At 72.9% G+C, this 110,886-nt stretch carries 113 protein-coding genes, 1 tRNA gene and 2 pseudogenes (1 of these 116 only partly in view); 64 read left to right on the top strand and 52 right to left on the bottom strand.

Features of this window, described 5'->3' with window-relative positions:
* The 3 genes and pseudogenes from ACCP09_RS01275 to ACCP09_RS01285 form a co-directional block, all read left to right on the top strand.
* Positions 1–387, top strand: a pseudogene (locus ACCP09_RS01275) (hypothetical protein); the annotation flags it as partial.
* Between the two features lie 82 nt (positions 388–469).
* Positions 470–874, top strand: a complete 405-nt coding sequence (locus ACCP09_RS01280) for an SsgA family sporulation/cell division regulator (RefSeq protein WP_123682476.1) — start codon at positions 470–472, stop codon at positions 872–874.
* Positions 875–929: 55 nt separating this feature from the next.
* Positions 930–2,111 carry a phosphodiester glycosidase family protein gene (locus ACCP09_RS01285; RefSeq protein WP_433742602.1) on the top strand — a complete coding sequence of 394 codons (1,182 nt, stop codon included), beginning with the start codon at positions 930–932 and terminating at the stop codon, positions 2,109–2,111.
* A 316-nt stretch (positions 2,112–2,427) separates the two neighbouring features.
* Here the strand turns inward: ACCP09_RS01285 and ACCP09_RS01290 are convergent, their stop codons facing one another.
* From ACCP09_RS01290 to ACCP09_RS01305, 4 genes are read right to left on the bottom strand one after another with little or no spacing between them, the layout of a single operon-like run.
* Positions 2,428–2,742, bottom strand: coding sequence for a DUF1275 family protein (locus ACCP09_RS01290; RefSeq protein ID WP_433742604.1), 315 nt, complete (start codon positions 2,740–2,742; stop codon positions 2,428–2,430).
* Positions 2,739–3,998 (bottom strand): ABC transporter substrate-binding protein, encoded by a 1,260-nt coding sequence (locus ACCP09_RS01295; RefSeq protein ID WP_433742606.1) that lies wholly within the window; start codon positions 3,996–3,998, stop codon positions 2,739–2,741. Before ACCP09_RS01295 ends, ACCP09_RS01290 begins: the two co-directional genes overlap by 4 nt.
* Complete coding sequence (locus ACCP09_RS01300; RefSeq protein WP_433742608.1) at positions 3,995–5,080, bottom strand: hypothetical protein; 1,086 nt, start codon at positions 5,078–5,080, stop codon at positions 3,995–3,997. The genes ACCP09_RS01295 and ACCP09_RS01300 overlap by 4 nt, the downstream gene beginning before the upstream one ends.
* The gene (locus ACCP09_RS01305; protein ID WP_433742610.1) at positions 5,077–6,900 is read right to left on the bottom strand and encodes a tetratricopeptide repeat protein; all 1,824 of its coding nucleotides are present in this window, start codon (positions 6,898–6,900) and stop codon (positions 5,077–5,079) included. Before ACCP09_RS01305 ends, ACCP09_RS01300 begins: the two co-directional genes overlap by 4 nt.
* Positions 6,901–6,981: 81 nt before the next feature.
* On the opposite strand from ACCP09_RS01305, the pseudogene ACCP09_RS01310 reads away from it, so the two are divergent.
* Positions 6,982–7,119, top strand: a pseudogene (locus tag ACCP09_RS01310) (helix-turn-helix domain-containing protein); the annotation flags it as partial.
* Positions 7,120–7,399: 280 nt separating this feature from the next.
* Here the strand turns inward: ACCP09_RS01310 and ACCP09_RS01315 are convergent.
* The 4 genes from ACCP09_RS01315 to ACCP09_RS01330 all read right to left on the bottom strand — a co-directional run bounded on the left by ACCP09_RS01315 (position 7,400) and on the right by ACCP09_RS01330 (position 12,066).
* Positions 7,400–9,505, bottom strand: a complete 2,106-nt coding sequence (locus ACCP09_RS01315; RefSeq protein WP_433742612.1) for a transglycosylase domain-containing protein — start codon at positions 9,503–9,505, stop codon at positions 7,400–7,402.
* 78 nt (positions 9,506–9,583) lie between these two features.
* On the bottom strand, positions 9,584–10,300 hold the full coding sequence (locus tag ACCP09_RS01320) for a WbqC family protein (protein WP_084022570.1): 717 nt from the start codon (positions 10,298–10,300) through the stop codon (positions 9,584–9,586).
* 13 nt (positions 10,301–10,313) lie between these two features.
* A complete protein-coding gene (locus ACCP09_RS01325) occupies positions 10,314–10,967 on the bottom strand; it encodes a YdcF family protein (RefSeq protein WP_027930455.1) in 654 nt (217 codons plus the stop codon).
* Between the two features lie 7 nt (positions 10,968–10,974).
* Complete coding sequence (locus ACCP09_RS01330; protein WP_123682469.1) at positions 10,975–12,066, bottom strand: helix-turn-helix domain-containing protein; 1,092 nt, start codon at positions 12,064–12,066, stop codon at positions 10,975–10,977.
* Positions 12,067–12,371: 305 nt separating this feature from the next.
* Here ACCP09_RS01330 and ACCP09_RS01335 point away from each other — a divergent pair, with 305 nt between their 5' ends.
* Complete coding sequence (locus ACCP09_RS01335; RefSeq protein WP_020420682.1) at positions 12,372–12,995, top strand: TetR/AcrR family transcriptional regulator; 624 nt, start codon at positions 12,372–12,374, stop codon at positions 12,993–12,995.
* Entirely contained in the window at positions 12,992–13,870 is an 879-nt protein-coding gene (mmuM, locus tag ACCP09_RS01340; protein WP_400985574.1) for a homocysteine S-methyltransferase, read from the top strand. The genes ACCP09_RS01335 and mmuM overlap by 4 nt, the downstream gene beginning before the upstream one ends.
* Here the strand turns inward: mmuM and ACCP09_RS01345 are convergent.
* From ACCP09_RS01345 to ACCP09_RS01355, 3 genes are read right to left on the bottom strand one after another with little or no spacing between them, the layout of a single operon-like run.
* Positions 13,839–14,726 carry a UbiA family prenyltransferase gene (locus ACCP09_RS01345; protein WP_027930452.1) on the bottom strand — a complete coding sequence of 296 codons (888 nt, stop codon included), beginning with the start codon at positions 14,724–14,726 and terminating at the stop codon, positions 13,839–13,841. The two genes, mmuM and ACCP09_RS01345, sit on opposite strands and share 32 nt — an antisense overlap.
* On the bottom strand, positions 14,714–15,952 hold the full coding sequence (locus ACCP09_RS01350) for a cytochrome P450 (protein ID WP_433742616.1): 1,239 nt from the start codon (positions 15,950–15,952) through the stop codon (positions 14,714–14,716). The genes ACCP09_RS01345 and ACCP09_RS01350 overlap by 13 nt, the downstream gene beginning before the upstream one ends.
* A complete protein-coding gene (locus tag ACCP09_RS01355) occupies positions 15,953–17,482 on the bottom strand; it encodes a prenyltransferase/squalene oxidase repeat-containing protein (protein WP_433742618.1) in 1,530 nt (509 codons plus the stop codon).
* Between the two features lie 214 nt (positions 17,483–17,696).
* On the opposite strand from ACCP09_RS01355, the gene ACCP09_RS01360 reads away from it, so the two are divergent.
* The gene (locus ACCP09_RS01360) at positions 17,697–18,605 is read left to right on the top strand and encodes a proteasome assembly chaperone family protein (protein WP_017987986.1); all 909 of its coding nucleotides are present in this window, start codon (positions 17,697–17,699) and stop codon (positions 18,603–18,605) included.
* A gap of 144 nt (positions 18,606–18,749) precedes the next feature.
* Here ACCP09_RS01360 and ACCP09_RS01365 read toward each other — a convergent pair whose 3' ends face one another.
* Entirely contained in the window at positions 18,750–20,081 is a 1,332-nt protein-coding gene (locus ACCP09_RS01365) for a carboxylesterase/lipase family protein (RefSeq protein ID WP_433742621.1), read from the bottom strand.
* A gap of 61 nt (positions 20,082–20,142) precedes the next feature.
* On the bottom strand, positions 20,143–20,742 hold the full coding sequence (locus ACCP09_RS01370; RefSeq protein WP_431906930.1) for an HNH endonuclease: 600 nt from the start codon (positions 20,740–20,742) through the stop codon (positions 20,143–20,145).
* 194 nt (positions 20,743–20,936) lie between these two features.
* On the opposite strand from ACCP09_RS01370, the gene ACCP09_RS01375 reads away from it, so the two are divergent.
* The 3 genes from ACCP09_RS01375 (at position 20,937) to ACCP09_RS01385 (ending at position 23,647) form a co-directional block, all read left to right on the top strand.
* Positions 20,937–22,229: a phosphoribosyltransferase family protein gene (locus ACCP09_RS01375; protein WP_433742624.1), complete on the top strand. Its 1,293-nt coding sequence runs from the start codon at positions 20,937–20,939 to the stop codon at positions 22,227–22,229.
* 80 nt (positions 22,230–22,309) lie between these two features.
* The gene (locus tag ACCP09_RS01380; RefSeq protein WP_433742626.1) at positions 22,310–23,323 is read left to right on the top strand and encodes an acyl-CoA dehydrogenase family protein; all 1,014 of its coding nucleotides are present in this window, start codon (positions 22,310–22,312) and stop codon (positions 23,321–23,323) included.
* 147 nt (positions 23,324–23,470) lie between these two features.
* Positions 23,471–23,647: a hypothetical protein gene (locus tag ACCP09_RS01385; RefSeq protein WP_167498937.1), complete on the top strand. Its 177-nt coding sequence runs from the start codon at positions 23,471–23,473 to the stop codon at positions 23,645–23,647.
* 42 nt (positions 23,648–23,689) lie between these two features.
* Here the strand turns inward: ACCP09_RS01385 and ACCP09_RS01390 are convergent, their stop codons facing one another.
* Positions 23,690–24,658 (bottom strand): TIGR03557 family F420-dependent LLM class oxidoreductase, encoded by a 969-nt coding sequence (locus ACCP09_RS01390; protein WP_433742628.1) that lies wholly within the window; start codon positions 24,656–24,658, stop codon positions 23,690–23,692.
* A gap of 57 nt (positions 24,659–24,715) precedes the next feature.
* Positions 24,716–25,291, bottom strand: a complete 576-nt coding sequence (locus tag ACCP09_RS01395; RefSeq protein ID WP_027930446.1) for an NUDIX hydrolase — start codon at positions 25,289–25,291, stop codon at positions 24,716–24,718.
* An 80-nt stretch (positions 25,292–25,371) separates the two neighbouring features.
* Between ACCP09_RS01395 and ACCP09_RS01400 the strand changes: the two genes are divergently transcribed.
* A complete protein-coding gene (locus ACCP09_RS01400) occupies positions 25,372–27,393 on the top strand; it encodes an acyltransferase family protein (protein ID WP_433742631.1) in 2,022 nt (673 codons plus the stop codon).
* Positions 27,394–27,558: 165 nt separating this feature from the next.
* Positions 27,559–27,933, top strand: coding sequence for a hypothetical protein (locus ACCP09_RS01405; protein ID WP_433742633.1), 375 nt, complete (start codon positions 27,559–27,561; stop codon positions 27,931–27,933).
* On the opposite strand, the gene ACCP09_RS01410 is transcribed toward ACCP09_RS01405, so the two are convergent.
* Positions 27,920–28,333 carry an STAS domain-containing protein gene (locus tag ACCP09_RS01410; RefSeq protein ID WP_027930443.1) on the bottom strand — a complete coding sequence of 138 codons (414 nt, stop codon included), beginning with the start codon at positions 28,331–28,333 and terminating at the stop codon, positions 27,920–27,922. The two genes, ACCP09_RS01405 and ACCP09_RS01410, sit on opposite strands and share 14 nt — an antisense overlap.
* Positions 28,334–28,409: 76 nt before the next feature.
* The gene (locus ACCP09_RS01415) at positions 28,410–29,612 is read right to left on the bottom strand and encodes an MFS transporter (RefSeq protein ID WP_433742635.1); all 1,203 of its coding nucleotides are present in this window, start codon (positions 29,610–29,612) and stop codon (positions 28,410–28,412) included.
* 149 nt (positions 29,613–29,761) lie between these two features.
* Between ACCP09_RS01415 and ACCP09_RS01420 the strand changes: the two genes are divergently transcribed.
* From ACCP09_RS01420 to ACCP09_RS01450, 7 genes are read left to right on the top strand one after another with little or no spacing between them, the layout of a single operon-like run.
* Complete coding sequence (locus ACCP09_RS01420; RefSeq protein ID WP_123682457.1) at positions 29,762–30,829, top strand: FecCD family ABC transporter permease; 1,068 nt, start codon at positions 29,762–29,764, stop codon at positions 30,827–30,829.
* Entirely contained in the window at positions 30,829–31,611 is a 783-nt protein-coding gene (locus ACCP09_RS01425; RefSeq protein WP_433742637.1) for an ABC transporter ATP-binding protein, read from the top strand. The genes ACCP09_RS01420 and ACCP09_RS01425 overlap by 1 nt, the downstream gene beginning before the upstream one ends.
* Before the next feature lie 17 nt (positions 31,612–31,628).
* Positions 31,629–32,594 carry an ABC transporter substrate-binding protein gene (locus ACCP09_RS01430; RefSeq protein ID WP_433742912.1) on the top strand — a complete coding sequence of 322 codons (966 nt, stop codon included), beginning with the start codon at positions 31,629–31,631 and terminating at the stop codon, positions 32,592–32,594.
* A gap of 11 nt (positions 32,595–32,605) precedes the next feature.
* Positions 32,606–33,328, top strand: coding sequence for a methyltransferase (locus ACCP09_RS01435; protein ID WP_433742639.1), 723 nt, complete (start codon positions 32,606–32,608; stop codon positions 33,326–33,328).
* Positions 33,325–34,128 (top strand): Rossmann-like domain-containing protein, encoded by an 804-nt coding sequence (locus ACCP09_RS01440; protein ID WP_431906961.1) that lies wholly within the window; start codon positions 33,325–33,327, stop codon positions 34,126–34,128. The genes ACCP09_RS01435 and ACCP09_RS01440 overlap by 4 nt, the downstream gene beginning before the upstream one ends.
* A complete protein-coding gene (locus ACCP09_RS01445; protein ID WP_378332195.1) occupies positions 34,125–35,060 on the top strand; it encodes a GHMP kinase in 936 nt (311 codons plus the stop codon). Before ACCP09_RS01440 ends, ACCP09_RS01445 begins: the two co-directional genes overlap by 4 nt.
* Positions 34,981–35,964 (top strand): pyridoxal-phosphate dependent enzyme, encoded by a 984-nt coding sequence (locus tag ACCP09_RS01450; protein ID WP_433742642.1) that lies wholly within the window; start codon positions 34,981–34,983, stop codon positions 35,962–35,964. The genes ACCP09_RS01445 and ACCP09_RS01450 overlap by 80 nt, the downstream gene beginning before the upstream one ends.
* 2 nt (positions 35,965–35,966) lie before the next feature.
* On the opposite strand, the gene ACCP09_RS01455 is transcribed toward ACCP09_RS01450, so the two are convergent.
* A complete protein-coding gene (locus tag ACCP09_RS01455) occupies positions 35,967–36,644 on the bottom strand; it encodes a GNAT family N-acetyltransferase (RefSeq protein ID WP_433742644.1) in 678 nt (225 codons plus the stop codon).
* A gap of 16 nt (positions 36,645–36,660) precedes the next feature.
* On the bottom strand, positions 36,661–37,689 hold the full coding sequence (locus ACCP09_RS01460) for a Gfo/Idh/MocA family protein (RefSeq protein WP_433742646.1): 1,029 nt from the start codon (positions 37,687–37,689) through the stop codon (positions 36,661–36,663).
* 61 nt (positions 37,690–37,750) lie between these two features.
* Between ACCP09_RS01460 and corA the strand changes: the two genes are divergently transcribed.
* Positions 37,751–38,722, top strand: a complete 972-nt coding sequence (gene corA, locus ACCP09_RS01465) for a magnesium/cobalt transporter CorA (protein ID WP_123682448.1) — start codon at positions 37,751–37,753, stop codon at positions 38,720–38,722.
* A gap of 3 nt (positions 38,723–38,725) precedes the next feature.
* Here corA and ACCP09_RS01470 read toward each other — a convergent pair whose 3' ends face one another.
* Positions 38,726–39,103 (bottom strand): STAS domain-containing protein, encoded by a 378-nt coding sequence (locus ACCP09_RS01470; RefSeq protein ID WP_431906974.1) that lies wholly within the window; start codon positions 39,101–39,103, stop codon positions 38,726–38,728.
* Positions 39,104–39,140: 37 nt separating this feature from the next.
* Positions 39,141–39,689 (bottom strand): L,D-transpeptidase, encoded by a 549-nt coding sequence (locus tag ACCP09_RS01475; RefSeq protein WP_433742649.1) that lies wholly within the window; start codon positions 39,687–39,689, stop codon positions 39,141–39,143.
* A gap of 225 nt (positions 39,690–39,914) precedes the next feature.
* On the opposite strand from ACCP09_RS01475, the gene ACCP09_RS01480 reads away from it, so the two are divergent.
* From ACCP09_RS01480 to ACCP09_RS01490, 3 genes are read left to right on the top strand one after another with little or no spacing between them, the layout of a single operon-like run.
* Positions 39,915–40,337, top strand: coding sequence for an AAC(3) family N-acetyltransferase (locus ACCP09_RS01480; RefSeq protein WP_433742651.1), 423 nt, complete (start codon positions 39,915–39,917; stop codon positions 40,335–40,337).
* Positions 40,338–40,349: 12 nt separating this feature from the next.
* Positions 40,350–40,481 carry a hypothetical protein gene (locus tag ACCP09_RS01485; protein WP_433742653.1) on the top strand — a complete coding sequence of 44 codons (132 nt, stop codon included), beginning with the start codon at positions 40,350–40,352 and terminating at the stop codon, positions 40,479–40,481.
* Between the two features lie 36 nt (positions 40,482–40,517).
* Positions 40,518–40,976, top strand: a complete 459-nt coding sequence (locus tag ACCP09_RS01490) for a carboxymuconolactone decarboxylase family protein (RefSeq protein WP_027930429.1) — start codon at positions 40,518–40,520, stop codon at positions 40,974–40,976.
* Positions 40,977–41,077: 101 nt separating this feature from the next.
* On the opposite strand, the gene ACCP09_RS01495 is transcribed toward ACCP09_RS01490, so the two are convergent.
* A complete protein-coding gene (locus ACCP09_RS01495) occupies positions 41,078–41,707 on the bottom strand; it encodes an SRPBCC family protein (protein WP_400985604.1) in 630 nt (209 codons plus the stop codon).
* The gene (locus ACCP09_RS01500) at positions 41,667–42,050 is read right to left on the bottom strand and encodes an ArsR/SmtB family transcription factor (protein ID WP_433742655.1); all 384 of its coding nucleotides are present in this window, start codon (positions 42,048–42,050) and stop codon (positions 41,667–41,669) included. The genes ACCP09_RS01495 and ACCP09_RS01500 overlap by 41 nt, the downstream gene beginning before the upstream one ends.
* Positions 42,051–42,176: 126 nt before the next feature.
* Here ACCP09_RS01500 and ACCP09_RS01505 point away from each other — a divergent pair, with 126 nt between their 5' ends.
* A complete protein-coding gene (locus ACCP09_RS01505; RefSeq protein ID WP_433742657.1) occupies positions 42,177–43,094 on the top strand; it encodes a superoxide dismutase in 918 nt (305 codons plus the stop codon).
* A 94-nt stretch (positions 43,095–43,188) separates the two neighbouring features.
* Positions 43,189–44,820: a serine/threonine-protein kinase gene (locus ACCP09_RS01510; protein WP_433742659.1), complete on the top strand. Its 1,632-nt coding sequence runs from the start codon at positions 43,189–43,191 to the stop codon at positions 44,818–44,820.
* Here the strand turns inward: ACCP09_RS01510 and ACCP09_RS01515 are convergent, their stop codons facing one another.
* From ACCP09_RS01515 to ACCP09_RS01530, 4 genes are read right to left on the bottom strand one after another with little or no spacing between them, the layout of a single operon-like run.
* Positions 44,821–45,702, bottom strand: a complete 882-nt coding sequence (locus ACCP09_RS01515) for a carbohydrate ABC transporter permease (RefSeq protein WP_123682442.1) — start codon at positions 45,700–45,702, stop codon at positions 44,821–44,823. It abuts the gene before it with no gap.
* Positions 45,699–46,637 (bottom strand): carbohydrate ABC transporter permease, encoded by a 939-nt coding sequence (locus ACCP09_RS01520; RefSeq protein WP_027930424.1) that lies wholly within the window; start codon positions 46,635–46,637, stop codon positions 45,699–45,701. The genes ACCP09_RS01515 and ACCP09_RS01520 overlap by 4 nt, the downstream gene beginning before the upstream one ends.
* A gap of 1 nt (position 46,638) precedes the next feature.
* Positions 46,639–47,676 carry an ABC transporter ATP-binding protein gene (locus ACCP09_RS01525; RefSeq protein ID WP_378332186.1) on the bottom strand — a complete coding sequence of 346 codons (1,038 nt, stop codon included), beginning with the start codon at positions 47,674–47,676 and terminating at the stop codon, positions 46,639–46,641.
* 5 nt (positions 47,677–47,681) lie between these two features.
* Positions 47,682–49,097 carry an ABC transporter substrate-binding protein gene (locus ACCP09_RS01530; protein ID WP_208722310.1) on the bottom strand — a complete coding sequence of 472 codons (1,416 nt, stop codon included), beginning with the start codon at positions 49,095–49,097 and terminating at the stop codon, positions 47,682–47,684.
* Positions 49,098–49,193: 96 nt separating this feature from the next.
* Here ACCP09_RS01530 and ACCP09_RS01535 point away from each other — a divergent pair, with 96 nt between their 5' ends.
* The gene (locus ACCP09_RS01535; RefSeq protein WP_433742664.1) at positions 49,194–50,360 is read left to right on the top strand and encodes a metallophosphoesterase; all 1,167 of its coding nucleotides are present in this window, start codon (positions 49,194–49,196) and stop codon (positions 50,358–50,360) included.
* Here the strand turns inward: ACCP09_RS01535 and ACCP09_RS01540 are convergent.
* Complete coding sequence (locus tag ACCP09_RS01540) at positions 50,357–50,521, bottom strand: hypothetical protein (RefSeq protein ID WP_400985617.1); 165 nt, start codon at positions 50,519–50,521, stop codon at positions 50,357–50,359. The genes ACCP09_RS01535 and ACCP09_RS01540 overlap by 4 nt on opposite strands.
* A 71-nt stretch (positions 50,522–50,592) precedes the next feature.
* Here ACCP09_RS01540 and ACCP09_RS01545 point away from each other — a divergent pair, with 71 nt between their 5' ends.
* On the top strand, positions 50,593–50,898 hold the full coding sequence (locus ACCP09_RS01545) for a hypothetical protein (RefSeq protein ID WP_433742667.1): 306 nt from the start codon (positions 50,593–50,595) through the stop codon (positions 50,896–50,898).
* Positions 50,899–50,957: 59 nt separating this feature from the next.
* Positions 50,958–52,508 (top strand): DUF2235 domain-containing protein, encoded by a 1,551-nt coding sequence (locus tag ACCP09_RS01550; RefSeq protein WP_433742669.1) that lies wholly within the window; start codon positions 50,958–50,960, stop codon positions 52,506–52,508.
* 229 nt (positions 52,509–52,737) lie between these two features.
* Here ACCP09_RS01550 and ACCP09_RS01555 read toward each other — a convergent pair whose 3' ends face one another.
* Complete coding sequence (locus ACCP09_RS01555) at positions 52,738–53,991, bottom strand: cytochrome P450 (RefSeq protein WP_433742671.1); 1,254 nt, start codon at positions 53,989–53,991, stop codon at positions 52,738–52,740.
* 256 nt (positions 53,992–54,247) lie between these two features.
* Here ACCP09_RS01555 and ACCP09_RS01560 point away from each other — a divergent pair, with 256 nt between their 5' ends.
* Genes ACCP09_RS01560 through ACCP09_RS01590 form a run of 7 tightly spaced genes read left to right on the top strand, consistent with a single transcriptional unit; the run spans position 54,248 to position 62,276 of the window.
* A complete protein-coding gene (locus tag ACCP09_RS01560) occupies positions 54,248–56,068 on the top strand; it encodes a peroxidase family protein (protein ID WP_433742673.1) in 1,821 nt (606 codons plus the stop codon).
* A complete protein-coding gene (locus tag ACCP09_RS01565; RefSeq protein WP_433742675.1) occupies positions 56,065–57,759 on the top strand; it encodes a hypothetical protein in 1,695 nt (564 codons plus the stop codon). Before ACCP09_RS01560 ends, ACCP09_RS01565 begins: the two co-directional genes overlap by 4 nt.
* Before the next feature lie 10 nt (positions 57,760–57,769).
* Positions 57,770–59,113, top strand: a complete 1,344-nt coding sequence (locus tag ACCP09_RS01570; RefSeq protein WP_433742677.1) for a Dyp-type peroxidase — start codon at positions 57,770–57,772, stop codon at positions 59,111–59,113.
* Entirely contained in the window at positions 59,113–60,297 is a 1,185-nt protein-coding gene (locus tag ACCP09_RS01575) for a hypothetical protein (protein WP_378332177.1), read from the top strand. Before ACCP09_RS01570 ends, ACCP09_RS01575 begins: the two co-directional genes overlap by 1 nt.
* Positions 60,290–61,177 carry an alpha/beta fold hydrolase gene (locus ACCP09_RS01580; protein WP_027930414.1) on the top strand — a complete coding sequence of 296 codons (888 nt, stop codon included), beginning with the start codon at positions 60,290–60,292 and terminating at the stop codon, positions 61,175–61,177. Before ACCP09_RS01575 ends, ACCP09_RS01580 begins: the two co-directional genes overlap by 8 nt.
* A gap of 32 nt (positions 61,178–61,209) precedes the next feature.
* Positions 61,210–61,905 carry an ArsR family transcriptional regulator gene (locus ACCP09_RS01585; RefSeq protein ID WP_123682434.1) on the top strand — a complete coding sequence of 232 codons (696 nt, stop codon included), beginning with the start codon at positions 61,210–61,212 and terminating at the stop codon, positions 61,903–61,905.
* Positions 61,905–62,276, top strand: a complete 372-nt coding sequence (locus ACCP09_RS01590) for a VOC family protein (protein ID WP_167498936.1) — start codon at positions 61,905–61,907, stop codon at positions 62,274–62,276. The genes ACCP09_RS01585 and ACCP09_RS01590 overlap by 1 nt, the downstream gene beginning before the upstream one ends.
* Before the next feature lie 194 nt (positions 62,277–62,470).
* On the opposite strand, the gene ACCP09_RS01595 is transcribed toward ACCP09_RS01590, so the two are convergent.
* Entirely contained in the window at positions 62,471–63,661 is a 1,191-nt protein-coding gene (locus tag ACCP09_RS01595; protein ID WP_433742681.1) for an MFS transporter, read from the bottom strand.
* A 51-nt stretch (positions 63,662–63,712) separates the two neighbouring features.
* Here ACCP09_RS01595 and ACCP09_RS01600 point away from each other — a divergent pair, with 51 nt between their 5' ends.
* Positions 63,713–64,165 carry a winged helix-turn-helix transcriptional regulator gene (locus ACCP09_RS01600; RefSeq protein WP_209440761.1) on the top strand — a complete coding sequence of 151 codons (453 nt, stop codon included), beginning with the start codon at positions 63,713–63,715 and terminating at the stop codon, positions 64,163–64,165.
* 25 nt (positions 64,166–64,190) lie between these two features.
* Positions 64,191–64,421 (top strand): hypothetical protein, encoded by a 231-nt coding sequence (locus ACCP09_RS01605; RefSeq protein ID WP_027930410.1) that lies wholly within the window; start codon positions 64,191–64,193, stop codon positions 64,419–64,421.
* A gap of 561 nt (positions 64,422–64,982) precedes the next feature.
* On the opposite strand, the gene ACCP09_RS01610 is transcribed toward ACCP09_RS01605, so the two are convergent.
* The gene (locus ACCP09_RS01610) at positions 64,983–66,032 is read right to left on the bottom strand and encodes an NAD(P)-dependent alcohol dehydrogenase (protein ID WP_433742683.1); all 1,050 of its coding nucleotides are present in this window, start codon (positions 66,030–66,032) and stop codon (positions 64,983–64,985) included.
* Positions 66,033–66,137: 105 nt separating this feature from the next.
* On the opposite strand from ACCP09_RS01610, the gene ACCP09_RS01615 reads away from it, so the two are divergent.
* Both ACCP09_RS01615 and ACCP09_RS01620 read left to right on the top strand, forming a co-directional pair.
* Positions 66,138–66,740, top strand: coding sequence for a TetR/AcrR family transcriptional regulator (locus ACCP09_RS01615; RefSeq protein WP_433742685.1), 603 nt, complete (start codon positions 66,138–66,140; stop codon positions 66,738–66,740).
* 103 nt (positions 66,741–66,843) lie between these two features.
* On the top strand, positions 66,844–67,419 hold the full coding sequence (locus ACCP09_RS01620; protein ID WP_433742687.1) for a TetR/AcrR family transcriptional regulator: 576 nt from the start codon (positions 66,844–66,846) through the stop codon (positions 67,417–67,419).
* A 21-nt stretch (positions 67,420–67,440) separates the two neighbouring features.
* Here the strand turns inward: ACCP09_RS01620 and ACCP09_RS01625 are convergent, their stop codons facing one another.
* On the bottom strand, positions 67,441–67,938 hold the full coding sequence (locus ACCP09_RS01625) for a tautomerase family protein (protein WP_037322499.1): 498 nt from the start codon (positions 67,936–67,938) through the stop codon (positions 67,441–67,443).
* Positions 67,939–68,034: 96 nt separating this feature from the next.
* On the opposite strand from ACCP09_RS01625, the gene ACCP09_RS01630 reads away from it, so the two are divergent.
* The gene (locus ACCP09_RS01630) at positions 68,035–68,526 is read left to right on the top strand and encodes a winged helix-turn-helix transcriptional regulator (RefSeq protein WP_433742689.1); all 492 of its coding nucleotides are present in this window, start codon (positions 68,035–68,037) and stop codon (positions 68,524–68,526) included.
* Positions 68,527–68,627: 101 nt separating this feature from the next.
* Here the strand turns inward: ACCP09_RS01630 and ACCP09_RS01635 are convergent, their stop codons facing one another.
* Positions 68,628–69,149 carry a CGNR zinc finger domain-containing protein gene (locus ACCP09_RS01635; protein WP_433742691.1) on the bottom strand — a complete coding sequence of 174 codons (522 nt, stop codon included), beginning with the start codon at positions 69,147–69,149 and terminating at the stop codon, positions 68,628–68,630.
* Between the two features lie 88 nt (positions 69,150–69,237).
* Between ACCP09_RS01635 and ACCP09_RS01640 the strand changes: the two genes are divergently transcribed.
* Together ACCP09_RS01640 and ACCP09_RS01645 are read left to right on the top strand one after the other, a co-directional pair.
* Positions 69,238–70,374: an epoxide hydrolase family protein gene (locus ACCP09_RS01640; RefSeq protein ID WP_433742693.1), complete on the top strand. Its 1,137-nt coding sequence runs from the start codon at positions 69,238–69,240 to the stop codon at positions 70,372–70,374.
* A 94-nt stretch (positions 70,375–70,468) separates the two neighbouring features.
* On the top strand, positions 70,469–71,491 hold the full coding sequence (locus ACCP09_RS01645) for an epoxide hydrolase family protein (protein ID WP_433742695.1): 1,023 nt from the start codon (positions 70,469–70,471) through the stop codon (positions 71,489–71,491).
* Positions 71,492–71,497: 6 nt separating this feature from the next.
* Here ACCP09_RS01645 and ACCP09_RS01650 read toward each other — a convergent pair whose 3' ends face one another.
* Together ACCP09_RS01650 and ACCP09_RS01655 are read right to left on the bottom strand one after the other, a co-directional pair.
* Positions 71,498–72,358 carry a class I SAM-dependent methyltransferase gene (locus ACCP09_RS01650; protein ID WP_433742697.1) on the bottom strand — a complete coding sequence of 287 codons (861 nt, stop codon included), beginning with the start codon at positions 72,356–72,358 and terminating at the stop codon, positions 71,498–71,500.
* A 97-nt stretch (positions 72,359–72,455) separates the two neighbouring features.
* Positions 72,456–73,040, bottom strand: a complete 585-nt coding sequence (locus tag ACCP09_RS01655) for a helix-turn-helix domain-containing protein (RefSeq protein WP_433742699.1) — start codon at positions 73,038–73,040, stop codon at positions 72,456–72,458.
* Between the two features lie 82 nt (positions 73,041–73,122).
* Between ACCP09_RS01655 and ACCP09_RS01660 the strand changes: the two genes are divergently transcribed.
* Positions 73,123–74,694, top strand: coding sequence for an MFS transporter (locus ACCP09_RS01660; RefSeq protein WP_433742701.1), 1,572 nt, complete (start codon positions 73,123–73,125; stop codon positions 74,692–74,694).
* Here the strand turns inward: ACCP09_RS01660 and ACCP09_RS01665 are convergent.
* Positions 74,616–74,864 carry a LuxR C-terminal-related transcriptional regulator gene (locus tag ACCP09_RS01665; RefSeq protein WP_433742703.1) on the bottom strand — a complete coding sequence of 83 codons (249 nt, stop codon included), beginning with the start codon at positions 74,862–74,864 and terminating at the stop codon, positions 74,616–74,618. The two genes, ACCP09_RS01660 and ACCP09_RS01665, sit on opposite strands and share 79 nt — an antisense overlap.
* A 713-nt stretch (positions 74,865–75,577) precedes the next feature.
* Between ACCP09_RS01665 and ACCP09_RS01670 the strand changes: the two genes are divergently transcribed.
* Together ACCP09_RS01670 and ACCP09_RS01675 are read left to right on the top strand one after the other, a co-directional pair.
* Positions 75,578–75,676, top strand: a complete 99-nt coding sequence (locus ACCP09_RS01670; protein WP_433742914.1) for a hypothetical protein — start codon at positions 75,578–75,580, stop codon at positions 75,674–75,676.
* Between the two features lie 108 nt (positions 75,677–75,784).
* Entirely contained in the window at positions 75,785–76,732 is a 948-nt protein-coding gene (locus ACCP09_RS01675) for an NADP-dependent oxidoreductase (protein WP_433742705.1), read from the top strand.
* A 171-nt stretch (positions 76,733–76,903) separates the two neighbouring features.
* On the opposite strand, the gene ACCP09_RS01680 is transcribed toward ACCP09_RS01675, so the two are convergent.
* Together ACCP09_RS01680 and ACCP09_RS01685 are read right to left on the bottom strand one after the other, a co-directional pair.
* Positions 76,904–77,110: an RNA-binding S4 domain-containing protein gene (locus ACCP09_RS01680; protein WP_027930396.1), complete on the bottom strand. Its 207-nt coding sequence runs from the start codon at positions 77,108–77,110 to the stop codon at positions 76,904–76,906.
* Positions 77,111–77,208: 98 nt separating this feature from the next.
* Positions 77,209–77,285 (bottom strand) — tRNA-Leu (locus ACCP09_RS01685).
* Between the two features lie 226 nt (positions 77,286–77,511).
* Between ACCP09_RS01685 and ACCP09_RS01690 the strand changes: the two genes are divergently transcribed.
* From ACCP09_RS01690 to ACCP09_RS01715, 6 genes are all read left to right on the top strand, one after another.
* Positions 77,512–78,129: an ANTAR domain-containing response regulator gene (locus ACCP09_RS01690; RefSeq protein WP_017988040.1), complete on the top strand. Its 618-nt coding sequence runs from the start codon at positions 77,512–77,514 to the stop codon at positions 78,127–78,129.
* Positions 78,130–78,443: 314 nt separating this feature from the next.
* Positions 78,444–79,616: a branched-chain amino acid ABC transporter substrate-binding protein gene (locus ACCP09_RS01695; protein ID WP_027930395.1), complete on the top strand. Its 1,173-nt coding sequence runs from the start codon at positions 78,444–78,446 to the stop codon at positions 79,614–79,616.
* 89 nt (positions 79,617–79,705) lie between these two features.
* Positions 79,706–80,701 carry a branched-chain amino acid ABC transporter permease gene (locus ACCP09_RS01700; RefSeq protein ID WP_027930394.1) on the top strand — a complete coding sequence of 332 codons (996 nt, stop codon included), beginning with the start codon at positions 79,706–79,708 and terminating at the stop codon, positions 80,699–80,701.
* Positions 80,698–81,810 (top strand): branched-chain amino acid ABC transporter permease, encoded by a 1,113-nt coding sequence (locus tag ACCP09_RS01705; protein WP_027930393.1) that lies wholly within the window; start codon positions 80,698–80,700, stop codon positions 81,808–81,810. Before ACCP09_RS01700 ends, ACCP09_RS01705 begins: the two co-directional genes overlap by 4 nt.
* Positions 81,807–82,724 (top strand): ABC transporter ATP-binding protein, encoded by a 918-nt coding sequence (locus ACCP09_RS01710; protein ID WP_378332162.1) that lies wholly within the window; start codon positions 81,807–81,809, stop codon positions 82,722–82,724. Before ACCP09_RS01705 ends, ACCP09_RS01710 begins: the two co-directional genes overlap by 4 nt.
* Complete coding sequence (locus tag ACCP09_RS01715; RefSeq protein ID WP_017988045.1) at positions 82,711–83,424, top strand: ABC transporter ATP-binding protein; 714 nt, start codon at positions 82,711–82,713, stop codon at positions 83,422–83,424. The genes ACCP09_RS01710 and ACCP09_RS01715 overlap by 14 nt, the downstream gene beginning before the upstream one ends.
* A 63-nt stretch (positions 83,425–83,487) precedes the next feature.
* On the opposite strand, the gene ACCP09_RS01720 is transcribed toward ACCP09_RS01715, so the two are convergent.
* A complete protein-coding gene (locus ACCP09_RS01720) occupies positions 83,488–83,931 on the bottom strand; it encodes a hotdog fold thioesterase (protein ID WP_027930391.1) in 444 nt (147 codons plus the stop codon).
* An 85-nt stretch (positions 83,932–84,016) separates the two neighbouring features.
* Here ACCP09_RS01720 and polA point away from each other — a divergent pair, with 85 nt between their 5' ends.
* The 4 genes from polA to ACCP09_RS01740 all read left to right on the top strand — a co-directional run bounded on the left by polA (position 84,017) and on the right by ACCP09_RS01740 (position 88,399).
* Positions 84,017–86,752 carry a DNA polymerase I gene (gene polA / locus ACCP09_RS01725; RefSeq protein ID WP_433742710.1) on the top strand — a complete coding sequence of 912 codons (2,736 nt, stop codon included), beginning with the start codon at positions 84,017–84,019 and terminating at the stop codon, positions 86,750–86,752.
* A gap of 4 nt (positions 86,753–86,756) precedes the next feature.
* A complete protein-coding gene (locus tag ACCP09_RS01730; protein ID WP_027930389.1) occupies positions 86,757–87,197 on the top strand; it encodes a helix-turn-helix domain-containing protein in 441 nt (146 codons plus the stop codon).
* Between the two features lie 31 nt (positions 87,198–87,228).
* Entirely contained in the window at positions 87,229–87,660 is a 432-nt protein-coding gene (locus ACCP09_RS01735) for a VOC family protein (RefSeq protein ID WP_027930388.1), read from the top strand.
* 121 nt (positions 87,661–87,781) lie between these two features.
* Positions 87,782–88,399: a hypothetical protein gene (locus tag ACCP09_RS01740; protein WP_431910461.1), complete on the top strand. Its 618-nt coding sequence runs from the start codon at positions 87,782–87,784 to the stop codon at positions 88,397–88,399.
* A 206-nt stretch (positions 88,400–88,605) separates the two neighbouring features.
* Here ACCP09_RS01740 and ACCP09_RS01745 read toward each other — a convergent pair whose 3' ends face one another.
* The 8 genes from ACCP09_RS01745 to ACCP09_RS01780 form a co-directional block, all read right to left on the bottom strand.
* Positions 88,606–89,832, bottom strand: a complete 1,227-nt coding sequence (locus tag ACCP09_RS01745; RefSeq protein ID WP_433742713.1) for an RNA polymerase sigma factor — start codon at positions 89,830–89,832, stop codon at positions 88,606–88,608.
* A complete protein-coding gene (locus ACCP09_RS01750) occupies positions 89,829–90,182 on the bottom strand; it encodes a YciI family protein (RefSeq protein WP_084022567.1) in 354 nt (117 codons plus the stop codon). Before ACCP09_RS01750 ends, ACCP09_RS01745 begins: the two co-directional genes overlap by 4 nt.
* On the bottom strand, positions 90,179–90,799 hold the full coding sequence (locus ACCP09_RS01755) for a dihydrofolate reductase family protein (RefSeq protein WP_433742715.1): 621 nt from the start codon (positions 90,797–90,799) through the stop codon (positions 90,179–90,181). The genes ACCP09_RS01750 and ACCP09_RS01755 overlap by 4 nt, the downstream gene beginning before the upstream one ends.
* Before the next feature lie 84 nt (positions 90,800–90,883).
* Positions 90,884–91,468 (bottom strand): TetR/AcrR family transcriptional regulator, encoded by a 585-nt coding sequence (locus ACCP09_RS01760; RefSeq protein ID WP_433742717.1) that lies wholly within the window; start codon positions 91,466–91,468, stop codon positions 90,884–90,886.
* The gene (locus tag ACCP09_RS01765; protein WP_027930382.1) at positions 91,465–93,345 is read right to left on the bottom strand and encodes a YhgE/Pip family protein; all 1,881 of its coding nucleotides are present in this window, start codon (positions 93,343–93,345) and stop codon (positions 91,465–91,467) included. The genes ACCP09_RS01760 and ACCP09_RS01765 overlap by 4 nt, the downstream gene beginning before the upstream one ends.
* Entirely contained in the window at positions 93,342–93,995 is a 654-nt protein-coding gene (locus tag ACCP09_RS01770) for an ATP-binding cassette domain-containing protein (protein ID WP_433742720.1), read from the bottom strand. The genes ACCP09_RS01765 and ACCP09_RS01770 overlap by 4 nt, the downstream gene beginning before the upstream one ends.
* Positions 93,996–94,068: 73 nt before the next feature.
* Positions 94,069–94,992, bottom strand: coding sequence for a GNAT family N-acetyltransferase (locus ACCP09_RS01775; protein ID WP_123682410.1), 924 nt, complete (start codon positions 94,990–94,992; stop codon positions 94,069–94,071).
* Positions 94,983–95,852 carry a class I SAM-dependent methyltransferase gene (locus ACCP09_RS01780; RefSeq protein ID WP_431910448.1) on the bottom strand — a complete coding sequence of 290 codons (870 nt, stop codon included), beginning with the start codon at positions 95,850–95,852 and terminating at the stop codon, positions 94,983–94,985. Before ACCP09_RS01780 ends, ACCP09_RS01775 begins: the two co-directional genes overlap by 10 nt.
* 273 nt (positions 95,853–96,125) lie before the next feature.
* On the opposite strand from ACCP09_RS01780, the gene rpsA reads away from it, so the two are divergent.
* Positions 96,126–97,622: a 30S ribosomal protein S1 gene (gene rpsA / locus ACCP09_RS01785; protein ID WP_433742723.1), complete on the top strand. Its 1,497-nt coding sequence runs from the start codon at positions 96,126–96,128 to the stop codon at positions 97,620–97,622.
* 203 nt (positions 97,623–97,825) lie between these two features.
* Here rpsA and ACCP09_RS01790 read toward each other — a convergent pair whose 3' ends face one another.
* Complete coding sequence (locus ACCP09_RS01790; RefSeq protein WP_123682408.1) at positions 97,826–98,452, bottom strand: TetR/AcrR family transcriptional regulator; 627 nt, start codon at positions 98,450–98,452, stop codon at positions 97,826–97,828.
* A gap of 145 nt (positions 98,453–98,597) precedes the next feature.
* Between ACCP09_RS01790 and folP the strand changes: the two genes are divergently transcribed.
* A complete protein-coding gene (folP, locus tag ACCP09_RS01795) occupies positions 98,598–99,410 on the top strand; it encodes a dihydropteroate synthase (RefSeq protein ID WP_167499190.1) in 813 nt (270 codons plus the stop codon).
* An 18-nt stretch (positions 99,411–99,428) separates the two neighbouring features.
* Here folP and ACCP09_RS01800 read toward each other — a convergent pair whose 3' ends face one another.
* Positions 99,429–99,893: a hypothetical protein gene (locus ACCP09_RS01800; RefSeq protein ID WP_228684711.1), complete on the bottom strand. Its 465-nt coding sequence runs from the start codon at positions 99,891–99,893 to the stop codon at positions 99,429–99,431.
* Between the two features lie 121 nt (positions 99,894–100,014).
* A complete protein-coding gene (locus ACCP09_RS01805) occupies positions 100,015–100,761 on the bottom strand; it encodes an IclR family transcriptional regulator (RefSeq protein ID WP_026153989.1) in 747 nt (248 codons plus the stop codon).
* A 58-nt stretch (positions 100,762–100,819) separates the two neighbouring features.
* Between ACCP09_RS01805 and ACCP09_RS01810 the strand changes: the two genes are divergently transcribed.
* Both ACCP09_RS01810 and dmpG read left to right on the top strand, forming a co-directional pair.
* Complete coding sequence (locus ACCP09_RS01810; RefSeq protein ID WP_433742726.1) at positions 100,820–101,731, top strand: acetaldehyde dehydrogenase (acetylating); 912 nt, start codon at positions 100,820–100,822, stop codon at positions 101,729–101,731.
* The gene (gene dmpG, locus ACCP09_RS01815) at positions 101,728–102,750 is read left to right on the top strand and encodes a 4-hydroxy-2-oxovalerate aldolase (protein WP_027930374.1); all 1,023 of its coding nucleotides are present in this window, start codon (positions 101,728–101,730) and stop codon (positions 102,748–102,750) included. The genes ACCP09_RS01810 and dmpG overlap by 4 nt, the downstream gene beginning before the upstream one ends.
* Here dmpG and ACCP09_RS01820 read toward each other — a convergent pair.
* Positions 102,747–103,337 carry a TetR/AcrR family transcriptional regulator gene (locus tag ACCP09_RS01820; RefSeq protein ID WP_027930373.1) on the bottom strand — a complete coding sequence of 197 codons (591 nt, stop codon included), beginning with the start codon at positions 103,335–103,337 and terminating at the stop codon, positions 102,747–102,749. The genes dmpG and ACCP09_RS01820 overlap by 4 nt on opposite strands.
* A gap of 48 nt (positions 103,338–103,385) precedes the next feature.
* On the opposite strand from ACCP09_RS01820, the gene ACCP09_RS01825 reads away from it, so the two are divergent.
* The 5 genes from ACCP09_RS01825 to ACCP09_RS01845 all read left to right on the top strand — a co-directional run bounded on the left by ACCP09_RS01825 (position 103,386) and on the right by ACCP09_RS01845 (position 110,272).
* Positions 103,386–104,309: an oxygenase MpaB family protein gene (locus ACCP09_RS01825; protein WP_123682405.1), complete on the top strand. Its 924-nt coding sequence runs from the start codon at positions 103,386–103,388 to the stop codon at positions 104,307–104,309.
* Positions 104,306–105,331, top strand: a complete 1,026-nt coding sequence (locus tag ACCP09_RS01830) for an LLM class F420-dependent oxidoreductase (RefSeq protein ID WP_433742729.1) — start codon at positions 104,306–104,308, stop codon at positions 105,329–105,331. Before ACCP09_RS01825 ends, ACCP09_RS01830 begins: the two co-directional genes overlap by 4 nt.
* Before the next feature lie 132 nt (positions 105,332–105,463).
* Complete coding sequence (locus ACCP09_RS01835; RefSeq protein ID WP_433742731.1) at positions 105,464–107,473, top strand: neutral/alkaline ceramidase; 2,010 nt, start codon at positions 105,464–105,466, stop codon at positions 107,471–107,473.
* A gap of 79 nt (positions 107,474–107,552) precedes the next feature.
* Positions 107,553–108,854: an MFS transporter gene (locus ACCP09_RS01840; protein WP_433742733.1), complete on the top strand. Its 1,302-nt coding sequence runs from the start codon at positions 107,553–107,555 to the stop codon at positions 108,852–108,854.
* The gene (locus ACCP09_RS01845; RefSeq protein WP_433742735.1) at positions 108,851–110,272 is read left to right on the top strand and encodes a pyridoxal phosphate-dependent decarboxylase family protein; all 1,422 of its coding nucleotides are present in this window, start codon (positions 108,851–108,853) and stop codon (positions 110,270–110,272) included. The genes ACCP09_RS01840 and ACCP09_RS01845 overlap by 4 nt, the downstream gene beginning before the upstream one ends.
* Here the strand turns inward: ACCP09_RS01845 and ACCP09_RS01850 are convergent.
* Positions 110,269–110,886 carry the 3' portion of a GTP-binding protein gene (locus ACCP09_RS01850; RefSeq protein WP_433742737.1) on the bottom strand. It continues 438 nt past the right edge of the window, so only the last 618 of its 1,056 coding nucleotides appear in the window; its start codon lies beyond the right edge, outside the window; the stop codon is at positions 110,269–110,271. The two genes, ACCP09_RS01845 and ACCP09_RS01850, sit on opposite strands and share 4 nt — an antisense overlap.

The raw sequence follows: 110,886 nt of genomic DNA on the forward strand, positions 1-110,886 counted from the left end.
GGCGGGGAGGTCGGTGGGGTCCGGCTCGGGGCTGGTGCGGGGGGTTCCGGTGCCGTCGGCGCGCCCGCGCCGGGAAGCGCCGGGGTGGTGGCGGCCGCGGGGGTGGCTCTCCTCGGCGGGGCCGGTGGCGTGGTGGCTTCGGCGAGCAGCGTTCCCGGTCCCGAGGTCCAGGCGCCCGGCCCGGCGAGCGTCGGCGGGGCGGGGGCCTGCGGCTGGTGCGTCGTCGCCGGCGTAGCCCCGGGCTCGCCGGGCGCGGCGTTGCCCCGGGTCGGCAGCGGGCGGCCCGGGGACGCGGCGGATCGGACCGGTCTCCGCCGCGGGGTCGTCGTCGTGCTGCACCGGTCCATCGTCCCGCCCGCCCGTGTCACTCCAGCGGGTGGGTCGTGAAATTCCTCCGCGAAACGGCGTAACGACGGCGGCGCAGTTCCGTCCTACTGGCGTAGAGCAGCGGGAGGACAGGAGGCCCATCGTGCACGCCGAAACGGTCGAAGAACACCAGTTCGTCAGCCTGGACGGCTACGACATCCCGGTCTTTTCGCGGTGGAGCTACACCACCGCCGACCCCTACGCCGTCACGCTGTCCTTCCGCGCCGACCGCGGCCGGTGGGTCGAGTGGTGCTTCGCGCGCGACCTGCTCGTCGAGGGTCTGAACGGGCCGGCGGGCGAGGGCGACGTGCGGATCCGGCCCGACGTCACGGCCGGCCCGGACCAGCTGATGATGGAGCTGGAGTCGCCGGACGGGTACGCGATCGTCGAGTTCAGCCGCGAGGGCGCGGCCCGCTTCATCGCCTCCACCCACGCGCTCGTGCCGCTCGGCGCGGAGGGCCCCCTGGTCGACGTGGACGGGTTCATCGCGGAGATCACCAAGGTCTGAGCCCCGTTCCCCGCGGCGGCGAACGGCGTTCACCACGCCGTGATCGACTCCGCGGATGAGCCTGCTCACGCGCGCCACGGCGGCGGTGGCCGCCCTCCTGCTCCTCCTCGTCACCGCTCCCGCGGCGGCCGCCGACACCGCGCTCGCCCGCGGCGTCACCTACCGGACCCTGACCTTGTCCACCGCGCACGGACCGGTCGTCGCGCACCTCGTCACGGCCGACCTGACCGATCCGCGCGTGGACGTCGACCTGCTGCACCCGGCGTCGGTGGCCGAGCGGGCCACCGTCTCCGCCCTGGTCACCACGCAGCACGCGGTCGCGGGGATCAACGGCGACTTCTTCAACCTCAGCGAGACCCACGCCGGGATCACGCCCACCGGGTCCTCGGTCGGGCCGGAGATCGCCGACGGCGACGACCTCAAGTACGCCGTGCCGGACGGGCAGCGGTTCGGGCCCGCGATGCCGTCCGGCGTCACCACCAGCGACGTGTTCGGCTTCGGCGCCGACCACCGGTTGCGCACCGCGCGGCTGGAGTTCGCGGGCACGCTGCGCTCCCGGACGGGCGAGTTCGACCTGGAAGGGCTCAACCAGTACGCGCTGCCGGTGGACGGCATCGGCGTCTACACCCCGGAGTGGGGCTCGATGTCCCGGGCCCGCGCGGCCTGCGGCACGGACACCAGCCGCTCGGCGCCGTGCACCCCGCAGGTCGAGGAGGTCGTGGTGCGGCACGGGGTCGTGGTCGCCGAGTCCGCGGGCGCGGGCGCGGGGCCGATCGAGCCCGGCAGTGTCGTGCTGCTCGGCCGCGAGCGCGGCGCGGCCGAGCTGGCCGGGCTCGGGGTGGGCGACTGGGTGCTGGTGACCGACCGGCTCGTCGCCCGCGGCGTGCCGCCGTTCGAGTTCGCGGTCGGCGGGTTCCCCATCCTGGACGACGGGGCCGCGCTGCCCGGGCTGGACGCCTCGCTCGCACCGCGCACGGCGGCCGGGGCGAGCGCGGACGGGCGGAGGCTGTACCTGCTCGCGGTCGACGGCCGCAGCGCAGCCAGCACCGGGATGGGGGTCGGCGAGGTCGCCGCGCTGCTGGCGTCGCTGGGCGCGAGCGAGGCCGTGAACCTCGACGGTGGCGGGTCGACGACCCTGGTGACGGCCGGCCGCGGCGCCCCCGCGACGGTGCGCAACACCCCGTCGGACGGCGCGGAACGCGCGGTCGCCAACGGGATCGGCGTGTTCGTGCGTTAGCCGGCGCAGCACCACGTGGGCGTGGTGCCCGGCGGCGACGAGGACCTGCGCCCCGCCGATGACAACGAGCACCCACCCGGCGCCGAGGTGGCGGACCAGGAACGCCCCGGCCACGAGGCCGCCCACCGACACCACGCGCCGGGTGGCGGCGCCGCGGCTGCCCTAGCCGGCGAGGGCGGCCAGCGTGCGGGTGAGCACGGTCGTCGTCATGTCCGGCACGGCCAGCCGGTTCACCGTGCCGTCGCGGACGCCCATCGCCAGGGCCAGCGCGGCGGCGGCGAGGTAGCGGCGAACGCCCCGGCCGCCGCGACCGCGGTCAGGGCGGCCTCCGCCGCGAGCGCGCCGAGGAACGCCGGTGCGGCGCGGCGATCGAGGACGCCAGCCGCGCGGCGCCCGCGGCGCCGGCCACGAACGCGACGAGCGCGGTCCCCGCCGCCGCGACGTCGAACCCGGGCTCCCCGGCCGCCGCGAACCCGAGGAACACCAGGTTGCCGGTCATGTTGGCGGTGAAGACCCGGCCCAGGGCCAGGAAGCTGACCGCGTCGATCAGGCCGCTGAGGACGGTCAGCGACCCGAGCGCCACCGGCACCGGTTCGTGGTTCGCCAGTCGGCGCACCACGTCTCCCCTCATCGTCCACACGGGACGGACAGCCACTCCTGCGGCGGCACGCCCAGCCGGATGCGGTCCAGCTGCTCCAGCAATGTGTCCAGGCGGCCGGGGTCGTCGAGGTACTCCAGCGCCGCCCGGTAGAAGGCGTTCGCCATGGTCGCCGGCATCAGGTCCGACGCGTCGAAGCAGAGCGTGGCGCCCGAGCGGAGCGCCTCGGCGACCTTGCGGGCCGCCGGGTTGCCGTCGTAGGCCCGCAGGTCCATCGAGCGCGTGGCGGAGAACGCGCTCCCGCCGCTGACCCGCGGCCAGATCTCCTGCGCCGCCGGGGAGGCGAGGTACCGGATCAGCGCCCGCGACGCCGGCGTGTCCGTGAACATGCCCGCCAGGTCGGCCGACACTTCGTAGGTCCCCGGGGCCACATCCGGGCCGGCAGGCGGGACGGCCACGAAGTCCAGGCCGCGCCCGGCGTCCGGGTACCGCGCGAGCATGAACGACCCGTTGTGCTCGTACGCGCAGCTCTGCGGCGACGCCAGCATCCCCTTGCCGGCGTCGGCGAAGTCGGTCAGCAGCACCCGCCCCGGGTTGTCCCCGACGGTGCCCGCCATCATCGCGCCCCACGTCTGCCACGCCCGCCGCACCGCGGGCACCGTCCACGCCAGCTGCCCGGCCGCCCACTGCCGGTACACGTCCGGGCCCGCCTGGTGCAGCAGCACGTCCTCGACCCAGTCCGTGCCCGGCCACCCGGACACCGGCGGCGCGCTCAGCCCGAGGCACCAGGGGACCGCGCCGGTCGCCGCGGTGAACTCGTCCCAAGTGGACGGCTGCGCCAGGCCGTGCAGGGCCGGGTTGAACCACACGATGCTCTTCAGGTCCACTTTCACCGCGATCCCGTACAGGTGCGCCTGCCCGGCCACCTGCAGCTGGAGCCACTGTGGACCGTAGATCTCCGCGGGCGGCGCGCCGAGCACGTCGTCCAGCGGGTACAGGTTGTGCGAGCGCACATAGGTGACCAGCTCGCCCGGGTTCGGCACGACCGCGACGTCCGGCGGGTTGCCGTTCTGCACGTCCGAGGCGAGCACCTGCGACACCGCGCGGGTGCCCTGGTACCGCACCCGGATCCCGGTCTGCGCGGTGAACCCGGCCAGCACCTGCTCGAACGCCACGCCCTCGGCGCCGGTCCACGACGCGAGCACGGTGATCGTGCGCGTGCCCGCGCCGGCGCCGCAGCCGGTCAGGCACGCGGCGACCAGGAGCAGCACCCCCACCACGCCCCTCATGAGCGGAACCGGTATTCGTCGAGCCGGGCGTGCAGGCCCCACCCGGCGAGCACGGCGATCGCCAGCGTCACCGCGGGCACCACCAGCGGCAGCTGGTTGCTCGCCGCGGCCGCGTCCAGCCGGTCGTTGACGTCCCGGGTGCCCGCCGCGGTGGTCGCCTCGTCCGGGATGGCCCCCGCCACGCTCGTCGGCGCCGGGCCGGCGGCGGCCACCGTCAGGCCGCAGTCCCCGGCCCGGCAGTGCGCGGTGACCAGCCGGATCAGCTTGTCCTGCCCGTCGGCGTCGGTCAGCGCCATCCGCCGGTCCCACCCGGCCAGCACGCCGGTCAGCCGGTCCTGCGCGGTGGCCAGCCGGTGCGCCGCGACGAGGGTGAACATCATGCTGGCGCACAACCCGAGCAGCAGCAGCGTCGCCGCCAGCAACTGCGGGTTCAGCAGCCGCTGGAAGCGCTTCCCCAGGTACAGCTGCGTGACGCAGAGCAGCGCGAGCAGCAACGCGACCGGCACCGCCCACAGCGCGGGCGTGGCCGGGTGCAGCCAGCCGGTCGTGAGCTGCCGCGCCAGGGCCTGCTCCTGCACCGACCGCAGGTCGTCGAGCTGATTCAGCACGCCGTCGGGGGAGCGCAGCAGCTGCGACGAGGCGTCCCACAGGTCGGCCGTGCCGACGACTTCGCCGCCGCCCTGCCGGTAGTGCGCGTCGGCCTGCGCGACCGCCGCCCGGTAGGCGGCGAGCAGCCCCTCGACCAGCCGCAGGATCTGGCTGCCCGCGTCCCCGGCCTCGTTGAGCTCGGCGGCGCGGGCGAGGCTCTGGCTCGCCAGCGCGGTCTGCGTGGCGTACTCGGTGCCCGCCCCGGCGAGGCGCACCTCGCCGGAGGAGAAGCTGCGCACCGCCGCCCGGTCCGCGCGGATCAGCGCCGACTTCGCCGCCGCGACCTCGACGACCGCCTGCGCGGTCCGGTCCCGCACGGTCTCCGCCGCCGACTGCACGCCGCGCACCGTGGCGAACCCGGTGACCAGCACGGCCGCGGTGGTCACCAGCAGCGCCAGCCGCAGCCGAACCAGCCTGCGCCGGGTCGTGCTCACCACAGGGACCTCGCCCGCACGGCGTTGGCCCGGTCGATCAGCACGCCGTGCTCGTCCGCGGTGCGGGCCTGGCGGGACAGCTCCCGGTAGGAGCGTTCGAGCCGGTCCCGCAATCCCTTCTCCGACACCGGATCCCCGAGCACCGGGCCCGGCGGTAGCGACCCGTCGCCGTGGTCGAGCACGAACGAGAAAGCGCTCTCCAGCACCGCGGTGGCCAGCCGCAGCCACGACTCCTCGCTGTCCAGCGTGAGGGTGTGCAGCCGGTCCGCGGCCGCGGCGAGGTCGGCTGCGGCCGGGCGCCCGCCGCCGGGCAGGTGACCGGCGAGGATCCGCACCGCGGCGACGGCGGCGCCGTGCCGGTGCAGCGAGATCTCCGGCACCTCGTCGAGGATCGCGACCGCGGCGCCGCGCTCCCCGGCCCGCAACCGGATGCGCGCGAGCCCGAACGCGGCGCCGGCGTGGGACCGGTCGCACGCCCACACCGCCTCGTAGAACCGGGCCGCGGTGTCCGGCCGCGACCGGTGTTCGGTGCAGAACCCGAGCGCCAGCTTCGGCGCAGGCTCCCCGGGCACGGACCGGTAGACGTCGTCGAACAGCTCGGCGGCCGCGCCCACCCGGCCCTCGGCCAGTGCGAGGAGCCCGCGGTGCCAGCTCGCCCGCCAGTCGTGGTGTGCCCGCCAGCCCAGCTGCCGCTCCGCCGACCGCAGGCAGTGCCCGGCCGCGGTCAGGTCGCCCGCCTCCAGGTTCGCGCGGGCCCGGTGGAAGTCCACTTCGACCGATGCCGGGACGCTCGCGAGTTTGGTGAGCAGCCGCCGCGGGTCCGGCGCCCGCACTGTGTGCAGCAGCGGGGTCCGTGGATCGGCCGGGTCGGGGAACGGCACGGGCAGGCCGGCCGCCACGTCCGCGGGGGAGGGCCGCCCGTCGGCCAATGCGCCGCCGCCGTCGCCGGTCCACGCGGTCAGCGGCGGGGCCAGGCTGAGCCCGTCGTCCAGCAGCGCCGCGGATTCGGCGAACACCGCCGAGCGGGCGGGCCGCGGCTTGCCGTCGGCGAGGCAGCGCACCTCGCGCAGCACGCCGCGCACCTGGTTCAGCATCTCCGGCACGTCGGCGAACCGCCGGTCGAAGTCCGCGGTCGCGCGCGCGACCAGGCGGCGGAAGGACTCCGCGCCCGGTTCGCCGGCGTCATGCTCGACGAGCTCGTCGAGCATGACGCCGACGGCGTAAATGTCGGCCCGCTCGGTCAGCCCGTGCTCGCGGATCTCGGTGTGGCCGACCAGGTACGGCGGGGTGCCCAGGACCGGGCTCTCCCGGTCGCCGGTGCGGCGGATCGCGCCGAAGTCGATCAGCTTCGCCGACCGCCGCGTGCGGATCACGTTGTCCGGCTTCATGTCGCAGTACAGCAGGCCCTTGCCGTGCAGGTAGGCCAGCGCGCCCAGCACGTCGACCGCACACGCGAGCGCGTCGGCGATCCTCATGCCGCCCGCGTCGCGCACACTCCGCAGCGACGGCCCGTCGATGTGGTCCATCACCAGGTACCGCAGTCCGCGGTGGGTGACGACGTTGACGATCCGCACGATGTTGGGGTGTTCGAGCGCGGTGAGCACGCGGCTCTCCTGGGCGGCCAGCTTGATCGCGGCGGTGTCGTGCGGCCGGGTCAGGCCCTTGAGCACCACCTGCTTGCCCTGCAGGTTGCGGTCGCGGGCGAGGTAGACGAAGCCGAACGCGCCGCGGGCGAAGCACCTGTCGACCTCGTACTGCCCGGCGACCAGCTCACCCGGCTCGAGCCCGCCGCCGGACGGCGCCTCCTCCGCGAAGCCCACTCACGCGAGGTTACGACACGGCCCCGGTGCGTGGCTAGGCTCCGCAGAGTCGGCACGTCGGGTTGATCAAGGCGAAGACGCCGCTTCCGCGCAGAGGGCCAGGCCGGGCTGGCCGATCGGACCAGTCGGCCGCACACCTCGCCCACTCGGGTTTCTGCCGAGGTGGAGCAGGAGGTCCTGCGGCTGCGGCAAGACCGCCGGCTCGGTCCCACGCGGATCGCGGGAGTTCTCGGCATGGTTGCCTTGCCGGTGGACCGCATCCTGGTGCGGCACGGCATGCCCACGCCGGCCTGGCTGGACCACCCCACCGGCGAGCCGATTCGCCATGATGGGCGGGCCGGGCGAGCTGGTGCATGTCGATGTGAGTGGCAGCGGGTGGGCGCACGCGCACCGCGCCGGCCGACATCGGGGCCAGCCATCGACAACCACCACCGCGCCCACACCCCCGCAGGGGCCAACCACCCATCACCCGCGTCGACAACCTCACTGGGCACTACAGCTACGAGCGGGTCTGCAGGTAGGCCGGATCGGCGGGCGGGATCGGGATGTCCGGGCGGTTGCCCAGGATCTGGCTCATCGCGTGGAAGTACGGCGGCGCCGCCACCGTGCCGCCGAACGCGCCGTGTCCGCACGAGCCCAGGTGCACCGGCGTGCCGGGGCAGATCTCGGCCGGGTGCGGGCCGTCGGCGAAGACCATGGACGACACGGCGTAGTCGTCGACCCCGCCGACGAACGCGACCGACTCGCTCTGCTGCGTCGTGCCGGTCTTGCCGAAGTCCGCGTGGTGCCAGCCGGCCGCGGCGGCCGCCGCCGCGGAGGTGCCCGACACCGTGTCCTGGCTCAGCCCGTTCAGCAGCGAGTCCGCCAGCCCCGGCGGCACCACCTGCTCGCACGCCTGCTGCCGCACCGGCACGTCGTGCCCGTACCGGTCGGTGACCGACAGGACCGGGTTCGGCGGGCACCACGTGCCGCCGCTCATCAGCGTCGCCGACACGTTCGCCATCTCCAGCGGGCTCACCGGGCTGTTGCCGAGCGTGAACGACAGCTTGTCCTGGAAGTACTGCGACTGCGGCAGGCTGTACTGCGGGTTGGCCGACGACGGGTCGGGCTTCGCGCCCGCGTCGTTCGTCGCCAGCGTGTTGCGCAGGCCCAGCCGCCGCGCCATGTCCAGCACGGCAGGCATGCCCACCTGCTGCTCCAGGTTGACGAAGGCGACGTTCGGCGAGGTGGCCAGTCCGTCCCGCAGCGAGATCGGGTCCGGGTAGCCCACCCCGTCGTTCTGCACGCAGTACGGCTGTGTGTACCGGTTCGCGCCGGGCTGGGTGAAGCACTGCCCGGCCTGGTTGGGCAGCGGGGTGTCCAGGCCCGCCTTCCCGCTCTCCAGCGCCGCGGCCGAGGTGAAGATCTTGAACGACGAGCCTGCGCCGAACACGTTGCTCGCGCCCGCCACGATGTTGGTCGACGTCTCGCCTCGCGCCGGGTCGGTGCCGTAGTCGCGGTTGGCGACCATCGCGAGCACCTCGTGGACTGCCTGACCCGGCCGGACGACCGCGAACGTGTTCGCCACGCCGTCCTGCGTGGTCGGCACGTTGGCGTCCACGGCGTTCTTCGCGATCCGGCTCACCACCGGGTCCAGCGTCGTGCGGATCGTGTACCCGCCGGTCTCCAGCTGGTCGGCGGTGAACCCGGCCTGGATGAGGTAGCTCTCCGCGTACTGGCAGAAGAACCCGGCGTCCGGCGCCGCGCCGAAGCAGGTGCTGGACGGGACGTCCGGGCCGTCCGGCAGCACGCCGAGCGGCGCGGCCTTCGCCGCGGCGCCGTCGGCCGGGGTGAGGGTCTTCGTGCTGACCATCGCGTCGATCACCAGGTTGCGCCGCTGCCGTGCCTGGTCCGGGTGGGTGTAGGGGTTGTAGAGGTTGGGGTTGTTCACCATCCCGGCGAGCAGCGCGGCCTGCGGCACGGTCAGCTTGTCCGGCGTGGTGCCGAAGTAGGCGTGCGCGGCGGCCCCCACCCCGTAGACGTTGCCGGTGAACTCCACGACGTCGAGGTAGCCGGTGAGGATGTCCTCCTTGGACACCGTCTGTCCGAGCTGGACGGCGATCTTGGCTTCGCGCAGCTTGCGGGCGATCGTGTCGGCCTGGTCGGCCAGCTGCGCCGCCCTGTCGTTCCGGTCGACCACGTTGATGAGGTAGTTCTTGACGTACTGCTGGGTGATCGTCGACCCGCCCTGCGTGCTGCCGCCGGAGGAGTCGTGCAGCGCCGCGCGCACCATGCCCTTCACGTCGACACCGCCCTCGTCGTAGAAGCGGCGGTCCTCGATCGACACGATCGCGGCCTTCATCGCGGGCGCGATCTCGTCCGCGGTGACCGGGAGGCGGTACTGGTCGAACAACGTCGCGATCGGCGTGCCGTCGCGGTCGGTCACCGTGGTCACCAGTGGCTGCTCGCTGTTCGCCAGCGTCGCGGAAATCCCGTCCACCGCGTCGGCGACCTGGTTGGACAGCACACCGGCGCCCAGGGCGACGGGCGCGACGACCCCGGCGACGAGAACCCCCGCGACGGCGCAGAAGGCGAGGAACCGGGGGAGGGCACGAGACGGGCGCACGGGAGGCGAGGGTAACCGGGCCGCCGTGAAGGCCCGGTTGCCGGAATGGTCTTTACCTCGTGTAGAAGGGTTCTTGGGTCAGCGCGCCGGCACGCAGTCGGTCGCGAGCGCGTCCCGGACGCCGGCGGTGCCGCGCGCGGCGAACGCCCACAGCGCGCTCGCGGTGCGCATCCCGGGTTCGCGGCTCAGCGGGGGCGGCGGCGGATAGCGCACCTGGAGCCCCCGTTCCAGGAACGGGCGTTCCGACAGGTACTTCGCGCCGCCCGGCCCGCACAGGTAGGTGCTCGCGCCGACCGCGGCGGTCAGGTCGGCCAGCCGTTCGGACCGCCCGTCGCGCGCGGGCAGCTCGCTGCTGCGCAGCACGTCGCCCCGCCAGCCGAGGCGGTGCAGCATGGCGCGCACCGACACCTCGGCCACGACCGCCAGGTGCTCGTTCAGCGCCAGCGCGGCGAGCACCTCCTCGACGATCTCGCCGGTCTCCGCCCAGTGCGCGCAGCGGCCGTAGTACTGCCGCACCAGACGGGACATCGTGCGGTGCGTCGCGGACGGGTCGGCGAGGCGCAGTTCGCCGATCCGGCTGTCCCGGCCGCGCGGCCGGTGCACCGGCACGGTCAGCCAGCGCTGGGCCTCCGGGTCGGCGGCCGCGGCGAGGCGGGCGCGGTGCTGGTAGTCGCGGGCGTTGAACTGGACGTCGTCGAGCACGACCCACACGTCGGCGCGCGCCAGTTTGGCCAGTGTGGACAGTCGGGGGAAGAGATTCGGTTGATGGACGGCGCAGGAAAGCGTCTCGGGCACGGCCCGTATGGAATCACAGCATGCGGCTGCGGAATCCGGCGGCCACCAGTCGCCGATACGCCGAATACACGATCGGAGGAATTTTCTGCGGAATCGCGAAACCCTTTCGGGGATACTCGATCAGGCGCTGGAAATCCCCGACGATCATGTCGATGAGTTCCGTGCCGTGCTTGGTCCGCAGCGCGTACTCGGTGAGCGACACCGGGGCCGACGCGCACACCGGTTCCACCTCCGGCCACACCTTCCGCGTCGTGGCGAACGCCCGCCGCTCCATGTACGGCATCGAGACCAGCATCAACGACGACACCTCGACCCCCGCGGCGGTGAGAACCTCCCGCGACAGCGCGATGTTCTCGCCGGTGTTGGTCGCGTTCGGCTCCACGAGGATCGCGTCGTCGGGCACCCCGAGTTCCAGCGCCCGCTCCCGGTAGTGCACGCCTTCGCCGCGCGGGAAGGCGCGCGCGGTCTCGCGGCTGTTGCCACCGGTGAACACCACGACCGGGAACAGGCCGCGGTGGTACAGTTCGGCCGCGTGCGCGGCGACGCCGAGGTCGTTGCAGCCCAGCGCGACGGCGGCCGAGCACGGCTTCGGGCGGTGGCGCAGCCGGTGGAACTCCCAGACCAGTTCGGCGTCGGCCCACACCCGGTCGAGCAGCACTTTCCGCATCGGCTTCTTACCGGGACTCGAAACCGCGGCGAATGCCGTCGATGCTGCGCAATTGGTGCATGAGCCCGTAGCGGGTGGAAATGCGCGCGGTTCGCTCCAGAATGGCGAGCCCGGAATCCGCGGTGGCCGTGTCGGAGAGCAGGATGTGCGCGTGCGCGGTGTCCAGCCGAACCTGCTGCAGCGGCGTGTCGTCGACGCGGTTGGACAGTGCCACGTCGATGGCCCGGCCCGCGGCGGTGAGATCGCCTGCGCCGCGGTGGGCCAGCGCCAGTTTCTGGTGCGCGATCGACCAGTCCGCCGGCTCCTCCAGCGCTTCGAACTCGCGGATCGCGGGCACGATGTGGTCGGTCGCCGTCTCGTGCAGACCCCGCTTGCTCAGCGCCGTGCCCACCCACAGCCGCGCGCGCGTCCGGTCGTGCGGGCTGAGCCGCTCGTCGTCGGTCAGGCTCTGGTAGCGGGCCGCGGCCGACTCCAGCCGGCCGGACATCTCGTCGATCACGACCAGCTGCAGTTCCAGCTGGGCCACCCGGCGCGGCGACTCCAGCTCGGTGAACACCCGCAGCGCCTGCCGGTAGACGTGCTCGGCCGACAGCGGCCCGCGCAGTGCGCCCTGGTCCTGCCGCACCTCGCCGAGTAGCCGCAGCGACCGGCCGTAGAGGTACATGCCCTGCCGGTCCGAGCTGTTCGGCTCGAAGCGGCCCAGCCACCGGTCCAGTAGCGTGTGCGCGAGCCGGAACTCCTGGCGTCCCAGGCACGCCACCGTGCGGTCCAGGTCGTCGGTCCAGGCCTCGTAGTCGTAGCGGGGGGCCGGATCCGGCCTGCGGTCCGATTCGCGCGCCTCGGTCACCAGCACTTCGAACCGGGTGCGGGCGCCGTCGTCGGCCCTGGCCAGCGCGGTGTCGAGGATCGCCTGCGTGTCCGGCCGCGGCACCGTGGCGGTCCCGCCGCTCTCCCACTTGGCGACGGTGCGCGCCGCGACGCCGAGGTAGGCCGCGAACCCCCGCACGGACAGGCGGAGGGCGTGCCGCAGCAGCCGCGCCTCCCGCCCCGTCCACTGGTGGGCGGTCGCGGCTCCCGGAGAGTTCGTCCCGGCGGCCACACGATCAGGGTAACCACATCGTGGCCCGGCAAGTACACCGAAAGTGCAACGGTGGTTCGTTTCCGTCACGAGTTCGCTCGTTCAGTCTAGAGCGAGGCACTCGTCGCCGGGATGACTCCTTTGTCCCGGGCCGATCCCCGGCGCCGGGTGCCGCTCCAACCCGCCCCGCCCGCCGGGGCAGGCGCGCTCCACGTGCCCGCGGGACGCGCGCCCGCCCCGGCCTCCCGAGGCGGATCCCGCGCAGCCGCAGGGGAAACCGCACGCGCGGAGGTGTCCTCCCCCGGCGGGCGCACTACGATGGGGTGATGACCGGCATCTCCACGCCTGCCCGGAACACGTTCCGCGAGCAGCAGTGGCGGGAAGCGCACGACCGTTACCTCGAGTGCGCCCGCGAGGTCTTCGCCCGTCTCGGCTACCACGCCGCCACGGTCGCCGACATCGTGGCGGCCGCCAACGGCAGCCGGGCCACCTTCTACGCGCACTTCCGCGACAAGGCCGACATCGCGGCGGCGTTGTTCGAGCGGATCCTGCCGGACACCGCCGCGCTCTACCGCATGCTCGCCCGGTTCCCGGAGCTGACGCGTGACCGCGTGCGCGCCTGGCTGGACGAGCACGTGCTGGCGTTCTGGGCGCGCTACGCGGTGGAGATCGACGTCCTGACGCAGGCGGTCGCCGACGACCCGCGCGTCGCGGCGCGGCACTACCAGTGGGGTGTGGACGCCGCCCGCGAGTTGTCGCCGTACCTGGCACAGTGGACCGGCGAGCACGAGCAGGCCGGGCTGACCCGCGCGCTGTTGCTGGTGCTGCAACTGGAACAGGCCTGCTACCACTGGCTGATCCGCGGCGTCGGGCACGACCGCGAGCTGGCGCTGGACGTGCTCGCCGACGTGTGGTGGCGCGAGCTGACCTTCCTGCGCGCCGGCCCGTGACCGTCGTGCTGGACGGTGGCCTGGCCACCGAACTGGAGGCGCGCGGGCACGACCTGTCCGGCGAGCTGTGGTCGGCGCGGCTGCTCGCCGACGACCCGGCCGCGATCGTCGCCGCGCACCGGGCGTTCTTCCGCGCCGGGGCGACGGTCGCCACCACCGCGAGCTACCAGGCGAGCCTGGCCGGGTTCGCCGAACTGGGCCTGGACCGGGACGAGGCCGTGCGGTTGCTGGAGCTGAGCGTCGCGCTCGCCCGTGAGGCGCGCGTGACCGGCGACGAACTGGTCGCCGCCTCGATCGGGCCGTACGGCGCCACTCTCGCCGACGGGTCGGAGTACCGCGGCCACTACGGGCTCACCGTCGCGGAACTGGCCGCGTTCCACCGGCCCCGCGCGGAGATCCTCGCCGCGGCCGGGCCGGACCTGCTCGCCTGCGAGACGGTGCCCGATGTGGACGAAGCCGAGGCGATGCTGCTCGCCATCGAAGGACTGGACGTCCCGGCGTGGCTGTCCTACACGGTGGACGGCGAGAGCACGCGCGCCGGGCAGCCCCTGACCGAAGCCTTCGCCGTGGCGCGGGGCAACGACCAGATCGTGGCGGTGGGCGTGAACTGCTGCGACCCCCGCGACGTCGCGGCCGCCGCGGAGATCGCCCGCGAGGCGAGCGGGAAGCCGGTGATCGCCTACCCCAACAGCGGTGAGACCTGGGACGCGCGGGCACGTGGCTGGACCGGCGAGCCGCGGTTCTCGCCGGACCTGGTCCGGGACTGGCTCGCCGCCGGTGTCGCGTACGTGGGCGGGTGCTGCCGGGTGAGCCCGGACGACATCGCCGCGCTCGCCGCGGCGGTCAGGCCAGGAGCGGGATCGCCACGAGGGTGAGGTCGCCCGCCAGCACGACCGGGGTGGCGAGCTTCCGCATGCGCGACAACGATCCGCCAGGGCCGATCAGGGCGATCATCCCGGTGAGGAAAGCGCCTTCCGCGAGCACCCCGGCGACGGCCCAGCCCGGTCCGTACCGCCACCACAACCCGGCGCCCAGCAGCGTGAGCCCGGCCGCGACGACGCCGCACGAGACGGCCAGCGTCCGTCGTGGACCGTACCGCGCGCCCGGGGTGCGGACACCCGACCGGGCGTCCGCGGCGTGGTCCGGCGCGGAGAACCAGGCCGTGCGGCCGAACGCGAGCACGCACAGCCCCGCCAGCACCGGCACCATCGACCGCTCCAGCGCCGGACGCACCGCGAAGTACGACGCCAGCCCCGGCACCGCGAGGAAGCCGGCCCCGAACACGGCCGGGCCGGCGAACCCGCGCCGCTTCAGCCGCACCGGCTCCAGGTTGTACAGCAGGTGCGCGCACAACGCCGAGGCGATCACCAGCAGCGCCGCCCAGCGGCCCAGCCACACCGCCACGACCGCGGCCAGCGCGAGCGCCCCGGCGGCCTCGGCCACCGCCCAGCCGAAGATCCGCCTGCTGCCCAGGCGCCGCGCCGCGCCCGCCAGGTCCACCTTGTCCCGGTCCTGCTCGTCGGTGCGCAGATCGGCCGCGGTGTTCAGCGCCAGCGCGGCCAGCAGCGCCAGCAGCGTGGCCGCCACGGTCACCAGCACCGGGCCGCTGAGCAGGTGCCGCGGATCCGCGAACGCCGCGCCCCACCACGCGTAGGCCAGGTAGCTCAACGGCAGCGGGAAGCGCAGGCGGTGCACGACGACCACGTCGCGCCACCCGGTCAGTCCCGGCACGCCACCACTTCCAGGCGCAGCCGGGCCGACGGCGCCATCGCGTGCCCGCGCAGCTTCGCCACCCCGGCCCGCGGGTTGACGCACCGCAGGACCCGGCGGCGCAGCACGGCCGCGGTGATCATGCGGATCTCCAGCTGCCCCAGCTGGCTGCCGAGGCAGAACCGGGAGCCACCCCCGAAGGGCAGGTACCCCTCGGGCACGCCGCGGCGGCCCAGGAACCGGCCGGGGTCGAAGGCGTGCGGGGACGGGAAGTACTCGGACCGGTGGTGTGCCAGGTAGATCGCGGGGGTGAGCACCGTCCCGGCGGGCAGCGTGCGGCCGTGCAGGTCCACCGCTTCCGGCAGGGCCCGGTTGCCCGCGACCTCGACCGGCGGGTGCAGCCGCAGCGCCTCGGCGATCACCGCCTGCAGCACGGGGACCTCCGCCGGATCGGAGCCGTCGTCGGTGGTGGCGTCCAGTTCGGACAGCACGGCGTCCCGCAGATCGGCGCGCGTGGTCAGCCAGTACAGGGTCCACGCGGTGGCCGACGCGGTGGTCTCGTGGCCGGCGAACAGCAGCGACACCACCTGGTCGCGCAGCTCGTCGTCCGGCACCGGGCCGAGCGGGCCGTTCCCGGTCAGCAGAGGCGAAACCAGGCTCCGCGGCTCCCGGCCCGACTTCGCGGCGGCGACCAGCCGCGCGTCCAGATCCGCGCCCGAGGAGGGCAGCCCGCCGCGCAGGAGCCGGTAGGCGAGCGTGCGGTGGCGCGACCCCAGCGCGCGGTCCAGCCACACCGTGACGTCCCGCAGCAGCACCGGATCCGCGTCGCCGAGGACGATCCGCGCGACGATGTCCAGTGCCAGCCGCCGCGTCCACGCCGCCAGCCCGAACACCGCGCCCGGGCCCAGCTCGTCGATCGCCGACGCGGCCGCCTGCGCGATGAGACTGTGGTAGGCCGCAAGCCGCCGCCCGCGCAGCGGTTGGCCGAGCAGCTTCCGGTACGCCGCGTGGCGCGCCCCGTCGGCCCACAGCATCGACTTCGGCCCGAGCAGCGGGCCGAGCGAGCGGCTGCCCGGGTGCCGCAGGCGCGAATCCTGCCGGAACAGCGAAGCGAGCGTCTCGTGGTGCCACACCAGGATCTTCGGCGCCGGCCCGCCGCGCACGTCGAGCATCGCGCCGGGGTCGTCCGCGTGCGCGTCGAGGAAGGGCAGCGGGGCGACGGCGAGCGCCAGTTCGACCCGGTTCATTCAGCCCGTCCGCTCGGCGGGCGCCGGCTCCAGCCGCGTCAGCAGTGCCGCGACCCGAGGCCGGGCGCCGGCCAGGTGCAACGCGGCGATCCCCTCCGCGCGCACGATCCGGCCCGGTGTGTAGAGGTCCTTGTCGTGCCACAGCGGGGGGTGCCCGGCGTCCGCCCAGGACAGCAGGAACGCACAGCCGCGAGCGGCGGCCTCGTCCGCCCACGGTTCCCCGGCGCGCGCCAGGACCTGCACGGCGTAGGCGGTTTCCTCGAACGTGCCCTGCCACCGGCCCCACGAACCGTCCGGGTTCTGCGTCCGCGCGATCCACCGCAGCGCCCGCGCGCGAGCGGCGGCGCCGTGCCCGCTGCCTGCCAGCGCCAGGAAGCACCGCGCCGTCGCGTAGTACGGGGAGGCGTGCCACTTGTCGGTCCAGCTGCCGTCCGGGTGCTGCTGGGCCGCGATCCACGCGGCCACCCGTCCGGCCACTTCGGACTGTCCGTGCGCGCACAGCGCCTGCAGTACGTGGGCGTTGGTGGTGACCGACGGGGTGCGCTCGTCCGGGTACGTGCAGAAGTGACCGTCCACGTGGTACTCCCGCAGGCAGTCCAGCGGGTGCGGGCGGCCCTGCGCGGCCAGCGCGTAGAGCGCGGTGGAGGTGTCGTCGGCGTCCGGCGGCAGCCCGGCGCCGCCGGACGCGCCGTGCGGGCCGATCTCCGCGGCCAGCCCGTCCAGCACCTCGCCCGGGACGTCGACGGCCAGGCCGGCGTCGGCGAACGTGGACACCACCCAGGACCGTTCGAACACCGTGAGCGGCGCGGCCACCGGCACCGCTCCGCCGTGGCGTGCCTGGATGTTCTCCAGGTACCGCACGCCGGGGTGGCCGCGGGCGCCGTCCGCGCCGAACCAGGCGGCGGTGGCGGCGGGGGAGCAGCCGAGCCCGTTTTCCCCGGGACGGGCGAAGCCCACCCCGCGCGCGGCCGGGCCCAGCGCCTCCAGCGAGTGCAGGATCTTGTCCGGCAGCGCCTGGCCGTCTTCGACCAGGCGGCGCATCCCGTGCAGCAGCGCCGGTTGGGTGCCCTCGGGGTGCGGCAGGCGGCCGCGGGCCGGCACGATGTCCTCGGCCTCGAGCGCGTCCAGGTGCGCGTTGAGCGCCGACACCAGCGACGGCACCAGGATCTCGACCGCGACCGTGTCCGGCAGCCCGACCCGCAGATCCCGGCCCCACCGCGTGGTCAGCGCCTGCAGCCCGTGCTCCGCGGCGGCCGCGATGGACGGCGCGCCGGTGCGGCGGAACTCCGTCAGCAGCGCCTCCGTGGCGCTGAGCGTCGGGAGCAGGCCGTAGCCGTCCGGCCCGCCCCAGCCGCCGTCGGGCGCCTGCTGGTCCAGCAGGTACGCGATCCGGTTGGCGTGCCCGGCCAGATCGGGCAGGAGCGCGACGACGCGGGCGGTTTCGTAAACCGACGGGGAGAAGTCCCCGTAGGGGTCGGTGACCATGGCGCGCAGCAGGTGGTGCGCGTGCTCGGCCAGGTCGGTGGTCATGGGGCGGTCCTCGTGGTCCAGCGGCGACGTTGATCACGCTCGGTGTACCGGCCGTGACGGAGAGATCCAACCTAGCACTCCTGAACATTGTTCTTAACCGGTTTCGCCCGAGTGGCGCAGTAACCCGGTGGAAGTAAGCCCTTCGACGGGATGGATCGCGGCCCTCGCTACGTTGAGTGTCGAGGAGAGAGGTGCCCGGAACAGGCTGGAGGCTGTGGTGTTCGATCCGACGGATCTCTACGAGGTGGACTCGGAGCTCCCGGAGTTGAGCGGGGCGGTGCTGTTGCACCAGCTCGACGGCTTCATGGACGCCGGCCAGGCCGGCGCGCTGGTGAGCGAGCACCTCAAGGCGAACTGGGACAACCGGGTGGTGGCCCGATTCGATGTGGACCGGCTGATCGACTACCGCGCGCGGCGGCCGGTGATGACGTTCGACACCGACCACTGGGAGAGCTACGACACACCTGAGCTGGCGGTGCGGCTGTTCCACGACGAGGTCGGCACGCCGTTCCTGTTGCTCAGCGGGCCCGAGCCGGACGGGCTGTGGGAGCGCTACGCGGCCGCGGTGCGGACCCTCGTGGAGCGGTGGGACGTGCGGATGACCGTGTCGTTCCACGGGATCCCGATGGGCGCGCCGCACACGCGCCCGCTCGGGGTGACCGCGCACGCGACCCGGCGCGAGCTGATCGGCGACTACGACCCGGTGCTCAACCGGCTGGAGGTGCCGGGCAGTGCCCTCAACCTGACCGAGTTCCGGCTCGGCGAGGCCGGGCACGACGCCGTCGGGTTCGCCGCGCACGTGCCGCACTACCTCGCCCAGTCCCGCTACCCGGCGGCGGCGCTGACCGTGCTCGGCTCGATCACGCGGCTCGCGGGACTGTCCCTGCCGGACGAGGCGTTGCGCGCGGCCTCCCGCCGCACCGACGCGGAGATCGCCCGGCAGGTGGCCGAATCCGACGAGGTCGCCGACGTGGTGCACGCGCTGGAGCGGCAGTACGACCTGTTCGTCGAGGCGATGGACGAGAAGAAGACGCTGCTGGCCGACGAGACCGCGATGCCGACCGCGGAGGAGCTGGGCGCGGAGTTCGAACGCTTCCTGGCCGAACAGGACCGCCGGGACTGACCCGGCTCGGAAATCCAGCTCCGCCTTCCCGGGCCGGAACCCGCCCGCCCCCGCCCCTCGGCTCTGGCGAGTCCCACGTTCGGCGGGGCGAGTTCCGCGTCCGGCCGCTCGTGCCGGGGCCTCAGGGGAGCTCGTGCCTGGTCCTCAGGGGAGGCGGTGCGGCGCCTGCTTCGGCGTGTGCCGCGCCCATCCCGGGGACGGCGTGCCGGTCTTGGCGAACGACAGCCACACCGCCCTCAGGTCGCGGCCCAGCTCGGTCAGCGCGCTCCACTCGGCGCCGGCCAGCATGGGCGCGTTCCGCCACGCCGGCTCGTCGCCCAGCAGGAACGGCAGGTCCACGCAGTGCCCGGCGCCGTACGGCGAGGACGGCGCGCCCCAGTCGAACACGTAGCTGTACACGCGGCCGCCGCGCGCGGCGAGCTGGTCGGCGAACGCCCGCGACGGCGCCGCGAACATCCACCGCGTCACACCGGCCTTCAGCGCGGCCACCCCGCGCGCGGTGACCGGGAACCGTTCCAGCTGCGCGATTCCCGGCTTGCCGGTGAGGAACGAGTTCATCTCCGCCGCCGTGGTGCCGATCAGCACGTCGACGTCCGGGGCGAACCGCGCCCGTTGCGACATCCAGTGGGCGACGCTCGGCAGCGGCGGCGCGTCGGCGACCGGGCAGAACGGCGGCACCGAGTACAGCCCGCCGGGGCCGGCGGCCTTCACGATCGTCTCGTTCTGCGCGCGCAGGACCTCCGTCACCGGGGCCGTCCGCGGATCGGCGCCCAGCGCGGCGGTGAACAACCGCGCGGTGCGCGCGGCGGTCCGGGCGCCGGCCAGCCGCAGGCCCAGCGGCGCGCTCTGCAGGATCGCCCGCCGGAACAGGCCGCGGGACTCCGGCAGCGCCATCAGGCACGCGATCGAGTGCGCGCCCGCGGACTGCCCGAAGACGGTGACGTCGTCCGGGTCCCCGCCGAACGCCGCCGCGTTCTCCCGCACCCACCGCAGCGCGGCGAGCTGGTCCAGCAGGCCGAGGTTGCCCGGCGAGACCCCGGGCAGGCGCAGGTAGCCGAGCGCGCCGAGCCGGTAGTTGGGCGCCACGAACACGACGTCGCCCTCGGTGACGAGCCGGTGTCCACCGTAGAACCCGAACGAGTTCGCCCCGGTCACGTAGGCGCCGCCGTGCAGCCACACCATGACCGGCCGCTTCCGGTCGTCGGCGGCGGGGGTGAGGACCGTCAGGTTGAGGCAGTCCTCGTCCTGAGCAGGCACGTCCGCCGGGACGCCCATGACGCCGTCCGGCCGCACCGGCGGCTGCGGGCTGACCGGGCCGTGGCGGGTTGCGTCGCGGATGCCGGTCCACGGCTCGACGGGCTCCGGCGGGGCGAACCGGGCCGCGCGTGCGAACGGGATGCCGCGGAACTCGGCGAGGCCGTCGGCCGTGACGAACCCGCGAAGCTTGCCGCCACCGGCGGCCACCACCGTGTCCACACCACAACTGTAACCGCGGCTCCCCGTGGATGATCGTGGAGCGGATTTCACCGCGAGCGCCTCAGGACGGCTGCGGGTAGAGCCGCTCTGCCGCCGCCAGCCAGGCCCGCTCGCCCGGTCTCAGCGCCGGGCGGCCGAGGGCCTCCCACAGGTCGGCGTAGTGGTCGGCCAGACCGTGCCAGCCGTCGTCCGCCGGGGCACGCAGCGTCCACCCCAGCACGTCCAGCGTCAGGTTCCCCTTCGCGCTGTTGCACACCCAGCAGGCGGTGACGATGTTGTCCCGGTCGAGCGGATCGCCGCCCCGCGTCACCGGTTCGATGTGGTCGTGGGTGGCCGAGATCGTGGCCACGGCCGGGTGGACCTCGCCGGCCTTCCAGTTCCGGTGGTAGGGGAAGTCCTCCGGGTAAGCGGTGGACAGGAGGCGCATGACCGGGGTGAGGACGGTAGGGACGCCGCAGTAGCGGCACTGGTAGCGATCGCGCTCGAAGATCTCCGCCAGCACGCGGACCGGGGGCGTTCGCCTGGGGACGGGGGGCCGCAGCCGTTCGGAGATGGCACCCATCCGGGCGTCCGCCGTGGCGCGGTCGTGCCGGACGAGCGCTCGGACGACGTCGTGGAGCACCTCCGTGTACCCGGCTGCTTTCTCGCTCGTCGTCCTCACCGCGACCCTTTCTCCGTCGGAGCGCCCGGAGCCTAGTCCGCTGCACAGGGCCCGGCGGGAGCCCACCGGTTCACCACGGAACGTGCCCGGCCGCTGCGTGCACCGCCGTTCGGCTCAGTGAGGCCCTAGGACTCTCGCCGTGGGGCGGTGCCGCCGCTACGGTCGCCGGAGAACTTCGCGGAGGAGGTGCTCCGATGCCGTTCACCGACCGGAGGGACGCCGGTCGTCGCCTCGGGGCGCGGCTGGTCCGGTGGCGAGGCAGTGACGTGGTGGTGCTCGGGCTCCCGCGCGGGGGTGTGCCGGTCGCGGCGGAGGTGGCGCGGGCGCTCGGCGCGCCGCTCGACGTGCTCCTGGTCCGCAAGCTCGGCCTGCCGTTCCAGCCGGAGCTGGCGCTGGGCGCGATCGGCGAGGGCGGGCTGCGCCTGGTGAATCCCGTGCTGCTGGGGCGGTTCGGGATCAGCGAGGCGGAACTGGCCGCGGTCGAGGCCGCGGAACGGTCCGAACTGGACCGCCGCGCCGCCCGCTTCCGCTCCGGGCGGACGCGGACACCGTTGGCGGGCCGCACCGCGATCGTCGTCGACGACGGGGTGGCCACCGGCTCGACCGCGCGGGTCGCGGTGTCGGCCGCGCGGGCGGCGGGCGCGGCGTGGGTCGTGGTCGCGGTGCCGGTCGGCGCCCGGCAGGCGGTGGAGGCCCTGCGCGAGGACGCCGACGACGTGGTGTGCCTGGAGTGCCCGGCGGCGTTCACCGCGGTGGGGCAGTGGTACGAGGACTTCACGCAGACCCCGGACGAGGAGGTCGCGCGGCTGCTTGCAGGCGAAACCGGGGACCAGGATCCGGTGACGGGCGACGAGGAGGTCACGGTCTTCGTCGGGGCGGTGCCGCTCGGCGGACGGCTGACGGTGCCGGAGCGGGCGGCCGGGATCGTCGTGTTCGCGCACGGCAGCGGCAGCGGCCGGTACAGCCCGCGGGCGCGCACGGCCGCGGAACGCCTGCACCGCGCGGGGATCGCGACCCTGCTGGTCGACCTGCTGACCCCGAGCGAGGAGTCGGACCGGGCGCGGGTGTTCGCCGTCGAGCTGCTGGCCAGCAGGCTGGTGGAGGTGACGCGATGGGTGCGTGCGCGGACCGGGCTGCAGGTCGGCTACTTCGGCACGGGCACCGGCGCCGCGGCGGCGCTGCTGGCGGCCACCGACTACCGGGTCGAGGTGGCGGCGGTCGTCGCGCGTGGCGGGCGGCCCGACCTCGCCGCGAAGCGGCTCGGCTGGGTCCGGACCCCGACCATGCTCATCGCGGGCGCCTTCGACACCGGCGTGCTGGAGCTGCACCGGAAGGCGCGCGCCCAGCTCCGCGGCGAGGCGCACCTCGCGGTCGTGCCCGGCGCCACGCACCTGTTCGAGGAGCCCGGCGCCCTGGAGGAGGCCGCCACCCTGGCCACGGACTGGTTCCGGAGGCACCTGACGCCGGTGACCGTCGACGGCGGCTGACGGTCCACGCGCGGCGTTTCCGGCCCGGCCGAGCGGGTAGTAACGCGCTGTTCCCGATTCCGCACGCTAGGTGGTGGCCGGTGGTGCTCGACCACACCGTCCTGCTCGGCTCGGTCATCGAGTCCACGATCGCCCCGCAGGCCGACCAGGTGGACCGCGCCGGGCGGTTCCCGCGGTCCGGGGTGACCGCGCTCGGCGAGATCGGGCTGCTGGGACTGGCCAGCGCGACCGCGGTCGGCGGCGGGGGAGCGGGTCTCGCGGAGACCGCGCGTGTGGTCGAGCGGCTGGCCGGCGTATGCGGCTCGACCGCGATGGTCCTGCTGGCGCACTACGCGGCCACGGCCGTCGTGGAGGCGCACGGCCCGCCGTCGGTGCGTGCCGCCATCGCCCGCGGCGAACACCTCGCGACGCTCGCGCTCGGCGAGCCGGGCGACCGGTGCGCGCCGACGGCCACCGACGGCGGCGTCGTGCTGGACGGGGCCAGGAGCTGGGTCACGGCGGCGGGCGAGGTGGACAGCTACGTGTGGTGCTGCGGCTCGGCAGCCGCGCTGGTCGACGGCGACGCGCCGGGCCTGCGGGCCGGCGCCCCGTTCGACGGTCTCGGCCTGCGGGGCTGCGCGGCCACGCCGGTGACCGCGGACCGTGTCGAGGTCCCCGCCGACGCCGTGGCAGCCGAGGGCCTGGACCACGCGCTCCCGGTTTTCCTCGCGCTCGGCGCCGTGTTCTCGCTCGGCCTGACCGAGGCGATGCTCGCCGACACCGCCGGGCGCGTGGCGGAGCGCCGGGAGTTCGCCGCGCTGCGGGCCCGGACGGACCTGTTGCGCGTGTTCTGCGACGACACCGTCGCGGCGGTCGCCGGGGGCCGGGCGGACGCGCGGGTGCGCGCGGCGCAGGCGAGGCTCGCCGGGGCGGAGACCGCCACCGAGGTCGGCGACCGGCTGCTCCGGCTGTGCGGCTTCGCCGCGGCGCGCAAGGAGCTGGCCCTCGAGCGGCACTACCGCGACGCCCTCACCGCCAGGGTGATGACCCCCACGGGTGAGTCTCTGCGGGAGTTCGCCGGGCGCGATGCCGTTGGCCAGCCACTATTCCGCTGATGCCACTGTCCGCAATGGACGATCGAATTTTCCGGCCCGCTCCCCGGCGTGTCGGCTTGCGCGCACTCGAACAGGTGTTCTAGTGTTCGACGCGGCCGGTCGGGGAGTGACGGGCCGCACCAGGACGACAGGGGCAGGGGAGTAGTGATGGCCTACAAGATCACGCACGTGTCACGCGCACAGGAGATCCGGTTCCCGACCCAGGCCGCGGCGGAGCACTACGCCGACCGGCTCGGCGGCGGGCTGGACAAGTGGCAGGTCCGCGAGGCAGGCGCCGAGGCGCCGGGTCCGGTGAGCGTCGCGGAGCCCGCGCACCGGAACTGAGGCACATCCGGTGGGGGCCGAGCAGCCCCCACCGGACGCCGGTCAGCTCGGCGCCAGCGACCGGATCCGCTTGCCCAGCTCACGCTGGAAGAACTCCAGGAACCCGTCCGGATCGGGCCCCGCGTTCTGCATCACCAGGTGGTCGAACCCGGCGTCGGCGAACGGCTGCGCCACCTCCACGTACCGGTCCACGTCGGAACCGCACGCGAACTTGCCCAGCACGTCCTCCTCGCGCACGGTCGCCGAGGCGGCCGCGAAGTTCACCGGGTTCGGCAGCTCGCTCATCACCTTCCACCCGGTCAGCGCCCACCGCGACGTCTCCAGCGCCGCCTGCGCGGCCGTGTGCGGGTCCTCCGCCCACGCCATCGGCACCTCCGCGTACCGCGGGCCGTCGCCGCCCGCCGCGGTGTAGTGCGAGACGACGTGCGCCTTCGGCTCGGTCGCGAACAGCCCGTCACCCAGCTCGCCCGCCAGCTCGGCCGACGCCTTGCCGCTCGCGGCGACCGCGATCGGCGGCAGCTCGTCCGGCAGGTCGAACACCCGCGCGTCGGCCAGCGTGAGGTGCTTGCCCTCGTAGGACTGGTAGCCGCCGCGCCACAGCAGCCGGATGATCTCCAGCGCCTCCCGCAGCCGCTCGTGGCGCCCGGGCACCGTTTCCGGGAAACCCGGTCCCACCACGTGCTCGTTGAGCCGCTCGCCCGCGCCGACGCCGAGCGTGAACCGGCCGTCGGACACCAGCGCGAGCGTCGCCGCGGCCTGCGCGATGATCGCCGGGTGGTAGCGCACCGTCGGGCAGGTCACCCCGGTCGCCAGCCCGATCCGCTCGGTCTTCGCCGCGATCGTGCCCAGCACCGTCCACGCGAACGGCGAGTGCCCCTGGTTGTCCAGCCACGGGTGGAAGTGGTCGCTGATCTCCACGAAGTCGAAGCCCGCCTGCTCCGCGGCCACCGCCTGCCGGACCAGCTCCTTGGGCCCGAACGCCTCGGCGGCCAGCTTGTACCCGATCCGCACGTCGATCTCCCTCCGTCCCCCGCGGCGTACCCGGCCGCGGCGCGCGGAAACGGGACGTCACCGCCAGGCGAACACGGGTTGCTCGAAGTGGGCGACGCGCGTGGTGCGGCCGTGCAGTGCGGCCTCCCGGAACTGGTAGAGCACCGCGGCCGTCGGGGCGTGCACGAGGTGCCCGGCCAGCGGCAGCTGGATCACCGGCCGGTCCGACTCGGGGATCGTCAGGAACCGCGGCTCGACCGCGAGGTCCGGCACGGGGATCACGTGCACGTGCGCCACCTCGTCCGGGTTCGGCCGCAGCGGCACCTCGCCGGACAGCCGCACGACCACCGGCGTGATCACGTAACCCGAGCGGGTCGGGTAGTCGTCGAGCAGGCCCACGCAGGCCGCGCGGGTCGCGGTGACGCCGAGTTCCTCCTCCAGCTCCCGCAGCGCCGCGCCGATCGCGTCCTCGCCCGGGTCGACCCGGCCGCCCGGCAGCGCGAACTGGCCGGGGTGGGCGCGCATCCCCGTCGCGCGCCGCGTCAGCCAGATCACCGGTTCCTCGCCCGACACGACGATCGCGACCGCCGCCGCGCGCCGCCCGTCCAGCGGCACGGCCACCCGCGGGAAGGTCTCGATCACGTCGGTCCGCATCCTGCCGACCCTAGCCGGAGCCGGGAACGGCCATGGGTAACCTCGGTCTCGCCCGGGACGCCGAGTGAGGAAAGGTGCCGATGACCCCGCCCCACCCGCGCACCCGGTCCGTCCCCGAGAAGCGGTATCGCCCCGAGATCGAAGGCCTGCGCGCGCTCGCCTGCGTCCTCGTGGTCGTCTACCACGTGTGGCTGGGCCGGATCTCCGGTGGCGTCGACGTGTTCTTCTTCCTGACCGGCTTCCTGATCACCGGCCAGCTGTTCCGCGCCGGGCAGCGCGGCCGCATCGACGTCCGCGCGCTGTGGGGCCGCACGATCACGCGGCTGTTCCCGGCCGCGCTCACCGTGCTGCTCGTGGTGATCGCCGCCGCCGCGCTGGTGCTGCCGCAGGCCCGCTGGTTCGCCACCGTCCGCGAGGTCGTCGCCGCCACGCTGTACCTGGAGAACTGGCAGCTCGCCGCGAACTCGGCCGACTACTTCGCCCGGCACAGCGACGCCAGCGTGGTGCAGCACTTCTGGTCGCTGTCCATCCAGGGCCAGTTCTACCTCGTGTGGCCGCTGCTGGTGGCCGCGCTCGCCTACGCCGCGCGGGGACACCTGCGCACCGCCCTGACCGGCACGCTGCTGGTCCTGACCGCCGCGTCGCTGGCGTACTCGGTGTGGCTGACCGCGGCGAACCAGCCGCTGGCCTACTTCTCCGCGCTCACCAGGATCTGGGAGTTCGCGCTCGGCGGGCTGCTCGCGCTGGTCATCGACGCGGTCACGCTGCCCCGCGCGCTGCGGATCGCGCTCGGCTGGCTCGGTGTCGCCGGGCTCGTCGCCTGCGGGCTCGTGCTGCAGGTCGGCACCGTGTTCCCGGGCTTCGCCGCGCTGTGGCCGGTCGCCTCGGCGGCGTTCGTGCTGCTCGCCGGCGCCACCGGCAGCCCCGCCGGCGCGGACCGGCTGCTGACGGCCCGCCCGCTGGCCTGGCTCGGCAGGCTCAGCTTTCCGCTCTACCTGTGGCACTGGCCGGTGCTGGTGCTCTACCTGGTGTACCGCGGGCGGACCGAGGTCGGCCTGCTCGGCGGCGCGTTCGTCATCGCTCTGTCGCTCGCGCTCGCGGTGGCGACCCACCACCTGGTCGAGACGCCGGTGCGCCGGTCCCAGCTGGCCGTCCGCGGCGCCTACCGGTTCGCCGTGCTGGCGATGATCCCCGTGCTGGCCGCCGCGGGCGCCTGGCAGATCGCCGGGCTCGCCCGGTCCGGGACGCCCGCCGCCGGTGGCCTGGACCACCCCGGCGCGCTGGCCCGCACGCCCGGGTTCGTCTACCGCGGCGCCGCCGACGTCGCGCCGGTGCCGTCGCCGGTCGAGCTGCCCGGCGACTGGGCCTGGATCGACGACTGCACCGAATCGCCGCGCGGCAGCGAACTGCTGGTGTGCGCCACGACGCCGGACGGCCCGCCGGAGAAGACCCTGGTCATCGTCGGTGACTCGCACCCCACCCAGTTCATCGCGGCGCTGGAGCCGGTGGCGCAGCGGCGGAACTGGCAGCTGGTGGTGATGTCGCGGGGCGGGTGCCCGTTCTCCACCGAGTCCGAGATCGACCCGGACGACCAGGCCTGCCGGGAGTGGAACGCCGTGGCCGCCGACGAGATCCTCGACCTGCGGCCGGACGCGGTGTTCACCACCGCCACCCGGGACGTGCGGGCCGGCCTGACCGAGCGGACGCCGCCCGGGTTCGTCGCGCAGTGGCGGAAGATCGAGGCCGCCGGGATCCCGGTGCTCGCGGTGCGGGACAACCCGCGCTACGACTACGCGCCGTCGGAGTGCGTGGAGCTGCGCGGCGCGGACGCCCCCGAGTGCAACCCGCCGCGCGCCGACTTCTACGCCGACGAGCCGCCCTGGCTGTTCCTCGACGACGTTCCCCCGAACGTGTCGTTCCTGGACTTCAGCGACTACTACTGCGACGAGGCCGTCTGCCCGCCGGTGATCGGCAACGTGCTGGTCTACCTCGACGACAACCATGTCGGCGCGACCTACCTCGGCACCATGGACACGATCGTGGAACAGGCCATCGACGACGCCCTCGGACCGCCCGACCCGGAGCCGCCCGCGCCGGCCTGACACCCACCGTTCGTAGAGCCCCGATCCGCCGACCGGGTGGCCGAGTGCGCCCGTCCGTGTGGTGCGCGCGGCCCTGCCGCGTGATTTCATTCGTCCAAGGTTTGATGAATCCGCGCGTGGGTAGCGACGGCGGCCGTTGACGAGACAGCGGAGGTGTCCGGGTCCTTGACCGACTCACTGGACGAGCGCGCGCCGGTCACGGCCGTGCGCCTCGACGGCCCGGAGGGGCTGGCGCCGCTGCGCAGGCGGGTGCGCGCGATGCTCGCGGACTGCCCGTCGCAGGTCGTGATCGACGTGGTGCTCCTCGTCGACGAGCTGGCCGCGTCGGCGTGCGCCACCGGGTTCCCGCCGTTCGAGGTCCGGCTGAGCCGCGCCGGGGACGTGCTGCGGGTGGAGGTCGACGGTGTGGGCGGGGCGCCGGAGCCGGGCATCGGCACCGGGGTGCTCGACGCGATCAGCACCCGGTGGGGCACCGGGCCGCGCGGAGTGCTGTGGGCCGAGCGCGAACTGCGCGCCCGCACGCGGTTCAGCAGCCGGTGAGCGCCTCGTCGCGAGTGGTGTAGACCGGCAGCCGCTGGTCCAGACCGGTGATCGCCAGCGGCCGGGCGGTCTGCCGCGTCGGGGCCACCACGCGGATATCGGCGTGTTCACTCGCCTGGGCGAGCGCGGCCAGGCCGGCGGAGCCGAGGAAGTCCACCCCGCCGAGGTCGACCACCACGACGCGCGGCCGGTGCGCGGTCAGTTCGTCCAGCGCGCGGTCGAGCGGGGCGGCGGTGGCCACGTCGATGTCGCCGGCGACCTTCAGCACGGCGATCCCCGGCAGGGGCCAGAACACCTGCAGCCGCAGGGCTCCGGGCGCGGCCCGTTGCGCGGGGACACGGGCCCCGCTGCGAACGGCCGTGCTCACGGCACCGGTGGAGTTGCGCGCCGGGTGGCTCATGACTCTCCTCCCCGTCAGCCCTGTCTGGCCTGGCTTCTTCTCGTAGGGTAATCACGCCCGCACGACGAGCACCAGTTCAGAGACGGTCACGCGGCTGGGCGAAATGTCGCGTCCCGGGCGCCAGCGCGGCCGCCGCGGGCGCGAGCAGGCACACCAGCGCGCACGCGCCGAGCACCGGTCCGGCGCCGAATTCCGCCATCGCGGGCGCGATGAGCGCGAGCCCGGCCGGCGCCAGTCCGTAGGACAGCAGGAAGTCCAAAGCGGACACCCGGGCGAGCTTGCCGGGCTCGACCTCGCGCTGGATCGCGGTGAACCACGGGACGTTGAACAGTTCGATGCCCACGCCGGCGACCGCGTACGCGGCGACGACCACCGCCGGGTGCACCGGCAGCAGCAGGCTCAGCGGGGCGACGGCGTAGGCGGCCAGTCCCGCGAGCGCCGTCCGGCCCGCCGCCCGGGGCGTCCACCGCGCGAGCAGCAGCGCGCCGGCCAGCGCGCCGACCGTGTAGGCGGTCGTGGCGGCGGCGAGCACGGCTTCCGAGCCGTACCGGTCACGGCTGACCAACGGCAGCGCGACCCCGGTGGCCGAGTAGCCGGTCGCGATCACCGCGGTGAGCGCGAACAGCCCGGCGACGAACCAGGGGTGGCGGCGGGCTTCGCGGAGCCCGCCGGCGAACTCGGCGGCGAACGACGCACGGGCCGCGGGCAGGGCCGTGAGCGGGCGCCCGGCGGGCGGGACGAGCGCGGCGGCCAGCCACAGCAGCCCGGTGCCCCACAGCAGGGCCGGAACGGGCAGCACCGTCGCCAGCAGCGCGGTCAGGCTCGGCGCGACCAGGGTGGTCACGCGCACCGACAGCGTGATCGCGGCGTTGGCGCGCTGCCGCCCCGCCTCGTCGACCACTTCGGCGGTGAGCGCCTGGAAGGCCGGGCGGCACGCGCCCTGCCCGGCTCCCGCGACGGCGGCCGCCACGACGGCCACGGCGAGGGAACCGTGCAACCCGGCCCCGATGACCGGGCTCGCCACGGCCGCCGCCGCTCCGGCGACGGCGACCACCCGGCGTCGCGGGAACCGGTCCGCCAGCACACCGCCGACCGGCACGGCCGCGAGGAACCCGATCGTGCGTGCGGCGAGGAGCACGCCCAGTCCGGCCGGGGTGAGCGAGGAGTCCAGGACGGCCAGGCCGAGGACGAACGGCAGCGCCCAGGTCGCCAGCCCGGAGGCCGTGGTGCCGCACCACAGGCGCAGGAACGCGGGGTCACGCAGGACGGGAGTGGTCACGGCGGGGGAGTTCCTCCTCGGTCGCGGTGGATGTCCGGCATCGGACTCTAGACGAAAATGATTATCGTTCGTACTATCGGGTCCGGTTCACGGAGAGTCAGCTGGCCGGGCCTCCGTCCTTCGCCAGTGGTAACGACAAGGGGGTACTCGTGACGGTGACCGTGACCGGTTCGCCACCGGCCCGAGCCGTGACGGGTGCGCTCGCGGTGCCCGTGCTCGTCGCCGTGCTGGTGGTGTCCGTCGTGGCCGGAGTCGCGTTCGGACCGACCGTGGTGCCGCTGCCGGACACGCTGCGGTACCTCGCGGCGGCGCTGACCGGGGGCGAGATCGGCGCGGACGAGGTCACCGGCTACTCGATCGTGTGGCAGGTGCGCACGCCGCGCGTGCTGCTGGCCGCCGTCGTCGGGGCCGGGCTGTCCGTGATCGGGGTGGCGGTGCAGGCGATGGTCCGCAACGCGCTCGCCGATCCGTTCGTGCTGGGCGTTTCCTCGGGCGCGTCGGTCGGCGCCAGTGCGGTGGTGTCCTTCGGGTTGTTCGGGGCGCTCGGCGTGTACGCGTTGTCGGCGGCCGCGTTCCTCGGCGCGCTAGCCGCGTCGGTCCTGGTGTACGTGGCCGCCCGCGGCCGCGCCGGGCTCACCCCGCTGCGGCTCGTGCTCACCGGTGTCGCGCTCGCCTACGGGTTCCAGGCGGTGATGAGCGTGATCGTGTTCTTCGCGCCGTTCGGCGAGGCCGCCCGCTCGGTGCTGTTCTGGCTGCTCGGCAGCCTGGGCGGCGCCACCTGGGGTGCGTTGCCGGTCGCGGTGGCCGCGGTCGCGGTGGCCGTGGTGGTGCTGCTGCGGCGCAGCCGGGCGCTCGACGTGCTGGCGCTGGGCGACGAGTCCGCCGCGAGCCTCGGGCTCGACGCCGACGCCCTGCGGCGGGAGCTGTTCCTGCTCACCGCCGTCGTGACCGGCGCGCTCGTCGCGGTCAGCGGCGCGGTCGGCTTCGTCGGCCTGGTCCTGCCGCACCTGGTGCGGATGGTGGCCGGACCGGGGCACCGGCGGGTGCTCGTGCTCGCGCCGCCGGCCGGGGCGATCTTCCTGATCTGGGTCGACCTCGCCTCCCGCACCCTGTTCGCGCCGCGCGAGCTGCCGCTCGGGGTGATCACCGCGCTGATCGGGGTGCCGGTGTTCGTCGGCCTGCTGCGCGGCCGCGGCTACCTGTTCGGGGGCCGCTGATGGACCTCGCCCTCGATGCGGTCACCGTCGAGGCCGCCGGACGCAAGCTGGTCGACGCGCTCAGCCTCAAGGCGGGCGACGGCGAGGTGGTCGGGCTGGTCGGCCCGAACGGCAGCGGCAAGTCCACGGCGCTGCGCTGCGTCTACCGGGCGCTGACCCCCAGTGCCGGGGCCGTCCTCGCCGGCGGGACCGACCTGAGTGGACTGTCCAACCGGGACAGCGCCCGGCTGGTCGCCGCGGTCACCCAGGAGGCGGGCGCCGATCTGGACTTCACCGTCGCCGACGTGGTCGCGATGGGCCGGTTCCCGCACCACCCCGGCAACCGGGCGCTGAGCGAGCGCGAACGCGACCTCGTCCATCGCTGCCTTGAGCGGACCGGCGTCGCGCACCTGGCCGGGCGCGGCATCCTGTCGCTGTCCGGCGGCGAACGGCAGCGCGTGCTCATCGCCCGCGCGCTCGCGCAGGAGCCGCGGATCCTGGTCCTCGACGAGCCGACCAACCACCTCGACGTGCGGCACCAGGTCGAACTGCTGTCGTTCCTGCGTTCCTGCGGGCTGACCGTGCTGGTCGCCCTGCACGACCTCAACCTCGCCGCGGCCACCTGCGATCGCGTGGCGGTGCTGCACGACGGGCGGCTCGCGGCCGCGGGCCCGCCCGGCGAGGTGCTCACCCCGGACGTCGTGCGCCGGGTCTTCGGCGTGGCCCCGGTCGTGGTGACCCACCCGGTCACCGGGGCCCCGCAACTGCTCTGGACGTTCACCGATCGAGGAGGAAGCCCGTGAGAGGGCGTTGGACAGCCGTGCTCGTGACAGTCGCGCTGGGTCTCACCGCGTGCGGCGCCGAGGTGCGGCCCGGCGGTGACACCGGCCCGGCGCCGGTGACCGTCGAGAACTGCGGGCACGCGATCACCTACCCGCTGCCGCAGCGCGCGGTCGCCTACGACATGAGCAGCACCGAGAAGATGTTCGCGCTCGGGCTGGCCGGCCGGATGCGCGGCATCGTCATGCCGCGCACGGCCGAACCCGCCGTGGCGCGTTCGCCGTACGTCGCCGACTACCGCTCGGTGGAGACGCTGAGCACCGACGTGCTCAGCTTCGAAACCGTCGTCGGCGCGCAGGCCGACTGGGTTCTGGCGGGCTGGAACTCCGGCTTCAGCGAGGCCCGCGGCATCACACCGGCCAAACTGGACGGTGTGGGCATCCGCAGCTACCAGCACACCGAGAGCTGCTTCAACTACGGCGACCGGCCGGTCAAGGTGCCGCCGCTGGAGGCGCTCTACACCGACCTGCGGCAGATCGGGCAGATCTTCCACGTCCCCGACCGGGCCGAAGCGCTCGTCGCGGACCTGCAGGCCCGCGCCGCGGCGCTGCGGGCGAACGCGCCGGCGGGGGAGCCCGCGCGGGTGTTCGTCTACGACTCCGGCACCGATCAGCCGTTCACCTCCGGCAACCAGGCCGCGCCGGACACCATCGTGTCGCTGGCGGGCGGCCGCAACATCGCCGGCAACCTGGACGCCCGCTGGACCACGATCGGCTGGGAACCGGTCGTGCGGGCCCAGCCCGAGGTGATCGCCGTCGTCGACTACGGCGACCGGCCGGTCGCCGACAAGATCGCGTTCCTGAAGTCCTTCCCACCGCTCGCGGACAGCCCCGCGGTGCGGGAGAACCGCTTCCACGTGCTGGACTACGGCGAGGCCGTGAGCGGCCCGCGCAACCTCGACGCCGCCGAGAAACTGGCCGGCTACCTGCGATCGCTCGGACGCTGACGGAGACCGGAATGGACACTGTGGACAACGCCCTGATCGACCGGCTCCCGCCGCCCCTGCCCGCCGAGCGGATCATCGCGCTCAACCAGCCGAAGGGCGACCTGCGCACCACCCGCCCCTACACCTGGCGCGGATGGGAGTTCACCGCGCCGCCGGGCGTGTTCCTGCCCGGCGCGACCAGCCGGATGATTCACGAACGGGTCCTGGACGGGACCATCGAGGTGCGCGACCGCGTCTACGCCGCGATGGGCAGCGGGCTCGGCGTCGAAGCCGTCGCCGCAGGCCTGCGCGGGGCACGCGAGATCCACGCGATCGACGTGCACCCGGACAGCGTCGAAACCACGCGGCGGCACTACGAACGCATCGTGGGCGCCCGGCCGGGCAGCCGGTTCGTGCCGGTGGTCGCCGACCTCTTCGACGGGTTCCCGGACGGCGTGCGGCTGGACGTGATCACCTTCAACCCGCCCGCGGTGAGCCAGACGGTGAGCGACGACCCGGACGTCGTGCGCAACGTGTGCGTGGGCGCCCCGCTGCTGGAGCGGTTCTTCGCGCAGCTGGCCGGACGGCACCTGCTCGCGCCCGGCGGCGAGGTGTTCCTCATCGTGTCCAACACCGCGGACCTGCGCACGATCGTGCGGGACGCCGCCGGGCACGGGTTCGCCGCCGACGTGGCCCACCGCCACGACTGGGGCGACGGCGTGCTCACCTACCTGTTCCGGCTGGAGGCGGCGTGACCACCGTCGCCGACCTGACCGCCGAAGTCCTCGCCGGGAAGCACGGCCCGGATCCGGCGGAGCTGACCGCCACCAGCGTCTTCTGGCTGCACCACGGCACCCGGCTGGCCGGCGGGGACGTGACCTACCGCAACTCCTACGTCCTGGTGCGGCTGGGCGCCGCGTTCGGCGCGTGCGCCTTCGAGACCGGGCAGCTGACGCCGGAGGTGTGTGCCGAGTTCTCCGGGGCGCCGCTGGAGGAGTTGCTGCGTCAGGACTCCGTGCCGCTGCGGATCGCCGCGCTGGACGCCTACCTGTCGGCGGCCGCGCCGCACGAGGCGCAGCCCGCGGCGGAGCCGGTCGTCCTGCCCGCCGGCACCCCCGAGGCCCGGGCACACGCCAGGGACGCGGCGATCGCCGGGCTGCTGGACATCGCCCCCGGCGCGCGGGTCGCCCTCATCGGCGTGGTGAACCCGCTCGTCGCGGCGATCCGCGACCGTGGCGGGACCTGCCTGCCGTGCGACCTCAACCTGCGCCGCACCCAGTGGGGCGATCCGGTGACGCCGGAGATGGGGGAGGTGCTCGGCGTGGCGGACGCGGTCGTGGCGACCGGGATGACTCTGGGCAACGGGACCTTCGACGAGATCGTCCGCCGGTGCCGGGAGCGGTCCGTGCCGCTGGTCGTCTACGCGCAGACCGGCAGCGCGGTGGCCCGCGCGTTCCTCGGCGACGGGGTCACCGCGCTGTCCGCGGAGCCGTTCCCGTTCTCGCAGTTCAGCGCGGCGCCCACCGCGCTGTACCGGTACCGGGCGGCGGCGTGACCGGTGTGGGGCACGCGCCAGGGCACCACGGCGAGATCCTGCAGGGCGTCTTCCGCGACCGCGGCCGCCGGTGTCGCGGGCTGGTCACGCTGCCGGTGCCCGGCGCGGCGACGCGTGCCGAGTTCGTGCCGGGGCCGGGTCCGCTGACGGTGACCCCGCCGGACCGCGCGAAGGCGCGGCGCGCCGCCGAACTGGCCGCCGCCGCGTGCGGCCGCCCGGCGGGCGGATCGCTCCGGCTGGACAGCGGTCTGCCGGTCGGGCTCGGGCTGGGATCGTCCACCAGCGACATCCTGGCGACCGTGCGCGCCGTGTCGGCCGCGTTCGGCGTGGTGCTCGCGCCGGAGGCCGTCGCGCGGATCGCGGTGCGGGCCGAGCGCGCCTGCGACCCCATCATGCTCGGCGGCGGCGCGGTGCTGTTCGCGCAGCGGGAAGGCCGGGTGCTGGAACGGCTCGGCCCGCGGCTCCCGCCCGTCGTCGTGATCGGGTGCGTGACCGGCGGCGGGGCGCCGGTGGACACGCTCGCGCTGGGCGCCGTCGCCGACGTGGCCGCCTTCGAGCGGCTGCGGCGGATGCTGCGGCTGGCGATCGTGACCGGTGACGTCGCGCTGCTCGGCCGCGTGAGCACCGAAAGCGCCCGGCTGAACCAGCGCGTGCTCGCCAAGGACGAACTGCCGGAACTGGAACGGATCGCGGCCGTCACCGGCGCGGCCGGGGTGCAGGTCGCGCACAGCGGCAACGTGGCCGGCCTGCTGTTCGACCCCGGCGGCGACCCCGATCGCGTGCGCCGGTGCGTCCGCGCGCTGCGGGCCGCCGGACTGCCCGCGACCCGCCTGTTCACCACGGAAGGGATCGATGCACGACCACATCGCGGAGGCGATCGCGCGGCCGGACCTGGTCCGGACCGGCGACCGGCTGGTCTGCCTGCGGTTTGAGACGATGAAGGTGGTCTCCGCGCTGGAGGCCGTGCGGCACCTGCTGCGCACCGGCGTGATCGCCCCCGGCGACACCCTGGTGGACAGCTCCAGCGGGATCTACGCCTACGCGCTCGCGCTGGCGTGCCACCGGTTCGGCCTGCGCTGCCACATCGTCGGTTCGACCACAGTGGACCACACGCTGCGCACGCAGCTGGCGGTGCTGGGCGCGACGCTCGAGCAGATGCCGCCGGAGGCCGACCTCAAGCTCGACCAGAACCGGCGGGTGCGGCGGATCGGGGAGATCCTGCGCGCGCACCCGGACTGGCACTGGATGCGGCAGTACCACGACCGCGTCCACTACCTCGGGTACCGGGCGGTGGCCCGGCAGATCACGCGGGAGCTGGACCCGTCCCGGCTGATCGTGGTGGGCGGCGTCGGATCGGGCGCCTCCACCGGGGCGCTCGCGACGTGGCTGCGGTCCACCGCACCCGGGGTCGGGCTGGTCGGGGTGCAGCCGTTCGGCAGCGTCACCTTCGGCAGCGAGCACATCGCCGATCCGGACATCATCATCGCCGGGATCGGCAGCTCCATCCCGTTCGGCAACGTCGCGCACGAGCTGTACGACACGGTCCACTGGGTGGGGTTCACCGCGGCGCTGTCCGGCAGCGTCGACCTGCTGCGCAGGCACGCGATCTTCGCCGGGCTGTCCACCGGAGCCGCCTACCTCGCCGCGCGCTGGGAACGGGACCGGTCCGACCGCACAGTGCTGTTCATCGCGGCGGACACCGGGCACCGGTACGTGGACACGGTGTTCGCGCGCCACGGCGAAGCGGTCCCGGTGACGTCCCTGGCGCCCGTCGAGCCGGCGACCCGCGCGGGCCTGGCCTTGCCGTGGTCCCGGATGCCGTGGCCGGCGCCCTGAGATCAGGCGGGCACCCGCACCCCGACGAAGTCGATCTCGCGGCGCAGCCGGAAGCCCAGTGCGGTGTAGAGGCGGATGGCGCTGGTGTTGTCCGCCGCCGCGTGCAGGAACGGCGTTTCGCCGCGCTCGCGGATCCCGTGCGCCACCGCGAGCACCAGCCGTGTGCCCAGCCCCTGCCCGCGGAACTCCGCGTCCGTGCAGACCGCGCTGATCTCGGTGTACCCGGGCGGGTGCATGCGCTCCCCGGCCATCGCGACCAGCCGCCCCTCGTGGCGGAACCCGAGGTAGGTGCCCAGTTCGACGGTGCGCGGCAGGAACGGGCCCGGCCGGGTCCGCTCGGCCAGCGCGAGCATCTCGGGCACGTCGGCCGCGGTCAGCCGCACCGCCTCCGGATCCGGTGCCGTGTCGGCCGATTCGGCGACCATCTGCACGCCCGGCACGCCGAACTCCACGGCCCAGTCCGCGGGCGGCGGCAGCGGCGGCCCCGGCAGCGCCAGCACCCCGCCCGGCCCGGCCAGCTCCGCCAGGTCCTTCCACGCCGTTTCGTCCGCATCGTCCGGCATGCCCGCCCACGGCGAGACCTCCGGGTCGTACCGCACGGCGGTCCCCTGCGATTCGGCGAACCGGGCGTGCGGACCGGTCAGCGACGCGAAGGCCGGGTTGTCCAGAACAGAACTCACGACCCGACGTTACCGGTCAGCCGCCCGTCACCGGTTCCACACGTGAGCGGGGACGCACCGGGAAGCCGGCGGCGCGGTAGCACTCGTCGATCAACGCCATCGTCGCGACCGCGTCGGCGAGGTCGTTGCGCAGCGGCGCGTCGGCGAGGTCGTTGCGCAGCGGCGCGCCGTCGCGGACGTGCGCCGCGAAGGCCTCCAGCTGGTAGGAGTACGACGGGCGGCGGCCGAGGTGCTCGACCCGGTCGCCGATCAGGACCCGGTCGTCGGTGTCCGGGCGCACGAAGTTCACCGCGGTCGCCTCGCCGCGCGTGCCGGTCAGCCGCAGCCGGAAGCGGACCTCCGCGGCGGCCATGTCGCACCGCACCACCCCGGTCGCGCCGCCGGGGAACGCCAGCCGCGCGTCGACCGCCTGATCCACCCCGGGCCGCCGCGCCGTCCCGGTCGCCGACTCCAGCACCGGCGCGCCGCCCGCCCACGGCGCGAGGCCACGCAGCGCGTGCAACCCGTAGCAGCCCACGTCCATCAGCGCCCCGCCCGCCAGCTCGAACGACCACCGGGGATCGCTGTCCGCGGGCGCGGGGATGAGCAGTTCGGCCTCGGCGGCGCGCAGCTCGCCCAGCTCGCCGGAGTCCAGGATTTCGTGCAGCCGCAGCAGGACCGGGTGGTAGAGGTAGTGGAAGGCCTCCATGACCCGCACCCCGGCCGCCTCCGCCGCGGCGGCCACCTCGCGGGCCTCCGAGGCGTTGGCGGCGAACGGTTTCTCGCTCAGCACGTGCTTCCCGGCGCGCACCGCGGCGAGGTTCCACGGCCCGTGCAGCCCGTTCGGCAGCGGGTTGTACACCACGTCGATCTCGTCGTCGGCGAGCAGTTCGGCGTAGCCGTCGGCAACCCGTTCCACCCCGTGCTCGGCGGCGAACGCCTCGGCGCGGCCGCGGTCCCGCGCGGCGACCGCGACCAGCCGGTGCCCGGTCTCCCGGGCGGGCGCGGCGATGGCTGTCCCGGCGATGCGGGCCGCGCCCAGGATGCCGATGCGAAGTGGTTCCACCGGGAAATGCCCCCAGATCCTCTGCTGCGCGGACGTCCGCCGCACAGCCTAGCGTTGGGGCATGGCCCGTACCCGCGTGTACCGCCACGGAGTTCTCGAAGCCGAGAACTTCCCGGCGGCCGAACTGTCCGACCACCTGCAGGACCCGGCGGCGGTGGTGTGGCTCGACTTCGTCAAGCCCACCGAAGCCGACCTCGCGACGATCAGCGAGGAGCTCGGCCTGCACCGGCTCGCCGTCGAGGACGCGGTGCACGAGCACCAGCGGCCCAAGCTCGACCGGTACGAAAGCCACGCGTTCCTCACCGCCTACGCCGTGCGGCTGGACACCGCGACCGGCGTGCTGTCCGACAGCGAGCTGGCGGCGTTCCTCACCGACCGCGCGCTGGTGACGGTCCGCAAGGACGAGCACTTCGACATCGAGGCGGTGGTGCGGCGCTGGGACGCCTCCGCCGACCTCGCCAAGGGCGGGACCGGCTACCTCGTGCACGGCCTGCTCGACTACATCGTGGACACCCACTTCGACGCGGTGCAGGCGATGGACGACCAGATCGAGTCGCTGGAGGACGGGGTGTTCGCCGATCACGTCGACCACACCGACATGCAGCGCCGGTCGCTGCGGCTCCGCAAGAGCCTGGTGGCGCTGCGCCGGGTCGTGCTGCCGATGCGTGAGGTGGTGAACTCGCTGATGCGCCGCGACCACCACCTGGTCGACGAGACGCTGATGCCGTACTTCCAGGACGTCTACGACCACGTGCTGCGCGCGTCGGAGTGGACGGAGTCGTTGCGGGACCTCGTCACCACCATCCGCGAGACCCAGCTGAGCCTGCAGGGCAACCGGCTCAACCTGATCATGAAGAAGGTGACCGGCTGGGCGGCGATCATCGCGGTGCCGACGGCGATCACCGGCTTCTACGGGCAGAACGTGCCCTACCCGGGATTCGAGCGGCCGTGGGGGTTCTGGCTCTCCACCGCGGTGATCGTGGCGCTGTCCGGCGCGCTGTACGCCATGTTCAAGCGGCGCGACTGGCTGTGATCCTCACGCCTGGCGCAGCGCCTGCGCGAGGGTGGGGTAGAGGTCGAGCACGTCGACGAGCCTGGTGAGGCGCAACGGTTTGACGATGCTGTGCGCGTCCGCGACGACGCGCACCTCGGTGTCCCCGGCGAGGTTCTGGATCTCCAGCAGCAGGTGCATCCCCGCCGAGCCGAGGAAGGTCACGCCGGACAGGTCGACGACCAGCACCGCGGGCGCGCCGCTCAGGACGCCACGCATGATCGCCCGCAGCCGCGGCACGGTGGAGGCGTCGAGCTCGCCGGAGGTGTGCACGACGACGGCGGCCTCCCGCTCCTGCACCGTGACGGCGAAGGGAGCGCCGGGGCCGGGCTGGGGGCTGCCGCGGGACTGCATCACCTTCATGGTGGCACGGCCGCACCGGGAAATCGATTCGGTCGTTTCAGAACACGGCGATCTCGGCGCCCACCGGCAGGGCGTCGTAGAAGAGCGCGGCGTCCCTGGCCGACAGGTGGACGCAGCCGTGCGACGGGGCGTCGAGACTGCCCTCGTGCAGGGCGATCCCGCCCGGGGCGAAGAACACCGAGTGGTTCATCGGGTCGCCGAACTCGGCGCTGGTGTGCTCGGCGTCCTTCCACTCCACGCGGAAGACGCCGCGCGGGGTGGCGACGGAGTCCGGGGCGTCCGCGGCGCCGGGCATGACCGGGACGGGGCCGTGGGTGATCTCGCCGTCGTGCTGGAGCCAGCTCACGCGCCGTTCCTCGTCGACGCACGCGCGGGCGGTGTCCGGGCAGAGTTCGGTGCGCGGGGCGGGCGCGGCGGCGCTGGACAGCGGCATCGGCGGCGGAACCGGGCGGGGCGCGGGCGCGGCGGCCGTCTCGGCAGGCGCGGCTTCCAGAACGGCCCACCCGGCGACGAGGGCGAGCGCGGCGAGGGTGGTCCAGCAGGTCTGGCGCGGAAGACCGGAGGAAGTGGAGCGGAGCGGTGCCACGGCCGCACCCTAGCGGTGCTGAACCGGTCCGGTCGCCCGGTTCCGGCCGGTTTCCACGACTTCGGGTGAATGATCGCCGGGGAAGGTTTGACGCGGCGAGGAGGGTGGCCGCATGGGGCTCGACCTGGTGGCGGGCCGGCGCGAGCTCGGGCTGGCCGAGGGGACGGCGGTGATCGTGCACGCGTCGCTGTCCAGCCTGGGCCGGTCACCGGCAACGCCGGCGCCGTGGTCGCGAGCCTGGTGGCCGCGGCCGGGCCGGCGGGAACGGTGGCCGCTCCGGCATTCACACCGCGGATCGCCGACCCGGACCCGGACCACCGCGGGGCGCCGGAAGCCGCGGTCCGCGCCCGGCCCGACGCGGTGCCGTTGTGCGACGCGGGGACGCCGTCGGAGATGGGGGCGATCGCGGAGGCGGTGCGGCAGTGGCCCGGCGCGGTGCGCAGCCGGCATCCGCAGGCTTCGGTGGCGGCGATCGGCGCGCACGCCCGCGAGGTCGTCGCCGCGCAGCCGCTGGGTTTCGCCCTCGCCGCGGGCTCGCCGTTCGCGAAGCTGTACGACCTGGGCGCGTCGATCCTGCTTGTCGGGGTGGGACACGAGCGCAACAGCCTTCTGCATTACGCGGAGACCTGGCGCCGCACCGGCGCCTGAAGGTGCCCGGTGGTGGGACGCGAGTTCGAGCGCGTGCACGGGGTGCGGGAGGCGGAGGTGGGACCGGCGCGGTGCCGTCTCCTCCCGGCGCGGCCGTTGGTGGACTTCGCCGTGCGACGGCTGGACGAGCTGCTGCGGCCGTGACGGTCACACGTCCGGGCGGCGGTCCGTCAGGGAATCATGACCACACGGATGAAGAACCCGGCGTACGTGCTGCCGGAGGCGATGAAGGGCATCGGCGGGCTGATCAAGGCCATCGAGGCGAGCGGACTGCCCGCGGGCGTGCGGGAGTTCGCCGGGCTGCGGGTCAGCCAGATCAACGGCTGCGCGGCGTGCGTGCACGGGCACGTCGAGGAGGCGCGGAAGTCGGGGGAGAGCGACGAGCGCATCCACAACGTCGCGGCCTGGCGGGAAGCCCCGTTCTACAGCGACGCCGAGCGGGCCGCCCTGGCACTGGCCGAAACCGCGACGCGCCTGGCGGACCGCACCGGCGACGGCGTCCCGGATCCCGTCTGGGACGACGCCGCCGACCACTTCGACGAGCGGCAGCTGTCCGGTCTGATCCTGACGATCGCGCTGACCAACCTGTTCAACCGCATCAACGTGACGATCCGGGAGCCGGCCGGCACGCGGTGGTGAGGCGGCGGGCCCGGCACCGCGCGCGGTGCCGGGCCTCCGGCTCGTCTTGCTCCTGACGAGGCGTCGCGATGGGGAGCCGGTCCTGGGCCAGGTGCGCGCCGCTACTCGGTGTCGGCGGTCAGGTCGGGTGCGAACTGCGCCATCGAGATCTGCGCGGCGCCCGCGATTTCCTCCGCGGTGGCCGTGCCGGAGTCCTCGACCACCGTGCTCCACTCGGTCACCGAACCGGCGCAGAACTCCTGCACCTCGCGGGAATTCGCGGCCGCCACCGGGTCCTCGGCGATCTCCCCGGCGAAGTACTGCGCCAGGGCCATCAGCGCGCTGTCCCAGCCGGGGCCCACGAACAGCGCGCCCGCGCCGCTCTGCGCGATCTCGATCGGCACCGTGTGCTCCAGCTCGAGCTCGGTGCTGTCGCCGTCGCCGGCCAGGCGCACCTGCACCACGCTGGTGGGCCCGCCGAAGGTCACCTTCAGCAGCCGGGGCGGGTCGCAGGTGAGGATGTCGCCACCGGCGTTGCCCTCCAGCTGGAACGAGCCGCCCTCGCGCAGGTCTCCGGACAGCGGCAGGAACCAGCGGCGCACCCGCGCCGGGTCGGTGACCGCGTCCCACACGTCCTCGGCTGTGGCGTCGTAGCGCCGCCGCACCAGGACCGTGACCGTCTCGCCCCCGGTCGTCGTGCCGCGGCGGACCTCACGGTGGATCGCCTTCAGGTGGTTCGCGATGTCGAGCATTGTCCTTCTCCTGCCTGAGTCGTCGGTCCCGCTTGCCGCGGGCCAGGTCGGTGGCGAGCGCGTCGAGGGGCTGGTCCCAGATGTGCCGGAACCGCTCCAGCCACTCCCCGGCCTCCCGCAGCGGCTCGGAGTTCACCGCGTAGAGCCGGCGCGTCCCTGCCACGCGCACGGTGGTGAAACCGGTTTCCCGCAACACGCGCAGGTGCTGGGAGACGCCCGGCTGGGAGATGCCGAACTCCTCCCGGATGACCGCGGCGATCGCCCCCGACGGCTGTTCCCCGTCGGCCAGCAGCTCCAGGATCCGCCGGCGAACCGGGTCGCCGAGCACATCGAACGCGTGCACGTGGCCAGTCTGTCAGTCGCAGCTTATATAAGTCAAGCCTTAAACTCACCGCGGCTTCACGCGGCTGGTACGACAGAACGGACAAAATGCCCGGAGACGGCACAGCGCCACGGAGGAGGTCCGCGGATGAGACGCGTCTGCACACTGGTCCTGTCCCTGCTGGTGATCGGCGCCCTGTCGGTGGCGCCGGCGACGGCCCGGCCCGGGGCGTTCCCGGCCGAACTTGCCCTGCCCGTCGGGTTCCAACCGGAGGGCATCGCGATCGGCGCCTGGCCCACCGCCTACTTCGGCTCCCGCGTGGACGGCCGCATCCACCAGGTCGACCTCCGCACCGGCCGGGGAAGCGTCCTGTCGCCAGGGCCGGGCACGCCCTCGCTGGGCATCAAGGTCGACTCGCGGCACGGGCGGCTCTTCGTCGCGGGCGGCACGGGCGGCGACGCCCGGGTGATCGACGCCCGCAGTGGCGCGGTGCTCGCGCGCTACCGGTTCCAGACCACCGACACGTTCGTCAACGACCTGGTGATCACCGAGGACGCCGTGTGGTTCACCGACTCCCGCCGCGCGGTGCTCTACAAGCTGCCGCTGGGCCGCGACGGCGAACTGCCCGCCGAAGCGGTCCACGTCCCGCTCACCGGGGACCTCACGGTCGTGCCCGGCGAGACCAACCTCAACGGCATCGTCACCACACCCGACCGCGCCGCGCTGATCGCCGGGCAGTCCAACACCGGGCTGTTGTTCCGCATCGACCCGGCCACCGGCGTCACCACCCGGGTCGACGCGGCCGCTCTGCCCAACAACGACGGCCTGCTGCGCGCGGGCGGCACCCTGTACGCGGTGCAGAACCGCCTGAACCTGCTGGCCAAGCTGGAACTGTCCGCCGACGGCACCAGCGCGCGCCTGGCCGAACAGCGGAGCGACCCGCGCTTCGACGTCCCGGCCACCGTCGCCGAGTGGGGCCGGCGCTTCTACCTCGTCAACGCCCGCTTCACCACCCCGGCGACGCCGGAGACCACCTACAACGCCGTGGCGGTCGAAAAGTTCTGACTCCCGGCGCGGGCGGGTGCTTCCCGGCAACGCGCCCGCCCGCGCCCCGCCCTGGCTACGATCGGCTGGTCCGCCGATCTTGCCCGGGAGCGCCATGTCCGCCGAGACCTTCGGCCCGTACCGCATCGAGGATCTGCTCGGCCGGGGCGGGATGGGCGAGGTGCACCGCGCCTACGACACGGCCCACGACCGCGTCGTCGCGCTGAAACGGCTCAGCGAACCGTTCGTCGGCGACGAGGCCTACCGCGCGCGGTTCCGCCGCGAGTCGCAGATCGTGGCGCGATTGCGAGAGCCGCACGTCATCCCGATCCACGCGTTCGGCGAGATCGACGGCCGCCTCTACCTCGACATGCGGCTGGTGGAGGGCGCCGACCTGAAGGACCTGCTGGCCGCGGGCCCGATGCCGCCCGTCCGCGCGCTGGCGCTGCTCGCCCAGGTGGCAGGCGCGCTCGACGCGGCGCACGCCGACGGGCTCGTGCACCGCGACGTCAAACCGTCCAACATCCTGGTGACGCCGGCCGATTTCGTGTACCTGGTGGACTTCGGCATCGCCCGCGGCGCGGGTCCGGACGCCACCGCGATCACGCAGTCCGGCGCCGTGATCGGCACGCTCGATTACATGGCGCCGGAACGGCTCGGGGACGCGCCCGTCGACGGGCGGGCCGACGTGTACGCGCTGGCGTGCGTGCTGTTCGAGTGCCTCACCGGGCGGCGGCCGTTTCCCGCGGCCGAGCCGCTCGCCCAGGTGCGGGCCCACCTGCAGGACCCGCCGCCGCGCGCCTCCGCGCTCGCGAACCTGCCGCCCGCGCTGGACGACGTGCTGCTGCGCGGCATGGCCAAGGACCCGGCGCACCGGTTCGCCACGGCCGGGCAGCTGATCGCCGCCGCCCGTCAGGCGCTCGCCGCGCCCGGCTGGGCCGCACCCCCGACACCGCCCGCCGGGCCGGCGCTGGGGACGCCACCCGCCGGGACGACGCAGGCCGCGTGGAGCGCGCACCCGGCGCCACCGGCGGCCGCGTCCGTCCACACCGGACGCCCGCACCGGGCGGTGTGGATCACCGCGGTCGCGGCGGTCCTGGTGGTCGCGGCCGTGGTCACCGTCGTGCTGCTCAACCGCGGCGGTGGCGGCCAGGCCGGCGCGGGCACCACCACGACCCAAGCCGGCACCACCCAGCCCACCACAACCGAGCCGACCGCATCGAGCAGCGAACCCACGACCGCAACTCGCACCGCGACCGACCCGGAAACCGCGCTGCTCGCCGCGATCCCCACCGCCTACCGCGGCAACGCCAGCTGCCGCACCGGCGCCGGATACCGGCAGGAGGGTGCGCTCGCCACGGTGATGTGCACCGAGTCCAACACCTGGAACCCGCGCTGGGGGCCGCCCGCGGAGGCCTACTTCCACTCCTTCGCCGACCGCGCCGCGCAGGACGCCTTCTTCCAGCAGCTCGTCACCACGTTCCAGCTGCGCCGCGACGACGGGCACGGCGGCTGCGACCCGCTGAGCCGCTCGAACATCTACGGCCTCTACTACCGCGACACCAGCGGCCCGCTCGACGGCGAGTTCCTCACCTGCTTCACCACGCAGGGCACCGGCCAGCTGTGGTGGGTCGACACGCGCACGCTGATCATCGGCAACCTGTCCTCGCCGGACGCCGTCACCCCGGAGCGGCTGGAGCACCTCTACTACTGGTGGAACGAGCAGATCCTCGGCACGATGAGCTGATCACTCCTTGACCGCGCCCATGGTGAACCCGGCGACGAAGCGGTCCAGGAACCAGTTGAAGACGAACGCGATCGGCACCGCCACGAGCACGGTCGCGGCCTGCAGGGACTGCCAGAAGAACACGTCGCCGCGGATGAGCTGCGTCGGCACGCCCGTGCTCACCGGCATCTGACCCGTCGGCGCGACGAACGCCAGCGCGTAGATGAACTCGCTCGCGGTCAGGGTGAACGCGAACACCACGACCGCGACGATGCCGGGGAAGGCCAGCGGCACCACCGCGCGCAGGAACGCGCCCACCCGGCTGTACCCGTCCACCATCGCCTGTTCCTCGATGTCCTTCGGGATCGTCTTGAGGAACCCCATGAGCAGCCAGGTCGACACCGGGATCGTGATCGTCGGGTAGACCAGCACCAGCGACCACGTCGAGTCCTGCAGCCCGACCGCCACCACCATCCGCGACAGCGCCAGGAACAGCAGGCTCGGCGGCACCAGGTAGACGAGGAAGATCCCGATCGCCATCGGCCCGGACCACGGCCGGTCCAGCCGCGCCAGCGCATAGGCGGCGGGCAGCCCGAACGCGAGCGTGATCAGCACGACCAGCACCCCGACCAGCAGGGTGTTGACCACGAACGTGCCGAACGCGGTGTCGGTGAACAGGTAGGTGACGTGGTCGGGCGTCGGCGGCCGGTTGAACAGGAACGGGTTGTTGACCGGGTTGTACAGGTCCCGGTTCTGCTTGAAGGCGGTGATCAGGCTCCACAGGAACGGCGCGGCGCAGATCAGGGCCGCCAGGATCGCCGCGACGTACAGCCCGATCCGTGCCGAGACGTGCCGCCGCGCGTAGCGGCGCCGCTGCCGGGAAACCTCCTCGACGCCGGTCATCGCACCTCGATCCGGCGCACCGCGCGCAGGATGAGCACGGCGGCGGCGAGCAGCAGCGGGAACAGGAACAACGCGATGACCGCGCCCTGCGCGACGTCGCCGCCGTCGATGCCGCGGTAGAACGCCCAGCTCGCGAGCACCTGCGTGGCGTCGTTCGGCCCGCCGCGGGTGAGCACCCGCACCACGGCCATGTCGGTGAACGTGAAGATCGCGCCGAACAACGCGGCGATCGCGGCCACCGGCAGCACCAGCGGCACGGTGATCTCGAACATCCGCCGCCAGTACCCGGCCCCGTCGACGCGGGCCGCCTCGTCGATGTCCTTCGGGATCGACATCAGCCCGGCCATCATGATCACCGCGGCCAGCGGCACCAGCCGCCACACGTGCACCGCGATCAGCGACCCCATCGCCAGGTCCGGCCTGCCCAGCCAGTACACGTTCTCCGCCGGGCCGAGCGCGCCGAACTGCCGCAGCACCCAGTCGATCGGCGAGTAGATCGAGTCCAGCAGCCACAGCCACGAGATCGACGACAGCGCCACCGGCGTGGTCCACGGCAGCAGGACGAGGAACCGCACCACCCACTTGCCGCGGAAGTCGGCGACCAGGATGTTGGCCAGCACCTTGCCCAGCAGCACGATCAGCACCATCGACACGACCGTGAACAGGAACGTGTTGCGCAGCGACCGCCAGAACACCGGGTCGTCCAGCACGGCCTCGAAGTTGCGCAGCCCCACCCAGTCGAACGACGGGTCGCCCGCGCTCACGTCGGAGAACGCGAACGCGATGGCGAGCACGAACGGCACGCCGATCAGCGCGACGATGTAGAGGATGCTGGGCACCAGGAACGCCCACGCCAGCACGCCGTCGCGGTCGGCCATGCGGCGGCGTCCGGTGGTCACCCCGGGCCGGGTGGCGGTGTCCGCGGTGGTCGCCATGTCAGCCGTCCAGCCGCACCGGGGCCGCCCGCTGCCCGGTCGCGGAGTCGAAGAACCGCAGCCGCCGCGCGGGCACGGCGAAGGAGTGCGTCTCCCCGGGGATGATCGGGGTGTCCACAGTGGCCGGAAGCCGGGCGACGACGCGGGTGCGCTCGCCGATCCGGGACACCGTGCCGTACACGTGCCGGTCGCCGGAGAGGTACTCCATGCGGTCCACCTCCAGCGGCACCGTGACCCGCTCGCCGCTGACCACCTCGGCGGGCAGCAGGTGCTCCGGGCGGAACCCGACGAGCCTGCCGTCGTGCGGGATGAGGTTCATCGGCGGCGAGCCGATGAATGTCGCGACGAACGTGTCGGCCGGGTCGTCGTAGACGTCCACCGGCGGGCCCGCCTGGCACACCCGGCCCGCGTTGAGCACCGCGATCCGGTCGCCGAGGCCCATCGCCTCGGCCTGGTCGTGGGTCACGTAGATCGTGGTGGTGCCCAGGTCCTGCTGGAAGCGCTTCAGCTCGTCCCGTGCGCTGGCCCGCAGCTTGGCGTCCAGGTTGGACAGCGGCTCGTCGAGCAGGAACACCTGCGGGTCGCGGACCATCGCGCGGGCCAGCGCGACCCGCTGCCGCTCGCCGCCGGACAGCTGCCGCGGCTTGCGGTCCAGCAGCTGCTCGATGCCCAGCAGCCCGGCCGCCCACCGCGCCTTGCGCTCGCGCTCGGCGCGATCCATGCCGGCCGCGCGCAGCGGGAAGACGATGTTGGCCAGCACCGTCTTGTGCGGGTAGAGCGCGTAGCTCTGGAACACCATCGCGATCTGCCGCGCCCGCGGCGGCAGCCCGGTCACCACGTGACCGCCGATCAGCACGTCCCCGCTGGTCGGCTGCTCCAGACCGGCGATGGTCCGCAGCAGGGTCGTCTTGCCGCAGCCGGACGGGCCGAGCAGCACCAGGTACTCGCCGGCCGCGGCGGCCAGGCTCACCCCGTCGATGGCGTGCACCCGCCCGCCGTCGAACTCCTTGACCAGTTCCCGGACCTCGACGACCGCCATGGCACTCAGCCGCCGACGAGCCCGGCCGCGCGCCACTTCGCGAAGATGGCGTTGACCTGGTTCTCGGCCTCGGCCACCGACTGCTGCGGCGTCATCTCACCGCGTGCCGCCCTGGCGAACATGTTGGGCACCACGAACGTGCTGAACACCTCGCCGATCGCGGTGCTGGCCGGGCCGGGGTGCCCGATGTTCGCGCTCCACGGGATCGCGTCGGACAGCAGCTTCAGCTTGTCCGGCGGTTTCGACCCGAACGGGTCGGTGGCGAGCCAGCCGGGCAGCTCCGGCGTGAGGCCGGACCACGCGCAGAAGTCGTACAGCTTGGACGCGTACGTCGCCGCCTTGAAGTTGGCGGTGTAGTGCAGCAGGAACTCCTTCGCCGCATCCGCGCCGGTGGCGTGCTGCGGGACGATCCAGTTGTAGAGCACGTGCTGCGCGGCCAGCGCCGCCTGCGGTCCGCGCAGCGCCGGGACGAAGTAGGTGTCGTCGGCGACGTCCGGGTTGGACGTCGCCGCGGTGCGCCACGCCGAGATCGAGTTGACGATGTAGGACAGCTTGCCCGCGACCAGGCCCTGGTTGTTGCTGGCCGCGTTCCAGGAGAACACCTCGGGGGTCATCGCCTGCTGGTAGAGCCGCGTCATGTACTCGATGGCCGCGATGGTCTCCGGCGAGTTGATCACCACGCGCTCGTTCTCGTCCTGCACCGAGGCGCCGTAGGACCACATCAGGGCCCGCAGCACCATGTTCGAGTCGATCTCCTGCGACATGCCGAGGCCGAGCGGGACGCCCTTGCTGCGCTTGATCTCCGCGGCGCCGGTGAGCAGCTCGTCCCAGGTGGACGGTCCACCCGGCATGCCGACCGGCTCCCACAGCGAGCGGCGGTAGTTGCCGGGGTCGGGCACCCAGCCGGGGGAGTAGGCGTAGAACTTCCCGGTCGCCGGGTTGCGGCTGGACTTCTCGCACAGCGGCAGTTGCCGGCCCCAGCGCCGGTTCGCCTCGGCGACCAGGTCCTTCATGTCCAGCACGCTCGGCTCGAACTGGGACAGCGTCGCGATGTACTGGATCAGGTCGTGCCCCTGGCGGGCCTGGATCTCGGCGGCGATGCGGGTCGGGATCTGGGCCTGGTCGATGTGGTCGACCGTGACGTTGACGCCGACGCGGGAGCCCCAGTCGCGCGCGAACCGGTCGAACCATTCGTCGTGGCTGGGCACGAAATGGCTCCACAGCAGGATCCGCAGGTCGCCGGACAGCTTCGTGGCGGGCTCGGTGAAGACCTCCTGCGGCGCCTGCCCTGGGGCGGTGCCCACGCCGCCGGTGTCCTCCTCCGAGGCGCACGCGGCGAGCGCCGCCGACCCCAGCGTCAGGGCTGCCGCCGCGCGCAGCACGTCCCGCCTGCTGTGCCGTGAACCGAAGAAGTCGTTCATCTCGACTCCTCCCCGTGGGGGTGGCTCGGATCCCAGCGTGTATCCCCCAATGTGATCCACAACACATTTTGTGACCGATCTGAGATACAGTGCGGCGTGGTCGCGGTCATCGCCCTGGTCGTCGCCGCCTTCCTGGCGGCGGTGGCCGCGTTCCACTGGTGGGCCTGGCGGCGCCTGGTCGCCGACGCGCTGCCGCACGGCTCGGTGTGGCGGCGGGTCGCGACCGGGACGCTCGTGGCCGGGCCGCTGCTCATGGTGGCCGCGCCGCTGACCGAGTTCGCCGGCGCGCCGTACTGGCTGGTCCGGGTGGTGTCGTGGCCCGGGTTCCTCTGGATGGCGGTGTGCGTGTACCTGCTGCCGGCCCTGCTGGCAGGCGAGGTGGTGCGCCCGCTGCTGCGCCGCCTGCTCGCCCGCCGGGACACCGGGCCGGTGCCGCCGCAGACGGCGGTGACGCGGCGGGTGTTCGTGTCGCGCGTCGTGGGCGGCGCGACCGTCGCCGCGGTGGCAGGCACCGTCGGCTACGGCGTGCACAGCCTGTTCAGCGGGCCCCGCGTGCTGGACGTGACGGTGCCGCTGGCGAAACTGCCGCCCGGCGCGGACGGGTTCCGGATCGCGGTGGTCAGCGACATCCACGCCGGCCCGCTGCTGGGCCGCGGGTTCACGCGGCATGTGGTGGACACGATCAACGCGACCTCGCCGGACCTGGTTGCGGTCGTGGGCGACCTGGTCGACGGCGACGTCGAAGACCTCGCCCCCGCGGTGGCGCCGCTGGCCGGGCTGCGCTCGCCGCACGGCACCTTCTTCGTGACCGGCAACCACGAGTACCTCTCCGGCGCCGGGCAGTGGGTGGACCACGTGCGGGACCTCGGCATGCGGCTGCTGGCCAACGAACGCGTCGAGCTGCCCGGTTTCGACCTGGCGGGCGTCAACGACGTGAGCGCGGACGAGGGCGAGGGTCCGGACTTCGCGAAGGCGCTCGGCGGCCGCGACCCCGCGCGGGCCACGCTGTTGCTGGCGCACCAGCCGATCCTGGTCGGCGAGGCGGCCGCGCACGGCGTGGACCTCCAGCTGTCCGGCCACACGCACGGCGGGCAGTTCTGGCCGGGGCACCTGGTGGTGTCCGGCATCCAGCACACCCTGGCCGGGCTGACCCGCCACGGCGGCACGCAGCTCTACGTCACCCGCGGCGCGGGGGCGTGGGGACCGCCGGTGCGGGTCGGCGCCCCGCCCGACATCACGGTGGTCCGCCTGGCGTCGCGCTAGAACTCGACCAAGGCGCCTCCGGTGAACAGCTCGTACACGAAGTTGACGAAGAAGAACCCGAAGAACAGGAAGTTCAGCAACAGGGTCGCGGTGATGCCCTCCGGCGGGGCGGCGGGCGTGACGAGCCCGCGGATCGCGTCCCACCACACCGATCCCGGCACGGTCGCCGGTGGCCACGACGTGGCGGGAGATCTCGACGTTGTAGAAGGTCGGCAGCAGCGCGGAGACCGTGATGACCCAGCCGACTGCCGATGGAAATGCCGAGCGTGATCAGGCTCGGCACGATCACGAACTGGACGACCTGCGCCGGCTTCAGCCGCTGGACCCGGAACACCTCCTCCGGCTCCGGCAGACGTCCACCGCGAGCGGGGGCCTGCTGACGCCGATCTGGTGCTCACCGACCGCGGCCGGGGGCACCGGCCTTCCGGATGCGCCGACCATGACCACCTCCGGGCCCGATACGGACTTTCCGGGCAGTGAGCACCCCGGTGCGCGCCGGGTCAAGGGCGCGCGCGCAGATCGTGACATTCGGCTCTAGGCGGCCCCGGCCACGGTTCGCTATACCCCTGCGGAGGCCCTCGACGGGGAGGAAGGCCCATGTCCAGAAGGCTGATCGTGTGCTGCGACGGCACCTGGTGCGACCCCGAACTGGACGCGGTCACCAACGTGCGCCGCCTGCACAACGCGCTCGCCGCCGCCGACAGCAGCGGCCGCGAGCAGCTGTCGAGCTACCGGCGCGGCGTCGGCACCCGGGGCGGGCTGCTGAGCAGGCTCGCCGCGGGCGCGATCGGCGCCGGTCTGCCGAAGGACATCGTGGCCGCCTACCTGTGGCTGTGCACCACCTACCGCCCCGGCGACCAGATCGCGTTGTTCGGGTTCAGCCGCGGCGCCTTCACCGCCCGCAGCCTCGCCGGGCTGGTGAAGGAGTCCGGCCTGCTCGACCTGCGCGAGGTCGACTCGCGCACCAGCGGGCTGCTGGCCGCCCGCGCCTACCGGCACTACCGCACCCGCTCACCCGGCGACACGTGGCGGGGCGGCCTGCGGTTCCACTTCGACCCGGAGCGGGCCGCGGACATCCCGATCGACTTCATCGGCGTGTGGGACACCGTGGGCGCGCTCGGCGTGCCCGGCTACTTCGCCGGGCTGAGCGAGCTGACCCCGGGCTCGCGTTACCGGTTCCACGACGTCGAGCTGAACCCGCACATCCCGTACGCGCGGCACGCGCTGGCGCTGGACGAGTGGCGACGGCCGTTCACCCCGACGCGGTGGACGCCCAACGGCAGCACCGACATGGCGGAACGCTGGTTCCCGGGCAGCCACATGGATGTCGGCGGCGGCCACCGGGAGACCGGGCTGAGCGACATCTCGCTGCAGTGGATGACCGACGAGGCGGCGAAGTGCGCGGGCATCGCCTTCCACCCGCCCGCGCTGGCCGGCCTCGCGCCGGACCCGGCCGGCCTGCTGCACGACGACGACCGCGGCGTGTTCGGGGTCGCGCCGCCGCTGGTGGACCCGCTACTGCAGCCGCTGCTGGAGGTCGGTCTGCACTACCGGCCGCGGGCGGTGCCCGCCGTCGTGCCCGGCGGCCAGGGCGGTGTGCTCGACCCGTCGGCGCTGGAACGGCAGCAGGCGCAGCCGATCACCGGCGGCCCGTACCGGCGGACGCGCATCCTGGGCAGCGGCCAGCAGGCGACGATCGAGGTTCCGGCGGAGGAGCTGTGGACCGGCACCGGGCTCTACCTGGAACCCGGCCGGTACACGTTCACGGCGGCCGGGCAGTGGTCGGACGGCGTGGACTGGTGCGGGCCAGGCGGGATCCCGCTGCTGCGCGGGCTGAGCCCGCGCCGACTGGCCGGCAGCGTGGTCGGCGAGGCGGTCGGACTGTACCGGCTCGTGCGCCGCGCCCGCGGCGCGCACGCCCCGCTCGCGCCGCGCGAGGTGGACCTGCCGTGGCTGTTCCTCGTCGGCTACGTCGCCAACGACAGCGACCGCACCGGCGCGGACCCCGAACACGAACGGATCGCGATCGGCACGGGCACCGCCCACGAGGTCACCGAGCCCGGGTACTTCTACGCCTTCGCCAACGACGCGTGGGGTTTCTACGGCCGCAACTCCGGCGCGGTCCGCCTGACAGTGACGCGGCTCTAGGTTGTGCTGCCCGAGCGGCGATCGGTTGTGCTGCCCGAGCGGCGAGCCGGCTGCGGCGGGCCGGCAGCCGGCGCGCGGCCGGTGGTGGCCGTCGGCGGGCTGGGCCGCTACCCGCACCGGCTCCGGCGCAGCGCCGGTGGCTGCGGTGGTTCACTCCCGGTGGCGGGCCGGTCAGTCACCCCCCGGCACGTGCGCCGGGTCGCGGTGGGCCGCCTGGCGGTGACCCGGGCTAGGCGAGGACGGCTTCGATGCGGAAGTGGTCCAGCGCGTAGGGCATCGGCGGCTGGGCGGGCAGCCGCGGGGTGCGGATGGTCAGCGTGCGCATCAACGCCGCGCGCAGTGCTTCGCGGCCGGTGAGCAGTGCCAGGTCCACCCCGGCGCAGCGCTGCGGGCCGCGGCTGAAGTGGTTCACCCCCGGCGGCGGGCCGTCCAGCCACCGCCCCGGCACGAACGCGTCCGCGTCCGGCACGCGCGCCGGGTCGCGGTGGAAGAACGTGTTCATCACCAGGATCCGCGTCCCGGCGGGCAGGACCGTCCCGTCGTCCCACACCACCTCGGCGCGGGTCTCCCTGGACAGCATCGGCGTGGTCGGCCACAGCCGCATCGTCTCCTGCAGGCACGCCGCCGCGTGGTCCGCGTCCGCCAGGGCGCGTTCGGCGTCCGCCGGGCGCTGGCCGAGCACCGCGAGCGCCCGCAGCGCGTTGGCCGCCAGGGTGTCGCCGAGCGCGAACAGCCAGTGCGTCACCTGCGCGCCCGGCTCGGTGTCCGGACCGGCCGGCGTGTCCGCGATCGCCGCGGACAGGCTGCCCGGCTCGGCCCGTTCCAGGTGGCCCTCGACGCTCGCGCGGAAGGCGGGCAGACGCCGGGACGGCCGGCGCGGCAACCGGTTCGCCTCGGCCATCATCCGCTCCAGCGTCACCGACAGCGCGTCGTCACCGGCGGCCTCGTCGCCCAGCACGACCCGGCGCGCGATCCGCTGGAACGCCCGGTTCCACGGCCGCCACCCGGTCACCGCGGGCAGCCGGGCGATCTCCTCCGCCACGCACTGCGCCACGCGCGGCGCGAGGGCGGGCACCGAAGCGAGCACCGCGTCCGTGAACCGGCGCCGCTCCCGCCACGCCTCGCCCCGCGAAATCGTCACCGCGCCGGGCTGGAAGTGCGCCATGCCCCGGCGTTTCGGGTCCGGGTCGCCGGCGTAGACGTCGACCGGCCCCTCGAGCACCCGGTCGGCGTCGCGCGGGTCGAGCAGGAGCACCGTCCCGCCGACGCGCACCGGCCGGGGGTTCCGGCGCGCCATCGCCGACAGGTGCCGCACCGCCGCGCCGTCCACCCCGGCGGCCGCCGCGGCCCGGACCACGGCGGGCCTGCGGGCGAACAGCCCCTGCGCCAGGTTCGGCGCCAGCACCAGCGCGCCGACCGCCAGCGCGTCGGGCAGGGCCGCGCGGGGCACCACGGCGCGGGCGGGGAGGGTGGTCGTGGACATCAATTCCACCTCCGGCGAGGACAATTCCGCGGAGATTCGATTCCGGCCTTTTCCAGGCTACCCGGGAAATGCGCAATCGCCCGGCTGCCGGTGTTGGTGAAATTCTCGCAGCGGCGCCGCGCACTTGGGCCATCCGGGTACTGGACAGGGCGCGTGATGCGGTGCCACGCTTGGCATTTCGCGACGCACGCTGGCAGGCAAGGCGCCGATCTTCGCACGTCCATTCGCGCAACCGACGAATACGGGGGAACCCGCGATGGCCGATCAAGAAAACACCACCCGGACATATCGCACCAGCCTGCCCTGGCGGGCCTTCACCATGATCACCGGAATCGTCGACCGCGTGGTGGGCTGGGACCGGCTGCCGGTCCCGCTCGGCCTGCTCGACCTGATCGGCCTGCGCACCAGGCTGCGCCAGGAGAACCTGCACGACATGAGCCGCCTGCCGGCGATGGGCACGCCGCCGGTGCCGCCGCTCACGCCGGACCACCTGGTGAGCCGGTCCGTGGACGGCAGCCACAACGACCTGACCGAGCCCGCGATGGGCATGGCGGGCTCGCGGTTCGGCCGCAACATCCCGCTCGACAAGATCACCCCCGCCACCGAGGACGCGGTGCTCACGCCGAGCCCGCGCGAGATCAGTCGCAAACTGCTGACCCGCACCACGTTCGTGCCTGCCACGTCGGTGAACTCGCTGGTGGCCGCGTGGCTGCAGTTCATGATCCGCGACTGGTTCAGCCACGGCACCAGCCCGAAGGAGAACCCGTGGGTGGTGCCGCTGGCCGACGACGACACGTGGCCGGACAAGCCCATGCGCATCATGCGCACGCCCGGCGACCCGACCCGCCCGGCGGGCGCGTCGATGCCCCAGACCCGCGTCAACGTGCTCACCCACTGGTGGGACGGCTCGCAGATCTACGGCGTCACCGGCGAGGAGCAGGGCTGGCTGCGCAGCGGCGAGCAGGGCAAGCTGCGGGTGCTCGACAACGGCCTGCTGCCGATCCCCGACGACCCGTCCCGCGATCCCGCGCTGGTCCCCGGCTTCTGGCTCGGCACCGAGATGCTGCGCACGCTGTTCACGTTGGAGCACAACGCGATCTGCGACCGGCTGCACGCCGAGTACCCGTCGTGGCCGGACGAGGAGCTGTTCCAGCGCGCCCGCCTGGTCACCTCGGCGCTGCTGGCGAAGATCCACACCGTGGAGTGGACGCCCGCGGTGATCAGCCACCCGACCACGAAGGCCGCGCTGCGGGCCAACTGGTTCGGGCTGGCGGGGGAGCGGGTGCACCGGCTGTTCGGCCGCATCAGCGGCAGCGAGGTGGTCAGCGGGATCCCGGGCGGCGCGACCGACCACTACGGGGTGCCGTTCGCGCTGACCGAGGAGTTCGTCGCGGTGTACCGGATGCACCCGCTGGTGCGCGACACCTGGAGCCTGCGCTCCGCCGGCGACGACGCCACGATCCTGGACTGCGAGTTCCCGGACATCGCCGGCGCCAACGCGCTCAAGGTCCTCAACAGCATCGCGATGACCGACCTGCTGTACTCCTTCGGCACCCTGCCGCCGGGCCTGGTCACGCTGCACAACTTCCCCAAGCACCTGCAGCAGTTCCAGCGCCCGGACGGGCACCTGCAGGACCTGGCGGCCACCGACATCCTGCGCTCGCGGGAGCTCGGCGTGCCGCGGTACAACGAGTTCCGCCGCCTGCTGCACCTGCCGCCGGCGCGGGACTTCCGCGACCTGACCGCCGACCCGGAGTGGGCCGAGGAGATCCGCCGCGCCTACGACGGGGACATCGAGCAGGTCGACCTCACGGTCGGCATGTTCGCCGAGCGCCGCCCGGAGGGCTTCGCGTTCAGCGACACGGCGTTCCGCATCTTCGTCCTGATGGCCTCGCGGCGGCTCAACAGCGACCGGTTCTTCACCGAGTACTACACGCCCCAGGTCTACTCCGACGCCGGGCTGGCGTGGATCCGGGACAACTCGATGGCCACCGTCCTCACCCGGCACTACCCGGGCCTGCGGCCGGTGCTCGCGACGGTGGACAACGCGTTCGCCGCGTGGGAGGTGCGGACATGACCGTCGTGGACGAGGCCGCGCTGCTGCGCGCGACCCACGACGAGCTGGACCGGCTGTTCCGGGCCAGCCCGCCCGGCGAGGTGCCGCACGGCCCGATGGACGGCACCGCGGTGCTCGCGCCGGGCACGCCGGTGAACCGGCTGGTCGCCTCCCTCGCCCGGTCGGTGGCCTGGCGCGGCAAGGTCTTCGATCCCGCGGGCCGGACCCTGGCGAACCGCATCGGCCCGGTCGGCGTGACCGCGATCAAGGCGGCCGTCGCGCCCGGGCACAGCTGGGTGGACGGCCGGGAGTGCGTCGTCATCGACTACTCCAAGACCTCGCTGGTGGCCCGCGGGGTGCGGGACGAGATCCGGCTGGTGGCCAAGGACCTCTACCTCGGCGTGGTGTGGCTGTGGCGACGCCGGGTCGGCTGGTTCCTGCTGCGCAGGCCCGGCACCGGCGCCGCGGCCCGCCCGTCGCCGCACCAGGTCCCGCTCACCATCCGGGCGCCGCTGCGGCAGGGCCACGAGGGCGACGTGCCCGGACTGCTGGACGAGCTGCGCAAGGGCGTCGACTCCGACGGCGGCCCGTTCCGCGACATGGCCGGGGTGCACTTCGCGCGGGTGTTCGTGCTCCCGCCCGACGGTGACGGCCGCGAGTCGCTGGTCTACATGGCCGAGCTGGACACGCCCGTGCTGGCCCACCTGCACGACCTCGCCGCCGCCCGCGGCGACGCGCTGTCCGCGTTGCTCGGGTTGTGCGAGGAGTACCCGGAAACCCGCACCGCGGGCGGCCGGGTGCGGTGGCTGCGCGACCACGAGATCCCGCCCGCCGCGACCTACGTGCACCGCACCGGGCGGAGCCTCGCGCGGATCCGGGACGAGGCGCGGCTGCGGGAACGCATCGAGCAGTTCCTCGACGAGAAACCGGAGTGGACGGGCACCGGCGAGGTGGCGGTGCACCGCGCGATCCGGGACTTCGTCGCGCAGCAGCCGGACCTGTCCTGGGCGCTGCGGCCCGCGGCCCCCACCGCGGTGGGGCACCGCCTGCGCGAGGCCGCGCACCTGGTCGCGGTCCCCGCGGTCGCGCCGCTGCTGCTGCCGGCCGTCCCGGCGCTCGCCGCGCTGATCCGCCTCAAGGAGCTGCGCGACGAGCCCGAACACGCGACCGTGTCCCGGGAGCGGCTTGCCGAGCTGACGCAGCAGGAGGACACCCGGGTGCAGAACCCGTTCACCGCCACCGGCTACGTCAAACCGGGACCGGTGCGGCACTTCACCCTGCGCACCGTCCTGTTCGGACTGGACTGGTTCAACCGGCACGTCTACGCCACCGACGGGCTGGCCGGGGTGCGGACCATCCACTTCGCCCGGTGGGTCTACCTCGACGGCGGCCGCAGGCTCGTCTTCGCCAGCAACTACGACGGCAGCCTGGAAAGCTACATGGACGACTTCATCGACAAGCTGTCCGCCGGGCTCAACGCGGTGTTCAGCAACGGCGTCGGCTACCCGCGCACGCGGTGGCTGCTGTGGGGCGGGGCCCGGGACGAGCAGGCCTTCAAGTCCTACCTGCGCGCCCACCAGCTGCCCGCCGTCTGGTACTCCGCCTACGGCGACCTGTCGGCCCGCAACATCGACGACAACTCCGCCCTCCGGGACGGCCTCACCCGCGACCTCGACGCGGATGCGGCGCGGTCCTGGCTGGCCCTGCTGTGAGGTGCCGGTGATGACCCTCGACTTCAGCGACACCCAGGGCCTGCTCGTCCGCGGCTACGGCGGGCTGCGGCACGCCACGTTCCTGCTGTTCGCGGTTAACGACGAGCGGGCGGCCCGCGCGACGCTGCGGAACCTGGCGGACCAGGTGTCCACGGCGGCGGCCAAGCCGGCCGAGACCGCGGTCAACGTGGCCATCACCGCCGCCGGGATGCGCGCGCTCGGCGTCCCCGCGGCGGTCGCCGACTCGTTCTCGGCGCCCTTCGCCGAGGGCATGACCACCGAGCACCGCAGCCGCCTGCTCGGCGACTCCGGCGACGCCGACCCGCGGCGGTGGGCGTGGGGCGGGCCGTCCACGGCGCCGGTGCACGTGCTGGTCCTGGTGTACGCGGCGACCGCGACCGAGCTGCGGCGGCGGGAGGCCCAGATCAAGCGGGAGAGCGAGGGGCTGTCCCTGACCGTCGCGCTGCCCACCGACGAGCTCACCCCGACCGAGCCGTTCGGCTTCCGCGACGGCCTGTCCCAGCCGAAGCTGTCCGGCCTGGGGGAGGAGGCCGCGCCCGGCGACGTCGAGCTGGGCGAGTTCGTCCTCGGCTACCGCAACGCCTACGGGCGGCTCACCGAACGGCCGCTGTTGCCCGCCGACGCCGATCCGCGCGGCCTGCTGCCGCGCACCGCCGACGGCGCCGCCGACCTCGGCCGCAACGGCAGCTACCTGGTGTTCCGCCAGCTCCGCCAGGACGTCGACGGGTTCTGGGCGCACCTGCGCGAGCGGGCGGGCGGCGAGCAGCCCGCCCGGCGGCTCGCGGCCAAGATGGTGGGCCGGTGGCCCAGCGGCGCGCCGCTCGTCCTCGCCCCGGAGCGGGACGAACCCGCGCTCGCCGAACAGGACTTCGCCTACCACGCCGAAGATCCGCACGGTCTGTCCTGCCCGCTGGGCGCGCACGTGCGCCGCGCGAACCCACGCGACTCGCTCGACCCCGACCCGGGCTCGGCGAAGTCGGTGGCGGTCAACAACCGGCACCGGCTGCTGCGCCGCGGCCGCAGCTACACGATCGACGGCGCGGACGGTTCCGGCCCGGACGAACACGGGCTGCACTTCCTGTGCCTGAGCGCCAACCTGGCCCGGCAGTACGAGTTCGTGCAGCACACCTGGATCAACAGCCCGGTGTTCAACGGCCTGCACGACGACGCCGACCCGCTGGTCGCGCCGAAGAACGGGCGGGGCGCCCTGTTCACCGAGCAGGCCACCCCGGTGCGGCGGCGGCACAGCGGGTTGCCGTCCTTCGTGCAGGTCCGTGGCGGCGCGTACTTCTTCCTGCCCGGCGTGGCGGCACTGCGGTACCTGGCGGCGTGATGAACTGGCTGAAACTGCTCAACGACGCGGTGCTCGGGCTGGTCGCGGCGGAGCGGCGGGTCGACCCGTGGGTCCGGCCCGCCTTCGACGCCGTGGTCCGGCCGCCGGTCCAGGCGCTCGTGCAGGCCGCGCTGGTCCGCAGCCGGGTGCCCGGCTCGCCGGTGCCCGCCGAGGAGACGCCGCTGCCCGGGGAGGCCGCCGCCACCGACGAGATCGTCGACCTGATGAGCCGGTTCCTGCACCGGCACTACCCGCACGGGCATGCGCTGCGGGCGGGCAACACGAAGACCTACGGCGTGGTGCGCGGCTCCCTGCGGATCCACGACGATCTGCCGTTCCCGGTGCGGCACGGGCTGTTCGCGCGCCCGGCGACCTACCCGGCCTGGGTGCGCTTCGCCGGCCCCGGGCCGTTCGCCCCGCCGGACCTGAAGGACAACGGGGTGCTCAGCATCGGCGTCAAGCTCGTCGGGGTGCCGGGGCCGAAGCTGCTCGACGACGAGCGGCACACGCTGGACCTCACCGGCATCAGCGCGCCGACGTTCACCACCCCGGACGTGGTGGAGAACGCGAAGCTGCAGCGGCAGATCGGGAACGACTCGCCGCTGTGGTACTTCGTGAACCCGCGGGACAGCCACCTCGCCGACCTGGTGATGCAGGGGCTCTACGCCCGCACGCACAGCAGCCCGCTGGACACGCCGTACTGGAGCTGCGCGGCGTACCTGCTCGGCCGGGGCCGGGCGATGCAGTACCGGTTCGTGCCGCGGGGCGCGCGCGGGCGGGCGCCGTGGAACCCGTCCGACGACTACCTGTCCGAGGCGCTGCGGGCCACGCTCGCGCAGCGCCAGGCCGGGTTCGACCTGTGCCTGCAGGTGCAGACCGAGCCGCGGCGGATGCCGGTCGAGGACGCCTCGATCGTGTGGCCGGAGCGGCTGTCACCGCCGGTTCGGGTCGCGACACTGGTACTGGACCGGCAGGAACTCGACCCGGCGGAGCAGCGCGCCCGGGCGGACAGCCTGTCGATCAACCCGTGGCACACCATCGCCGAGCACCGGCCGCTGGGCAGCCAGAACCGGGCCCGGCGGGAGGTCTACCAGCAGCTGTCCCGGCTGCGGCAGGACATGAACGCGGTCAAGCACGTGGAACCGGGCGCGGAGCGGTTCTTCCCGGAGGACGGCCGTGGTTGAGCACCTGCGGGTCGCCGCGAACGGGCTGGACTTCCACGTGCTGGCCGACGGCCCGCGCGACGCCCCGCCGGTGTTGCTGCTGCACGGGTTCCCGGAGGGCGCGGCCGGGTGGCGGCCCACGATGGCTGCCTTGGACGGCCTGCGGGTGTACGCGCCGGACCTGCGCGGCTACCCGTGCAGCGACCGGCCGCGGCGGGGCTACGACGTGTTCACGCTCACCGACGACGTCCGGCTGCTCATCGAGGCGCTCGGGCTGGACCGGCCCGCGCTGGTGGCGCACGATTGGGGCGGCGCGCTGGGGTGGATCTTCGCGCACCGGTTCGGGCCGGTGATCAGCCGGCTGGTCGTGGTGAACTGCACCCACCCGCGCACGCTGGTGCGGGCCGCGCTGACGTTCCGGGAGCTGCAACCGCTGCGGATCCCGTGGGTGCTGCCGTTCCAGGTGCCGTTCGCGCCGGAGTTCCTGCTGACGACCCGGCTGGGCCGCGCCGGGCTGCGGCTGTCGTTCACTCTGCGGGAGGGCTCGCGGGGCCGGATGGACCGGGCGCTGGTGGACGAGCTGGTCGGCCGGTTCCGGTCGGCCGCCGATCTGGGCCCGCCGATCGACTACTACCGCGCGATCCTCGCGACACTGGTGTTCCCGCTGTCCCGCGCGCGGCTGTACGCCACCTACGACCGCCCGATCCCGGTGCCGGTGACGCTGGTGTGGGGGCTGGAGGACGAGGCGCTGCCGTCGGCCGTGGCGCGGGACAGCTTCCGCGACGCGGGCTGCGACGTGGAGTGGCGGCCGTTGGAGGGCATCGGGCATTTCGTGGACCTGGAGGCGCCGTCGTTGCTGGCGGCGGAGATCGAGCGGGCGGTACTCGTCAAACCGGCTTGATGTATCAAGGCGGTTTGATGCACCATGGGGGGATGGTCCCGGATTTCGTCCGGCTCGCCGCCCACCCGCTGCGGTGGCAGCTGCTCGGCCTGCTCGCGGGCGGCGACCTGCGCGTCCGCGAACTGGTCGCGCTGACCGGTGAGCCGCAGAACCTGGTGTCCTACCACCTGCGGCTGCTGCGCGAGGCCGGCCTGGTGACCGCGGCGCGCAGCACGTTCGACGGCCGGGACAGCTACTACCACCTCGACCTGCGCCGGTGCGGGGACGGGCTGGCGGCGGCGGGCGCCGCGCTGCACCCGTCGCTGGGCCAGGGCGCGGTGCCGGTGCGGCGGGGGATCGCCGTGTTGTTCGTGTGCACCGGGAACAGCGTGCGGTCGCCGATGGCCGAGGCGCTGCTGCGGCACCACACCGAGGGGCGCGTGCGGGCGGCGAGCGCCGGGGTGCGGCCGGCGGAGCGCCTGCACCCGTCCGCCGTGCGCGTGATGCGCGAGCTGGGCGTGGCGGTTTCGGGGAGGCCCCGCGACGTCCGCACGATGACGCGGCGCCGGTTCGACCACGTGATCACGTTGTGCGACAAGGCCCGGGAGGTCTGCCCGGAGCTGGGGGCGCGGCGGGCGCACTGGAGCATTCCCGAGCCCGAGGGGTACGAGGGTTTCCGCGCGACGGCCGCGGAGATCGATGTCCGTGTCCGGCACCTGGTGCCGGCCCTGACCGGAGGAGCAGTGTGATGACCGAACACGCCTCGGTCCGCTACCTGGTCGACGACGTCCAGGCGGCGGTCGACTTCTACACCGGGCACCTGGGGTTCACGGTGAACACCAGTGCGGCCCCCGCGTTCGCCGACGTGCTGCGCGGACCCCTGCGGCTGCTGTTGTCCGGCCCGGCGAGCTCCGGCGCGCGGGCCACACCGTCCGGAATGGATGGTGGAGGCAACCGGATCCACCTGGTGGTCCCGGAACTGGACGCGGAGATCGAGCGCCTGCGCGCCGAAGGGGTGTCCTTCGTCGGCGAGCCGGTCACCGGACCGGGCGGGCGGCAGATCCTGCTCACCGACCCGGCCGGCAATCTGGTCGAGCTGTTCCAGCCCACGGCCGGGTGAACGGCGTCACGCCGCGGCGCAGCGCCTCGCGACAGCCAACTCACCGCCCGGAAGAGCAAACACGCCGCCCGGAAGAGCCAACGCGGCCGCGGGCGGCGTGTTTGCCGGAGCGGGTGACGTGTTTGCCGCTTCGGTGAGCGGAGCCGGCTTCTGGCGCACGCCCGTCCGGGCTTGCACCGGCGGCCGGTGAATCGTCACCGGCGGGTGGCGCGCACGAGCACATCGGGGCGAACGCGCGCACGTCCGCGTTCGCTGATCGCCCAGGCGCCGAGCGCGGCCAGGGCGAACGCCGCACCCAGGAGGGCGCAGGTCGTCCAGCCCGCGGCGTCGAACAGGGCGGTCGTCGCGGTGGCGCCGAGTGCGGAGCCCAGCGAGTAGAAGACCATGTAGCCGCCGATCGCGCTGCTGGTCCGGTCCGGGAACGCGCTCGTGAGGACGTGCTGGTTGCCGACGTGCACGGCCTGGACGGCGAAGTCGAGCACGACCACCCCGGCGATCAGCAGCACCAGCGACCAGCGGAGCTGCCCGATCGCGGCCCACGAAATGAGCAGGAGGGCGAGCGCGACGCCGCTGACCCGGGCGCCGTGCCCGGCGTCGGCCCAGCGGCCGGATCGCGCGGCGCCCAGCGCGCCGGCCAGCCCGGCGATCCCGAACAGCCCGATCTGCGCCTCGCTCAGCCGCCACGGCTCGCCGGCCAGCGGCAGCGCCAGCCCGCTCCACAGCGTGCCGAACGAGGCGAAGAGGAAGAACGCGATCAGCCCTCGCCCGAGGAACACCGGCCGCGTGAACAGCCCGCCCAGTGACCGGAGCACCCGCCGGTACGGTTCCGCGCCGGCCCGGACGTCCGCGGGCAGCGCGACCAGGCTGAACACGCACAGGGCGGCCGCGAGGACCGCGAGGGCGAGGTAGCTGCTCCGCCAGCCCCACAGCTCCGCCAGGCTCCCGGTGACCACCCGCGCGCCGAGGATGCCGGCCACCACGCCGGAGGTGACGACGCCGAGGTTCCGGCCGCGCTCGCCGGGCGGGGAGATCGCCGCGGCGAACGCGACCGCGGTCTGCACGACCACCGCGAACGCACCGGCCAGGACGAGACCGGCGAACGCCAGCCACGCGGCAGGCGCGGTCGCGGTGACCGCCAGTCCGGCGGCCACCAGCCCCAGGTGCGTGGCGATCAGCCGCCTGCGGTCGAGCATGTCGCCGAGCGGCACCAGCAGCACCAGCCCGGCCAGGTACCCCAGCTGCGCGGCGGCCACCAGCCAGCCGGCCGAATCGCGGGCGACGCCGAGGTCCTGCCCCATCTGGACGAGCACCGGCTGCCCGGCGTACACCCCGGCGACCGCCACCCCGCACACCGCCGCCAGCAGCAGCCTCGTTCCGCGCCCCACCCGTGCCTCCAATTTGGTTTCAAATTGCAACTCTTCGGAGGTTAGGGCAGAATGGTTTCATTACGCAACTCATTGGAGGGCGGCGTGTGGACGGACCCGGAGTGCCCGGTCGCGCGGGCGGCGGACGTGGTCGGGGACCGGTGGAGCCTGCTGATCATCCGGGACGCGATGGACGGCGCCCGCTCGTTCACCGATTTCCAGCAGCGCACCGGCATCGCCCGCAACATCCTCGCCGACCGGCTCCGCAAGCTCGCCGCGCACGGCCTGATCACCCAGGTCGAGGCGCCGTCGGGCAGGCGGAAGGTGTACGCGCTCACCCCGGCTGGCAAGGACCTGTTCCCGGTGATCGTCACGCTCCGGCAGTGGGGCGAGCGCCACGCCTACGCGACCGGTGAACGGCATTCGGTGCTGGTCGACGACCGCGGCGAGGTCGTCCCGCCGCTCGTCCCCGCCGACGCGGGCGGGCGGCCGCTGACGAGTGACACCACGTCGGTGCGCAAGTAGTGTGCGAAGCGTGCGGCGGGTCGGCGTGACGGACGAGGAACTGCTGGTGGAGGTCGCCCTCACGCGGCTGGACCACCCGGACCTCGACCTGGAGGAGATCGCCGAACTGGTGGTGCGCAAGGCGGGGCCGGACGCCGTGCTCGAGTTCGCGTCGCGCAACCTCGCCGAACGGGGCGAACTGCGGGGCGCCATGTTCGCGGCGGCTGTCGAGCACGTGATCCGGGTGGTGCTGACGCTGCGCGGGCCTTCGGACTAGCCCGCGGTCTGCGTGTTGTCGGTGGTGCGCGGGGCTTTGCGGCCACGGCGAACGCGATGGACGCCGGCAGCGGCCCGCGCCGGGGTTTTGGGGCAGAGGCTGCGCGGCCGCCGCGATGGAAGCCGGCAGTCGCCGGCGCGGAGGGAACTCGGGTGGGGCCTGCGCGGCGGCCCGGCGCCGATGGTCGGCGCGACCGGGAGCCGGTGGCTGTCGAGCACGTGATCCGGGTGGTGCTGACGCTGCGCGGGCCTTCGGACTAGCCCGTGGTCTGCGTGTTGTCGGTGGTGCGCGGGGCTTTGCGGCCACGGCGAACGCGATGGACGCCGGCAGCGGCCGGCGCCGGGGTTTTGGGGCAGAGGCTGCGCGGCGGTCGTGGGGCCGGCGCTACCGGGAGCCGGCGGCCGTCGAGCACGTGATCCGGGTCGTGCTGATCCTGCGCGGGCCTTCGGACCAGCCGCGCGCGACCGCCGCCGCATCCTCCTCGGCTCCGGTGAACTTCCGGCGCGTGCTCACCGGACTAGCAGGTGGGGCTGCCCGCGCCGGCGGACAGCCCCACCCGGCTCACGCGCCGATCGTGGCGGTGTCGATGACGAAGCGGTACCGCACGTCGCTGTTCTCGACGCGCTCGTAGGCCTCGTTGACCTGGTCGGCGGAGATCGTCTCGATCTCGGCGCCGATGCCGTGCTCGGCGCAGAAGTCGAGCATCTCCTGGGTCTCGGCGATCCCGCCGATCATCGACCCGGCCAGCACCTTGTTGCCGCCGAGCAGGGAGAACGCGTTGTAGGACAGCGGCTCGCCGGGCGCGCCGACGTTGACCATCGCGCCGCCGACGCGTAGCAGGCCGAGGTACGCGTCCACCGGCAGCTTGGCCGACACAGTGTTCAGGACCAGGTCGAACCGGCCGCGCAGCGCCTCGAACGTGCCCTCGTCGCTGGTCGCGTAGTAGTCCTTCGCGCCGAGCCGCAGGCCGTCCTCCTGCTTCTTGAGGCTCTGGCTGAGCACGGTGACCTCCGCGCTCATCGCCGCGGCCAGCTTGACCGCCATGTGGCCGAGCCCGCCGAGGCCGATCACGGCGACCTTCTTGCCCGGGCCGGCGCCCCACCGCCGCAGCGGCGAGTAGGTGGTGATCCCGGCGCACAGCAGCGGCGCGGCGACGTCGAGGCCGATGCCGTCGGGAATGCGGCAGACGAAGGCTTCCTTGACGACGATCTGCCTGCTGTAGCCGCCGTAGGTGTTCTCGCCGTCGAAGCCGACCCCGTTGTAGGTCTGGACGTTGCCCTTGACGCAGAACTGCTCGGTGCCCGCGCGGCAGTACTCGCACTCGCCGCACGAGTCGACCATGCAGCCGACGCCGACGCGGTCGCCGACCCGGTACTTGGTCACGTCGGGGCCGACAGCGGCGACGACACCGGCGATCTCGTGACCGGGCACCATCGGGAAGATGGCCTGGCCCCAGTCCTCCTTCGCCTGGTGGATGTCGCTGTGGCAGATGCCGGCGAACTTGATGTCGATCAGTACGTCGTCCGGCCTCAGGTCCCGCCGCTCGATGGTGGTGGGCGCGAGGGGCGCGCCGGGCGACGGCACCGCGATAGCGTGCGTGGTCGTGGTCATGGATCCTCCCGGAAACGACGTCGCGGGGCATACTGTAAGAGCCCTCATACATCACCTACGTAAGAGGGCTCTTACATATTTCGGCCGGGGGATGTGAGCTGGGTCATGGGCGGCAAGTACCACCACGGCAACCTGCGCGACGAGCTCGTGCGGGTCTCCCTCGACCTGATCGCCGAGCGCGGCGTGGCCGGGTTCTCGGTCGCCGAAGTCGCGCGGCGCGCCAAGGTCAGCCCCGGCGCCCCCTACCGGCACTTCCCGGAGCGGGAGAGCCTGCTCGCCGCCGTCGCCGCCACCGTGGCCTGCCAGCTCGCCGACGAGGTGCGGGCCGCGGTCGAGCGCGAGGACGACCCGGCCGGCGCGCTCGCCGCGGCGGCGGGCGCCTACACCGCGTACCTGATCCGGCGGCGTGCCGGCATGAACCTGATCTACGCCGAGGGGCTGCACGGCCCCGGCTACACCGAGCTGCACGAGAACACGCGCACCCTGACCGACCACTTCCTCGTGCTGTGCCTGCGCTTGTGCGACAGCCCGCAGGAGGCGCTCGAGCTGATGGAGCAGCTGTTCACCCAGGCGCACGGCTACGGCATGTTCTGGCTCGACGGCGTGTTCGTCAAGCACGGCTACACGCCCGAACTGGTGGTCGCGAAGTCGGTCGCCGCGGCCCGCGTCATGATCGAGGGCCACCGCGCCAAGATCGGCCCCGGCTGATCAGTCCACAGTAGACGCCGTACCCGCGGGCACGTTCCCAAGCGGTGGCCGGCAGGCGTACCGTCGGCGTTGAAGGGGAACGGGTGTTCCGGATCGTGCGGAGATGCGACACGTGGGGGCCGGATTGACGCGGAAGGCCAGGGCGGACAGCGAGCGCAACCGCAGGCGCATCGTGGAGGTCGCGCGCCGTGGGTTCGCCGCGGAGGGGATCGGGCTGCCGATGCGCGAGATCGCGCGCCGGGCCGGTGTCGGGGCCGCGACGCTGTACCGGCACTTCCCGGCGCGACCCGACCTCCTCGACGCGGTGCTGGCCGAGCAGGTCGCCGCCTGCCGCGAGGACGTGCGGACCGCGCTCGCCGACCCGGACCCGTGGCGGGCGCTGAGCGCGATCGTCCGCCGGTTCGGCGAGCGTCAGGTGCGGGACCGTGGCCTCAACGACGTCCTGCTCGGCTCGCACCCGGAGGCGGAGGCGTTCGCCGAGGAGCGGCGCGAGCACACTCGCGCGCTGGACGCGCTCGTGTGCCGCGCCAGGGCCACCGGCGCCGTGCGGCCCGACCTCGCCCCCGAGGACGTGCGAGTGGGGTTGATGGCGATCGCGTCGCTGCGGGGCCTGCCACCGGACCGGGCGCCGGTGGCCATCCGCCGCCTGACGGAGCTGCTGCTCGCCGGCATGCGTTAGCTGCCCGGGTGGCTGACGAATTCAGGGCAGGCGGGCGTGTTCGGCTCGGGTGGCAGCGATCCGCTCACGCGCGAGCGCACGGGCCCGCTTGGTGTCGCCGCCGGTGAGCCGGGCGAGGATCGCTGCGAGCGGCCTGATCTGGCCCCAGCCGCCCCAGTGACCTTCGGGGATCTCGGTGGGGAACACCCAGATCCGGCTGGGGTCCCGCGGCCAGGCGCCGTTCTCCGCGTCGAGGATCGCCTCGGTGACCTCGGCGATGACGCTCGCACGCTTCTGCTCGTCGAGCTGGCCCTCGGGGACGGACGGGACGATCTTGTAGCGAGGTGCGTCCGCGGGTTCTCCGCCGACGTAGACGCCGGCCGGCCGGTGCAGCCAGAGCCAGGAGACGGAACGGCTCACCGGGTCGGCGGGGTCGAATCCCTCGTTGCGGACGAGGATCTCGGTGATGCGGTTCAGCAGCGCCGCCTCGGCGTCCGGTTGGAGCGCGCCGTCGGGAATGTAGACGTCGAGCATGGGCACGGTCGATCTCCTTCTTGAGTTTAGTTTTTCAACTCAGGTCGGAAAGCCTAGCCGAGCTGAGTACAGCTTGTAAACTCAGATGGGTACACTCGTCCCATGGAGACGCGGCGGATCGACCCGGTGAACTGCTCGGTGGCGCGCGCCCTCTCGGTGGTGGGGGAGCGCTGGTCGCTGTTGATCGTTCGGGAAGCGCTGGACGGCGCGCGCCGGTTCGGCGAGTTCCACTCCCGCCTCGGGATCGCCAGAAATCTCCTAGCGACCCGGCTCGAGACCTTGGTGACAGCTGGGGTGATGCGCCGCGTGCCGTATCAGGAGCCCGGGGATCGGCAGCGTTTCGCCTACGAGCTCACCGAGCAGGGCCGGGCGTTGCGGCCCACGCTCGTGGCGCTCCTGGAATGGGGCGACAGGTACCTCGCCGACCCGGAGGGACCGTCGGTCATCGTCCGGCACCGGCCCGTCGACGATGGCAGCCCCTGCAACGAGCCGGTCAAGGTCGTCCTCGAGTGCGCTGCGGGGCACAGCCACCTCGCCCCGGAAGACGTCTGCCGCACGCCCGGGCCGGGCGCGCGCTTCGTGGAAAGCTCCTGAGGTTCCAGGACCGAACTCAGCAGCTCATATCGCGGGTGGGGTCCCGGCGCGGGCCGGCCGAACCCCGCGACGATCCGCCGGCGCGCCGGCGCCGACCGGCTTCACGCGTCGCGGTCGCGGCGCGAGCGGTAGGTGCGGGTCTTGTGGCGGTTTCCGCAGACCTCCATCGCGCACCAGCGGCCACGGCCGTTGCGTGAGACGTCGTAGAACGCCCACCGGCAGTCGGGTGCGGCGCAAAGCTTGATGCGCGCCCACTCGCCCCTGGCCACACTGCCCGCCACGGTCTCGACGATGATGTTCAGCCAGGCCGGGCCGGAGGTCGCGACGAGGCGCATCCCGCCGGAGTGGTCCGGTGCGAGCCGCAACGGGTGGTCATGCAAAGCCGCGGCGGCCGAGGTGTCAGCGACGAGCGCCTTCCGGAGCGCCGTGCGCAGGGCGACGGCGGCTGCCACGTCCGACGCACGCGGCGGGGTGTCACCGAAGGGCAGCCCCCGGGCAGTCAGCCAGTCCGCGAGGGCCTGCGGAGAGGTCAGCCGCTCGCCGGGCACATGACTCTCCCCGTGCCGCTTGAACGTGCGCTCGTCCACGGTGTTGAGGAAGTCTTCGATCACCTGCAGCGCCACCACGACACCATCATCGCACGACAGTGGTGTTGCTGGTTTGCGACACCACTGTTAGCTTTGGCTGGTGTCGCAGATGAAGGAGAGAGCGATGGCCGGCACGCGCGCGGTGCTCGATGTTCCCGACGCCGACCTGGAGGACCTGCGAGAACGGTTGCGCCGCACCCGGTGGGCGCGACCGTGGCCGGCCGAACCCTGGGCGGCGGGCACGGACGGCGACGAGCTTCGCCGCCTGACCGGCTACTGGGCCTCGGCCTACGACTGGCGCAAGCACGAAACCGCGATCAACGCCCTGCCACACCGGTTCGCCGAGATCGGCGGCACGGTCGTGCACTACCTGTACTTCGGCGCCGAGAACGGCGGAACACGAGCGATCCTGCTGGCCAACGGCTGGCCCAGTTCGTTCCTCGAGCTCGTCGGCCTGGCGGAGCGGCTGTCGGCCCCGTCGCGTTTCGGGCGCGACCCGCGGACCGCCTGCACCGTCGTCGTCCCGTCGCTGCCGGGGTTCGGGCTGTCTCCGCAACGCCCGGCGCTCGCCGAGGGCATGCACACGCACGACCTGTGGCATCGGCTCATGACCGAGGAGCTGGGGTTCGACCGCTACGGCGCGCACGGATCCGACATCGGCGCCGGGGATGTGAGCCGGCTGGCGCAGGCGCATCCCGACGCGCTGATCGGACTCCACCTGCAGGACGCCGCGAACCCCGCCGGCTACGACGTGGCCGGGCTGAGCGAGGAGGAACGGACCTACCTGGCGGCCGAGCACGCATGGGAGGTCGCCGAGCGCGGGTACTCGCACCAGCAGCAGACCCGTCCGCTGACCCTCGCCCAGGGGCTGTCGGATTCCCCGTCCGGGCTGCTCGCCTGGATCCTCGAGAAGTACCGCGCCTGGAGCGACTGCGACGGCGTCCTGGCCAACCGGTTCAGTGACGACTTCCTCCTCACGCAGGCCTCGTTGTACTGGTTCACCAACACGATCTCGACCTCGTTCCGCCCGTACTACGAGCGCCACCACCAGCTGGTCCCGCCCGTCGAACGGGTCGAGGTGCCGACCGCGCTGGCGTTGTTCCCCGCCGACATCGGCGGACGGCAGCCCCGCAGCTGGGTGGAACGCGTCTACCACGTCACCCGCTACACCGAGATGCCCCGCGGCGGCCACTTCGCCGCCTACGAGGAGCCGGATCTGCTGGCCGACGACATCACCGCCTTCTTCGGCTCGCTGAGGTGAGCCCGTCCGTCCACACCGGAGCGCCCCAGAACGGAGAACTCCATGCCTGATGCGATCCCCGAAGCCGTTCCGGCGCCGGTGCTGCAGGATCTGCGTGCCCGGTTACGGGCCTACCGCCGGGTGGCGCTGCCCCCCGGGATTCGGGTGGGAACGCGGTGTCGACGGCGACTTCCTGGCCGAACTCGTCGCCCACTGGGCGGACCACTACGACTGGCGCGTGCACGAAGAACGGATTCGCGCACTGCCGTGGACACTGGCCGGCGGGCTCCGGCTGATCCACCAGCGCGGAGCGGCTCGCGGCGTTCCGGTCGTCCTGCTGCACGGCTGGCCGGACTCGGTCCTGCGGTTCGAGAAGGTCCTGCCACTCCTGGCGGATCTGAACGTGGTCGTCCCCGCACTGCCGGGTTTCCCGTTCGCCGCCCCGGTGGCGCGCGGGGGCATGTCGGCCGCGGCGATGGCCGAAACGGTGGCCGCCGCCCTCGCGGAGCTGGGTTACGACCGGTACGTGGTGTCCGCGGGCGACGTCGGCTGCGATGTCGCCGAGGTGCTCGCCGCGGCGTACCCGGCCAGAGTCGCCGCACTCCACCTGACCGATGTGTCGCAGTACCGGTTCCTGGTCGATCCACCGGCGGACCTCTCGCCCGTCGAGCAGGCCTACGTGCGGTCCGGGCACCGCTGGCAACGCCAGGAAGGCGGCTACATGCGGGAGCAGGCGACCAAGCCGCACACCCTCGCGGTGGGGCTCGGCGACTCGCCCGCCGGGCTCGCCGCGTGGCTGCTGGAGAAACTGCGCACCTGGACCGACTGCGGGGGCGACGTCACCACGGTGTTCACCCGCGACGACCTGCTGACCTGGATCACGGCGTACTGGGTCACCGGCTCGATCGGCACCTCGTTCACCCCGTACGCGGAGGCCGGGCCCGGGCCGGGACCGATCGTCGCGCCCACGGCGTTCACGATCTTTCCCAAGGACCTCGTCAACGCGCCACGGGAATTCGCGGCCCGGTTCTTCGACATCCGGTCGTGGGTCGAGGAGCGCCGCGGCGGGCACTTCGGCGCGTGGGAATGCCCGGAGCAGTACGTCGCGGGCATTCGCGCCGCCGTGTCCCTCGTCTGAGCGTCCTCAGGTGCGGCGGGCGGCCCAGACGGAACGCCTGGTGCGGACCGCGAGGTCGTGCCGCCGCAGCAGGCTGTGCGGGCCGTCGACGTCGAGCAGCCGGTCCAGCGCGGCGAGGTCCGCGCTGTCGAGCTCGGCCGCGACCGCGCCCCGAACGCGTTGCAGCGCACGGAGGGCGTACTGGCCGACCGCCGGGTTGCCGGCGCCCTCGATGTTCACGTCGAGGGCGAGCTCGCCCTCCACCACGAACCCGGCGGCGGTGAGCTCCGGCCCCCAGTCCGCGCCGCGGTGGGGGAGGTGCCGGGCGTGGAGCCGGTCGCCGGCGGCGTGGACGCGGTCCTCCAAGCCGGGCCGCTCGGCGGGTGCGGTCCCGGGCAGGAAGCGCGGCAGGCCGGCCATCTCGACCACGACGAACAGGCCGCCGGGCGCGAGCAGGTCGTGGACAGCGCGCAGGGCGCGGCCGGGATCCGCCAGGTGGTGCACGGAGCCCGAGGCCCACACCAGGTCCGGGGTGCCGAGGTCGGGCCAGCTGGCCTCATCGAGGTCGGCGAGCACCGTGCGCACGTGTCCGTCGGCCCCGCGGGCGCACGCCTTCTCGCTGAGCCGCCGCAAGTGGCCGGGCGAGGTGTCCACGGCCGTGACATGCGCCTCGGGGAACTGGCCGAGAAGGGCGAACGTGCCCGCTCCGGTGCCCGCGGCGAGGTCGACGATCTGGCGCGGGCTGCCGTGCAGGGGCAGCCACCGGATGATGCCGGTGGTGTGCTCGGCGAGGGCTTCCGCGTCCAGTTCGAGGATCTCCGCCTGCGCGCTGTCCGCGTCGTGGTGGTCGTGATCGTGGCTGTGGTGCTGGGCATGCGCACGCGTCATGCCGCCACGATAAGAGCGTTGCGCTGGTCTGCTCACTCCGTTGCCGATTTCGCAAGGAAGTGGGCTCCCGCGATGCCCCGGACGCAAATCGCCGCCGTCATGAGCCGTTGTTCCCGTCGTCGGTCTCGTTTTCGCGATGTCCGCGGCGAGCGTCGCGGTCGTAGATGAACATGACCTCGCACGGGCGGCCACGGGCGCCGATGGCGTGCGGCGTCATGGTCGGGAACTCGGCGGCGCGGTTCGTGTCGACGCGGAAGCTGCGGTCCCCCAGCAACAACGTGGCGGTGCCGGACAGCACGACGAGCCATTCCCGGCCGGGGTGGGCACGCATCTTGGCGGGGTTGTCCGGCGGCGGGTCGGTGAACCGCCTGCGCATGACAGTCATGCCGGGATCGCCCTTCATCGGCCAGCTCAGCCCGTGCGGACCGTGGTTCATCGGGCTGATGACGACGTCGTCCACGGTGTTCTCGACCAGCTGGTCGAGGGTGGTGTCCAGGGCGCGGGCCAGTGCGACGAGCTGGTCCAGCGCGAGGCGGCGCTGACCGTTTTCGATGCGGCTCAGCGAGGACTGTCCCAGGTGGACCCGGGCGGCCAGTTCCTCCAGGGACAGGCCTTGGGCGACCCGCAGCGCCCGGATCCGTTTGCGCACGAGGCTGTCCAGCGCTCCTTCTTCTTGCTTCATAGGCAAGATGATATGCCAGCCCGGCAACTCGTGCTTACCCTCGCGGCAGTCGTGAACTAGCACGCCCTTCCGAGAGGAACCCATGAGCACCAACCAGCCCGCGCAGGGGGCTGCCACACCGGACGCGCGCCGGCTGCGCACCATCCTCATCTCCGTGTCCACGTCGTTGATGGCCGTCGTCGCCTCGGTTTCCGGCCTCGGTGTCGCGCAGACCCACCTGGCCGTCGAGTTCGGAGCCTCGCTCGGCACGGTTCTGTGGATCATCAACGTCTACGCCCTGACCCTGGCCGCGCTGCTGCTGCCGTTCGGCGCGATCGGTGACCGCGTGGGCCGCAAGCCTGTGCTGACCGCCGGGCTTGCGTTGTTCGGCGTCGCGAACGTGGTGGCGGCAGTGTCCCCGACGGCGGAGGTCATGATCGCCGCTCGCGTGGTCAGCGGCGCCGGCGCCGCGATGATCATGCCGATCACGCTGGCCGTCATCACCTCCACCTTTCCCGAGGAACAGCGCGGCAAAGCCATCGGCGTGTGGACGGCCGTCGCGGGCGGCGGTGGCATCCTCGGCATGTTCCTTTCCGCGCTGCTGGTCGACGTCGCCGACTGGCGCTGGCTGTTCGCGCTCCCTGCCGCGCTGATCGTCGTGGCGCTCGTGACGACGGTGAGGTCGGTGCCCAACTCCCGCGAGCGCTCGGCTCACCCCTTCGACACGGTCGGCGCGCTGCTGTCCGCCGTCGCCGTCGTCGGCCTCATCTTCGTGCTGCAAGAGGGACCCGTCCGCGGCTGGACCGCCCCCGCGACGGTGATCAGCGTCGCCGCCGGCCTCGTCGCCGGCGTCGGTTTCGTGGTCTGGGAACTGCGCCACCGCGACGCTGCGCTGCTGGACGTGCGGATGTTCGCCGAACGCGGCCTGATGGGCGGTTCGCTCACGTTGCTCGTGGTCTTCGGTGTCCAGGCCGGTATCGCAGTGGTGCTGTTCCCGTTCTTCCAGGCCGTGCTCGGGTGGTCCGGACTGGTGTCGACGGCGGCCCTGATGCCCATGGCGGTGTCGATGATGCTGGCTTCCGGTCTCGCGGCCAGGCTGGCCGGGCGCATCGGCTCCCGCGCGACGATGACCACCGGCGTCGCGCTGGCCGGCGTGGGACTGGTGTCCATGGGGCTGTTCGTCTCGGTGGCGGGCGGCTACCTGTCGATCCTGCCGGGGCTGGTCGCCATGGGCCTCGGCATGGGGCTGGCGATGACGCCGTCCACGGAGGCCGTCACCGGCTCGTTGTCGCGGGACAAGCAGGGGGTCGCCTCCGCGCTCAACGACATCACCCGCGAGTTCGGAACCGCGCTGGGTGTCGCCCTTTTGGGCGCGCTCCTGTCCGCCGGCTACCGCGGTTCGATCGACGGCATGCTGTCCGGTGTGCCCGGGGAGGCGGCGGACGTCGCCAGGGAAGGCGTCGCCAACGCGATCGAGGTCTCGGCCGGCACCGGCTCGCACGCCGCGCAGATCGTCCACGCCGCCCGGGAGTCCTTTGTGGCCGGTTGGCAGCACGCGATGTGGGCGGGCGCGGCCGTCATGGCGGTGCTGGCCGCCTACGTCGCCGTGCGGGGCCCCCGGAGTCGCCCCGCGGCCGATACCGCCGCGTCCAGCCGGGCGGGATCGGCCCGGTGACCGCGCCCGTCCGCGGTGCGTTTCGCGATGACCAGCCGCTGCGCGATCTCCCGGTTCGACAGGCCGTTCTCGACGAGGGCGGCCACCTCGAGTTCCCGCTTGGTCAGGGCCTGCGTCACGCCGTCCACCTTGGACAGGTCCCGTTCGACGCCCAGCCCGAGCGCGATCACGGCGTGCAGGTCCGTGAACGGGCCAGATGCGGGGAGGCTGTCCGGCGCCGGGGAAGACCGCGGCTGCGGAGTGTGCCGCTGGGTGCCCGTTCGACCTGGCGCCGGTCGTGCGCCACGCAGGCCAGCAGGTGCGTGGTGAGGGCGACGCAGATGCCGTCGGACAGAGCACGCTGCAGTCGCAGCACCGCACGCGCCGATTGTTCGGCCTCGTCGAGGCGTCCCAGCCGCCACTGCGCGACGCCTCCCGCCCACAGGGTGCAGCAGCGAGATCCACGTCAGGGCCCACACGCAGTCGGCCCGGCCCGCGGTGGGCGCGGGAGCTTTCGCGAGCAAGGCCTCGATCCGCATCCGCCCCTCGGCGAGCAGCCCGCCGGACAACCAGTGGTACCGCAGCCGCGCCAGCAGGCGCAGGCCCGCCTCCGCTTCGCCCGGCGTGGTGGCGCTCCACTGGATCGCCGCGACGTACCCGGCGTGATCGAGTCGCATGTCCTCGGATGAAAGCGGTAGTGGTCAGCTGAAGGTGCTCCGCACACACGGCACGCTGGTGTTCTGCGGACCGCTGATCGGCGACGTGCCGACCATCGCGATGAACGAGATCGCGCGCCACACCCGGCTCACCTACGGCACCCTCCCGGACCACATCCGCCCGCGCCGAAGAGCTCGTCGAACACGCGGCCGAGCTGTTCGCGACGGTCCACAAAGGAGAGTTGACAGTGCGGATCGGCGGCCGCTACCCGCTCGCCGAGGCGGCGCGGGCGCACGCGGACATCGAGTCGCGCGCGACGACCGGGAAACGGCCGCTGATCCCGTGACCGCCGGCTCCCGGTGAGCCACATCACTTGCTTCGAATTCGAAGCGGGAGTACCGTCGCTTTCAGTTGCTTCGAAGTCGAAGCAAGACGATCGAAAGGGAGAACCCCGATGAAGGCAGTGCGTTTCCACGAGTACGGCGACCCCGGCGTCCTGCGTTACGAGGACGTGGACCTGCCGGTTCCCGCGGCCGGGCAGGTCCGGGTCCGGGTGGCGGCGACGTCGTTCAACTCCGTCGACGGCAACATCCGCGGTGGCTTCATGCAGGGGCCCATCCCGGTGCGGCTGCCGCACACCCCCGGCCTCGACGTCGCCGGCACGGTCGACGCGCTGGGCGAAGGCGTCGACGGCCTCGCGGTCGGCGACCAGGTCATCGGTTTCCTGCCGATGGACAAGCCGGGTGCGGCCGCGGAGTACGTGCTAGCCCCGGCGGAGGTCCTGACGCCGGCGCCGAAGAGTGTCCCGCTGGCTGACGCTGCGGCGATGCCGGTGGTGGCGCTGACCGCCCGGCAGGCGTTGTTCGATCACGGCAAGGTGGTGGCCGGGCAGCGCGTGCTGATCAACGGCGCCGGGGGAGCGGTCGGCGGTTACGCCGTGCAGCTGGCCAGCGGCGCCGGAGCGCATGTCGTGGCCACCGCCAGCGGGCGCAGCAGCGAGGCGGTCAAGGCCGCCGGCGCGCACGAGGTCATCGACCACACCACCACGAGCGTGACGGACGCGGTGACCGAGCCGGTCGACGTCGTGCTGAACCTCGCCCCGGTCGACCCGGACGCACTCGCCGCACTGGTCACCCTGGTCCGGCCGGGTGGCGTCCTGGTCAACACGACGGTGTGGATGCCCGCGCCGAGCGACGAGGAGCGCGGCGTGCGCGGCGTCGACCTCTTCGTCCGCAGCGACGCGGAACAACTGGCGTCGCTGGTGACGCTGGTCGACCGCGGCGAGCTGCGCGTCGACGTCGCCGAGCGGGTGCCCCTGGCCGAGCTGCCTGCGCTGCACGCTCGGGCCGCCGAGGGCGCGGTGCGCGGCAAGGTCGTTGTCGTCGTCTCGTCCGCCGCCTGACGTCCCCCTCCCGAGCACGACAATGCGAACGGCTCAGTCGAGGTCACCCCAGTGGACACCACGGCGGACGACAGCGGTCGAATCGCGATGCCGTGGTACCGCAAGGACGGGCGGGGCTTGCCGTGCTGTTCTTCCACGGCTGCGGCGCGGATCGGCGAGCTCTGTGCTCGCCTATCCCACGCGCAGTTCGGCGCCGCCGACGGTCACGACGTCGCCGCGCCGCAGCTGCCGTCCCCGGCGCTCCTCGACCTCGCCGTTGACCTGGACCTGCCCGTCCTCCAGGAGCGCCCGGGCGTCGGACCCGGACTCGACCACGTTGGCGAGCTTGAGGAACTGACCGAGCCGGATGGACCCATCACTGGTGGCGATCTCGCGCATGCCGCCATTGTCCCCGGACGCCCCAACCCCAGCGCGGCGCACACCGCGAGGGCCTTCGCGGTCACGCTTCCCGGTGGCCGAGCGTCGCATGTAAAGGATGGTGCCCCCGGTGAGATTCGAACTCACACTGGACGGGTTTTGAATCCGTTGCCTCTGCCAGTTGGGCTACGGGGGCGGCGCAGCCAGACTTTACGCGCCCCGCCTGCCACCCCGGCAGTGGGGGTAGCCCTGCGTGACGACCGGTCACAGGGGAGCCGATCAACGCGACACGCCGTGCCACGACGTGGTGAACACCATGCTCACCACGTGGTCCGCGTCATCCACCGACTGGATCGTTCCGGGTAGGCTCGTCCTGCGGTTAGCCGCATTCCACATTCCGTCGAGCACGCAGGAGGACCCCGGTGACCGAAGAGGCTACCGAGGCCAGCGGTGTGGCCACCGCTCCGCAGCGTCGGGTGCTCGTCGCCGAAGACGAAGCACTGATCCGGCTTGACCTCGTCGAGATGTTGCGCGAAGAGGGATACCAGGTGGTCGGCGAGGCGGGCGACGGCGAAGAGGCCATCAAGCTGGCAGCCGAGCTCAAGCCCGACCTGGTGATCCTGGACGTCAAGATGCCCAAGCTGGACGGCATCGAGGCGGCGTCCCAGATCACCACCGACCGCATCGCCCCCGTGGTCATCCTGACCGCGTTCAGCCAGCGCGAGCTGGTCGAGCGCGCCCGCGACGCGGGCACGATGGCGTACCTGGTCAAGCCGTTCAACAAGCGGGACCTCGTTCCCGCGATCGAGCTGGCCGTGAGCCGGTTCTCGGAGATGCAGGCACTGGAGGCCGAGGTCGCCAGCCTGTCCGACCGGCTGGAGACCCGCAAGGTCATCGACCGGGCCAAGGGCCTGCTGATGACCCACCAGGGGCTGACCGAGCCGGACGCGTTCCGGTGGATCCAGCGCACCGCCATGGACCGGCGCACGACCATGAAGGCCGTCGCCCAGGCGGTCGTCGAGAGTATCGGTCAGAAGTAACCCCGCGCGATCGCGTGGGAGGTCAAACGCTCCGACATCACTCCAATGAGGGCGTGACGGCGCTGCTCATCTGAGCAAAAGGTCACTGGTTGTTATCACCCGGTTGTTGCAATGCGGCAACCGGGTGTAAATCATGCGTGAACTATAGTGACCCCCGTCACGATGTGGAAACAAGACAGCGCGTACCGCTGTGCTTGACCTCACCGGGCGGCTACGTTCAGCGCCCGATAGGTCCCATCCCGGGACGGCCGCAGTCCGCGGCCGGCTGGATATTGGAGGAACGAGTGTCAGGAGCACGACTCACGCGAGTTCTCGTGCTGGCGGCGGCAGCAACGCTGGCGCTGGGTGCGTGCGCGGCGCGTGACGAGGGGAGCACGTCGGGCAACACCACGGGCTCGGCGGCGGCGCCTTCGCAGGCGGCCGACGCGGCCAACCCGCGCGGCGACGGCAAGGCGGTGTGCTCGGGAGTCTCGATCGCGTACGCGGGCACCATCAACGGCGCCAGCGCGGCGCTCGGCCAGAACATCCTTCGCGGCGCCGACCTCGCGGTGAAGCAGCACAACGAGGCCAACCCGAACTGCCAGGTCACGCTGAAGCAGTTCGACACCGAGGGCAAGCCGGACAAGGCCCCGGGCATCGTCACCCAGGTCATCAACGAGGCCGACATCATCGGCGTCGTCGGCCTGCCCTTCTCCGGTGAGTCGAAGGCCGCGGGCAACCTGTTCAACCAGGCCGGCCTGGTCACAATCAGCCCGTCGGCGACCAACCCGGCGCTGGCCGACAACGGCTGGAAGACCTTCTTCCGCGGCATGGGCAACGACTCGGTCCAGGGCCCGGCCGCGGCCAAGTTCCTCACCGACACGCTCAAGGCCAACAAGGTCTGCGTGATCGAGGACGACTCCGAGTACGGCATCGGCCTGTCCAACGCCGTCAAGCAGGCGCTCGGCTCCAAGGCCTCCTGCACCGACAAGGTGAAGACCGGCCAGACCGACTTCTCCGCGGTGGTCAACAAGATCTCCACCGAGAACCCGGACGCCATCTTCTACTCCGGCTACTACCCCGAGGCCGGCCCGTTCGCGCAGCAGCTGAACGACAAGGGCGTCACCGCCAAGTTCGTCGGGCCGGACGGTGTGAAGGACAACGAGTTCCTCAAGGGCGCCGGCGGCGGTGCGACCAACGCCTACTTCACCTGCCCGTGCGTCCCGGAGGACAACTTCAAGGACTTCACCGCGGCGTTCAAGTCGGTCGAGGGCGCCGACCCGGGCACCTACTCGCCCGAGGGTTACGACGTCACCACCATTCTGCTCAAGGGTATCGACAGCGGCATCAAGGACCGCGCGGCGATGCTGAACTACGTCAAGAACTACGACGGTCAGGGCTTGACGAAGAAGTTCAAGTGGAACGACAAGGGCGAGCTCTCGGACACCCCGGTCTGGAGCTACCGCGTCGAGAACGGAAAGATCGTCAACAACGGCCAGATCAGCTAACGACCTGACCTATCGGGCATGCACGCGGCCGATCGTCGCGTGCATGCCCGATCCATACCCGGGAATAGAGTGAACCCTTGCACCCCGCGATGACCCCATTCCTCGCGCAGTCCGAGCCATGGATCTCCTTCGACGTGGCCGGCCTGGCGGAGCAGTTCTGGAACAACACCGTCGACGGCCTCGCGCTCGGCGGCATCTACGCACTGGTGGCGCTGGGCTACACGCTCGTCTACGGCGTGCTCAAGCTCATCAACTTCGCGCACTCCGAGGTCTTCGTCGTCGGCGCGTTCGCGACCTGGCTGACGTTCTACGGCCTCGGTTTCCGGTCCGGCGCCACGCCGGTCCTCTCGGTCTTCGAGATCATCCTCTTCCTCGCCATCGCCTGCCTCGCCGCGATGGCGGTCTCCGGCGGCACCGCGGTGCTGCTGGAACGCGTGGCCTATCGTCCGCTGAGAAAGCGCAACGCGCCGCGCCTGGTCTTCCTGATCACCGCGATCGGCGCCTCGTTCGCCATCCAGCAGACCCTGCGCCTGATCTTCGGCCTCAACCAGCAGCCCCAGATCCGGCTGCTGCAGCCGGAACCGCTGTTCAAGCTCTTCGGCGCCACGGTCACCAACATCCACGTCATCCTGTTCGTGGCCGCCGTGCTGCTGTGGTTCGTGGCCGACTACTTCGTGAATCGGACCCGGCTGGGCCGCGGCATCCGCGCGGTGGCCCAGGACCCGGACACGGCGACGCTGATGGGCGTCAACAAGGAACGGGTCATCGTCATCACGTTCCTGGTCGGCGGGCTGCTCGCCGGCGCCGCCGCGCTGTTCTACATGATGCGGATCCCGCAGGGCGCCATCTACAACGGTGGCTTCCTGCTCGGCATCAAGGCGTTCACCGCCGCGGTGCTCGGCGGGATCGGCAACCTGCGGGGCGCGCTGCTCGGCGGGTTCCTGCTCGGTCTCGTGGAGAACTACGGCCAGTCGCTGTTCGGCGGCGAGTGGAAGGACATCGTGGCGTTCGTCGTGCTGATCGTCGTCCTGATGTTCCGTCCCACCGGCATCCTCGGCGAGTCCCTCGGGAAGGCACGCGTATGACGACCCAGACCGTGAGCGCGCCCTCGAAGCGCCGCTCCATCCGCGAGCAGTGGAACAACCTGTCCCGGCCGGCCCAGTGGGCGTTCCTCATCCCGGTCGTGGTGCTGATCTACTTCCTGCCGGTGCTCAACCCGCCGCTGATCGCGACGACCGGCACCGACTTCCCGACCGCGATGTTCGACGTGGCCCGCTACGCGCTGGTCGCGATCGGGCTCAACGTGGTGGTCGGCCAGGCCGGCCTGCTGGACCTGGGCTACGTCGGGTTCTTCGCCGTCGGCGCCTACGTCGCGGCGCTGTTCACCAGCCCGAACTCGAGCCTGCACCACCTGCCCTACCTGTGGACGCTGCCGCTGGCGATGGTGGTCACGATGATCTTCGGGATCATCCTGGGCACCCCGACCCTGCGGCTGCGCGGTGACTACCTGGCGATCGTCACGCTCGGGTTCGGCGAGATCATCCGCCTGGTGGCGGACAACGTCGACCCGCTGCGCGGCCAGTCCGGTTTCGAGCGGGTCGGCACCGACGCGAACGGCACGCCGTTCTTCGCCAACGCCACCGCCTGGTACTGGCTGACGGTCACGATCATCATCGCGGTCCTGCTGCTGGTCGGGAACCTGGAACGCAGCCGGGTCGGCCGCGCCTGGGTGTCGATCCGCGAGGACGAGGACGTCGCCGAGATCATGGGCGTCCCGGTGTTCAAGTTCAAGATCTGGGCGTTCGTCATCGGCGCCGCGATCGGCGGCCTGTCCGGCGCGCTCTACGCGGGCAAGCTCGGGTTCGTGAACAACCAGTCGTTCGACGTCATCACCTCGATGCTGTTCCTGGCCGCGGTGGTGCTCGGCGGCGCGGGCAACAAGGTGGGCGTGCTGCTCGGCGCGGCCGTGGTGGCGTACCTGCCGCTGCGGTTCGTGCAGCTGGCCGAGTACAACTACCTCATCTTCGGCATCGCGCTGATCATCCTGATGATCTTCCGCCCGCAGGGCCTGCTCGGCGCCCGCCAGCGGTTGCTGGCCCGGGGACGGCAGGCCTACCAGCGGCTGCTCGGCCGCGGTGAGCAGATCAGCGGGGAGAGCGCGCTGGCCGCCGACACGACGGGAGGTCCCCGATGAGCCACCCCAGCGAGGAGACCCCGGTCGAGGGCGGCCTGGTCGCCGAGGTCGCCCGGATGACCCCGGAGCAGCTCGCCGAGCACGAGGCCGAGGTCGCCGAGGCGGTCGCCGTCGACCGCGACATCAAGGTCGAGGTCGGCGAGACCCTGCTGGAGATGCGGGACGTGACGCTGAAGTTCGGCGGACTGACCGCGCTGGACTCGGTGTCCTTCGGCATCCGCCGCGGCGAGATCCTGGGCCTGATCGGGCCCAACGGCGCGGGCAAGACCACCTGCTTCAACGCGATGACCGGGGTCTACCGGCCCACGTCGGGGCAGGTGCTGCTGGAGGACAAGCCGCTGGGCAAGGCCAACCGCCACCAGATCACCCAGCGCGGCATCGCCCGCACCTTCCAGAACATCCGGCTCTTCGGCGAGATGACCGCGCTGGAGAACGTGGTGGTCGGCACCGACGCCCGCCACAAGACCAGTGTCGTCGGCGCGCTGCTGCGGCTGCCGCGGCACCACCGCGAGGAGAAGACGGCGGTCGAGCGGGCGATGGCGCTGCTGGAGTTCGTCGGCATCGCCGACCGGGCCGCGGACAAGGCCAAGAACCTCCCATACGGCTACCAGCGCCGCCTGGAGATCGCGCGGGCGATGGCCACCGAGCCGAAGCTGCTGTGCCTCGACGAGCCTGCCGCCGGGTTCAACCCGGCGGAGAAGGAAGAGCTCATGGGGCTGATCCGGAAGATCCGCGACGACGGCTTCACCGTCCTGCTCATCGAGCACGACATGAAGCTCGTCATGGGCGTGACCGACCGGATCGTCGTACTGGAATTCGGCAAGAAGATCGCCGAAGGACTGCCGGCCGAGATCAGGGAGAACCCCGCTGTGATCGCCGCCTACCTGGGAGTGCCTGACGATGACGCTGCTTGAGCTTGACGGGGTCTCCGTCCACTACGGACGGATCCAGGCGGTCTCGGAGCTGACGCTGCGGGTCGACGAGGGCGAGGTCGTCGCCCTCATCGGCGCGAACGGCGCGGGCAAGAGCACCACGATGCGCGCCATCTCCGGCATCCGCCCGCTGTCGGCGGGCCGGATCACCTTCGCCGGCGAGGACATCACGAAGTTGCGCGCCGACCTGCGGGTCGTCCGCGGCATCTCGCAGGTGCCCGAGGGGCGCGGGGTGTTCCCGGGGATGACGGTCGCGGAGAACCTGGACATGGGCGCCTACGCGCGCAAGGACCGGAAGAACCTGCAGCCCGACCTGGACCGCGTGTTCGACCTGTTCCCGCGGCTGGCGGAGCGGCGCAACCAGGCCGGCGGCACGCTGTCCGGCGGTGAGCAGCAGATGCTGGCGATGGGCCGGGCGCTGATGGCCAAGCCGCGGCTGCTGCTGCTCGACGAGCCCTCGATGGGACTCGCGCCGCAGTTCATCCAGCAGATCTTCCGGATCGTCACGGAGATCAACAAGCAGGGCACCACCGTGCTGCTGGTGGAGCAGAACGCGCAGCAGGCGCTGTCCCGCGCCCACCGCGCGTACGTGCTGGAGACCGGCCGGATCACCAAGACCGGCACCGGCACCGAGCTGCTGGCGGACTCCGCGATCAAGGAGGCCTACCTGGGCGTCGCCTGATCGGGTGGACCTGGAACGAGAAGGGCCCCGGCGCTCGTGCGCCGGGGCCCTTCTTCGTGATTGTCAGCGGCTGCCGGGGGCGGCGTCGCGCACCAGGCAGGACAGGCGCGCGGTGCAGGTGCGGCGGCCCTGGTCGTCGGTCAGCACGATCTCGGCGGTGATGGTGCCCCGGCCGACGTGCAGCGGCGTCGCCACGCCGGTGACCAGGCCTTCCCGCGCGGCACGGTGGTGGGTGCAGGACAGCTCGAACCCGAGCGTGGCCTTGTCCGCCCCCGCGTTGAGCGCTGCCACGGTCGAGCCCAGCGCCTCCGCGAGCACGGCGTTCGCGCCGCCGTGCAGGAGGCCGTAGGGCTGCAGGTTGCCCTCGACGGGCATCGTGCCGACCACCCGCTCCGCCGTGAGCTCGACGAACTCGATGCCGAGCTTGTTGTTGAGCTGCTGCTCCGCGACGCGCGGATCGATGCCCGCGAGCTGCTCGCGGATGGCTTCGGAGAGGTTCTCGGTCAACGCGGGTGACTCCTCGGTGAGACGACGGCAGGGCGGAACGACCGCTCGCGCGGTTCTGTCGGTGCCCCACCCTAGACTCGCACCCGTGAGCCCCAGCCAGAACCAGCCAGTAGCCAACACCACAGCGACGGCGCCCGCGGAAGGACGGCCGCGGCTGTTGCTGATCGACGGCCACTCGATGGCCTACCGCGCCTTCTTCGCCGTGCCTGCCGACCGGTTCAAGACCTCCACCGGCCAGGTCACCAACGCGGTGTTCGGGTTCACCTCGATGCTCATCAACCTGCTGCGCGACGAGCAGCCCACGCACCTCGCGGTGGCGTTCGACGTGTCGCGGCAGACGTTCCGCTCGGCCACCTTCGCCGACTACAAGGCGACCCGGACGTCGACGCCGGACGAGTTCAAGGGGCAGGTCGACCTGGTCAAGGACGTGCTCGGGGTGCTCGGCATCCCGGTGCTGACCAAGGAGAACTACGAGGCCGACGACATCATCGCCACGCTCACCACGCAGGCGACGGCCGAGGGCTACCAGGTCCTGATCTGCACCGGCGACCGCGACGCGCTGCAGCTGGTGGACGACTCGACGACGGTGCTGTACCCGCGCAAGGGCGTGTCCGACCTGGTCCGCTACGACCCGGCCGGGGTCGCGGAGAAGTACGGGCTCACGCCCTCGCAGTACCCGGACTTCGCGGCGCTGCGCGGCGACCCGTCGGACAACCTGCCGGGCATCCCGGGCGTCGGGGAGAAGACCGCCACCAAGTGGATCCAGCAGTTCGGGTCGCTGGACGCGCTGATCGACCGGGTCGACGAGGTCAAGGGCAAGGTCGGGGACGCGCTGCGCGCCCACCTGAGCTCGGTGACGCTCAACCGCCAGCTCACCGAGCTGGTGCGGGACGTGCCGCTGGACGCCACGCCGGGCGACCTCGCGCTCAAGCCGTGGGACCGGGACGCGGTCCACCGGCTGTTCGACGAGCTCGAGTTCCGGGTGCTGCGCGACCGGCTGTTCCAGACGCTGTCCAGCGCCGAGCCGGAGGCCGAGTCCGGGTTCGAGGTGGAGGGCGCCGCGGTGCCCTCCGGCGGTCTCGCGGCGTGGCTGTCGAAGCACACCAAGGCAGGCCAGACCGTGGGCCTGTCCTTCCGCACCACCGGTTCCTCGGTGCGGTCCGACATCCAGTCGATCAGCCTGGCCGCGCCGGGCGGGGAGGCCGGGTACGTCGACGTCACCGCCCTGGACGAGGCCGACGAACAGGCGCTTGCCGCGTGGCTGGCCGACCCGGCGATCGCCAAGGCCGGGCACGCGCTGAAGGTGCCGCTGCACGCGTTGCGGGCGCGCGGCTGGAAGCTCGCCGGCCTGGCGATGGACACCGAGCTGGCCGCGTACCTGGTCCGGCCGGGGCAGCGGTCGTTCGAGCTGGACGACCTGGTGCTGCGGTACCTGCAGCGCGAGCTGCGCAACGACAGCGACTCCGGCGACGGCCAGCTGTCCCTGCTCGACGGCGACGACGGCGACCAGAAGCTGGTGCAGGGCGAGCTGGTCCGCGCCAGCGCGGTCGCCGAGCTGGCCGGCGCCCTGTCCGGCGAGCTGGAGAAGATCAGCGGCACCAAGCTGCTCGGCGACATCGAGCTGCCGTTGTTGCAGGTCATCGCCGAGGTCGAGGCCGCGGGCGTGGCCGTCGACATCGAGCAGCTGACCGCGCTGGAGGCGCACTACGGCGCCCGAGTGAAGCAGGCCGCCGAGGCCGCCTACGGCGTGATCGGCAAGCAGGTCAACCTCGGCTCGCCCAAGCAGCTGCAGGTGGTGCTGTTCGACGAGCTGGGCATGCCGAAGACCAAGCGCACCAAGACCGGCTACACCACCGACGCCGAGGCGCTGCAGACGCTGTACGAGAAGACCGAGCACCCGTTCCTGCAGCACCTGCTGGAGCACCGCGACGCCACCCGGCTCAAGAGCACCGTCGAGGGCCTGCTCAAGTCGGTCGCCGACGACGGCCGGATCCACACCACGCTGCACCAGACCATCGCGGCCACCGGCCGGCTGTCCTCTGTGGATCCGAACCTGCAGAACATCCCGATCCGCACCGAGGAGGGCCGCCGCATCCGCGACGCGTTCGTCGTCGGCGACGGGTACGCGGAGCTGCTCACCGCGGACTACAGCCAGATCGAGATGCGGATCATGGCGCACCTGTCCGAGGACGCGGCGCTGATCGAGGCGTTCCAGTCCGGGTTCGACTTCCACGCCGCCACCGCGGCGCGCGTGTTCGGCGTCGACCCGGCCGAGGTCACCGGGCCGCAGCGGGCGAAGATCAAGGCGATGAACTACGGCCTGGCCTACGGGCTGTCGGCCTACGGCCTGTCGCAGCAGCTGCGGATCTCCACCGAGGAGGCCCGCGGGCTGATGGACGAGTACTTCGCCCGGTTCGGCGGGGTGCGCGACTACCTGCACAGCGTCGTGGTCGAGGCGGGCAAGGTCGGCTACACCGAGACGATCTTCGGCCGCCGCCGCTACCTGCCCGACCTCAACAGCGACAACCGGCAGCGGCGCGAGATGGCCGAGCGGATGGCGCTCAACGCGCCGATCCAGGGCAGCGCCGCCGACATCATCAAGGTCGCGATGATCGGCGTGCACCGCGCGATCGCCGAGGCCGGCCTGCGGTCGCGGGTGCTGCTGCAGGTGCACGACGAACTGATCGTCGAGGTCAGCGAGGGCGAGCGCGACCAGGTCGAGGAGCTGGTGCGGCGGGAGATGGGCGCGGCGTACGAGTTGGCCGTCCCGCTGGAGGTGTCGGTCGGGTTCGGCCGGTCCTGGAACGAGGCGGCGCACTGACGGCATGACGGACCGGGCGGCGGTGGTGGCGCAGGTGCGCCGCGCCAAGGACTGGATGGACGCGCACTACGCCGAACCCCTCGACGTGGACGCGCTCGCCGCCGTCGCCTGCTGTTCGCGCTACCACTTCATGCGCTCGTTCGCCGCCGCGTACGGGGAGAGCCCGAAGGCCTACCTGACGCGGCGGCGCATCGAGCGGGCGCAAGACCTGTTGCGGTCGGTGAACCTGACCGTCACCGAGGTGTGCCTGGCCGTCGGGTTCACCAGCCTCGGCACGTTCAGCCGCCGCTTCGCCGAGATCACCGGCTCCTCGCCGAGCGAGTACCGGACGCGGGTGCGCTCGGACGCCCCGCCGCCGGTGCCCGGGTGCTACCTGATGATGTGGACGCGGCCGACGGCGGGAACAGCACATTCGGAGAAGCCCGGGGACGCCCCAGGTCAGTAGCGTTCCTCCCATCGACCACAGGAGGTTCGCGATGATCAAGGGGCTGTCCCACTCCAGCGTCTACGTGCTGGACCAGGACTCGGCGAAGGCGTTCTACACCGAGAAGCTGGGCTTCGAGGTGCGGCAGGATCTGCGGATCGGCGAGTTCCGCTGGCTCACGGTCGGCCCGGCCGGCCAGCCGGACCTCGACTTCATCCTCATGAAGCCGGGGCCCCCGCAGCACGACGCGGAGACCGAGAAGCAGATCCGGGAACTGGTGGCCAAGGGCGCGCTCGGCGGGGGCGTGTGGAAGACCGCCGACTGCCGCGGGACGCACGCCGAACTGGCCGCCCGCGGGGTCACGTTCCTGCAGGAGCCTGCCGAACGGCCGTACGGGATCGAGGCCGTGTTCCGCGACGACTCCGGCAACTGGTTCAGCCTCACCCAGCCGCACGCGTTCGACCCGGGCAAGGACTGGGGCTGATCTTCGCCGGTTTCCGGCCGGATCGGGCGCTTCGCCGTGGAAATGTGTCCGGCGCGTTGCGGGCGGGAGAACGCCACGTCGCGAGGCTGCCCGTGCCGGGAGCAGCAGGTAGCGTGGGGTCATGGCTGGCCGGAAAGCGCTGATCCTGGCGGGTACGGGGATGCTGGCCGGGCTCGCCGAAGTCCTGACGCGGGAGGGCTGGCACGTGGTGCTGCCGTCCCGGCGGTACCACCCGCTCGACTGCGAGGTGCGGCCGGGGGAGGCGGCCCGGCGGTCGATGCGGCCGCCGGGGCACCGGCCCTTCCGCGACGGCACGATCCGCCCGTGGGGCGGTGGGAAGGCGATCTGGGTCGAGGCGCACTGGGACCGGCCGCGGGAGCTCGCAGCGAAGGCGGAGCTGGCCCTGCGCGGGCAGGCGGACCTGCTGGTCGCGTGGATCCACGAGCAGTACCGGCGGTCGGTGATGGGCGCGGTGGAGTCCCTGCTCGCCGACGGCGCGCCGGTGGTGGAGGTGCGGGGCGGCCTCAGCGGCACCGGGGCGGCCGAGCCGCCCGACCCGCTGCTGCCGCTGCACCCGACCCAGGTGGTGCAACTGGGCACGGTCTCCGGCTACGACGCCCACCGGTCATTGGCGCAGGCCGAGATCGGCGAGGGAGTGCTCGAAGCGGTGCGCCGGGCCCTGGACGGCCACGCGACGTCCACGCACCAGATCGGCCAGCTGCGGCCCATGGTGCGCTGAGCCCCGCGGCAGGCAGCTCCGGCCGCCGGCCCCGGAGGCTCCCCATGCCCGGCGCGACCTGCCTTGATAGCGGGCCTATGTCGGGCGGGGATCGGTCTTGATGACGGGCAGGTGTGGCCGCTGGTCCGTTGGGCCGTTTGCTCGGCGCCCGCCGGGACCGCATGCCCAGGGGAGCGCCCCGGCGGTGGGCCGCCGAGCGCGGCGCGTCAACCCGGGGCGTCCCTTTCCCGCATCTCGGCGAGGCGGTTCGCCAGGAACGCGCGTTCGGCTTCGTTCTCCGTCAGGCGCAGTGCTTCCGCATAACACCCGGCGGCCTCGGGGAACCGGCCTAATCGCCGCAGCAGATCGGCCTTGATCGCGGGCAGGTACCGGTACCCGGACAACCGGCGGTCGTCTTCCAGCTCCGTCACCTCGGCCAGGGCCTGCGCCGGGCCGTCCACCATCGCCACCGCCACCGTCCGGTTCAGCGCCACCACCGGGGACGGCCACACCTTCGCCAGTTCGTCGTACAGCACCAGGATCTGCGGCCAGTCCGTCTCCGAGTACGACGGTGCGCTCGCGTGCAGCATCGCGATCGCCGCCTGCAGCGCGAACCGTCCTGGCGGGCCGCCCCGCAGGGCCGACACCACCAGCTCGTCCGCCTCCGCCAGCGCGCCGCGGTCCCAGCGGGAACGGTCCTGTTCGGACAGCAGCAGGAGCCGCCCCGACGCGTCCGTGCGCGTGGCCCGGCGCGCGTGTCCCGCCAGCAGCAACGCCAGCAACCCGCGCACCTCTCGCGAGTCCGGCACCAGCTCCCGCAGCAGCCGCGCCAGTTCCAGTGCCCGCTCGGCGCACGACACCCGCATCAGCGACTCGCCCGACGGCGCCGTGTGCCCGGTCGTGAACAGCAGGTGGATCGTGGTCAGCACCGCGTCCAGCCGCTCCGGCAGCTCGGCCGGCGCGGGCATGCGGAACGGGATCCGCGCCGCCGCGATCTTCTTCTTCGCCCGCGTGATCCGGGCCGCCATCGTCGCCGGGGGCACCAGGAACGCGGCCGCGACGTCCGGGGTCGGCACGCCGCACACCAGCCGCAACGTCAGCGCCACCTGGGCCTCGGGCGACAACGCCGGGTGGCAGCACAGGAACACCAGCCGCAGCGGGTCGTCGGCGACCGGGCCGTCCGGCGCGGCCTCGACCAGCAACGGCAGCTTCGCGCGCAGCGTCGCCGCGCGCCGCAGGGCGTCCAGCGCGTTGTGCCGCGCCGCGGTCGTCAGCCACGCGGCCGGGCGGTCCGGGACGCCGTCGCGGGCCCACGAGTCGAGCGCGGCGGCGTAGGCGTCCTGGACGCATTCCTCCGCCAGGTCGAGATCACGCGTGACGCGCACCGTCGCGGCGAGCACCCTGGCCCACTCGCGGCGGTGCGCGACGGCGACGGCGTCCCGGACCCCGGTCACACCTCCATCAACGGCCGCACCTCGACCGCCCCGTCCATGATCGGCAGCAGCTTCCCGATGGCCACCGCCTGGTCGAGGTCGGCGGCCTCGACCACGAAGAACCCGGCGATGACCTCCTTGCTCTCCAGGAACGGGCCGTCGGTCACCGCGCCGCCCTGGTGGATCGTGCGGGCCCGCGCCACCGGCTGCAGTCCCTGCTCGTGCACCACCCGCGCCCCCATGGCCTCGATCTTCGGCCCGACGGCCAGGTTGGCCTCCATGACCTCCGGCGGGATGTCGGCCACGCCGCCGGGAAGTTCCTTCTCGTAGATCAGGATCGCGTACTGCGGCATCGTCTCGTCCCCGCTCACCAGTTGCCCGTTTCCGGGCCCATCGCACCACATTCGAGCCCGCCCGCGCGCCGGTAACGGTGGAGCAGCCCGCCCCGCGGCAGCCGCTCCGAGTGGGTCAGCTCCAGCCCGCCCGCGGTCGTCCCGTCGCCGAAGAGCCGTTTCCCCGGCCCGGTCAGCACCGGGAACACCAGCAGCTGGAACTCGTCGGCCAGGTCGTGGGCCAGGAGCGTCTGCACCAGTTCACTGCTGCCGTGGACCTGGATGTCCCCGCCCTCGCCACGCTTGAGCTCGGCCACCGCCTCGGCGGCGTCCCCGCGCAGCAGCGTGCAGTTGTGCCAGCCCACCTCGCTCAGCGTCCGCGAGGCGACGAACTTCGGCAGGCCGTTCACCACGTCGCCGAACGGGTCGTCGGCCGGCGGCCACGTGGCGGCGAACTCCTCGTAGGTCTTCCGGCCGAGCAGCAGCGCGCCTGCCCCGCGGGTGAACTCGAGCATCAGCTCCAGCACCCGCTCGCCGATGAACGGCACCGCCCAGCCGCCGTGGGCGAAGCCGCCGTCGCGGTCCTCGTCCGGGCCGCCCGGCGCCTGCATCACGCCGTCGGCCGTCACGAACGCCGTGACCACCAGTTTCCGCATGTCGATCCTCTCCTCGGGGGCGCCCTGGTGACGCCCGCGCCCTGACGGCGAACGAGCGGCCCCGGAATCGACAACCAGCGGGAACTAATCTGCGCGGGCCACACCCCGCACGAGGAGCATGATGCCCTCGCGCACCTCGGCGCGGGAGCGCTGTGGCTGGAACACCTGCCAGTCCAGCGCGACGACCAGCAGCGTGCCGAACAGCCCGGCCGCCGCGGTCGGCACCTCGATCCCCGGCGGCAGGCGGCCGGCGTCGGCCACCCGCTGCAGCTGCTCCTTCACGATGGAGACGATGTCCTCGCGCAGCAGCGACAGCGTCTCCTGCCACTGGCCCGGCGTCCGCCACAGCTCGCTGACCAGGATCTGCGAGAACCCGCGGTGCCCCGCGATGAACTCCAGCCCGGTGTCCACCAGGGACTCCAGCGCGGCCACCGGGTCCGGCTCGGAGGCGTGCGCCCGCAGCCGCTCGGCGAGCTGACCGACGCCGTAGCGCAGCAGCGCGTCGATCAGCCCGTCCTTGCTGCCGAAGTTGTAGTACACGGTGCCCTTCGCGACCCCGGCCGCCGCCGCGATCTCGTCCACCGTCAGCCCGGGCAGCCCCTTCTCCGTGGCCAGCCGCAGCGTCGCCTCGAACAGCTTCTGCTTGGTGCTTTCGCCGCGCGGGCTCACAGCGACAGCTCCGGCTGCAGCTTGGACACCGTCCACACCCGTTGCCTACGCGCCGCCAGCGCCGACACCGCGAGAGCGCCTGCCAGGTAGGCGACCAGCACCCCGATGTCCAGCAGGTTCCGCAGCGACGCGCCGGTGTAGAGCAGGTGCCGCAGCCCGTCGACCACGTACCCCATCGGCAGCACGACGTGCAGCGGGTACAGCGCGTCCGGCAGGGTCTGCCACGGGAACGTGCCGCCCGCGCTGACCAACTGGAGCACCAGCAGCACCAGCCCGAGGAACTTGCCGACGGCGCCGAAGAACGCGTTGAGCGCGTGCACGATCGCGGTGAACGTAAGCGACGCCAGGATCGCGAACGCCAGCGCGCCCACCGGGTGCGCGATGTGGATGCCGACGAACCAGGTCACGGCGGCGAACAACACCACGACCTGCGCGATGCCCAGCAGCGCCGAGGGCAGCCACCCGCCGAGCGCGACCCGCAGCGGCGCGGTGCCCGCCGCGATCGCCCGCGACGACAGCGGCCGGATCAGCAGGAACAGCACGAACGCGCCGATCCAGGTGGCCAGGGCGAGGAAGAACGGGGCCAGCCCGGCGCCGTAGGTGCCCGCGGAGGCGACGCCGACCGAGTTGACCGCGACCGGGTCGGCGATCGTGTCCGCCGTCGCGGTCCGCGTCGGGTCGCTGGGGTTGGGGATCTGCTGCAGCCCGTTGTTCAGGCCGTCCCGGAGCTGCCCGGCGCCGGTTGCCAGCTCCTGCGAGCCGGACAACGCGGCCTTCTCACCGTCGTTGAGCTGATTCGCGCCGGCCGAGAGCGTGCTCGCGCCGTCGGCCGCCTGCGCGATCCCGCCGGACAGCGCGGGCGCGGAGTTCGCGAGCGTGGCGGCGCCGGCCGCGACCTGCCGTGCCCCATCGGCGAGCTGGTTCAGCTGGGACGACGTCTGCTGGACCTTCGCGTTGGCCTGGTCGACCGGGGCCCGCAGATCGCCCAGCACGCCCTGCACCCGCTCGATGTCGGCCTCGGACAGCCCGGCCGCGCGCAGCCGGTCGGTGAGCTGGTTGTTCACGTCGTCGAGGTTGCGCACGAGCTGGGCGGACCCGCTCGCGACGGTGGACCCGGCCGCGGCGACCTGGCTGTTGCCGTCGGCGACCTGCTGCGCGCCGTCGGCCAGCTGCCGGGTGCTCTGCGGCAGGGTCGCGGTGCTCGACCGGAGCGTGGACAGCCCGGACGACAGCTGGGCGCTGCCGGTGGCCAGCTGCTGCGCCCCGTCCGCGAGCTGCCGCTGGCCGGACAGCAGGCGGTTCGCGCCGTCGGCGAGCTGGGTGGCGCCGGTCGCGGCCTGCTGGGTCTGCTGGTAGATGGTCGAAAAGCCCATCAGGAACCGGTTCGCGGCCTCGCTGCCCACCTTCTCCGCGATCGTGTCGCGGATCTGCTCGGCGACCTGGTTGGCGATGGTGTGCGAGAGGTAGTTGTTCGCGTCGTTCGTGGTCAGCTGGATCGTGGCGCGCTGCGGGGTGAAGTTCCCGCTGGAGAGCAGCGCGGCGGAGAAGTCGCGCGGGATCGTGATCGTGAACGCGTAGCGGTCGTCGCGCACCCCGGCGTCGGCCTCGGCCGCGGAGACCTCGTGCCACTGGAACGTGCCCGACCCGACCACCGAGGAGGTGACCTCGTCGCCGACGTTGCGGTCGGCGGAGCCCGCGTCCTCGTTCACGATCGCCGCGGGGAGCTTGCCGAGGCGGCCGTAGGGGTCGAAGTTGGCGTAGAGGTAGAACGACGCGTACAGCAGGGGGACGAGCACCAGCGCGGCCACGGCGAGCTTGGGCAGCTTGCCGGAGGTCAGGCGGCGCAGTTCCCCGGCGGCGAGCCGGAGGCCGGTCACTGCGGATCTCCTTGCACGAGTTCGGGTTCGGGCTGTTCGGTGTGGCCGAGCAGCGCCGGGGGAGCGGGCAGCACCCCGGGCGGAGCGGTCGCGGTCAGCACGACGACTGCGAAGCCGCGCTCGGCGTGGTCGCGGGCGAGGTCCGCCCAGGTCCCGACGTCGCTGGTGTGCCGGTCGGGGGTGTCCAGCACGATCAGCCGCACCCCGGGCCGCGCCGCGGCCAGCGCGGTGAGCAGCCGGGTGCGCTCGGCGGGGGACAGGTGCTCGAACCGCACCTCCGCGCGCCCGGCGAGGTCGTGCTCGGACAGCCACCGCGCGACGGCGTCCTTGCCCGCGGGCAGCTTCCCGATCGACAGCTCCTCGGCGACGACCATCCGCACCGGCAGCGAGCCCTCCGGCGCGGTGATCTCCGGCGCGTCCACCACCGCGCTGACGCGGCGCAGCTCCGCGGCGTCCGCCTTGCCGTCGAGCGTCACGAGCCCGGTCGTCGGCCGCATCCGCCCGGTCAGGGCGAGACCGAACGCGGTCACCCCGGCGCCCGGCTCGCCGTGCGCGAAGACGAGTTCGCCCTCGGCGACGGTGAGCGAGGTCGGCGGCAGCACCGTGCCGTGCGGACCTTCGACGGTGACCCGGTCGGCGTGCACCCGCACAGGATCCCCCTCTTTTGAACTGACTGGTCAGTTCAAAAGCTACGCCCGTCCCCTGGAGCCCGCAACTCGGGGGTCAGCGCAGCGCGGACGCCGGCCGGACCTCCCAGTACGACCACAGCGGCCGGTACCCCTGGCGCGGCCAGAACACCGAGGACAGCGGGTTGGCCGGGTTGTAGTAGAGGTAGGTCGCGCGGGCGCCGAGGTCGGCGAACTCGCGATGCACCCGGCTCAGCAGCGCCCTGCCGATGCCTTCGCCGCGCGCGTGCTCGCTGGTCGCCACGTTGTTGACGTAACCCCACTGCCCGGCGGGCAGCAACTCGGCGGCCCACGACCCGGGCGCCGACTCGACCCAGCCGCAGTCGGCCAGCGCGACGGCGACACCGTCCCGTTCGGCGAGCCAGACCGGCGCGTCCGCGGCGAGGTTGCGCTCCAGCCGCGGGATGATCAGCTCCGCGGTCCCCGGCCGCCACGGCCCCGCGACCAGGCTGGAGTAGCGGAACGTGACCAGCGACAGCGCCACGACCTCCTCGAGGTCCTCCGGCCGCGCGCGGCGGATCGTCACCCCCGGCGGGGGCGGGTGCTCCACCGGCGGGCCGGTGCGCACGGCGAGCACGGACAGCGGGACCAGGCCGTGGTCGAGGAACGCGCGCACCGCCTCGGCGTCCCGGCTCGGCCAGGTCACCGTGCACGACGAGTCCGCGCCGGGCGACTCGCGGTCCATCCGGCGCCGCCAGGCCCGCAGCAGCGCGTCCATGCCCGCGGTCCCGGTGTCCCCGACGCACGGGAACAGCTGCCAAACCTGCGCGGCCGACCACAGCAGGTCGAACGCGCCCGGCTGGTGCCGCTGGACCTGGACCACCCCGGTGACGCGGGTGCCGTCCGCGGTCGCCGCGGTCAGCACCTCGCCCTCCGGCGGCGGTGCGGCGGGCGGCAGCAGCGGGTCCAGCGCGCTGAACCGGGCCCGCTGCGCGGACAGCAGCGCCGCGCTCACGGGCACGCGCGCGCCCGGAAGATCGCCGTGCCCGGGAAGAGCTTGCCCCGCAACGGGCTCCACTGGCCCCACACCCGGGTGTGCCCGGCCGGCCACTCCGGCTCGATCAGGTCCTCGAGCGCGAACCCGGTGGCGGCCAGCGCCCGCACGTAGTCGCCCACCGTGCGGTGGTACTCGACGTAGGTCGCCTTCCCGTCCCCGTCGACCTCCACGTAGGGGGTGCGGTCGAAGTACGGCTGGCTCGCGGTCAGCCCGGCGGGCCCCGGGTCGTCCGGGAAGATCCACCGGATCGGGTGGGTCACCGCGAACACCCACGGCCCGCCCGGCCGCAGCACCCGGCGCACCTCGGCGAACACGGTCTCGATCGAGGCCACGAAGGGAAGCGCGCCGAAGGCCGAGCAGGCCACGTCGACGCTGCCGTCCGCCAGCGGCAGCCGCTCGGCCGTCGCCTGGACCAGGGGGACCTCGATCCCGGTGCGCGCCGCGCCCGCGCGGGCGTGCCGGAGCATCCCGGCCGACAGGTCGAGCCCGACCGGGTGCGCGCCCGCGGTGGCCAGCCAGCGCGAGCACGCCGCCTGGCCGCACCCGATCTCGGCCACGCGGCGGCCGCGCACGTCGCCGAGCAGCCGGGCGTCGGCCTCCCGCACGCCCTCCGGGCACCACACGAAGTCCGCGTCGCCGAGGAAGCCGCCGTGGGCCGCCTGGTAGTCGTCGGCGTCGGCGTCCCACCAGGCCAGGTTGGCCGCCGTCGCCTCGTCCGCGGTCACCTGCCGGTGCGCCACGCCGACCGTGCCGAGCCGGTGTTCGGCGCGGGCGTGCCGGTCCGGGTCGAGGTCGCCGCCGTTGTCGTCTGCCGCCGTCGTCACACCGGTATTCTCACCGGTCAGCCCCGCCGCGTCCGTGCGGGCGACCCTGTTTGTGCCGCGCGTGGGCGGCCGCGTACGATATCTCTAGCGCAGTGGGTTCGCGCTACCTTCCACTCGGCAGAGCTGAGCCGGGTTCCGGGTCGCGCACCGTCGGCGGTGATGCTCCGCGGCCGTTCCGTTGTGAACGTTTGCTCATGGTTGCCGTCGCACGCTCACCGCGCGCGCAAACTGCAAACCTACTCGAGCCGTAAACCAACCGGAGCAACCCACCTAATGACCACCGACACCACCACCGCCCCGACGTCCGGCGCCGCCCAGGTCGCCGTCAACGACATCGGGTCGGAGGAAGACTTCCTCGCCGCGATCGACAAGACGATCAAGTACTTCAACGACGGCGATATCGTTGAGGGCACCATCGTCAAGGTCGACCGCGACGAGGTGCTGCTCGACATCGGTTACAAGACCGAGGGCGTCATCCCCTCGCGTGAGCTGTCCATCAAGCACGATGTCGATCCCGGCGAGGTCGTCAGCGTCGGTGACGAGGTCGAGGCCCTCGTTCTCCAGAAGGAGGACAAGGAAGGCCGGCTGATCCTGTCCAAGAAGCGCGCCCAGTACGAGCGCGCCTGGGGCACGATCGAGGAGCTCAAGGAGAAGGATGAGCCCGTCAAGGGCACCGTCATCGAGGTCGTCAAGGGCGGCCTGATCCTCGACATCGGCCTGCGGGGCTTCCTGCCCGCCTCCCTGGTGGAGATGCGCCGCGTGCGCGACCTGCAGCCCTACGTCGGCCGCGAGCTCGAGGCGAAGATCATCGAGCTGGACAAGAACCGCAACAACGTGGTCCTGTCCCGCCGGGCCTACCTCGAGCAGACCCAGTCCGAGGTCCGCAGCGAGTTCCTCAACGCGCTCGCCAAGGGCCAGGTCCGCAAGGGCGTCGTGTCCTCGATCGTCAACTTCGGCGCGTTCGTCGACCTCGGCGGCGTCGACGGTCTGGTGCACGTCTCGGAGCTGTCCTGGAAGCACATCGACCACCCGTCCGAGGTCGTCGAGGTCGGCCAGGAGGTCACCGTCGAGGTGCTGGACGTCGACATGGACCGCGAGCGCGTGTCCCTGTCGCTGAAGGCGACCCAGGAAGACCCGTGGCGCCAGTTCGCCCGCACCCACGCGATCGGCCAGATCGTGCCGGGCAAGGTCACCAAGCTCGTCCCGTTCGGCGCGTTCGTCCGCGTCGAGGAGGGCATCGAGGGCCTGGTGCACATCTCCGAGCTGGCCGAGCGCCACGTGGAGATCCCGGAGCAGGTCGTGCAGGTCGGCACCGAGGTCATGGTCAAGGTCATCGACATCGACCTGGAGCGCCGCCGGATCTCGCTGTCGCTGAAGCAGGCCAACGAGGGCTTCACCACCGACACCGAGTTCGACCCGACGCAGTACGGCATGGCCGCCGAGTACGACGACCAGGGCAACTACATCTACCCCGAGGGCTTCGACCCCGACACGCAGGAGTGGCAGGAAGGCTACGACAAGCAGCGTGAGGAGTGGGAGCGCCAGTACGCCGAGGCGCACGCCCGCTACGAGGCCCACATGCGGCAGATCGCCAAGGCTGCCGAGGCCAGCGCCCAGGCGGCGGCCGAGGAGGCCACCGGTGGTCCGGTCGGCGGCGGCGAGCAGAACTACAGCTCGACCGGCGGCGGCTCGGAGCCGCGCAGCGGCGGCACCCTCGCCAGCGACGAGCAGCTCGCGGCTCTGCGCGAGAAGCTCTCGGGCGGTGCGTGAGCCCTCCCGGCTGAGTGACTGATCCGTGGCCCCCGGTCCTGCTTGGACCGGGGGCCACGGTCGTTCCCGGGGCCGAGTGGCGGCCGCGGCCCGAGGCCGACGCCGCGGGAGTGACTCGGGTCGGCGCTTCGATGCGTGCGGGGGCGCGGTGTCCCTTCGTGCGGGGGTGTCGCGTCGCGGGGGCGGAGGGGTGCGGGAGTGGCTCAGGCGAGTTCGAGGTCCAGCCCGTTGATCATCGCGCGGATGCCGGAGCCGAACACCTCGTCGTAGGCGTCGTCGGTGGTCTCGATGAACCACTTCGGCGGCGGGTTGCGCGCGCGGTGCGTCAGCTCGACGCTCACCAGCCCGTGCATCGTGGTCCAGATCAGGTATCCGGTGACGTTCGGGTCGCGGCCGGGCGGCGTCACCGGCGCCACCCGGTCCACGAGCAGGTCGAAGCTGCTGCGCTGCGCGAACGCCCGCAGGTCCGGGTCCGGGTCGAACCCGGGCACCGACTGCTCGAACATGAACGCGTACCGCGCCGGGCTGTCCAGCGCGAACCGTCGGTAGGCGCGGGCCAGCGCGAGGATCCCCGCCGCCGGATCGCCGGAAACCGGCGGCACCGCCCGGAACTCCTCGTGCAGCATCTCGAAAGTGCGCTCGTACAAGGCGTCCAGAACGCCGTTGCGGCCGCCGAAACGCGTGTAGACCCCGATCGTCGACGTGCCGGCCGCCTCGGCGACGCTGCGCACCGTCAGCCCGGAAACGCCCTGCTTGAGGAGAACCGTCAGCGCGGCCTGCAGGAAGCGTTCCCTGCTGTGGCTGTCGCCCTGGCCGTGTCGGGTGGCCATCCGCCGCGCACCCCCTTCGCTCTCCTGGAAGCAACTTAGGGCATAACGCGCGTTATCGCGCCCCCGCCACGGCAGGCATGATGAACTCGTGGCAGTCGACTTGGTCTTCCGCGGGCGGCGCGTCGTCGCCGACCGCGCGCTCGTGATGGCGATCGTGAACCGCACACCCGACTCGTTCTACGACCGGGGCGCGTCCTTCGCGGACCCGGACGCGCTGGCGGCGGTCGACCGCGCCGTCGCGGAGGGCGCGGACATCGTGGACATCGGCGGGGTCAAGGCCGGCCCCGGCAGCGACGTCGGGGTCGACGAGGAGACCCGCCGGGTGGTGCCGTTCGTCGCGGAGATCCGGCGGCGGCACCCGGACCTGGTGATCAGCGTGGACACCTGGCGGCACGAGGTCGGACGGCTGGCCTGCGAGGCCGGGGCGGACCTGCTCAACGACACCTGGGCGGGCGCCGACCCGCGGCTGGCCGAGGTCGCGGCCGAGTTCGGCGCCGGGTACGTGTGCTCGCACACCGGGGGAGCGGTGCCGCGCACGCGCCCGTTCCGCGTCCGCTACGAGGACGTCGTCGGCCAGGTGATCGAGGAGATCACCCGCCGGGCCGAGGAGGTCGTGGCGCTCGGCGTGCCCCGCGGCGGGGTCCTGATCGACCCGACGCACGACTTCGGCAAGAACACCTGGCACAGCCTCGCCCTGCTGCGGCACGCGAGCGAACTGACCGCGACCGGCTGGCCGGTCCTCATGGCACTGTCCAACAAGGACTTCGTGGGGGAGACCCTCGGCGCGGACGTCACGGAACGGCTGGACGGCACCCTGGCCGCCACCGCGCTCGCGGCCAGGGACGGTGCGCAGGTGTTCCGGGTGCACGAGGTCCAGCAGACGCGCCGCGTGCTGGAGATGGTGGCGACGATCGCCGGGGACCGGCCACCGGCCCAGGCGGTGCGCGGCCTGGCCTGAGCCGGGCGCCGGAAAGCGCTATCGCGAGGAGCCGTTGAGCCCGTGCAGCACGCGCTGCAGGATCTGCGAGTCCAGGAAGTCCGGCTCCGGCAACGGCTCCTCGGCCGGGTACTCGGTCGCCGGGCTGGGCATGCGGTGCGGGGAGCGCGTCGGGAGGGCCCCGGTCAGGCCGGCCGGCAGCGGCAGCTCGCACCACGCCGTGCGGTGCCCGCCGGGCAGGGCGACGGTGTTGATGGTCCAGCCGGGCAGCTCGGGGGGTTCGCCGGGGCGGTCGTCGTCGAGTTCGACGACCACGACGTCGCGGTGCAGGCGCAACCGGACGGTCAGGAAGCGGGGCGATCGCCGGTCCGCCCCTTCCACCGAGGACCGCACCAGGTGCCGGATGACGGTCGCCGCGTCGTCGGCCAGTGGCCGCAGTTTCCACTCCAGGAGGGCGAAACGGACGAACATCTCGGCGCAGCTGACGGCGGTCGGTGCAGCCACGAGCCGAAGGTCGTCTACCTGGGTGGTCGCGGTGGTCACGCCAATCCTCCCTAACATCCCCGTGGCCCGGCGAGCGCCACGGGACCGTACATGTCGATCATCCCCGCTGGTGCGCGAGACCCTACGGCAAGGCTCGCGACAAAGCGAGAGCCGCCGTGCGCACCGCTGGAGAGACGCGCTCGACCCGGACCCGGTTGCTCCAGCCCGAGATCGAAATCGCGGCCCGTGCCCGGCCGGTCGCGCCGAGCACTGGACTGGCTGCACAGGTTACGCCCACCCCGGATTCCTCCCGCTCGTAGGCGACCCCCTCGTCGCGGATCCTGGTCAGCTGCCGCCGCAGCAGCCCGGGCGCGGTGATCGTGCGCGGGCCGACCCTGGTCAGGCCCGCCGCCAGCACGGTGTCCAGCACGGACGCGGGGGAGTGCGCCAGGATCGCCTTGCCCACCGCGGTGGCGTGCGCGGGGAAACGGCCGCCGATGCGCGAGGGCAGAGCCGGCGCGTCCGGGCCGCGCACGATGTCGAGGTACACCACCTCGGTGCCCTCCAGCACCGCCAGGTGCACCGTGTTGCGCGTGGCTTCCCGCAGATCGGCCAGGTAGGGGCGGGCGGCGTCGACGAGCCCGCGTTCGCGGCCGGCGAGCTGCCCGATCTCGAACAGCCGCAGCCCGAGCCGCACCGCGGTGCCGTCCCGTTCCAGCAGTCCCTGCGTGACCAGGTGCCCGGTCAGCCGGTGCACCGACGACTTCGGCAGGCCGGTGCGGCGCGCGAGTTCGGACGCGCCCAGCGCCTGATCGCCCGGCCGGAACGCGCCGAGCAGCGCGGCGATCCTGGCGGCGGTCATCCCGTCGTCCCGCTCAGCGGCACACATGCGTTGAGTGTGCCGCACTCCGGGGCGCACCGTGGAGCCGACCCCGGAAGGAGGGCGCATGAGCACCCGGAAGGCACGGGCCGCGATCGTCGGACCCGGCAACATCGGCACCGATCTGCTCGTCAAGCTGCGGCGCAGCGAGCACATCGAGGTCGCGTACATGGTCGGGGTGGACCCGGCATCGGACGGCCTGAAGCGCGCGGCCGCGCTGGGCGTGGAGACCTCGGCCGAGGGCGTGGACTGGCTGCTGTCCCGTGACGAGCTGCCGGACATCGTCTTCGAGGCCACGTCCGCCAAGGCCCACCTGGCCAACGCGCCGCGCTACGCCGAGGCCGGCATCCAGGCCGTCGACCTGACCCCGGCCGCCGTCGGCCCGTTCACCTGCCCCGCGGTGGACCTGCCGGACCAGCTGGGCGCCGCGAACTTCAACATGATCACCTGCGGCGGCCAGGCCACGATCCCGATCGTGCACGCCGTCGCGCGGGTCACCGAGGTGCCCTACGCCGAGATCGTCGCGTCGGTGTCGTCGCGGTCGGCGGGTCCGGGCACGCGCGCCAACATCGACGAGTTCACCCAGACCACCGCGCGCGGGCTGGAGATCGTCGGCGGCGCCGCGAGGGGCAAGGCGATCATCATCATCAATCCGGTCGAACCGCCGCTCATCATGCGCGACACGGTGTTCTGCGCGATCTCGCCGGACGCCGACCGCGACGCGATCACCGCCTCCATCGAGCGGATGGTCGCCGACGTGCAGGAGTACGTGCCCGGCTACACGCTCAAGGCGGCGCCGCAGTTCGACGACCCGCGGCCCGGCTGGCAGGGCCGCGCCAGGGTGGCGGTGTTCCTGGAGGTCGCCGGCAACGGCGACTACCTGCCGCCCTATGCCGGGAACCTGGACATCATGACCGCCGCTGCCGCCCGCGTCGGCGAGCTGCTGGCCGCGAACCGGACGCAGGAGGTGCCGGCATGACCGAGCGGGAGGTGCGGCTCGTCGACACGAGCCTGCGCGACGGCAGCCACGCCATGGCCCACCAGTTCACCGAGGAGAACGTGCGGGACACCGTGCGCGCGCTCGACGCGGCCGGGATCTCGCTGATCGAGGTGACCCACGGCGACGGGCTCGGCGGGTCGACCTTCAACTACGGCTTCTCTCTGGTGGACGAGCGGAAGCTGATCGCCGCGGCCGTCGAGGAGGCCAAGCAGGCCAAGATCGCGGTGCTGCTGCTGCCCGGCCTCGGCACGGTCGCCGATCTGGAGGCCGCCGCCGACCTCGGCGCGGGCGCGGTGCGGATCGCCACGCACTGCACCGAAGCGGACGTGTCCATCCAGCACTTCACCGAGGCGCGCAGACTCGGGCTGGAGACCGTCGGGTTCCTCATGCTGTCGCACATGGCCACGCCGGAGACGCTGGCGAAGCAGGGCCGGATCATGGTCGACGCGGGTTGCCAGTGCGTGTACGTCGTCGACTCGGCCGGGGCGCTGATCCTGGAGGAGGCCGCCGACCGGGTGGCCGCGCTGGTCGCGGAGTTCGGCGACGCGGCGCAGGTGGGCTACCACGGCCACCAGAACCTGAGCTTCGGCGTCGCGAACTCGGTGCTCGCCCACCGGGCGGGCGCGAAGCAGATCGACGGTTCGCTCGTCGCGCTCGGCGCGGGCGCGGGCAACTCGCCGACCGAGGTGCTGGCCGCGGTGTTCGAACGGCTCGGCGTCGCGACCGGTGTGGACAAGGACGTGCTGATGGACGCCGCGGAGAACGTGGTGAAGCCGTTCATCACGCGGCTGCCGGTGATGGACCGGTCGTCGATCGTGCAGGGCTTCGCCGGGGTGTACTCCAGCTTCCTGCTGCACGCCGAGCGCGCCGCGGAGCGCTACCAGGTGCCCGCGCACGAAATCCTCTACCGCGTGGGGGAGAAGCGCTACGTCGGCGGTCAGGAGGACATGATCATCGACATCGCGTTGCAGCTGGTGGCGGAGCGCGAGTCCGCTTAGGACGACCGCACCAGCAGGCGCACGCAGTGCTCGACCAGGCGCTCCCGGGGCATCTCGGGGGTGCCGGACAGGTAGGCGGTGAACAGGTGGGTCAGCGCGCCGACGAGGCCGATCGCGGTCAGCTGCTTCTCCAGCGCGTCCATGCGCGCGGGCAGCTGCTCGCGGATCAGGCCGGCGAAGGCGGGCAGCAGCGCCATCCCGCGTGCGGACAGGGCCGGGTCGGTGATCGGGGCCAGCAGCAGGACCCGGCCCTTGCGTGGATCGTCCAGCATCAGCTCGACGAACGCGGTGACCGCCGCCTCGGCCCGCTGGGCCGGGTCACGGCGGCTGTCCGGCACCGCGCCGGCGATGGCGCTGTGGGCCTCGGCGGCGACCTGCTCGTAGACCGCGACCACCAGTTCCTCCCGGTCGGCGAAGCTCTCGTAGAAGTACCGCTCGGTGAGCTTCGCGTGCCGGCACACCGCGCGCACCGTGACCGCCGCGCTGCCCTCGGTGCCGAGCAGGTCCAGCCCGGCGTCGAGCAGCTGGGCGCGCCGGGCCGCCCGGCGGTCGCTCAGGGTGGTGCCCGCCCAGGTCTTCTCCGCCATCCGCCCTCACAATTGACTACAGGTGTTGTCAATTGTAGCGTTCGGATCATGGCACCGCAGCCCCTGGGCCCCGATTCCCTGACGTGGAAGTACTTCGGCGACTGGCGGACCCTGCTCATGGCACTGTGGGCGGGATCGCTGCAGAACATGCACCCGGAACTCGGCGCGGGGGTGGAGGAGCACTCGCGGTTCTTCGCCGAGCGGTGGGAGCGGTTGTTCCGCTCGCTCTACCCGATCGGCGGCGTGGTCTACGACGGGCCGCGCGCGGCCGAGACCGCCCGCGCGGTGCGCGGCTACCACGAGACGATCCACGGCGTGGACTCCCGCGGCCGCCGCTACCACGCGCTGAACCCGGGCACGTTCTACTGGGCGCACTCGACGTTCTTCATGCTCACCGTGGTCGCCGCGGAGCGGATGATGGGCGGGCTGAGCGAGGCGGACAAGCGGCGGCTGTTCGACGAGCACGTCGAGTGGTACCGGCTCTACGGGCTGAGCATGCGGCCGGTGCCGGGCTCGTGGGAGGAGTTCCAGGCCTACTGGGACCACATGTGCACCGAGGTCCTGGAGGACAACAAGGCCACCAGGGACGTGCTGGACATCGCCGGCATCGCCAAGCCGCCGTTCGTGTCGTGGATGCCGGACCCGGTCTGGCGGGTGCTGCGCGTGGTGATCGCGAAGTCGTTCGTGTGGTGGACCGTCGGTCTGTACCACCCGGCGGTGCGCGAGCGGCTGGGCTACTCCTGGTCGCGCCGGAACGAGGTGCTGCACCGGCTGGCCGGCCGCGCGATCGGTCTCGCGTTCCGGTTCGTGCCGCACGACCGCCGCTACCACCCGCGCGCCAGGGCGGCGTGGCGGCGGGTGCGCGGCGAGGTCCCGTCGGACGCCCCGCTGGTGGAGACACCGGCCCGCAACCTGCCGCCGCTGTCCGAACGGGACAGTCCCACCCATTACGTTCCCCGGGAGGTGTCGTGAAGCTCGGCTATCACATCGGTTACTGGTCCTCCGGCCCGCCGGAGGGGGCGCTCGACGCGATCCGCACGGCGGAGGAGCTGGGGTTCGATTCGGTGTGGACGGCCGAGGGGTACGGCTCGGACGCGCTGACCCCGCTGGCCTGGTGGGGCGCGGCGACCTCGCGGGTCAAGCTCGGCACCAACATCATCCAGATGTCGGCCCGCACCCCGACCGCCACCGCGATGGCCGCGATGACCCTGGACCACCTCTCCGGCGGCCGGTTCATCCTGGGTCTCGGCGCGTCCGGGCCGCAGGTGGTGGAGGGCTGGTACGGGCAGCCCTACCCGCGGCCGCTGGCCCGGACGCGGGAGTACGTCGAGATCGTGCGGCGGGTGGTGGCCCGGCAGGAGCCGGTGACCTTCGACGGCGAGCAGTACCAGCTGCCGCTGAAGAACGGGACCGGGCTGGGCAAGCCGCTGAAGTCCACAGTGCACCCGCTGCGCCCGGAAATCCCCATCTACCTGGCGGCGGAGGGCCCGAAGAACGTCGCACTGGCGGCCGAGATCTGCGACGGCTGGCTGCCGCTGTTCTTCTCCCCGAAGAGCGACCCGTTCTACCGGGAAGCGCTCGCCGAGGGCTTCGCGCGCCCGGGCGCCCGGCACACGCAAGCCGACTTCGAGGTGGCCGCCTCGGTGCCGGTCATCGTGCACGACGACGTGGAGACCGCGGCCGGGTTCATCAAGCCGTCGCTGGCCCTCTACATCGGCGGCATGGGGGCCAAGCAGGTCAACTTCCACAAGGACGTGTTCGCCCGCCTCGGGTACGCCGACGTCGCGGAGAAGGTGCAGGAGCTCTACCTCGCCGGGCGCAAGGCCGAAGCCGCCGCGGCGATCCCCACCTCGCTGGTCGAGGACACCTCGCTGATCGGGCCGCCGGAGAAGATCCGGGCGGAGCTGGCGGCTTGGGAGGAAACCGTGGTGACGACGTTGCTGCTGCGTGGGGACGCGGGGACCCTGCGGCGGGTTGCTGAGGTGATCGGCTGAGCCCCCGCGATCGCACGATGTCGAAGATGTGCGACGGCTGGGCCACCCGATCGAAGGGTTGGCAGCGCTGGACGGGCTCCTCTAGGCTCCGTGAAACCTGAAACGGCTTCACGTCTGGAGGGAGGGTCGCCGATGCCGGTGAGCCGCAGGAGTGTCCTCGCCGGGGTGGCCGTCGCGCCGCTCGCCGCGGGCTTGGTCTCCACCCGCGCCGCGGCGGACCAGGGCTATCTCGTCGGCGTCGGCATCTCCGACGTCACCGGGCCCGCGGCCGAGTGCGGCATGATGGGCTACTCCATGCCGCAGCAGCAGACCGCCGGCATCCACCAGCGCACCCGCGCCCGCGCGTACATCGTCGCGGAACCCGGTGGCCGCCGGATCGTGTTCGTCAACGCCGACGTCGGCGCGTTGTTCCAGTCCGTGCACCAAGGGGTGCTCGCCCGGCTCGCCGGGCGGTACGGCGACCTCTACACCGAGCACAACGTGCTGCTCAACGCCACGCACACGCACGCGGGCTGCGGCGGATCGTCCTGGTACGCCGCCTACAACCTGTCCATCCTGGGCTTCCAGCGGCAGACCTACGACGCCCAGGTCGACGGCATCACCGAGGCCATCCAGCAGGCGCACGACAACCTCGCGCCGGGCACGATCAGCCTCGGCCGGACCGAGCTGACCGACGCCAGCGTCAACCGGTCCCGCACCGCCTTCGAGCTCAACCCGCAGGCCGACAAGGACCACTTCCCGCTCGCCATCGACCCGGCCGTCACGGTCCTCCGCTTCCGCCAGGGCGGCCGCGACATCGGCGCCATCGCCTGGTTCGCCACGCACGGCACCTCGATGACCAACGCGAACAAGCTGATCAGCGGCGACAACAAGGGCTACGCCGCCTACGCCTGGGAACACGGGCGCGGCACCCGCTACCTCGACGGCGCACCGCAGTTCGTCGCGTGCTTCCCGCAGACCAACTCCGGCGACATGTCCCCGAACCTCAACCTCAAGCCCGGCTCCGGCCCCACCGAGGACGAGTTCGAGAACACCCGCATCATCGGCGAACGCCAGTTCACCGCCGCGAAAGCCGCCTTCGACAACGCCACCACAGCCGTCACCGGACCGCTCGACTACCGCTTCTGCTACGTGGACATGTCCCGCGTGACCGTGGACGGCCGGTACACCCCGGACGGACGGCAGCGCACCACGGCCACCGCCGCGATCGGCGTGTCGATGCTCGCCGGCAGCACCGAGGACGGCCCCGGGCTCCCGCTGCCCGAGGGCGTCCGCAACCCCTTCGTCGACGCGCTCGGCGGCATGGACGCGCCGATCCCGCAGGCGCTGGCCGACGCGCACGCGCCGAAGGTGATCGCGGTGCCGTTCGGCGCCATGAAACCCTACCCGTGGGCGCCGGAGGTGCTGCCGCTGCAGATCCTGCGGCTCGGGCAGCTCCACCTCGTCGCCGGGCCCGCCGAGTACACGATCGTCGCCGGGCTGCGCATCCGCCGCACCGTCGCCGCCGAGCTGGGCGTGCCGCTGGAGAACGTGATCATGCAGGGCTACGCCAACGCGTACAGCCAGTACGTCACCACGCCCGAGGAGTACGACTCGCAGCAGTACGAGGGCGCGTCCACGCTCTTCGGCCGCTACACGCTGCCCGCCTACCAGCAGGAGTTCGCCCGGCTCGCGGCCGCGATGCGGGCCGGCACGAGCGTCCCCCGCGGCCCGCGGCCGCGTGACCTGTCCGGCGACCAGCTCAACTTCCAGCCCGGCGTGGTGGTGGACTCGCCACCTTTGCTCAAGCGGTTCGGCGACGTGCTCACCGAGGCGCGAAGCAGCTACCGGCGGGGCGAGCAGGTGCTGGTCGAGTTCGTCACCGGCCACCCGAAGAACGACCTGCACCGCAACGGGACGTTCCTGGAGGTCCAGCGCCTGGACGGCGGCACCTGGGTCCGCCACGCCGACGACGGCGACTGGTCCACCAAGTACCGGTGGCGGCGCACCTTCCTGGCCGAGTCCACGGCGACGATCACCTGGGACATCCCGCCGGACACCCCGGTCGGCAAGTACCGGGTGGTCCACGCAGGCGACGCGAAGTCCCTGGACGGCACGATCACTCCCTTCACCGGCGCCTCCCGCGCGTTCGTCGTCTCATAACGAATTCGCGCCCCGGGCGCTCCCCGGGCCGTGATCGATGACACGATGCGGGCGATCACCGGGTGCAGATCGGAGGACCATGGTCGCCCTACCGGCCAAGACCAGGCTCGGCTACTCCGCCGGGTCGTTCGTCACCGGCGCGTTCGGCACGGTGCCCGGCCTGTTGCTGTTGCCCTACCTCACCGACACGATGGCGGTGCCGGGCGCGGTCGCCGGGGCCATCGTGCTCGTGCCGAAGGCGTGGGACGTCGTGTTCAACCCGGTCGCCGGGCGGTTGTCCGACGCGAGCCTGAACCGGCGGGGGAGCAGGCGGCCGTTCCTGCTGTCCGGCGGGCTCGGCGTCGCGGTGCTGTTCGCCGCGATCTTCGCCCACCCCGGGTTCGGCAGCACCCCGCTGGACGCCGGGTACGTGGTGCTCGCGTTCTTCCTGTGCGCCACCGCGTTCGCCTTCTTCCAGGTGCCCTACAACGCGCTGCCCGCCGAGCTGACCGACAACTACGACGAGCGCACCCGCCTGACCAGCTGGCGCATCGGCCTGCTCGCGATCGCGATCCTGGTCTCCGGCGGCGGCGCCCCCGAGATCACCAACCAGATCGGCGGAGTCAGCGGCTACCGGGTCATGGGGATCGTGATGGGCGCGATCATGGTGCTCGGCACCGTCGCGGTGTTCCTCGGCACCCGGGGTGCGCCGGTCGGCAACCTGCGCCCGCCGACGCCGGGCTGGCGCGAGCTGCTCGCCACGATGCGGCAGTGGCGCGCCTTCCGGTGGCTGCTGGGCGTCTACTTCGTCCAGTCGCTCGGCCTGGCCACCCTGCTGGCCGGGGTCAACTACGCGTCCCGGTACGTGTTCGGCGACGCGGACCTGCAGACCTACCTGTTCGTCGGGTTCGTGCTGCCCGCGCTGGTCACCATGCCGCTGTGGCCACGCATCGGCGCGCGCTGGGGCAAGCTGTGGGGCTTCCGGTTCGCCTGCATCGCCTTCGGCGTCGCGTGCGCGGGCCTGTGCGCGGCGCTGGTGCTGCCGGTCGGCGTGTCGTTCGTCTTCGTCGCACTCGCCGGAGTCGGCTACGCCGGGATCCAGGTGTTCCCGCTGGCGATCCTGCCCGACCTGATCAGCGCCGAGGAGGAGCGCACCGGCGCCACCCGCGCCGGCGTCACCGCCGGCGTGTGGACCGCCTCGGAGACTCTCGGCCTGGCGCTGGGACCGGGCCTGTTCGGGCTGGTGCTGACCGCGGGCGGGTACGTGTCCAGTGTGGACGCCTCCGCCGTGCAGCCGGACAGCGCGGTCACCGCGATCCTGCTTGGGTTCGCGCTGCTGCCCGGGATCCTCGTGCTGGCCGGCCTGCCGTTGCTGCGCCGCTCGATCCTGGAGCCGCGATGAGGCCCGCCCGCGAGGTGCTCGCCCAGCTGCGGGAGCTGCGCGCCGGCGACCTGCCCACCCATGGCGGCCGCACCCTGGCCTACGTCTACGACAGCGGACTGTCCGGTGTGGACGAGCTGGCCGCGCAGGCGCACGCGCTCGCCTCCTCCGCCAACGGCCTCGACCCGACCGCGTTCCCCAGCCTGCGCCGCCTGGAGAACGACCTGGTCGCCGCCACCGCGCGCCTGGTCGGCGGGACCCCGTCCACGGTCGGCGCGGTGACCTCCGGCGGCACCGAGTCGTGCCTGCTCGCGGTGCTCGCCGCGCGCGAGGGCCGCCCCGATGTCGCCGAGCCGAGCATCGTGCTGCCCTCGACCGCGCACGCCGCGTTCCACAAGGCCGCGCACCTGTTCCGGGTGCGGCCCGTGGTGGTGCCGGTCGACCCGGTGACCTTCCGCGCCGACCCGGACGCCATGGCCGCCGCGATCGACGACACGACGGTGCTCGTCGTCGCCGGCGCCCCGTCCTACGCGCACGGCGTGATCGACCCGGTCGCGCCGATCGCCGCCGCGGCCGCGGCGCGGGGCGTGCGCATGCACGTGGACGCCTGCATCGGCGGCTGGGTCCTGCCGTACTTCCGCCGCCTCGGCAGGCCGGTGCCCGAGTTCGGGTTCGGCGTCGAGGGCGTCACCAGCGTCTCGGTCGACCTGCACAAGTACGCGTACTGCCCGAAGGGTGTGTCGGTGCTGCTGCACGCCGACGCTGAGCTGCGGCGCGGGCACTACTTCGCCAGCGCGGACTGGCCCGGCTACACGATGCTCAACAGCACCATCCAGTCCACCCGCTCCGGCGGCCCGCTCGCCGCCGCGTGGGCCGTGGTGCAGCACCTCGGCGACGACGGCTACCTGGAACTCGCCCGGCAGACGCTGGCCGCGGTGACGGCCAGCGCCGACGGCATCCGGAGCATCGACGGTCTGCGGTTGCTCGCCGAACCGGACTCGACCCTGATCGCGCTCGCCGCCGGCGACGACAGCTTCGACCTGTTCACGGTCGCCGACGAGATGCGGGCCCGCGGCTGGTACGTGCAGCCGCAGTTCGCCCACGGGTCCTCGCCGGTAAACCTGCACCTCACCGTCACCGCCGCGAACCGGGGCGGCGAGGCCGGGTTCCTCGCCGACCTCGCCGCCTCGGTCGCCGCCGCCCGGGAGGCCGGACCGGTGACGGTGGACGAGAACGTGGCCGCGTTCGTCGCCGCCCTCGACCCGGACACGCTGACCGGCGAGCAGTTCGAAGGCCTGCTCACCGCCGCCGGGATGGGCGGTGGCGCGGGACTGCCCGACCGGATGGCCGGGATCAACGCCCTGCTCGGCGCCGCCACCCCGGCCCTGCGGGAACGCCTGCTGCGCGAGTTCCTCGGAATGCTCTACCGGCCGGACTAGTGCGCCGCGTGGTCGTGCGGCTCCCACGCGGGGAACGGGTCCGGGCCGGCCTCCTCGCCGAGGCAGCTCTCCAGTGCGGCCGTCAGCGCCGCGTGGTCCAGGCCCGTCCCGATGAACACCAGCTCCTGCCGCGCCGGACCGCTGCCCTGCGGTTCGAACCGCGCCACCGAACCGGCCTGCGACCACAGGCCCACCACCCCGGGGCGGGACGCCAGCGCGAAGAACCCCTTGGAGCGCAACACCTTCCCGAACCGGCCGGAGTCCAGGTCCCGCGTCACGAATGACCACAGCCGCTCCGGCGCGAACGGCCGCGAGGCCCGGAACACGACGCTGGAGATGCCGTACTCCTCGGTTTCCGGCACGTGGTCGCCGTTCAGCTCCGCCACCCAGCCGGGCGCCTGCTGGGCCCGCTCCAGGTCGTAGCGCCCGGTCCCGAGCACCTCCCGCACCGGCACCTTCCCGAAGCCGGCGCGGATCACCTCCGCCGCCGGGTTGAGCCGCCGCAGCAGCGCGTCCAGCCGGACCAGCTCCTCCTCGCCGACGAGGTCGGTCTTGTTCAGCAGCAGCACGTCGGCGAACTCGACCTGGTCGATCAGCAGGTCGCTGACGGTCCG

This window comes from Amycolatopsis sp. 3B14 (assembly GCF_050958625.1).
GTDB lineage: Bacteria > Actinomycetota > Actinomycetes > Mycobacteriales > Pseudonocardiaceae > Amycolatopsis_E > Amycolatopsis_E thermoflava.

Coding starts and splice junctions, on each gene's coding strand:
- ACCP09_RS01285 (WP_433742602.1), top strand. CDS start 930: ATGAGCCTGCTCACGCGCGCCACGGCGGCGGTGGCCGCCCTCCTGCTC.
- ACCP09_RS01290 (WP_433742604.1), bottom strand. CDS start 2,742: ATGAGGGGAGACGTGGTGCGCCGACTGGCGAACCACGAACCGGTGCCG.
- ACCP09_RS01295 (WP_433742606.1), bottom strand. CDS start 3,998: ATGAGGGGCGTGGTGGGGGTGCTGCTCCTGGTCGCCGCGTGCCTGACC.
- ACCP09_RS01325 (WP_027930455.1), bottom strand. CDS start 10,967: ATGCGGAAAGTGCTGCTCGACCGGGTGTGGGCCGACGCCGAACTGGTC.
- ACCP09_RS01335 (WP_020420682.1), top strand. CDS start 12,372: ATGACCGGCATCTCCACGCCTGCCCGGAACACGTTCCGCGAGCAGCAG.
- ACCP09_RS01350 (WP_433742616.1), bottom strand. CDS start 15,952: ATGAACCGGGTCGAACTGGCGCTCGCCGTCGCCCCGCTGCCCTTCCTC.
- ACCP09_RS01355 (WP_433742618.1), bottom strand. CDS start 17,482: ATGACCACCGACCTGGCCGAGCACGCGCACCACCTGCTGCGCGCCATG.
- ACCP09_RS01375 (WP_433742624.1), top strand. CDS start 20,937: ATGCCGTTCACCGACCGGAGGGACGCCGGTCGTCGCCTCGGGGCGCGG.
- ACCP09_RS01385 (WP_167498937.1), top strand. CDS start 23,471: ATGGCCTACAAGATCACGCACGTGTCACGCGCACAGGAGATCCGGTTC.
- ACCP09_RS01395 (WP_027930446.1), bottom strand. CDS start 25,291: ATGCGGACCGACGTGATCGAGACCTTCCCGCGGGTGGCCGTGCCGCTG.
- ACCP09_RS01400 (WP_433742631.1), top strand. CDS start 25,372: ATGACCCCGCCCCACCCGCGCACCCGGTCCGTCCCCGAGAAGCGGTAT.
- ACCP09_RS01410 (WP_027930443.1), bottom strand. CDS start 28,333: ATGAGCCACCCGGCGCGCAACTCCACCGGTGCCGTGAGCACGGCCGTT.
- ACCP09_RS01425 (WP_433742637.1), top strand. CDS start 30,829: ATGGACCTCGCCCTCGATGCGGTCACCGTCGAGGCCGCCGGACGCAAG.
- ACCP09_RS01435 (WP_433742639.1), top strand. CDS start 32,606: ATGGACACTGTGGACAACGCCCTGATCGACCGGCTCCCGCCGCCCCTG.
- ACCP09_RS01450 (WP_433742642.1), top strand. CDS start 34,981: ATGCACGACCACATCGCGGAGGCGATCGCGCGGCCGGACCTGGTCCGG.
- corA (WP_123682448.1), top strand. CDS start 37,751: ATGGCCCGTACCCGCGTGTACCGCCACGGAGTTCTCGAAGCCGAGAAC.
- ACCP09_RS01470 (WP_431906974.1), bottom strand. CDS start 39,103: ATGAAGGTGATGCAGTCCCGCGGCAGCCCCCAGCCCGGCCCCGGCGCT.
- ACCP09_RS01490 (WP_027930429.1), top strand. CDS start 40,518: ATGACCACACGGATGAAGAACCCGGCGTACGTGCTGCCGGAGGCGATG.
- ACCP09_RS01495 (WP_400985604.1), bottom strand. CDS start 41,707: ATGCTCGACATCGCGAACCACCTGAAGGCGATCCACCGTGAGGTCCGC.
- ACCP09_RS01505 (WP_433742657.1), top strand. CDS start 42,177: ATGAGACGCGTCTGCACACTGGTCCTGTCCCTGCTGGTGATCGGCGCC.
- ACCP09_RS01510 (WP_433742659.1), top strand. CDS start 43,189: ATGTCCGCCGAGACCTTCGGCCCGTACCGCATCGAGGATCTGCTCGGC.
- ACCP09_RS01515 (WP_123682442.1), bottom strand. CDS start 45,702: ATGACCGGCGTCGAGGAGGTTTCCCGGCAGCGGCGCCGCTACGCGCGG.
- ACCP09_RS01520 (WP_027930424.1), bottom strand. CDS start 46,637: ATGGCGACCACCGCGGACACCGCCACCCGGCCCGGGGTGACCACCGGA.
- ACCP09_RS01525 (WP_378332186.1), bottom strand. CDS start 47,676: ATGGCGGTCGTCGAGGTCCGGGAACTGGTCAAGGAGTTCGACGGCGGG.
- ACCP09_RS01530 (WP_208722310.1), bottom strand. CDS start 49,097: ATGAACGACTTCTTCGGTTCACGGCACAGCAGGCGGGACGTGCTGCGC.
- ACCP09_RS01545 (WP_433742667.1), top strand. CDS start 50,593: ATGACCCAGCCGACTGCCGATGGAAATGCCGAGCGTGATCAGGCTCGG.
- ACCP09_RS01550 (WP_433742669.1), top strand. CDS start 50,958: ATGTCCAGAAGGCTGATCGTGTGCTGCGACGGCACCTGGTGCGACCCC.
- ACCP09_RS01555 (WP_433742671.1), bottom strand. CDS start 53,991: ATGTCCACGACCACCCTCCCCGCCCGCGCCGTGGTGCCCCGCGCGGCC.
- ACCP09_RS01560 (WP_433742673.1), top strand. CDS start 54,248: ATGGCCGATCAAGAAAACACCACCCGGACATATCGCACCAGCCTGCCC.
- ACCP09_RS01565 (WP_433742675.1), top strand. CDS start 56,065: ATGACCGTCGTGGACGAGGCCGCGCTGCTGCGCGCGACCCACGACGAG.
- ACCP09_RS01570 (WP_433742677.1), top strand. CDS start 57,770: ATGACCCTCGACTTCAGCGACACCCAGGGCCTGCTCGTCCGCGGCTAC.
- ACCP09_RS01575 (WP_378332177.1), top strand. CDS start 59,113: ATGAACTGGCTGAAACTGCTCAACGACGCGGTGCTCGGGCTGGTCGCG.
- ACCP09_RS01585 (WP_123682434.1), top strand. CDS start 61,210: ATGGTCCCGGATTTCGTCCGGCTCGCCGCCCACCCGCTGCGGTGGCAG.
- ACCP09_RS01590 (WP_167498936.1), top strand. CDS start 61,905: ATGACCGAACACGCCTCGGTCCGCTACCTGGTCGACGACGTCCAGGCG.
- ACCP09_RS01600 (WP_209440761.1), top strand. CDS start 63,713: ATGGTTTCATTACGCAACTCATTGGAGGGCGGCGTGTGGACGGACCCG.
- ACCP09_RS01610 (WP_433742683.1), bottom strand. CDS start 66,032: ATGACCACGACCACGCACGCTATCGCGGTGCCGTCGCCCGGCGCGCCC.
- ACCP09_RS01615 (WP_433742685.1), top strand. CDS start 66,138: ATGGGCGGCAAGTACCACCACGGCAACCTGCGCGACGAGCTCGTGCGG.
- ACCP09_RS01620 (WP_433742687.1), top strand. CDS start 66,844: ATGCGACACGTGGGGGCCGGATTGACGCGGAAGGCCAGGGCGGACAGC.
- ACCP09_RS01630 (WP_433742689.1), top strand. CDS start 68,035: ATGGAGACGCGGCGGATCGACCCGGTGAACTGCTCGGTGGCGCGCGCC.
- ACCP09_RS01640 (WP_433742693.1), top strand. CDS start 69,238: ATGGCCGGCACGCGCGCGGTGCTCGATGTTCCCGACGCCGACCTGGAG.
- ACCP09_RS01650 (WP_433742697.1), bottom strand. CDS start 72,358: ATGACGCGTGCGCATGCCCAGCACCACAGCCACGATCACGACCACCAC.
- ACCP09_RS01655 (WP_433742699.1), bottom strand. CDS start 73,040: ATGAAGCAAGAAGAAGGAGCGCTGGACAGCCTCGTGCGCAAACGGATC.
- ACCP09_RS01660 (WP_433742701.1), top strand. CDS start 73,123: ATGAGCACCAACCAGCCCGCGCAGGGGGCTGCCACACCGGACGCGCGC.
- ACCP09_RS01675 (WP_433742705.1), top strand. CDS start 75,785: ATGAAGGCAGTGCGTTTCCACGAGTACGGCGACCCCGGCGTCCTGCGT.
- ACCP09_RS01680 (WP_027930396.1), bottom strand. CDS start 77,110: ATGCGCGAGATCGCCACCAGTGATGGGTCCATCCGGCTCGGTCAGTTC.
- ACCP09_RS01700 (WP_027930394.1), top strand. CDS start 79,706: ATGACCCCATTCCTCGCGCAGTCCGAGCCATGGATCTCCTTCGACGTG.
- ACCP09_RS01705 (WP_027930393.1), top strand. CDS start 80,698: ATGACGACCCAGACCGTGAGCGCGCCCTCGAAGCGCCGCTCCATCCGC.
- ACCP09_RS01710 (WP_378332162.1), top strand. CDS start 81,807: ATGAGCCACCCCAGCGAGGAGACCCCGGTCGAGGGCGGCCTGGTCGCC.
- ACCP09_RS01715 (WP_017988045.1), top strand. CDS start 82,711: ATGACGCTGCTTGAGCTTGACGGGGTCTCCGTCCACTACGGACGGATC.
- ACCP09_RS01730 (WP_027930389.1), top strand. CDS start 86,757: ATGACGGACCGGGCGGCGGTGGTGGCGCAGGTGCGCCGCGCCAAGGAC.
- ACCP09_RS01735 (WP_027930388.1), top strand. CDS start 87,229: ATGATCAAGGGGCTGTCCCACTCCAGCGTCTACGTGCTGGACCAGGAC.
- ACCP09_RS01740 (WP_431910461.1), top strand. CDS start 87,782: ATGGCTGGCCGGAAAGCGCTGATCCTGGCGGGTACGGGGATGCTGGCC.
- ACCP09_RS01755 (WP_433742715.1), bottom strand. CDS start 90,799: ATGCGGAAACTGGTGGTCACGGCGTTCGTGACGGCCGACGGCGTGATG.
- rpsA (WP_433742723.1), top strand. CDS start 96,126: ATGACCACCGACACCACCACCGCCCCGACGTCCGGCGCCGCCCAGGTC.
- ACCP09_RS01790 (WP_123682408.1), bottom strand. CDS start 98,452: ATGGCCACCCGACACGGCCAGGGCGACAGCCACAGCAGGGAACGCTTC.
- folP (WP_167499190.1), top strand. CDS start 98,598: ATGGCGATCGTGAACCGCACACCCGACTCGTTCTACGACCGGGGCGCG.
- ACCP09_RS01805 (WP_026153989.1), bottom strand. CDS start 100,761: ATGTGTGCCGCTGAGCGGGACGACGGGATGACCGCCGCCAGGATCGCC.
- ACCP09_RS01810 (WP_433742726.1), top strand. CDS start 100,820: ATGAGCACCCGGAAGGCACGGGCCGCGATCGTCGGACCCGGCAACATC.
- dmpG (WP_027930374.1), top strand. CDS start 101,728: ATGACCGAGCGGGAGGTGCGGCTCGTCGACACGAGCCTGCGCGACGGC.
- ACCP09_RS01820 (WP_027930373.1), bottom strand. CDS start 103,337: ATGGCGGAGAAGACCTGGGCGGGCACCACCCTGAGCGACCGCCGGGCG.
- ACCP09_RS01825 (WP_123682405.1), top strand. CDS start 103,386: ATGGCACCGCAGCCCCTGGGCCCCGATTCCCTGACGTGGAAGTACTTC.
- ACCP09_RS01835 (WP_433742731.1), top strand. CDS start 105,464: ATGCCGGTGAGCCGCAGGAGTGTCCTCGCCGGGGTGGCCGTCGCGCCG.
- ACCP09_RS01840 (WP_433742733.1), top strand. CDS start 107,553: ATGGTCGCCCTACCGGCCAAGACCAGGCTCGGCTACTCCGCCGGGTCG.
- ACCP09_RS01845 (WP_433742735.1), top strand. CDS start 108,851: ATGAGGCCCGCCCGCGAGGTGCTCGCCCAGCTGCGGGAGCTGCGCGCC.